This is a genomic window from Microbacterium sp. BWT-B31, assembly GCF_041379855.1.
Classification (GTDB): Bacteria; Actinomycetota; Actinomycetes; order Actinomycetales; family Microbacteriaceae; genus Microbacterium.
This window is the reverse complement of the sequence record NZ_JBFECU010000002.1, coordinates 171,945-285,258: the sequence shown is the minus strand read 5'-3', so window position 1 is coordinate 285,258 and position 113,314 is coordinate 171,945. Positions and strand designations below refer to the sequence as shown.

The window sequence follows — 113,314 nt, the reverse complement described above, 5'->3', positions numbered from 1 at the left end:
CGGTGACGGCCGCAGGCGGTTGCAACCACAGGCAACGTAGAAAGGACTAGCGTCAGCATCAGGGCGGCGACCGTCCGTCCGCGAAGGAAGTGATGCAGATGTCGATTCCCGCAGGAAGCACGATGCGCGCCGCCGTCGTCGTCGCGCCCGACAAGCCGCTCGTCGTCCGCGACGTGCCGATCCCCACGCCCGGCCACGGCGAGGCGCTGGTGCGAGTCATCACCAGCGGTGTGTGTCACACCGACCTGCACGCCGCGCGCGGCGAGTGGCCGGTCCCCCCCAAGCCCGAGCTCATCCCGGGCCACGAGGGCTACGGCGAGGTGGTCGCGCTCGGCGAGGGCGTGACCTCGCTCAAGGTCGGCGACCTGGTCGGCAATGCGTGGCTGTGGAGCGCGTGCGGGGCGTGCGAGTTCTGTCGCACGGGCTGGGAGACGCTGTGCGAGCAGCAGAAGAACGGCGGCTACGGGGTCGACGGCTCATTCGGCGAGTACATGCTCGTCGACGAGCGCTTCGCCGCCCGCATCCCCGAGGGCTCCGACCCGATCGAGGTCGCACCGATCCTGTGCGCGGGAATCACCGTTTACAAGGGGCTCAAGGTCACCGAGGTCAAGCCCGGCGAATGGGTCGTCATCTCCGGCATCGGCGGGCTCGGTCACGTCGCCGTCCAGTACGCGCGGGCGATGGGCATGCGGGTGGCGGCGGTCGACGTCGACGATGAGAAGCTCGAACTCGCCAAGAAGCACGGCGCCGAGGTGGTCGTGAACGCGGCCACGACCGACCCGGTCGAGGCGATCCAGCAGGCCATCGGCGGCGCGCACGGCGTGCTCGTCACCGCGGTGCACCCCAAGGCCTTCGCGCAGTCGACCGGCATGGCTCGCCGACGCGGCACCGTCGTGTTCGTCGGCCTTCCCCCGGGGGACTTCCCCGCCGACATCTTCAGCACGGTGCTGCGCGCCATCACGGTCCGCGGCTCGATCGTCGGCACGCGACAGGACATGGTCGAGGCCCTCGACTTCTACGCGCGCGGGCTGATCAAGCCCACCGTCTCGTCGGTCGAGACGCTCGACGACATCAACGACATCTTCGACCGTCTCGAGCACGGCAAGATCGAGGGCCGCGTGGTCATGAAGTACGCCGACGCCTGAGCCGCGCTCCCGGTGCGGGTCGCACCTGCTGCTCGGTCACTCGAGGAGCGACCGGCCCGTCTGGCATGTCGGGCAGTAGTCGGCCGTCGTGCTCGCGAACGCGAACTCGCGGATCTGGCCGCCGCACACCGGGCACGCCTGACCGGCGCGCCCGTGCACGCGCATCGCGGCTGTCTTGGCCGCCTTGAGCTGATCGATGGGGATGCCGCGCCGCGCCGCGATCGCGTCGCGCACGGTGTCCACGGTCGCCGCGTGCAGCCGGTCGAGCGCGGCGGCGTCGAGGCACGACGCGTGCGCGACCGGCGACACCTTCGCCGCGTGCAGGATCTCGTCGGAGTAGGCGTTCCCGACTCCGGCGATCGACTCCTGCTCCTGCAGGATCGCCTTGACCTGCTTGCGCCGTCCGGCGAAGGCGCGGTCGAAGTCCGCGCGCGAGAAGCCGGGGTCGGCGGGGTCCGGCCCGAGTTTGGCGACCGCGGGCACGTCGGCCGGGTCGTCGACGACGAAGATTCCGAGCGACACCCAGGACCCGGCATCCGTGGCCTCCATCGCGCTGCCGCCGTCGAATCCGATGCGTGCGAGCGCGGGCGGCGCGTCGTCCGCAAGCGGCTCCGCCTCTCTGTCGTCGTGCCACGCGATCCAGCCGTGGCGACCGAGCGAGATGACCAGGATCCGGCCGTCGTCGAACGTGAGCGCGATGTGCTTGCCGTGGCGTGACGCACCCCTGACCCGCGCGCCGACGAGCGTCGAGGGGGGTCTTTCGCGCGTCTTGACCACGCGGAACTCGATCACGTCGACGTCGCGCACGCGAAGCCCTGCCGTCCGCACGGCGAGAAAGTCCGCGAGCGCCTGCACCTCGGGGGATTCCGGCATGACCTCATCCTGGCACCGGGGTGCGACCTGGGGGCGGGCTGGCTCGTGTCGCCGTGTGACGCGCGACGGCGGCGGCCGGGCACCGTCCTGGCTCGCGGCGGGCGAGGACCAATAGCCTGGGTCGGGCGGTTGCGGCATCCGTCCCTGTAAGGAGAACCATGGCAACGATCGTCGTCCTCGTCGGAAACCCCCAGCCGGGCTCGCGCACCCGCCTCGTCGCCGAGGAGGTCGCCCGCCAGCTCGCCGAGCGCACCGGCGCCGGCATCGCGCCGACGATCGATCTGGCCGACGTCGCCGGCGCGCTCTTTCGCTTTCCGGACGCCGAGATAGACACGCTCCTCGCGCGCGTCGCAGCCGCCGACGTGCTCGTCGTGGCCAGCCCGACCTACAAGGCCACCTACACGGGGCTGCTGAAGGCGTTCCTCGATCGGTACCCCGGCGGCGGGCTTTCGGCCGTGACGGCGGTGCCGCTGCTCACGATCGGCGCGCCGACCCATGCGCTCGCGGTCGAGCACGCCCTGCGACCGCTGCTCGTCGAGCTCGGGGCATCCGTCCCCACCCGCGGGATCGCGTTCCCGGCTGGAGCGGTCGACGAGCGGGAGCGGATCATCGCCGAGTGGGCCCAGGCCGAGGCTCCGAGGCTCGGCCCAGCTCTGAGCGCGTAGAGTTTCTGCATACGACGCCGGGTTTCGGCATGTTGCGACGCGACATGCGAACCAGGCGAACCGATGAATAGCGTCGTGATCATGACCTCTCTGCCTTCCGCCCTTCCGCCGTCCGAAGACGATGCCGCGCGCCACCACTCCGCGCACGGCATCGGCCCGACGGTGTCGCCCGACACGTTCAAGGCGCTCTTCCGCGGGCACCCGGGCGGGGTCGCGGTCATCACGGCCGAGGGTGAGCACGGGCCGGTCGCGCTGACGGCGTCGTCGGTGTCGTCGGTGAGCGTCGACCCACCGCTCATGATCTTCTCGATCTCGTCGCTGTCATCGGCGACCCCCACGATCTCGGCCGCCGAGTCGATCGTCGTGCACCTGCTCGACGCCGACGACGTCGACCTCGCGCGGCTGGGCGCCACGAGCGGTGTCGACCGCTTCGCCGACACCTCGACGTGGTCGCGCCTGGCCACGGGCGAGCCGGTCTACCACGGCGTGCGGGCGTGGGCGCGCTGCGCCGTCGTGAGCCGCATGGACGCGGGCGACTCCACCGTCATCGCCGCCCAGGCGGTGCAGGCGAGCATCGGCCGGCACGTCGAGCCCGGCGACCACGGCAACGCGCTGGTCTACCACAACCGCTCGTGGCACCGCCTCGGGGAGCATTCCCGATTCGAATGACGGATGCCTCGGCATCCGTTCGGCGAGCAGGATCAGCCCAACGAACCGGCGATCGGCGTGCCCCGCAGCGCATGAGAATGCTCGGCGACCATCTCGTCGCTGCGACCCGGCGGATGCCTTCCACGCCCTGACGACGATATGACGAGGCCGCGCAGCGGGCTGTGCCCCGTCATCGGCAGGTCGCTGCGAGGTCGACGATCTCCTGCCGGGGCGGACCGTAGGCCTGTGTGCCATTGCCGTAAGAGGTGTGGCCCATGCTGATCGCCCACGCGGTCGCCCACTCCTCGCGCGTGCTGCGGCGTGTCTGGTCGTACATGCCGACGCACTTCGCCGAGATGGCGTGGCCGACCTCGTGGGCGACAACGGCCTGGGCGACCTCGTCGGGCCACCACTGGGCGACGGAGTCCGAGAATGTGAGGGTCGCCGTGCCGCCGCGGTCGGGGTCCCACTCGGCCGTGCCGCCGAGTGCGTTCGCCCCGCCGACTCCGGCGACGACGGGCGCCCAGTCGAAGTCCAGCACGACGCCGCCCGCGATCGACCGTGCGAACGCCTCGACCTCGAGCCGCCTCTCGTAGAGGGGTCCGGCTTTCTCGGCAGCCTCGGCCTCGCCCGACGCGCGCAGCGCCTCGGCCTGGCGCGCGTAGTCCTGCAGCGCGATGAGCGCGGCGTCAGCGATCTCGGACTGGGCCGATGCCGCGCCCGCCGCCTCGCGGAAGTCGAGGACGACGTCCGCCTCCGCAGAGACGCTGGCCTCTTCCAGGCCCGCGGCGGCGGGCGCGACGCTCGCGTACAGGTCGCTGACCGCTTCGCCGAGATCGGCGCTCGCGTCGGCGAGGGCGTCTTCGGTGGTTTCGACGAGGCGGGTGGAGGCATCCGTCTGATCGGCCCGCGATTCGAGAACGGATGCCTCGTCGTGCAGCTCCCACGGCCACAACGGCTTCGCGGGGTCGTGCTTCGGCTCGGCTCGGGCAAGCAGCGTCGCGGCCGCGTCCACCGAGCCCGAGGCCGCCGTGACCATGGTCTCGAGGGTTTCGTCGGCGGCCTGGCCGACGAGCGCGGGGGTCGCGGCTTGGCTGATCTTTCCCGCGAGGTCGATCTCGGCGTGCACAGCGGTGAGGGTGGCGCTGAGGGCGTCGTCGGCCGCAGCGGCGCGCTCGACCGACTCGTCCAGCTCATCGGCGGCCGCGTCGAACCGCTCGTTGGCCGAGAGGTGGACGATGCCCGCCGCGATACCGCCGCCCGCCAACGCCAGCCCGCCGAGAGCCGATGCGATGACCGCGGCGAGGCGATGACGCCGACGGCTCGGGGCTGGGCTGTCGTGGGTGGCCTCGACCAGGGCGTCGACCGAGTCGTGCTCCGCCGGCGCATCCGCTTGCGCGTCGCGGGCGCCCACCCCTGCACTCTATGCCGGTCGCCGCGGGGGCGCGACCCTGGGATTCTCGGATGCGGGCTTCCCGGCGGCGGTGGCGAGCCGAGCCGGTCTCAGTCCCAGTCGAGGTACTCCTCGATGATGAACGCGGTGGGCACCGGGTGTGTCATCGGGAACAGGTGCCCCGCTCCGTCGACGGCTCTCACCGTGGCACGCTCGGGCGCCGTGGCGCGCAGGCGTTCGCCGTTCGCGGGCGGCAGCGTCTGGTCATCCGTGCCCTGGATGATCAGCACGGGAAGGACGGGCGCGAGCGGGATGTCGACGTCTTCGACCCCCAGCAGCAGCAGGCCGTTCACTCGCTCGTGGTGCTCCACCACGAACTCGCGCGCGACCGTGCCGCCGAAGCCGTGCCCGCCGATCCACGTGTGCTCGAGCCCGAGGTGCTCCAGCACCGCGGTGACGTCGGCGACGTGGTCCACCAGCGCGGTCGCCTCGTCGGCCTCAGCGCGCGAGCCGACCCGCACGACGTGGAATCCGGCCTCCTCCGCCAGGTAGTGCGCGATCGTGCCGAGAGCGTTGCGCTCGATCCCGTGCTCGGGGATCAGCACCAGCGAGACCGGCCCCTCGCCCTCTACGGCGTACGGGATCGCCCGGCCATCGGGCTCGAAGATCTGAATGTCACTCATCTGTGGCTCCTCCTGCGGGTTGCCGGGTCTGTGTCAGACGTTGAAGCGGAACTCGACGACGTCGCCGTCCTGCATGACGTAGTCCTTGCCCTCGAGTCGCGCCTTGCCCTTCGCTCGCGCCTCGACCACGGAGCCGGTCGCGACCAGGTCCTCGAACGAGATGACCTCGGCCTTGATGAAGCCCTTCTCGAAGTCGGTGTGGATGACGCCCGCCGCCTGCGGCGCCTTCCAGCCCTTGCCGATCGTCCACGCACGGGCCTCCTTGGGGCCGGCGGTCAGGTACGTCTGCAGACCCAGAGTGTCGAAGCCGATGCGTGCGAGCTGGTCGAGGCCAGACTCGTCCTGACCGGTCGACGCGAGCAGCTCCGCGGCGTCCTCCGGGTCGAGGTCGATGAGCTCGGACTCGATCTTCGCGTCGAGGAACACGGCCTTGGCCGGAGCCACGAGGGCTTCGAGTTCGGCCTTGCGCGCGGCATCCGTCAGAACGCTCTCATCGACGTTGAAGACGAAGATGAACGGCTTGGCAGTCAGCAGGCCCAGTTCACGGATGGGGGCGAGGTCGATTCCGGATGCCGACAGCAGCACGCCCCGCTCGAGGGCGTCCTTGGCCTCGACCGCCGTCTGCAGCACCGAGGGGTCGAGCTTGCGGCCCCTCACCTCTTTCTCGTAACGCGTGATCGCCTTCTCGATGGTCTCGAGGTCGGCGAGCTGCAGCTCGGCGTTGATGGTCTCCATGTCGTTGCGCGGGTTCACCGCGCCCTCGACGTGCACCACGTCGTCATCGGCGAAGCCGCGCACGACCTGGGCGATGGCATCGGCCTCACGGATGTTCGCGAGGAACTTGTTCCCCAGCCCCTCTCCCTCGCTCGCCCCGCGCACGATGCCGGCGATGTCGACGAACGACACCGCCGCGGGCAGAATCCGCTCGGAGCCGAAGATCTCGGCGAGCTTGCCGAGCCGCGGATCGGGCAGGTTCACGACCCCGATGTTCGGCTCGATGGTCGCGAACGGGTAATTCGCCGCGAGCACATCGTTCTTGGTGAGGGCGTTGAAGAGGGTGGACTTGCCGACGTTGGGCAGTCCTACGATTCCGATGGTGAGAGCCACGGGCATCCACTCTACGCGGGGCGCATGCCGTCGGAATCGACGCGCCAGCGCGTCGGCCCGGTGAAGCCGCCTCCGACACGGGGCCGCACGGCTACGGTCGGATGCTCCGATACGCCCGGGTGACATACGGGACGTCGACCACCTCGAGGCCCTGGGCGTCGCCCTCGTCGCTCCGGCACCGCTCGTCGAACAGCGCGTCGACGCCGGCGAGGATCGTCGCCCGATCGGAGTCGGACGCGGTGATGACGTAGCTGCGCGACGACACCATGTCGAGGAAGGCCGCGCGCGTGAGCGGGCGGGTCCACGTCCAGGTGCGCTCCTCGACCGCGGCCAACGGTGCGCCCACGCGCACGCCGCCGTCCGCGAGCATCTCCTCCGCGTGGCTGCCGTGCATCGTGGCGGTCAGGCGCGCCACCCACGGATCCGAGTCGTCGCGGATGTTCCACACCAGCCCGAGCACGCCGCCCGAGCGCAGCACCCGGGCAGCCTCGGCCGACGCGGCCTCGACATCGACCCAGTGCCACGCCTGACCGAGCAGCACCGCGTCGACGGCGGCGTCGGGCAGGGGCATCCGCTCCGCCGTCCCTACGAAGGTGGGAACGCCCGGCACGTGCTCGTGCAGCGCGGCGAGCATGCCCGGATCGGGGTCGATCGCGACCACCTCGGCGCCCGCCTCGACCACCGTGCGGGTGAGCTTGCCGGTGCCCGCCCCGACGTCGGCGACGCGCAGCGCGCGCGCGTCGGCTCGGACGGGCTCGAGCATCCAGTCGACCGCCTCGCGCGGATAGCCGGGGCGGCCCGACGCGTACGCGCGCGCGGCGGCGCCGAACGACAGGGACATCTCTTCGCGACTGACCATGACCCCGAGCCTACGTCCGCGCCGGCGCGGCGCGCCTGCGCGACCGGGACGCTCGCACGGGTGAGGCTGGCGGCGTGCCCCTGGACTTCACCGCGATCGACTTCGAGACGGCGAACTCCAGCAACGCCTCGGCGTGCTCAGTGGGGCTCGTGCGGGTGCGCGGCGGCGAGGTCGTGGCCACGGAGGGTTGGCTCATCCGGCCGCCGTTCCCGCACGATCAGTTCTTCGAGCTGAACACGCGCATCCACGGCATCCGCGCCGAGGACGTCGTCGGCGCGCCCACCTGGAGCGAGCAGCTGGGTGATCTCGCGGGCTTCTGCGGCTCGGACGTGCTCGTCGCCCACAACGCCGGATTCGACATGTCCGTGATCCGCCGCGCGTGCATCGTGACGGGCGACGACTGCCCCGCCTACCACTACGTGTGCAGTCTGCAGGTCGCCCGCCGCACCTACGCGCTGGACTCGTATCGCCTGCCGTCGGTCGCGGCCGAGGCCGGCTTCACCGGGTTCGCGCACCACGACGCGACCGCGGACGCCCTCGCGTGCGCGCACATCATGATCGACGCGGCCTCCCGCCACGGCGTCGACGACATCCGCGCGCTCGCGGCGGCCGCCAAGGCGCGCGTCGCGCACATGACAGTGCCCGATGGGGCCGCAGATGCGCCCGTCGCCGCGACGCCGACCCAGCTCTCGGCGGTCTGACACGCCGGGTCGGGCCGGCGATGTCGGAGGCCTGCGGCAAGCTGACGGCATGGATCCACTCCTCGTCGTCGTGATCGTGATCGGATGCCTCGCCGCGGGCCTGCTCGCCGGGTGGGCGGCGGGCCTGGCGCGAGGCGCCGCGCGCGCCGCGCGCGAGAACGCCGACCTGCGCGCGCGGGTCGCCGCCGCCGAGGCCGCCCGGCAGGGGGTGCAGGCGCAGCTCGACCACCAGCAGGCGCTGTATCGCGAGCTCGCCGCGCAGACCCGGTCCGACCAGGCGCTGCGCGAAGAGCGCGACCGGCGCGAGCAGGCGGTGCTGCGCGCCCTCGCACCCGTGCACGAGACCCTGCAGACGATGCAGCTCAAGGTCGACGACCTTGAACGCGATCGTCACGCGCAGTTCGGCGCCCTGGCCGAGCAGCTGCGGCGCACCCACGAGTCCGAAGAGGCGCTGCGGGCCACGACCGAATCCCTCGCGGGCGCGCTGCGCTCTGGCTCCACCCGAGGCGTGTGGGGCGAGACGCAGCTGCGCCGCGTCGTCGAGGCCGCCGGTCTCACGCGGTACGTCGACTTCGATCTGCAGACGACGGTGACGACCGAGGCGGGCACCGGGCGGCCCGACATGGTCATCCGCCTCCCCGGCGACAAGGCGATCGCGGTGGACGCGAAGGTGCCGCTCGACGCCTACATCGAGGCCAGCGCCATCCCGTTCACGGCGACCGGCGCCGAAGCCGCCCGCCGCAGCGGCCTGCTCGACAAGCACGTGAAGGCCATGCGGGCGCACGTCGACGCGCTCGCCCGCAAGAGCTACTGGCAGGGGCTGCCCTCCAGCCCCGAGTTCGTCGTGTGCTTCGTCCCGAGCGAGTCGCTGCTGGCCGCCGCCCTCGAGGCCGATCCGACGCTGCTCGACTATGCCTTCGGCAAGCGGGTGGCACTGGCCTCCCCGGTCAACCTGTGGGCGGTGCTCAAGACCGTGGCCTTCACGTGGACCCAGCAGGACGTCTCGCAAGAGGCGCGGCGACTGTTCGAGCTGGGCAACGAGCTCTACCAGCGCCTCGGAGGGCTCGCAGGGCACGCCGACGACCTGCGACGCGCGATCGAACGCACGATCGACAGCTACAACAAGCTCGCCGGCTCGCTCGAGTCACGTGTCCTGGTGAGCGCACGGCGGTTCCCCGGCATCGACCAGACGCGGCTCGACGCGGTCGCCGTGCCGACCGCGATCGACAAGACACCGAGGCGGCTCACGGCACCCGAGCTTCTCGACGCGCTGGACGACGGCCCCGAGACTTTGACCGCCGACGTCGGCGACCTTCGCGACCGGATCGAGCCGTAGGTCGTCCCACGCCCCCAGGGCGGCGGACGCCGGCGACGGGCGACGCTATACGCCGCCGGGGATGAAGCTCATGAGGGCGATCACGGCGACCGAGAATCCGATGAACGCCCCGATCGGCCACCAGACCGAGATCTCGTGGTCCTCATCGCGCCGCACCCGCAACAGGACGTCGGGACGACGAGCCGGATCCGTCGCGTCGGCCACCACGGCCTGCGCCCCCGTCTGTGGCGAGGGTTCGCTCACCGGTGCGGACATCGTCAAACTCCTCAGGCCTGGAAGGGGGACCGCGTCGACCTCGACGACACCATCCACTCTGCCAGACAAGCCCGCGCACCCGCATCGCACCGGCGTGTCGGCCGCCGGTGCGCCAGGCTCAGCTCACAGCCACTTCGACACGAGGTGCTCCGACGACACGCGCCGCAGCGTTCCCGACGCGCCGCGCAGCACGACGCTCTCGGTGTACACGTAGTCGCCCTCACGCTGCACGCCGGCCACGAGCTGGCCATCGGTGACACCGGTGGCCACGAAGATCGTGTTCTTGCCCCTCACGAGCTCGTCGGCCTCGTACACGTAGTCGTCGAGCTTGAGCCCGGCGTCGATCCCGCGCTGCTTCTCATCGTCGTCGCGCGGCCACAGCCGACCCTGGATGTGGCCGCCGAGGGCCTTGATCGCGCACGCGGTCACGATGCCCTCGGGGCTTCCGCCGACGCCGACGCACATGTCGGTGCGGGCGTCGTGACGCGCCGCGTTGATGCCCCCCGCGACGTCGCCGTCGGTCATGAGCCGGGTCCCGGCACCCGCCTCGCGGATCTGGTCGATCAGCTGCTCGTGGCGCGGCCGGTTCAGCACCGACACCGACAGCTCTTCCACGGGCTTTCCGAGCGCCTTCGCAAGGCGGCGGATGTTCTCGCCGATCGGAAGGCGGATGTCGACGACTCCCACGCCCGCGGGGCCGGTGACGAGCTTGTCCATGTAGAAGACGCTCGACGCGTCGAGCATCGTGCCGGCGTCCGACACAGCGATCACCGAGAGCGCGTTGTTGCGACCCGCCGCGGTCAGCGACGTGCCGTCGATCGGGTCGACCGCGACGTCGCACTGCGGCCCGCGGCCGGTGCCGACGTGCTCGCCGTTGAACAGCATCGGGGCGTCGTCCTTCTCGCCCTCGCCGATCACGATGCGCCCGTCGAAGTTCACCGTGGTGAAGAAGGCCCGCATCGCGTCGACGGCCGCGCCGTCGGCACGCTCCTTCTGCCCGCGGCCGATCCACGGAGCCGACCGGATCGCCGCCGCCTCCGTCGCGCGCACGAGCTCGAGTGCGAGGTTGCGGTCGGGTCGGAGGGGACTCATATCTGCGGTCAGGCTCACCATGCGATCAGCCTAACGATCGGGGTCGGTGGATTCCGCGGCTTTTCACCCGCGCTAGACCGAAGGAATCGTCGTTCTTAACACCCCGTCAGGACTGCGCTGCGTGCGCCCGGCGGCGGGGACGAGGCATCCGTGCATCGGAGTGCCCTTCGCTAGAGTGACCGTGCAGGCAGAATCGACCGTGCGCGCCCAGAGCCGCGCACGCTGAGCAAGGAGCACACATGCCCGTCGCCACCCCAGAGCAGTACGCCGAGATGCTGAACCGCGCGAAGGCCGGTGGCTACGCGTTCCCGGCCATCAACGCCGCCAGCTCGCAGTCCGTCAACGCCGTGCTGCAGGGTCTCACCGAAGCAGGCTCCGACGGCATCCTCCAGGTCACCACCGGCGGCGCCGACTACTTCGCCGGCCACACCGTCAAGGCCCGTGCCACCGGCGCCCTCGCTTTCGCCGCCTACGTCCACGAGGTCGCCAAGAGCTATCCGATCACCGTGGCCCTCCACACCGACCACTGCCCCAAGCCTGCGCTCGAGGACTTCGTGCTGCCGCTCATCGCCGCCTCCGAAGAAGAGGTCAAGGCTGGCCGCAACCCCATCTTCCAGTCCCACATGTGGGACGGCTCGGCGGTCCCGCTCGACGAGAACATCGAGATCGCGAAACAGCTCCTGCCCCGCATCAAGAACATCAACGCGATCCTCGAGGTCGAGATCGGCGTCGTCGGCGGCGAAGAGGACGGCGTCAAGCACGAGGGCACCAACGACGCCCTGTACACCACCACGGGCGACGTGGCGAAGTTCGTCGAGGCGCTCGGCCTGGGCGAGAACGGCCGCTACATCGCCGCCCTCACGTTCGGCAACGTGCACGGCGTCTACAAGCCCGGCAACGTGAAGCTGCGCCCGGAACTGCTCGGCGAGATCCAGGCGGGCATCGCCGAGAAGTTCGGCACCGGCCCGAAGCCCCTCGACCTCGTCTTCCACGGCGGCAGCGGCTCGACCCCCGAAGAGATCGCCCTCGCGGTCGCGAACGGCGTGGTCAAGATGAATATCGACACCGACACGCAGTACGCTTTCACGCGCGCGGTCGCCGGCTTCATGTTCCACAACTACGACGGCGTGCTCAAAGTCGACGGCGAGGTCGGCAACAAGAAGGCCTACGACCCGCGTGCGTGGGGCAAGGTCGCCGAGTCGGCGATGGCCGCCCGCGTCGTCGAAGCCACCCAGCAGCTCGGCTCGCACGGGCACAGCATCAGCGCCTGAGCGCACAGGCTCTCAGAACGGATGCCTCGTCCCGCCCTCCGCGCGAGGGCCGGGGCGAGGCATCCGTCGTCTTGTCGCCCTGTGCCTCGGCCGGGCGCGCACTCAGCCCGGCTGGCCGAGCTCGTACCGCATGAGGACCGTCCCGTCCATCGCGCGGATCTCCACCGCGCCGATCGCGTCGGACTCGAGCGCGACCCCCGCGCTCAGCCGTGCCGAAAGCCCGGGCCACGCGCGCCACGTCGACACGGTCTGGCCCTCGCCGTTCGCGTCGACGATCGCGAGCGCGTATACCCAGCTCTTCCCCTGCCCCCCGTCGTCGCTGTCGGGGTACCGGCACTCCAGGTCGATGCGCGTGCCCCACGCGACGTCGGTGAGTCGCACGGACGCCTCCAGAGGAACCCCCGCGACGTCCTCAAGGGCGAATGCGGCGGCCGGTCGCGGAGCGAGGATCGCGATCGTCGCCGGCACGGCGACGGCCCCGACGACGATCACGGCGGCCGCGATCGACCCCGTCCACCACGTGCGGCGCCGGCGTCGACGTGCGCGGGTGAGCGAGGCAAGGCCGGCACGGGCGACCTCGTCGTGTGCGGCATCTCGGGCCTGGGTCGTCGGGGGGTCGTCCTCGATGCGCTGGGCGCGGGCTGCGGGAACACGCGAGAGCAGACCGACGGTCGGGGCGAGTTCGGCGGTCGCACGCCGGCACTCGGCGCACCCGTCGAGGTGCGCCTCGTAGGCGCGGCGATCGTCGGGCGCGAGGGCGCCGAGCACGTACGCGGCGTCCCACTCCGCGAAGTGCGCGTGATCTGGCCTCATCGCGTCACCCCCCTCTCCTGCAGCGCGAGCCGCAGGGCCCGCAGTCCGTAGTGCAGCCGGGACTTCACGGTTCCCTCCGGGATGTCCAGCGCGGCCGCCGTCTGTGCGACGCTGAGTCCGCCGTAGTACGCGTTGACGATGACCGAGCGGTGCTCGACGCTGATCGCCGCGAGCGCCTCCTCGATGAGGATCGCCTCGAACAGACGGTCGGTGTCGTCGTCCCGGCCGCGGTCGGGCACGTCGGCTACCGGCTGCTCGTGGCGCCGACGGGCGCTGCGCGCCTCGTCGATCACGAGGTGCCGCGCGACCGTGATCATCCACGCCCGCGTCGACGACGGTTCCTGCTCGAGAATGCGCGGCGTCCGCCAGGCGCGCAGCAGCGTCTCCTGCACCACGTCGTCCGCGCCGGCGCGGTCTCCGGTGAGGTGCACGACGTACCGCCACAGCGGACGTGCGTGCGCGTCGAAGAGCGCGGCCAGTCGGGGGTCGGCATCCGGCGGCATCCGTCACCTCCTCGAAGAGAGCACGAGACGGAAGGTCTACCGGTTCATCGTGGCACCCGGGACCGTCACCGCGGGTCGATGTAGGCGTCGAGGAGGCCCGGCGCGCCGTCGGGACGCTCGATCACGACGATCTCGTCGCCCGCCTGCACGCGGCCATGCGAGACCACCCGCAGGTACGGCCCCAGGCGCCGCTCGCGCGAGAAGCGCTTGACCCACCCGCGCTCGTCGTCGCCGCCGACCCAGCGCGCGAAGGTCTGGCAGGGCGTGCGGGGCATCGTCACCTCCACGACCACCGACGGCCCGATGCGCCAGCGCTCGCCGATGAGGGCCGCGTTGACGTCGATGCCCTCGGTGCGCAGGTTCTCGCCGAAGAACCCAGGGGCGAGGTCGCGTCCCAGCTCGCGCGACCAGTGCTCCGCGTCCTCCTGCGCATACGCGTACAGCGCCTTGTCGAGGCCGCCGTGGTGCTTGCGATCGGCCTGCACGTCGGCGTAGACGCCGTACTCGCCGATGCGCACCGGGCCGTCCACGGCGCGCTTGTCGATCGCCGTCACGCCCACCGATCCGGCATCGGCCCGCAGCTGGTGGACGGTGCAGACGGCGAGAAGACGGGGCATCCGGTCAGCCTACCCGGCGGCGATCGGCCCCATCAGGACGGATTCGACACGTATCCGATGAACGCCGGGTCCCCCAGCAGCGGCACCGCGAGGCACACGTACACGACCAGGTAGGTCGCCACCGCCCCGGCGAGCGGAATCCACCACGCGATGCGTCCGCGGCGCAGCTGCAGCACCGACAGCGCCGCCGTGGCGACGTAGCCGACAACGAGCACGACGGCCGCCACGATGCCCCACGTGCGCGCGGCGTCGACGTTCGTGAACTCGCCCTCGATGCCCATGAGATCCATCGCCTGCTGGGCGACAGAGGCGAGGTCGAGGAATGAGAAGGCCGTGAACGCGACGTTGATGAGCCCGTAGGCCAGCAGAGCGAGCGTCACGACGCGGTCGACCGGATGCGGGCGACCCGCGCGCACTCCCGCCGGCGCGGGCTCGGGAACCGGCTGAGCCGGCGCGGCCTGCTCGGGCGCCACGACCGCGTCCGCTGCGGGAGAGTAGACCCACGCGGCTCCGGGATCCTTGATGCGGGCTCGCTGCTCCTCGGGCGTCGCATACTCGCCGTAGGCGGGACGCGGCCGCGGGTCGGGCACGTCGCTCACGAGCGCTCCCGTCCGCCCAGGGCGCGCTCGTCGCGCTTGCCCGAGGCATCCTGTCGCAGCTCCTTCGGGAGCGAGAAGATGAGGTCCTCCTCGGCGGTGCGCACCTCGGCGACGTCGCGGTAGCCGGCCCCGGCGAGCTCTTCGAGCACCTCCTGCACGAGCACCTCGGGAACGGATGCGCCGCTGGTGACCCCCACCGTCTCGACACCCTCGAGCCACTCCTGCCGCACCTCGTCGGCGTAGTCGACGCGGTAGGCGGCCTTCGCGCCGTGCTCGAGCGCGACCTCGACCAGCCGCACGCTGTTGGACGAGTTGGCCGAGCCGACCACGATCACCAGGTCGGCGTCTCTGGCGACCTTCTTGATCGCGACCTGGCGGTTCTGCGTGGCGTAGCAGATGTCATCCGACGGCGGATCCTGCAGCTGCGGGAACCGCGCGCGCAGGCGCCGCACGGTCTCCATCGTCTCGTCGACCGAGAGCGTCGTCTGCGACAGCCACACGACCTTCGACGGGTCGCGCACCTCGATCGTGTCGGCGTCGGCGGGAGAGTTGACGATCGTGACGTGGTCGGGCGCCTCGCCCGCGGTGCCCTCGACCTCTTCATGGCCGAGGTGGCCGATGAGCAGGATCTCGTAGTCGTCGCGTGCGAAGCGCACCGCCTCGCGATGCACCTTCGTGACGAGCGGGCAGGTCGCGTCGATGGCCTGCAGGCCGCGATCGGATGCCGCGCCCACGACGGCAGGCGACACCCCGTGCGCGCTGAACACGACGTGGGCGCCCGGCGGCACCTGGTCGACCTCGTCGACGAACACGGCGCCCTTGGCCTCGAGCTCGGTCACGACGTGGATGTTGTGGACGATCTGCTTGCGCACGTAGACGGGAGAGCCGAAGCGCTCGAGCGCCTTCTCGACCGCGATCACCGCGCGATCCACTCCCGCGCAGTACCCGCGCGGGGATGCCAGCAGCACCCGCTTGTGTCCGGGGACGGGGATATCCTTGAGGCGCTCCCGTCGCCGGGGAATCCGGGGAACGGGCACGCTCACCGGGCGGCCCGGCGAAGGGCTCGGGGCGGTGACGGCAGAGTCGATGCTCACCCCCCGATTGTACGGGGCGGGTCCGTGAGCGGGCCGTGCGCCCGCATCCTCGCCCGCCACCGAACACCCGGCCGACCCGCACAGGAGGCACCACCGCATGACGACGTTCGAGCCGCAGCAGGTGCCCGGCCAGGCGCCCCCGCCCGACTCGGTCCACCCGCGCGACTCTTCGGCCGACTCTCCCACGTCGATCGGGCGCCTCAACGAGACGATCCGCGGGTTCATCGGCAACTGGGGCTCGGTGTGGGTCGAGGGCGAGATCACCTCGTGGAACGTGCGCGGCGGCATCGTCTACGGCGGCATGAAGGACGCCGGGTCGGATGCCTCGATCCAGTTCCGCATCTGGTCGTCGACGCGCGTGCGCCTGCCCGCCGACCTGAAGGTGGGCGGCCACGTCATCGCGTGCGTCAAGGCCGACTACTACCCGAAGACCGGCGCGTTCAGCTTCGGCGTGTCGGCGATGCGGCACGTGGGACTCGGCGATCAGCTCGAGAGGCTCGAGCGCCTGCGCGCGCAGCTGCGCACCGAGGGCCTGTTCGACGCGTCGCGCAAGAAGCCGATCCCGTTCCTCCCGCGCCTGATCGGGCTCATCACCGGCGAGCGGTCCGACGCCGAGAAGGACGTGCACCGCAACGCCGAACTGCGCTGGCCCCAGGTGCGGTTCCGCACCGAGTACGCGGCCGTGCAGGGCGACAGATGCGTGCCCGAGACGATCGCGGCGCTGAAGACCCTGGACGCCGATCCCGACGTCGACGTCATCGTCATCGCCCGCGGCGGCGGCGACCCGCAGACCCTGCTCGGGTTCAGCGACGAGCGGCTCGTGCGGGCGGTGGCTGCGGCATCCACCCCCGTCGTCAGCGCGATCGGGCATGAGAACGACCGCCCGCTCCTCGACGACGTCGCCGACCTGCGCGCGTCGACGCCGACCGATGCGGCCAAGCGGATCGTGCCGGATGTCGCGGAGCAGCACGCCCTCGTCGGCCAGCTGCGCGCGCGCCTCACGACGCGCCTCACCCAGCGCGTCGCGCACGATGTCGAGCGCCTGGAGCAGCTGCGCTCGCGGCCCGTGCTGCGCGCCCCGGAGTCGATGATCGACTCGCGCGCGCAGCAGCAGTGGATGCTGACCGCACGCGGGCGCGAGATCGTCGACCGCCGGCTCGCGCGTGAGGCGCGTGAGGCGGCCGAGCTGCGCGCGACGCTGCGGGCGCTGTCTCCCGCCGCCACGCTCGCGCGCGGCTACGCGATCGCCCACCTCGAGGACGGCGTGATCGTGCGCGACGCGGCGCAGGCTCCGGCCGGAGCGGCCGTCACCGTCACGGTCGGACGCGGCTCGTTCGCCGCTCGCTCCGAGGGCGAGATCGCGCAGTCGGGCCCCGATGCCGCGGAGCCGGCAGTCCTGGGCCGGGAACCTACAATGGAGGCATGACCGTGCCGAGCGAGAACATCGTCGACGTGTCGGCACTCTCTTTCGAACAGGCCCGCGACGAACTCGTGCTGGTCGTGAAGGAACTCGAGCAGGGCGCCCCGACCCTCGAGCACTCCCTCGCCCTGTGGGAGCGCGGCGAAGCGCTCGCCGCACGCTGCGAGGAGTGGCTGCTCGGCGCGAAGCGGCGCCTCGAGGCCGCCCGCGGCACCGCCGAAACCGACCCGGCGACGGAATCCTGATGGCCAGGCAGCCTCGCGTGGTCGCCGAGCTCGGCAGGCCCGAGACTCCCGAAGAGACCGCCGAGCGCAAGGCGGCGTTCTCGGCCGCGTACCGGTCGAGCCAGAATGTGCGCAACCTCGTCGCCGCGCTCATCGCCACGATGGCGGTCGTGCTCGTGATCGTGTTCGCCGTGCCGCGCGGCGAACCCGCCGCGCAGGCCGACATCGACGTCGCCGCCGTCGCCGACCGCATCTCGGCGAACGAAGGGCGCGCGCTGGTCGTGCCCGAGGTGCCGCAGGAGTGGCGGGTCAACGTCGCCCGAGTCGAGTCGGGCTCCTCCGACGCCGTCCGCGCGTGGACGATCGCGTACGTTCCCGGCGAGGACGACGGCTTCCTGCGCGTCGCGCAGGGATTCGGCGCCGACGCCGCGTGGACGACGCGCGAGCTCGGCGGCGCCGGGATCGCCGCCACCGAGACCATCGACGGCGTCCAGTGGTCGCGCTACGCGATCGCCGACCCCGAGAAGGCGGGCAACGTCACCGGTGCCCTCAGCGTCCAGGCGGGCGATGACGTCGTGCTCGTGTACGGCACCGCTCCCGACCATCTGCTCACGCAGACCGCCCGCTCGCTGAGCGCCCAGATCCGCGCTCTGCAGGAGGCTGCCCCGTGAGCGAAGCGCGTCTGACCCCGCGCGCCGCGTGGGAAGGCATGCAGCGCGGCAACGCGCGCTTCGTCGCGGGCAAGCCGCGGCATCCGCGGCAGAACGTCGAGCGCCGCCACGATGTCGCTGCCGGACAGCGCCCGCGTGCGGTCCTGTTCGGATGCTCCGACTCGCGTCTTTCGGCCGAGATCATCTTCGACATGGGTCTGGGCGACCTGTTCGTCGTGCGCAACGCCGGTCAGGTGGTCTCCGACTCGGTCGTCGGCAGCCTCGAGTATGCCGTCGCGGTGCTCGAGGTGCCGCTGCTGGTGGTGCTGGGGCACGACGAATGCGGGGCGGTGGCGGCCGCGATCGAGAGCACGAACGCGGATTCCGCGCCCCTCCCGCCGCACATCTGGCGGCTGATCGCCCCCATCGTGCCGGCGGTGCGCCGTGTGCAGCGAGAGAGCGTGAGGGCCGGCAACCCCGCCGACCGCATCGACGCCGAGCACGTCGGACGCGAGCACCTGCGCGACACCGTCGCCGAGCTCCTGCACTCGTCCGAGCTGATCAGCGACGCCGTCGCCGATGGGCGACTGGCGATCGTGGGCGCGAACTACCGGCTTTCCGAGGGCACGGCCGTGCCCGACGTCATCGTGGGGCTTCCCAGCGACGCCCCCGCAGCATCCTGAAACACCCCGGAGGGACGAAGAAGTGACCGACATCGAATACCGCATCGAGCACGACACCATGGGCGAAGTGCGCGTTCCCAAGAACGCACTGTACGCCGCGCAGACCCAGCGTGCCGTCGAGAACTTCCCGATCTCTGGGGACCCGCTCGAGCCCGCGCAGATCGTCGCCCTCGCGCGCATCAAGAAGGCCGCCGCGCAGGCGAACAAGTCCCTCGGCACCCTCGACGCAGAGATCGCCGACGCGATCGCGCGCGCCGCCGACCGCATCATCGCCGGAGAGCACGCCGACCAGTTCCCCATCGACGTCTACCAGACCGGCAGCGGCACGTCGTCGAACATGAACATGAACGAGGTGCTCGCGACCCTCGCCACGGCCGACCTCGGCCGAACCGTCCACCCCAACGACCACGTCAACGCATCGCAGTCCTCGAACGACGTGTTCCCCACCTCGGTGCACATCGCCGTCACCCAGGAACTCATCGACGACCTCATCCCGGGCCTGGACCACCTCGCCGTGGCGCTCGAGAAGAAGGCCGACGAGTGGAAAGAGGTCGTCAAGTCCGGCCGCACCCACCTCATGGACGCCACCCCGGTCACGCTCGGCCAGGAGTTCGGCGGCTACGCCCGCCAGATCCGACTCGGCATCGAGCGCGTGCAGGCGGTCCTCCCGCGCGTCGCCGAGGTGCCGCTGGGCGGCACGGCGGTCGGAACCGGCATCAACACGCCGCTCGGCTTTCCGCAGCGGGTGCTCGAGCTGATCGTCGCCGACACCGAGCTGCCCATCACCGAGGCCAAGGATCACTTCGAGGCCCAGGCCAACCGCGACGGCCTGGTTGAGGCATCCGGAGCCCTGCGCACCATCGCGGTCTCGCTCACCAAGATCAACAACGACCTGCGCTGGATGGGCTCGGGCCCGAACACCGGACTCGGCGAGCTGCACATCCCCGACCTGCAGCCCGGCTCGTCGATCATGCCCGGCAAGGTCAACCCTGTCGTTCCCGAGGCGACGCTCATGGTGTGCGCGCGCGTCATCGGCAACGACGCCACCATCGCGTGGGCCGGGGCGTCGGGCTCGTTCGAGCTGAACGTGGCGATCCCCGTCATGGGCACCGCGCTGCTCGAGTCGATCGAGCTGCTCGCGAACGCCTCGCGCCTGCTCGCCGACAAGACCATCGACGGGCTCGAGGCCAACCTCGAGCGCACCGCCGCGTACGCGGGCATGTCGCCGTCGATCGTCACGCCGCTCAACAAGCTCATCGGCTACGAGGCGGCCGCGAAGATCGCGAAGCACTCGGTCGCCAAGGGCATCACGGTTCGCGAGGCGGTCATCGACCTCGGCTACGTCGAGCGGGGCGAGCTCACCCTCGAGCAGCTCGACGAGAAGCTCGATCTGCTCTCCATGACGCACGCCGGCTGATCAGCGAATGCGGTCCTGGGCCGCCTGGCGAGATAATCGGGGGGTGGCACGCACACCGCGACCCATCTCAGCTCGCGCACGGATCCTCGGCGCGATCCTCGCGGTGGCGTGCATCGGCCTGGCGATCGTCGGCAGCGTCACGTTCCTGGTGCAGCGCGAGCTCGTCCTCGGCGAGGTGCAGGCGCGGCTGGTGGCCCAGGTCGCAAGCCTCGAGTCGATCGCAGGCGTCGACGACGAGGACTCGGGGCAGGGATCCTCGTCCGATTCCGCCGACAGCTCGGTCACCGCGGGCGAGGGCCTTCGCATCGACGACTTCTTGAGCGTGGAGGAATACCTCTTCGCGGTTGTCTCACGGCTCGTTCCGGCGCGCAACGAGGCATCCGTGGCCCTCATTGACGGGACGGTGAAGTACATCCCTCGCACGCTCTCGGGGTTCGACATCTCGAAGGACCGCGAGTTCTTGGCGCGCATCATCGAAGAGACCGCCGCGGCGGGCGGCACGGTGTACGGCACGGCTCTCACCGACCAGGGGTCGATCCGCTACATCGCGATCCCGATCTCGATGCCCGGCGACCCCGACTCGGGCATCTACGTGCGGGCGATCAACCAGAGCGCCGAGCTGAAGCCGGTCACCACCGCGATCACGACGTACTGGATCGCGGCCCTCGCGGTGCTCGCCGCCGTCGGCATCGTCGGGTGGTTCGTCGCCGGCCGGCTGCTGTCCCCCATCCGGCAGATCCGCGAGGCGGCGGACTCCATCACGATCGCCGACCTGTCGCCGCGTCTGCGCGAGCGGGGAAACGACGACATCGCCGATCTGACCCGCACCGTCAACTCGATGCTCGACCGGATCGAGGGCTCCGTCGATGTGCAGCGGCAGCTGCTCGACGACGTGCGGCACGAACTGAAGACCCCGATCACGATCGTGCGAGGCCACCTCGAGATGATGGATCCGACCGACGTCACAGACGTCGAGAACGCGCGCGACATCGGCATCTCGGAGTTGGACCGCATGACCCGCCTGGTCGAGGACATCAACCTGCTCGCCAACGTCGAGGGTGACGGCTTCGACATGAAAGAGGTCCTGCTCGGCTCCCTCACCGCGCGCGTCGGAGAGCTCGTCGCTGCGATCCCGGGCCATACGTGGAGGGTCGAGGCGATCGCACGCGGTCACGTGCTCGGCGACAACGACCGACTGCTGCAGGCGTGGCTGCAGCTCGCCGACAACGCCGCGAAGTACACGCCCGAGGGCTCGCCGATCGAGATCGGCAGCGCGCTCGACGAGTCCGCAGCGCGACTGTGGGTGCGCGACCACGGCCCGGGGATCCCGCCTGCAGCCCGCCACCGCATCTTCCGCCGCTTCGACCGCGCACACGGCAAGCGCACCGTGGGCGGGTCGGGTCTGGGCCTTGCGATCGTCGACGCGATCACCAAGGCGCACGGCGGCCAGTGCGTCGTCGCCGACACCCCGGGAGGCGGAGCGACCCTCACCATCGTTCTGCCCCTGCTTGGCACCGAGCTGCCGGCCCCGGTTCGCGCCGGCGACGTCGTGCTCCAGAGAGAGGCATCCGGATGACGGCGAGAATTCTGATCGTCGAGGACGAACCGCGCATCGCGTCCTTCGTCAGCCGCGGCCTTGAGTCCGCGGGCTACGCCACGACGATCGTCGATGACGGCGCCGAGGCGCTCGGCGCGGCGCTGCACGGCGACGCTCAGCTGGTGCTGCTGGACGTGGGGCTTCCCACCATGGACGGCTTCGAGGTGCTGCGTCAGCTGCGCGCGCACGGCTCGACGGTGCCTGTCATCATGCTCACAGCGCGCTCCAGCACGCGGGACACGGTCGAAGGACTCGACTCCGGAGCCAACGACTACGTCGCGAAGCCCTTCACGTTCGACGAGCTGCTCGCGCGAGTGCGCTCGCGGCTTCGCGAGACGGCCGTCGCCCCGACCACCTCGCTCACGCACGGCGACGTCTCGCTCGACATCCTGGGTCGCCGCGCGACGGTCGGAGGTCGCGACGTCGATCTGTCCGCGCGCGAGTTCGCGCTCGCCGAGCAGTTCCTGCGCAATCCGCAGCAGGTGCTCACGCGCGAGCAACTGCTGAGCCGGGTGTGGTCCCTGGACTTCGACCCGGGCTCGAACATCGTGGACGTGTACGTGCGGTACCTGCGCGGAAAGCTCGGCCCCGCACACATCGTCACTGTGCGCGGAGTCGGCTACCGCTGGGAGTGAGCGGCCGTAGGCGGCGGAACGGATGCCTCACCCGCTCGCGGTGGGCCTCACCCGCCTGCGCGGTCGCGCCCGAAGATGGGGAAGGCCCCCGGCGCTGGGGAACGCCGGGGGCCTGGGAACGGCCGGGCTGGGAAACACCGGCCATCAATCGCGACTGTCTGGGGAATCGCGCGATTGATTCCTTATCGATCCGGAGCACCGGTCGTGCCGGTCGTCGGATCGTCCGTCGTGGTGGACGGAAGTCCATGTGGTGCGGGTCGAGACCGCGTCGCGGACGCGCTGCACCAGCGCGTCCTGGTGATCCGTCGTCCAGCCGTGCGCTGCCGCCCATTCGCGTGCCGCGGAGGGAGCGTCGGTGCGCGACGCCTCATCGACGAACGCCGCGTCTTCAACGGGCGCGGGCGCGGGCGGTGCGGGCTGCGCGGGGGGAACCGGCTCTTCCGGCGACACGTCCTGAGGCTCGGGCGCCGGCACCGTCTCGGGGGTCGTCGTCGCTGCCGGCTGGAGCGCCGTCGCTGACGGGACGGATGCCGCGCGCGGCGCACCCGCGGGCACGACGACGCCGCTGCCGCCGAAGGGCCTGCCCGGCACATCGCCCAGTGCTGCACTGTTGGTGAGGGCGACGGCGCACGCCACGGTGACGCTCACGAGGACGCTGGTTGCGCCACCGATCGCGAATCGCGTCTGACTATGCACGTATGTCCCCACAGATCCGGTGCGCGGTCACCCGGCACTACTCCATCGTCGCAGAGTCCACGGCGCGAATGGGCCGATATGCATGAGACTCTTCTCATGCATATCGGCCTCTTCGCGGACGAATCGGCGCCTACGCGAGCTCGCCGGCCTCCAGCAGATCCGTCACGAGCGCCGCGATCGCCGACCGCTCCGAGCGCACCAGGGTGACGTGCCCGAAGAGGCTGTGGCCCTTGAGCGTCTCGATGACCGATGCGACGCCGTCGTGGCGCCCGACACGCAGATTGTCGCGCTGCCCCACGTCGTGCGTGAGGACGACGCGGGAGTTCTGACCGATGCGGCTGAGGACGGTGAGCAGCACGTTGCGCTCGAGCGACTGCGCCTCGTCGACGATCACGAAGGCGTCGTGGAGCGAACGACCGCGGATGTGCGTGAGAGGCAGGACTTCGAGCAGACCCCGCTCGATCACCTCTTCGACCACATTCGACGACACCACCGAGCCGAGGGTGTCGAACACGGCCTGCCCCCACGGATTCATCTTCTCCTGCTGGTCTCCCGGCAGGTAGCCGAGTTCCTGCCCGCCGACGGCGAACAGCGGGCGGAAGACGAGGATCCGCTTCTGCTGCTGCCGCTCGAGCACGGCATCGAGTCCCGCGCACAGCGCCAGCGCGGACTTGCCCGTGCCGGCGCGTCCGCCGAGCGAGACGATGCCGACGTCGGGGTCCAGCAGCAGGTCGATCGCGATGCGCTGCTCAGCCGAGCGACCGTGCAGCCCGAACACGTCGCGATCCCCGCGCACGAGTCGGTACGAGCCGTCGCCGGTGACGCGTCCGAGCGCCGATCCGCGCTCGGAGTGGATGATCAGACCGGTGTTGACCGGAACGCCGCGCACGTCGTCGCACGCGCCGACCTCGCTCTCGTACAGGTCGCTCACGTCGTCGCCGGTCACGTCGAGGGTCGTGATGCCGGTCCAGCCGGAGTCGACGGCCTGCTCGGCGAGGTACTCCTCGGCCGTGATGCCGAGCGACGCCGCCTTCACCCGCATCGGCAGATCCTTCGACACGACGGTCACATCGACGCCCCCTGCGGCGATGTTCATCGCGACGGCGAGGATCCGACTGTCGTTGTCGCCCAGCCGCATCCCCGAAGGAAGGACGCTGGAGTCGGTGTTGTTGAGCTCGACCCGCAGGGTACCTCCGCGCCCCACCGGAACAGGGAAGTCGAGCCGCCCGTGCTCGACGCGCAGCTCATCCAGATGCCGCAGCGCCTGGCGGGCGAAGTACCCGATCTCCGGGTCGTGGCGTTTGCCCTCCAACTCGGAGATCACCGCCACCGGGATCACGACACTGTGCTCCGCGAACCGGAAGAACGCGCGCGGATCGCTGAGGAGAACCGACGTGTCCAGCACATACGTGCGAAGGGTGTCTTCCTGGTCGAACGGCTCGCGCTCCGCCTGGTCGAGGTCTGGCAGCTGCTCTTGTGGTGCTCGTGAGGTCACAACCCGCTCCTGCCCCGGGCCCTCGCGGACCCGGCTCAGCGAGTCGACCGTGTGAGTCACGAGTCGTGAACCAGGTGGCCGACTCGATCGGGTGCCTTACCCGATGCCTCGAAGGTACGTCGGCCCGCAGGGCCCGCACACGCCGACACGCTGAACGGCGGTTACGGCCGGGTTAATTCCTCGCGACGATGCGGCCGAGACGTTCGCCGGTCACCACACCCGCGCCGACGAGAACGCCGCCAGGGCGTCGCCGAACAGGCGCAGCGTGTCGGCGCCGGTGCCCACGTGCGGGGCGACTCGCACGAGCCCCGCCCGCACGGTCACGGTGAGGCCGTGGTTGACGAGGGACGCCGCGAGCGGCGCCGCGTCCTGCGCGGCCGGGGCCAGGGTGACGATGCCGGCGCGGTGCTCGGCGTCGCGGGGGGTCAGGACGGGCACCTCGTACCGGTCGGCGAAGAAGATCACGTCCTTCGTCCGCTCCGCCAGTTCGCGCTCGATCACATCGACGCCGAGATCGCGGATGTCGCGCAGCGCCGTGGCCAGGCGCGCGACGGCCAGGTGGTCGGCAGTCGCGACGGTGAACCTCTGCGCGGACGCCGCGACCGAGGGGATCGGACCGGCGCCGGCGAGCGTGTCGCCGTCGGCGCCGGCGAAGCCCGAGAGCACCGGCTCGAGCCGTTCGAGGGCGCGGTCGCCGTACCACGCGAAACCCGTCCCGCGCCCGGCCCGCAGCCACTTGTAGCCGTTGCCGCACACGACGTCGGCGGCCGGATAGTCGGCCTCGACGACGCCGAACCCCTGCATCGCGTCGACGATCAGCAGGCGGTCGCCGATCACGTCGCGAAGCGCCGTGAGGTCGGCGCGATAGCCGGTCCGGAAGTCCACGAGGCTCACCGCGACCGCTGCCGTGTCGTCGGTGAGCGCGTCGCGCACGACCTCCGGGGTCATGAAGCCGCTCTCGGGCTCGACCCACTGCGGCACCAGGGCGCCGCGCGCGGCGGCGGCGCGCTGGGCGGTCACCGTCAGGCTCGGGAACTCGTGGCGTCCGAGGAGCAGGCCGCCGGTGAGCCCGTACAGAGCCTGCATCAGCCCGTACGTCGTCGACGGCTGGAACGTCACGTGCGAGGCATCCGTCATCAGCAGTTCCGCGAGAAGGTCGGATGCCTCCAGCTCATGATCCTTGACCATGTCGATGCCCGTGCGGCGCCCCGAGCCCAAAAGCTCGGCATCGGCGTGCGACTCCGTCCGAACGGAGGGCGAGAGCGGCCCGAACGCTGCCCAGTCGAGATAGCCCGGCTCACCGTCGAACGAGGCCTGAAAGGACTCCAGATCCATCACGGTCACATTCTGGCACGCGGGGCGTGCGGCACCGGGTGCCGCCCCGTCCGGAAATTCCGGGTCAGCCCCCGTAGCGGCGGTCGCGGGTCGCATAGTCGCGGATCGCGCGGAGGAAATCGACCTCGCGCAGGTCCGGTCCGAGCGCTTCCACGAAGTAGAACTCGGAGTGCGCGCTCTGCCACAGCAGGAAGTCGCTCAGCCGCTGCTCGCCCGAGGTGCGGATCACCAGGTCGGGATCGGGCTGCCCGCCGGTGTACAGATGCTCGCCGATCTGCTCGGGCGTGAGGCTCGCGGCGAGCTCCTCGAGCGAGCCGCCCTCGCGGTCGTGCGCGGCGATGATACTGCGCACCGCGTCGACGATCTCGCCCCGCCCGCCGTAGCCGACGGCGAGGTTCACATGCAGCCCGGTGTTGCCGCGCGTGCGCTCCTGCGCGTCGCGCAGCACGCGGGCCAGGTCCTCGGGAAGGATGTCGGCCCGACCGACGTGCTGCACACGTCGGTCGGGGCCCTGCGAGAGCTGGTCGGCGAGGTCGGCGATGATCTCGATGAGGTCGGCGAGCTCCTTCGAGTCGCGCTTGGTGAGGTTGTCGGTCGAGAGCAGGTACAGCGAGACGACCTTCACTCCGACCGCGTCGCACCAGTCCAGGAACTCGACCATCTTCGCGGCCCCGGCGCGATGGCCGTGCGCCGCCGAATCGTACCCGAGCTGACGGGCCCAGCGCCGGTTGCCGTCGATCATCATCGCCACATGACGGGGCACCGCGTCGGGATCGAGGCGTCTGCGGAGCCGGTTGGTATAGAGGCGGTAGAGAGGCCCGCGCCCCTCGTTCGTCGCCGACGGTGTCACCCCCCTACGGTACCGCTCCCGAACCGCCGAACCCGCGTGAGACCGGGTCCCACCCGTCGCGGCTGGGCATGTTCCCTTTGAAGCATGCGGATGGGCCTAGCCTGGTCGCATGAGCCGACGCACGCGCCGCTTGATCCCCCCCGCGCCGGAGGTGCCCGTCCTGCCCCTGATGGAGGCGGCCAAAGCCGACGCCACGGCCACCGAGATCAAGCCGACCTGGCGCGGCTGGATCCACGCCGGAACCTTCCCGGTGGCGATCGCGGCGGGGATCGTGCTGATCGTGCTCGCCGTCGGCACTCCCGCCAAGTGGGCCGCGGCCGTCTTCATGGCAACCTCGCTCCTGCTGTTCGGCAACTCGGCGGTGTACCACCGGTTCAACTGGGGTCCCAAGACCAAGGCGGTGCTCAAGCGCATCGACCACGCGAACATCCTGCTGCTCATCGCCGGCACCTATACGCCCCTCGCGGTGCTCGCCCTGCCGCCCGAGAAGGGGCTCCTGCTGCTCGTGCTGGTGTGGAGCGGGGCGCTGCTGGGCATCCTGTTCCGCGTCTTCTGGATCAACGCGCCGCGCTGGCTCTACGTCGCACTGTATCTCGTGCTCGGATGGGCGGCGATCATGTACATCGTCGACCTCTTCCAGGCCAACGCCGCGATGATGATCCTGGTGATCATCGGCGGCCTGCTGTACACGCTCGGGGCGGTCGTCTACGCGGTGAAGAAGCCCAACCCGTGGCCCGGGCACTTCGGCTTCCACGAGATCTTCCACGTGTGCACGGTGCTCGCGTTCCTGTGCCACTGGACGGCGTGCCTGCTCATCTCGCTGCGGCCGCTGTCGCCCTCGCTGGGCGTTGCGGGCTGAGCCGCCGGGCGGGCGTGCACGCGCTCAGCGCGTGCGGTCCTGGCCATCCGCGTCGGTGGACTCGTCGTCGACTTCGGTGTCGAACTGCGCCGCGGCGGCCTGCTCCTCGGCGTCCAGCTCCTCCTTGATGTCGGCTCGCACGCGCCCGCGGCGGATGCGTCGCATCATGTCCCAGACCAGCAGGATCACCGCGAGCGCGATGAACGCGATGATCGCGAACCCCCACGGCCCCGGAGTGACCAGCTCGGGGTCGACGACGTCGGTCGGGGCGGGCGTCGGGGTCGCGGCCAGGAAGGCGAGCGATCGGTGCATGAAGTCCTTCGTTCCGCGCGAATGCGCATAGCCTGGAACTCCAGCCTAATTCGGACGGAACTGATGACGACGCAGGACATGCTCGACGAGCGGTACGGCCGCACGCCGTCGGCGCGCACGCGCTGGATCGTCGGGATCGTCATCGCCGTCGCCGTTCTCGCGGGCAGCGGCGTGGCGTGGGCGACCTGGTCCAACGCGGCGAACTCGGTATCGGCCACCACGACGACCTTCCGCGTCGACGGCGGGCGCGCGGTGGTGGTCACCTACCAGGCGACCGCTCCGGTGGGCCGCGCGTTCGCGTGCGTCATCGAGGCGCAGGACGAGGAGCACGGGATCGTGGGGTGGAAGGTCGTCGAGCACGAGGCATCCGACGAGCACATCCAGGCATTCAGCGAGTCCGTGCCCACCGTCGCGCAGGCGACCACGGGTTTGGTCAACTCCTGCTGGGTGTCGTAGTCTGACGCAGACAACGTCGAACGACGCCCTGGCCTGCGCCAGGGCGTTTGGCATATCGACGCCGCCCCCCGAACGAAGGAGACCGACGTGTCCAGCGACGCAACGGTGACGTTCCTCACCCAGGATGCCTACGACCGTCTGGCAGCCGAACTCGAAGCCCTCTCCACGACCGGTCGTGAAGAGATCGCCAAGCGCATCGAAGCCGCGCGCGAAGAGGGAGACCTGAAGGAGAACGGCGGCTATCACGCGGCGAAGGACGAGCAAGGCAAGCAGGAGGCCCGCATCCGCACGCTCCAGCACCTGCTGAAGACCGCCAAGGTCAGCGAGGCGCCCGAGAGCACCGGGGTCGTCGAGCCCGGCACCGTCGTGACGGCCCTCGTCGCCGGCGGCGAGGAGCGATTCCTCCTCGGCAGCCGCGAGATCGCCTCGGGCACCGACCTCGACGTCTACAGCGAGGCGTCGCCGCTCGGCGCGGCGATCCTCGGGCTGAACGAAGGCGAGAAGACCTCGTACACGGCTCCCAACGGCCGCGAGATCGCCGTCGAGATCGTGAAGGTCGAGACCTACACCGGTCAGTGATCTCACTCTTCGCGCACCGAAGGCCGGCTCCCGAAGGGGCCGGCCTTCGGCATCGGATCGTCAGTCCTGCACGACGGTGGGCGCGAAACCGGCCTCTTCGAGCACCGAGATGACGTGCGCGCGGTGCTCCTGCCCGCGCGTCTCGACGCTCAGCTGCAGGATCACCTCGCTGATCTGCAGGCCCTGGCCGTGCCGCGTGTGCAGCACCTCGATGACGTTCGCGCCCGCCAGGGCGAGCAGCTCCGAGACGCGCGCGAGCTGACCGGGGCGATCGGGCAGCGGCACCCGGAGGGTCATGTACCGGCCGGATGCCGCCAGCCCGTGCGCGACGACGCGCTGAAGCAGCAGCGGGTCGATGTTGCCGCCGGAGAGGATCGCCACGGTGGGGCCCGAGGCGGTCACCTTGCCCGCGAGCATCGCCGCGACGCCCGCCGCCCCGGCCGGCTCGACGACGAGCTTGGCACGCTCGAGCAGCACGAGGATCGCGCGGGCGATGTCGTCGTCCGACACGGTGACGACCTCGTCGACGAGCTCGCGGACGATCTCGAACGGCGTGTCTCCCGGACGTGCGACGGCGATGCCGTCGGCGATCGTCGGGGCCGTGGCGACCTCGAGCGGCTCGCCCGCCGCGAGCGACGCCGGGTACGCCGCGGAGTTCTCGGCCTGGACGCCCACGATGCGCACCGTGCGGCCGGTTGCCGCGGCCTTCGCCTTCGCCGCGGCGGCGACGCCGGCGATGAGCCCTCCGCCGCCGATGCCGACGACGATCGTCTCGACGTCGGGCACATCGTCCATCACCTCGAGCGCGACCGTCCCCTGGCCGATCACCACATCGCGGTGGTCGAACGGGTGGATGAGCACGGCGCCCGTGCGCTCGGCGAACTCGGCCGCCAGCCGCAGCGGCGTCTCGACCGTCGCGCCCTCGAGCACGACGTCGGCGCCGTAGCCGCGCGTGGCGAGCAGCTTCGGCACCGGCACACCGAGCGGCATGAAGATCGTCGCCGGGATGCCCAGCGTCTGAGCGCCGAGCGCGACGCCCTGCGCGTGATTGCCGGCCGAGGCCGCCACCACGCCGCGCGCGCGCTCTTCGGGGCTCAGTCGCGACAGCCGGTAGGTGGCGCCGCGGATCTTGAACGACCCGGTGCGCTGCAGGTTCTCGAGCTTGAGGTGGACGGGCACGCCCATCACCTCGCTGAGGTACTGGGATGTCTCGAGCGGCGTGTGCAGGGCGACGTCGGACAGGGTCTTGGCGGCGTCCTCGAACTCCGCCAGGGTGGGGATGGTCACGCGGTGGGCCTCCTGGTGCGTGGAACCGTGCTCCAGATGAAGTCGCCTTCGGGCGGCCTCAGACCGGTCTCCCACGCACGGGTCGAGAGGGAGACGGCGACGACGTTGATGAATGCGGCCAGCGGCACCGCGAAGAGCGCACCGGGGATGCCGGCGATCATGGCACCGCCCGCGACGACGAGCACGACCGCGAGCGGATGCACCTTCACAGCCGACCCCATCAGCAGGGGCTGCAGGACGTGGCCCTCGAGCTGCTGCACGCCGAACACGACGACGAGCATCCACAGCGCGATCCAGGGGCCGTTGTAGACGAGCGCGAGGAAGACCGCGAGGGCGCCGGTCACCACGGCGCCGACGATGGGCACGAACGCGCCGAGGAACACGAGCACAGCGACCGGGATCGCGAGCGGCACCTGCAGCAGTGCAGCGCCGAGACCGATGCCGACGGCGTCGATGGTCGCGACGAGCAGCTGGGTGCGCGCATAGTTGACGACGGTGACCCACCCGATGCGGGCCGATCCGTCGGCGGCAGGCCGCGCCTTGCGCGGGAACAGCCGCACCGCCCACCGCCAGATGCCCTCGCCGTCCGCGAGGAGGCACAGCAGGATGAACAGCGCCAGCACGGCGCCGGTGGCGACGTGACCGACCGTCGAGCCGATCGCCAGCGCCCCCGACCACAGCAGCTCGGCCTGCTGCTGGAGGAAGGTCCACGCCTGGCCGAGGAATCCGTCGATCTGCTCGGCGGTCAGGTGCAGCGGCCCCGCGATGAGGTATTCGCGGAACTCGCCGATCGCCTCGGTCGTGCGCTCCTGCACGGAGGGCCACTCGAGCCTGATCTGCCACACCACGAGCCACAGCAGGCCCACGACGATCGCGAGGGTGCCCACCATCGAGATGACGATCGCGACCCACTTGGGCACGCGATGGCGCAGCAGGAACGAGAACGCCGGCCACAGCAGCGCTGTGATCAGGACCGCGATCATCAGCGGGATGACCAGCAGCTTCAGCTGGATCACCAGCCAGATGCCGAGCCCGATCGCGGCGGCGACGATGAGCAGCCGCCACGAGTAGGCCGTCGCGATGCGCAGGCCCCGCGGAATCGTGGGCGAGAGCTCGGTCGAGACGATCCGCTGGCGATCTCGCAGCGCGTCGAACAGTCCCGTGCGAGGCTTCTCGTCGTGGCCGCTCATCCCGCAATTCTAGGGTGCTGCGACGACGCACTCGTGGCCGGGCCCGAGCGGTGTCGGAGGGCGTGGCTATGCTGACGCGAATGAGGACGAACCTGAGCGCGGCCGAGGCGCGCCGCGTGGCCCTCGCGGCGCAGGGTTTCGGGGCATCCCGACCGCCCTCCCCCGGCACACGGCAGCTCAACACGTCGCTGCGACGCATGTCGACGCTGCAGATCGATTCGGTCAACGTCTTCGCTCGGTCGCACTACATGCCGCTGTTCTCGCGCCTGGGCGCCTACGACCAGGCGCAGCTCGACCGGCTGCTGTTCGCGCGGCGCGCGCCTTACGTCGAGTATTGGGCGCATGTCGCCGCGTTCATCGCCGCCGAGGACTGGGGGCTGTTCCGCTTTCGCATGGACGAGCTGCGCGCGAAGTACGGCGGCGACGACTGGCACGAGAGCAACCGCGCGACCATCGACTGGGTGCGCTCGGAGCTGGCCGACCGCGGGCCGCTGCGCCCGGCGCAGATCGAGCGCGACGCGCAGCGCACGACGCGCGGGCCGTGGTGGGACTGGGACGCCGTCAAGCACACCCTCGAGCGGCTGTGGCTGTTCGGCGACGTCGCGATCGCCGGGCGGCGCGGATTCGAGCGCACGTACGGGCTCGCCGAGCAGGTGCTGCCTGCGGCGGCGCTCGCCGCGCCGGTGCCGCGAGCCGACGCGCTGCGCGAGCTGACGCGGCGCGCGGCGCGCGCCTACGGCGTGGCGACGGCATCCGATCTGGCCGACTACTGGCGCGTGCGCGACCGGCCCGCGATGATGGCGGCGATCGGCGAACTCGAAGACGCGGGCGAACTCGTCCCCGTGCAGGTCGAGGGCTGGACGACGGCGGGGCGCCCGGCCAAGGCGTGGCTGCACACGGATGCCGCGATCCCCCGTCGCATCGACGCGACGGCGATCCTCACGCCGTTCGACCCCGTCGTGTGGTTCCGCGATCGGGCCGAGCGGCTGTTCGGCTTCGAGTACCGCATCGAGATCTACACGCCCGCCGCGCAGCGGCGGTACGGCTACTACTCGCTGCCGGTGCTCGTCGGCGACACGCTCGTCGGCCGCGTCGACCTCAAGGCCGACCGTGCCTCTTCGACGCTGCGGGTGCAGTCGGCGTGGTGGGAGCACGGCGCGCCCGCCCACGCTGCGGAGCGGCTGGCGGGCGAGCTGCGAGAGGCGGCCCGGTGGCAGGGCTTGGAGCGCGTCTCGGTGTCGGACTGGGGCGACGCCGCCGACGACCTCGCCTCTGCCCTGCCCGAGGCATCGCGGCATCCGGCCGGCCCGCCAGAGCCCGAGTCGCTCGTCGCCGACGAGCCCGGTTAGCCTGGATCGGTGAAACGCTCACTCGTCATCGGGGTCGCCGTCGGCACCGCGGTCGCGATCACCGCGGCGGGGGTCGCCTGGTGGACGCTGTCGCGCCCCACCGCGGCGGACGCGGTGGTGAAGCAGTATCTCGGCGCCCTCGCGTCCGGTGACGCGGATGCGGCGCTCGCGCTCTTCGACGCGCCGCCACCGGGCGGCGACGATCTCACCGACGCCCTGGCGGGCGCGACGGGGCTGCTCAGCGGCCCGAGCATCGAGCACATCAGCTCCGCCGACAGCGGGGACATGCGCGCCGACGTGTCGTTCGACCTCGCCGGCAGCCACCGCACCGCCTCGTTCACACTCGTCCAAAGCGACTCCGGATGGCGCCTGACCGCCGACGCGCTCGGCGCGATCACCGCGAGCACCACAGTCGGCGACTCGGTGGCGGTCGGATCCGTCGTCATCCCGGCCGCCGAGCCCGCACCATTCCTTCCGGCCGCCTACACCGTCACAGCCGCCCCCGGCGGGATCCTCGATGGCGAGGCCGAGGCGGTGGTGCTGCCCGGTACGACGACGGATGCCGCAGTCGAGGCATCGCTCTCCCCCGCAGCGACCGCCCGAGCCCAGGCTCAGCTCGACGCGTACGCCGAGCAGTGCGCCGCGGCCACGGACGCCGTGCCCGAGCACTGCGGGCTGCGCGTGCCCTGGGCCGCCGACCTCGCCTCGCTCGAGACGATCGCTTTGCGCATCGAGCAGGAGCCTGCGCTCGTGCTCTCGTCCGACCTCGGCTCGTTCGAGGCGACCGGCGGAGCGATCGTCGCCACCGTGAGAGGAACCGCCCGCGACGGAGCATCCGCAGTCTTCACCTACCGCACCGAGGGCTGGGCGCTGCGCGGCACGATCTCGTTCGAGGGCGACGAGATCGTGCTCTCGGTGCGCTGACTCCCGCCTCGCGGCTCAGCGCGTCGCGAGACCGCGCGCGTCGAGTCCGAGCCAGCGCGCCAGGTCGGCGGCCTCGGCATCGACGGCCCGCAGCGGCGTTTGGCCGCAGGCGTGCACATCTCGCGGGCCACCGACGCCGGGCGACGGCATCCGTCTCAGAACTTGCCCCCGATCGTCTGCAGACGCTCGATGCGCTGCGGAATCGGAGGGTGGGTCGCGAACATGCGCGAGAGGGCGCCGGGCTTGAGGGGGTCCGAGATCCACAGGTGCGCCATCGAGGTGTTCGCCTTCTGCAGGGGCTGACCGTACTGCTGCAGCTTGTCGAGCGCCGACGCGAGCCCGTCGGGGTCGCGCGTGGTCATGGCGCTCGTCGCGTCGGCGAGGTATTCGCGCTGGCGCGAGATCGCCGCCTGCACCGCCCCCGCCAGCAGCGGCGCCACCAGCGCCGCAACGAGCCCGAAGATCATCAGGAACAGCTGCGCCTGGCCGTTGCCCCCTCCGCGGCGACCGCCGCCGAAGAACGCGATCCGCATGAGCACGTCCGCGAGAATGCCCACCGCCACGACCAGGCCGAATACGAGCAGCGAGACCCGGATGTCGTAATTGCGGATGTGCCCGAGCTCGTGACCCAGCACGCCCTCCAGCTCGCGATCCGTCATCAGCTCGAACAGGCCCGTCGTGACCGTGATCGCCGCGTCCTCGGGGTTGCGGCCGGTCGCGAAGGCGTTCGGGGCGGGATCGTCGATCACGTACAGCTTCGGCACCGGCGAGCCGGTGGTGATGCACAGATTCTCGACGATGCGGTAGTAGCGCGGTGCGTCCTCGCGACTGACCTCGAACGCCCCCGACATCGCAAGAGCCTCACGGCTCGCGAAGAAGTACTGGAACGCCGCGTAGCCGATCGCGCCGAGCAGGATGAACCCGGTCACCCACCAGTTGTTGCTCATCAACCACCCGACGAGCAACCCGATGGCACCCAGGAACAGCACGAAGCCGACCAGGATGAACCACGTGTTGCGCTTGTTGCGCGCGATCGCCGAGTACATGCAGACGTCTCTTCAGTCGGTGGGGGGTCTCGATACACCGCCCCGCGGGCGGCACTCGACCTTGATCCGAGCCGCATCAACGCCGCTGCGCGGCATTGCTCCGGCTCGCATCAAAACTGCACGCGCGGCGGTTCCGAGATGGCGGCGCCGTCGACGACCTCGAAGAACTCCCGCTCGTGGAAGCCCAGGTTTCGCGCGAACAGGTTGTTCGGGAAGACCTTGATCTTGGTGTTGAGCTCGCGCACACCGCCGTTGTAGAACCTGCGGGATGCCTGGATCTTGTCCTCGGTGTCGACGATCGACTGCTGCAACTGGAGGAAGTTCTGGCTCGCCTGCAGCTGAGGGTAGGCCTCGGCGACCGCGAACAGCGACTTCAGCGCCTGCTGCATGTGCCCCTCGGCGACTCCCGCCTCGGCGGGCCCGCCGGCGCCCAACGTCTCGGCGCGCGCACGGGTCACGTTCTCGAAGACGGCCTTCTCATGCGCGGCATAGCCCTTCACCACCTCGATGAGGTTCGGGAGCAGGTCGGCCCTTCGCTTCAGCTGGACCGTGATGTCGCTCCACGCCTCATCGACGCGCACATTGAGCTGCACAAGCGAGTTGTACGTCGCCCACAGGTAGATCCCGATCGCCACCACGATCGCGACCACGACGAGAACCGGGATCAGCCATTCCCACATACCTGTGACTCCAATCGTCCTGCCCTCATCCTAGCCACGGTGTGCGCTCCGATCAGGAGCGCAGGGACCACTCTCAGCCGTTACCCACCCAGCACACGCTCGAGGTAGTCGTTCTGGAACATGCGCTGCGGGTCGAGCCGGTCGCGCAGCGCCACGAAGTCGTCGAAACGCCGGTAGCGAGAGCGCAGCTGCGCGGCATCCAGCGTGTGCATCTTGCCCCAGTGCGGCCGGCCCGCAAGGCCCGTCATGATCTGCTCGACGGCCTCGAAGTACTCGGCCGGATCGTCACGCCAGTAGCGGTGCACGGCGATGTATCCGCTGGCCCGGCCGTGCGCGGTCGACATCCACAGGTCGTCGGCGGCCGCGAAGCGCACCTCGACGGGGAACGAGATGCGCCAGCCGCGCTCGTCGATGAGCGCGCGCAGCGCGTCGAACGCGGGGCGGACGTTCTCGGCGGGCAGGGCGTACTCCATCTCGCGGAAGCGGACCCCGCGCGAGGTCGCGAACACGCGGTGCGAGGCGTCGGTGAACTCGCGGTCACCCCACACGCGCGCCGCGACGCCGTTGATCGGCGGCACGGTCGCCGGGACCGCGCGCCCGAGAGAGCACACCGCCTGGTGCACGATGTTGCCGATGAGGGTGTCGTCCACCCACTTGCCGACGGGCGAGAGCGGATGCCGCGGCGCGCTCTCGGGCAGCCGCGTGTTCGTCTTGGTGAGCGCCCGCTCGGTGTGCGGGAACCAGTAGAACTCGAAGTGGTCGGGGCCAGCGGCACGCTCGTCGAGGTGGTCGAGCACGTCGGTGAGCTCCTCGGGCCGCTCCAGCGCGTGCAGCACATATGCCGGGACGCACTGGATCGTGACGTCGACGAGCACACCCAGAGCCCCGAGTCCGAGGGCGACTGCCGGCAGCAGCTCGGTGTTCTCTTGCTCGTCCACCGTGAGCAGCTCGCCGTCGGCGGTGACGAGGGTCGCGGCGACGACCTGGGTGGCCAGGCCGCCGAACCGCGTTCCCGTGCCATGGGTGCCCGTCGAGATCGCGCCGGAGATCGACTGCCGATCGATGTCGCCGAGATTCTCCATCGCCAGCCCGTACGGCTCCAGCAGCCGCGGGATCTGGTGCAGGCGGGTTCCCGCGAGCAGGCGCACCCGCCCGCGTTCGCGATCGACGCCGAGCAGCCCCGACAGGTCGGTGAGATCCAGCAGCACGCCCGGCGCCACGGCGATGCCGGTGAAGCTGTGCCCCGCGCCGACCGCCTTCACGCGCAGCCCGCGCGCCGCCGCCGACTGCACCGAGCGGCGCACCGCGTCGACGGTGCGAGGACGCTCGATGAGCTGCGGCCGCACGGACTCCGATCTTCCCCAGTTCTGCCAGGTGCCCCCAGGTCGTGTCACAGGAACGTCTTCCCCTCTCCGCGATAGGTCGCAAGCTCGTCGACCACAGCGTCGTCGTCCACGAGAAGATACCGGTCGACGCGCTCGGCGAGCTCACCGCTCTTCGCGTGCCGGAACCACACGCGATCGCCGACCCGCAGGCCCCGTGCGCTCTCGCCCTGAAGCGGTGTCTGCACCTCGCCCGCACCCTCGCGCGGCAACGTCGTGAGCCCCGCGGGCCACACCGGCTTGGGCTGGCGCGACGGAACGGGAGGCCCCGAGGCGATCCATCCGCCGCCCAGCACCGTGGCGATGTCGGCCGCGGGCTTTCGCACGACCTCCAGGGCGAACGCGGCCGCGGGCGCCGGATCGAACGCCCGGTACCCGTCGAAGAGGTGACCCGCGAACAGCCCGCTCCCGGCGGTCAGCTCGGTGACCGACTGATCGGATGCCGTCAGCTCGAGCGAGCCCGTGCCGCCCCCGTTGACGAACTCGATGGGCGCGACATCGCGCAGTGCGGCCACGATCTCGGCGCGACGCTCGACGAGTTCGTGCCCGGAGCGGCGCTGCATCCACCGGATCATCGCGTCGCCGGAACCGGTCGCGTCGCCCTGCCCCGCGATCTGAGCCTCGTACATCATGAGGCCCACGAGCCGGAAGCCGGGCCGGGCCGCGATGGCCCGCGCGAGGTTCGCGACGTCAGCGGGGCCGTACAGCGGCGAGCGGCGCACGCCGATGTGGCCGAGCGCGGGCGCGCGCCACGAGGCGTCGGCTTCGATCGCGACCCGCACCTCGGGGCGCGCTCCGGGCGCGGCCACCGCGTCGACGAGGTCCAGCTGGGCGAGGTCGTCGACCATGAGCGTCACACGCTGCGCCGCGTGCTCGTCGGCGGCCAGCGCCGCGATCGCCGCGCGATCGGCGGTCGGGTAGCCCACCACGACGTCGTCGTGCGTCTCGGCGAGCCACAGCGCCTCGGGCAGGGTGAAGGCCAGGATGCCCCGGTACCCGGGGATCGCCAGCGTCGCGTCGATCGCCGACCGCACGCGCACGGACTTGCTCGCCACGCGGATCGGGACCCCGGCGCTGCGCACGAGCATGTCGAGGGCGTTGTGCCGAAGCGCGGGCAGGCTCAGGATCGCAACCGGACCCGACACGTCGGCGACGGCGCGCGACAGGCCCGTCCAGTACGACGCGGGGTCGTGCCAGGCCGGGATGGCGGATGCTCCGGTGAGCAGATCGAACCTCATCGTGTCCCCTTCGGGTGGGTGCACATCGCTACAGCCTACGGTGCAGAGCCGACGCACCACACACCGACGCCGGTGAGGCGCTCTCGCACCGCAACCGGCGCGCAGAAGCCGTGCCTCACCCACGACACGAACACGCGTGAGGGCCGGCCCTTCGGACCGACCCTCACACGTACCCCCGCCGGGATTCGAACCCGGACTGGAGCGGGTTTAAGCCGCCTGCCTCTGCCTGTTGGGCTACGGGGGCGCGGGCCGACGCCCGTCGCGCCCACAATAGCCGCGCGTCAGCGGGCCGCGGGCACCGAGGCCGCCACGGGCGCGGCCGCGGCGGGCGCATCGGTCGCAGCGGGCTGCGGCGGACGCGGACGCGCCGCGAACTCTTCGAACACGTAGCGCGGACGCTGCACCGTGGCGAGCGAGACGTTGTCGCGGCCGAGCCAGAAGTTGTTCCACCAGTCCCACAGCACGCGCCACTTGCGCTCCCACGACGGCATCGCCATGCCGTGGTAGCCGCGGTGCGCGAGCCACGCGATGAAGCCCTTGAGCGCGAAGCCCCCCGACTGGAACACGCCGTTGTAGAGGCCCAGGCCGGCGACGGCGCCGAGGTTCTTGTGGACGTACTCGCGCGGGAGCTCGCCGCGCAGCACCGCGACCAGGTTCTTGGCCAGGAGCTTTGCCTGACGCACCGCGTGCTGGGCGTTGGGGACGCAGTAGCCACCCACGCCGCCGCCCGACAGGTCGGGCACAGCGGACACGTCGCCCGCGGCCCACGCGCCCTCGACCACCTCGTCAGCCGTGCCCACGCGCAGATCGGCGCGCGTGCGGATGCGACCGCGCTCCTCGACGGGCAGGTCGCCGCCGCGCACGACGGTGGGGTTGGCCATGACGCCGGCAGTCCACACGATCAGGTCGCTCGGCAGGGTCTCGCCGGTCGAAAGCTCGACGTTGCCGTTGACGGCCCCCGTGACCTGCGTGTCGAGGTGCACGAGCGCGCCGCGCTTGGCGAGGCTCTTGAGCACCCACTCGCTGGTCTTGAGCGAGACCTCGGGCATGATGCGGCCCATCGCCTCGATCAGGTGGAAGTGCGTGTCTTCGAACGTCAGCTGCGGATACACCTTGAGCAGCGACGACGCGAACGCGCGCAGCTCGGCGAACGCCTCGATGCCCGCGAAGCCGCCGCCGATGACGATGACGGTGAGCAGGCGGTCGCGGTCGGGCCCGGGAGGAAGCAGCGCCGCCCGGTCGAAGTTGGTGAGCAGGCGATCACGGATCGCGACGGCCTCTTCGATCGTCTTGAGACCGATCGCGTTGTCGGCGATGCCGGGAATCGGGAACGTGCGCGAGACTGCTCCGGCGGTCACGACGATCTGGTCGTACTCCTGCTGCCAAGGCTGGCCTTCGGCGGGCGTGATCGTCACGGTCTTGCTCGCGTGGTCGATGCCGGTGACCTTGGCGGTGATCACCGTGGTGCGCTTCAGGTGGCGACGGTGGCCCACCACGATGTGGCGTGCCTCGATCTCGCCGGCTGCGACCTCGGGAAGGAACGGCTGGTAGGTCATGTACGGAAGCGGGTCGACGATCGTGACCTCTGCCTCGCCCTTGCGGAGGTGCTTCTCGAGCTTCCAGGCCGTGTAGAAGCCGGCGTAGCCGCCGCCGACGATGAGGATCTTGGGGACGTTTTTCGTCACGGCGGGGAGTACTCCTCCTGAGTCAGCGGCGTGGCGTCCGGGACGCCGAGCGGATGCGTCGGACAGCAGCGGTGACGCCGAGCGCAATCAGTATACCCGCGGCCGTGAGCGCCGTGAGCGGCAGCGTGCCGTACAGGAGCGTCTCGGACGTCGGAACCAGCGGGACGGCCTGCGCGGGCGGATCGATCTGCGGAAGCGGCGGCACCTCGACCGGCTCCTCCCCGGGGGCCGGCGGCGGCGAGGCCTGCGCGCGCCGGAACAGACGAATCCAGTCCGCGAGGCTGCCCATCGGGTTCTCGGTCACCGTCGGCACGTTCGCCGTGACGGCGGCTGCGGCATCCACGAGTCCGTAGCCGTAGAGCGGGTCGGGCGCCGCGGTCTGACCGGCGGCGGGGCGGGCGGTGCGGATGATCCGATTGATCACGTTCGCCGCGTCGAGCTCGGGGTGGGCCGCGCGCACGAGGGCGGCGATGCCCGCCACGATCGGCGCGGCGCCGCTCGTGCCGCTCCACCGCACGAGCCGGCCGTCGGCCGACACGCCGAGAAGCTCCTCGCTCGGAGCCGAGACTCCGATCGTGATCCCCTGTGTCGACGCGTCGACGCTCGCGCGCCCGGAGGGGTCGACCCCGCCCACCGTCAGCACGCCGGGGATGGTCGCCGGCGCACCGACCCGCGTGGTGCCGCTCCCCCGGTTTCCAGCCGCGACGACGACCACGACGTCGTGGTCGAACGCGTACAGGAACGCGTCGTCCCAGCTGGGATCCCAGTCCGGCTCGTTGGTCGTGAGCGACAGGTTGATCACGTCGGCGCCGTTGTCGACCGCCCATCGCATCGCCGCGGCGATCTGCTCCGTGAACGCAACGGCGGCAGACGCTCCGAACCCGACCGAGACCGACAGCAGTTCGGCGGCGGGTGCGACGCCGATCATGCCCGTGTCGGGCCCCGTGCCCCGCGATGCGGCGAGAGAGGCGACCCAGCTGCCGTGGTTGGCGTCGACCGCGCCCACCGGGGTGCGGCCGTCCGCGGAGCCCGTCCCGGACACGTCGGTTCCACCGACGACGGCTCCGGCGAACTCCTGCGGTCCCTTGCCGATGCCGGTGTCGATGATCGCGATGCGCACGCCCTCGCCGCGCGTGGTGCGCCACGCGGAGTCGATCCCGTACTCGCCGATCCAGTACTGGGCGGCCCGTGCCGGGTCGACGACGTCGTTGGTCGCAAGCAACGCCGGGTCGACGGCGGCGGGGGTGCCGGTGGCGGATGCCGCGGCCGGGCCCTCGCGCCCGGGCGGGGGCCCGGCATCCGTCGCGGGCGCCTGCGGCGCGAGCGCGCCCAGCGCGAGCACCCCTGTCAGCGCACCGGCCGCGATGCGCGCGAACGGCGTCATGCGGCCCCCTTCGCTCCCGGCCCCGGAGTGGCGCACACGCACCGATCGGGCGACCACGTCGACAGCTCGAGCGCGCGATCGCCGATCGGGTTCACGCCCGGCCCCGCGGCCAGGGCGTGACCGGCCAGCGCGTGCAGGCACTTGACACGGGTCGGCATGCCGCCTGCGGAGATGCCCTCGATCTCGGGAACATCGCCGAACGAAGCGCGGTCGCGCAGGTACGCCTCGTGCGCGGCGAGGTAGGCGGCCTGGACGCCCGCGTCGGCGGCGAGCTCGTCAGACAGCTCGCGCATCACGTGATCGGCCTCGAGGACCGACATCGCGACGGTCGCCGCGGGGTGGGTCAGGTAGTAGAACGTGGGGAACGGCGTGCCGTCGGCAAGCCGCGGAGCGGTGGCGACCACGGTCGGATTGCCGCAGACGCAGCGGGCGGCGACGCCGACGACTGCGCGCGCGGGGCGGCCCAGCTGCTCCCGGAGCACGACGAGATCGGCATCGGAGACGGGAGGGAAAGGCGGCGTGGTCACGGCGCCAAGGGTACCGTCCCGTGCTGAACGCGAGGCGTCGAGGGGGTTCATCCGGCTGTGGGCGACGTCTCCTGGTCGGGGGCGTCGGGCACGCCGATCGTGATCGGCGTGACGGTCTGGGCAATGCCCGCCTCGGTCAGGGTGCGCACGAACTGGCCCATCCAGTCGACGCGGGTGACCTCGACGTCCTCGCTGACCGTCTGCTGCTCGCGAGGGATCAGGTCATCGGGCAGATCGTTGTCGACGAGGTAGAGCACCTCGCCGGGACGGACGTAGTAGAGCCGCTCGCGCGCCTGTGTCGTGATGTACGCGGGGTCGTCGAACCTGTCGCGCTGCGCTTCGAGCTGTGCGACCTCTTCGCTGCTCACCTGCACGGCGTGCTGCATCGCGGCGACCCTCTGCCGCTGGTCGACGTACATCCCGACCGTGGGGACGAGCACGAACGCGGCCATCACGACGAGGCCGAGCATGATCACCATGAACCCCGACAGGCGGATGCCGCCCAACCAGCCGCGCACATCGACCGGGGCGCGCCGAGGCCGGGGGGCACGAGAAGGGGGAGCCGCGTTCTTGACCACGTCTCCCCCTCTCGTCACTCTCTCAGGCCTGCGATCGAGTGGCCCGCGTGCGCGGGCGTCTCGAGGTCACCCCTTGAAACGGGGGAAGGCCGCGCGGCCGATGAACTCCGCCGCGTCGCCGAGTTCTTCCTCGATACGCAGAAGCTGATTGTATTTCGCGACGCGCTCGCTGCGCGCGGGCGCGCCGCTCTTGATCTGACCTGAGTTCACCGCGACGACGAGGTCGGCGATCGTGGTGTCCTCGGTCTCGCCCGAGCGGTGCGAGAACATCGTCGTGTAGCCGGAGCGGTGTGCCAGGTCGACTGCGTCGAGCGTCTCGGACAGCGTGCCGATCTGGTTCACCTTGACCAGCAACGAGTTCGCCACGCCCAGCTCGATGCCCTTGCGCAGGCGCTCCGGGTTGGTGACGAACAGGTCGTCGCCGACGAGCTGGACCTTCTTGCCGAGGTCGTCGGTGAGGGCCTTCCAGTTGTCCCAGTCGTCTTCGTCGAGGGCGTCCTCGATCGTGACGATCGGGAAGTCCGCGACCAGCTTGTCGAAGTACGAGATGAGCTCGGACGGCGACCAGTCCTTGCCCTCGACGTGGTAGACGCCGTTGTCGTAGAACTCGGATGCCGCAACGTCCAGTCCGACGCCGATGTCGCTGCCGGGCGTGAAGCCGGCCTTCTCGATCGCCTTGATGAGGAAGTCGAGACCTTCGCGGTTGCTCGGCAGGTCCGGGGCGAAGCCGCCCTCGTCGCCGAGGCCGGTGGCGTAGCCGGCCGCCTTCAGTTCGCCGCGCAGGACGTGGTACACCTCGGTGCCCCAGCGCAGCGCCTCGGAGAACGTCTCGGCGCCGTAGGGCGCGAGGAAGAACTCCTGGAAGTCGATGCCGTTGTCGGCGTGCTCGCCGCCGTTGATGACGTTGAACAGCGGCACCGGGAGCACGTGCGCGTTCGGGCCGCCGACGTAGCGGAACAGCGGCAGGTCGGCGCTGTCGGCGGCGGCTTTGGCGACCGCGAGCGAGATGCCGAGGATCGCGTTGGCTCCGGTGCGCCCCTTGTTGTCGGTGCCGTCGGCCTCGATCAGGATCTCGTCGATGATGCGCTGCTCGGTGGCGTCCACGCCCTCGATCGCGGGGCCGAGCTCGTCGATGACCGCGGCCACCGCCTTCTGCACGCCTTTGCCGCCGTAGCGGCCCTTGTCGCCGTCGCGCAACTCGTACGCCTCGAAGGCGCCGGTCGACGCGCCGGAGGGCACCGCCGCCCTCTGCACGATGCCGTCATCGAGGAGCACCTCGACTTCGACGGTCGGGTTGCCGCGCGAATCCAGGATCTCGCGCGCGTTGACTGCCTCGATAAGTGCCACAGGGGACTCCTTGTTTCGTGGAGGGTGGTTCTGCGGAGCGCCGTCGGTCCGGTCATGAGTCTAGTGATCGCGCAACGCTTGGCGAGGGGTCGTCGTCATCGGCGTCATCCGTCGCCGGCGGCGCCGATCGCGCGCGCGATCTCGTCGAGCCCGTCGGCGTCGACGCCGACGCGCGGCTCGCGCTGCCGCAGCCCCGTGAGGACCGTCGCGAAGTACTCGCGCAGGCTGGGCTCGAAGCCGAAGCGGTAGATGCGCAGCGCCGGATGCAGGTCGTACGCGGCGGCCATCCCCGCCGAGGGACGGGTGGCCGCCCACGTGCCGCCGATGCCGAGATTCGCAGCCGCGGCCAGGCCCAGCCGGGCGGCGGGGGTGAGCTCGATGCGCGACGCGACGATCCGCCCGAGCCGCACCGCGTGCGCGCTGGCCGCCAGCTTGTATGCGACCGCGACGGCGGCCGAGAGGTTGTGCTCGAGCACGCCCGGGGCGCTCGCGCTGAGCTCGCACAACAGCGGGCGCGCGGCGACCGTGCGGGCGAGGGCACCGGCGATGGCCTCGATGTCGTCCGTCTCAACGGCGCCCATCGCCGGCTCGAGCGCGTCCAGCCACGCCCCGAACTCCTGGTCGTAGATCTCGAGCAGCACCGCCTCGCGCGACTCGAAGTATCGCAGGACGTTCGACTTGGCCAGTCCCGCGCGGCGCGCGAGCTCGTTCAGGCTGACGTCGGCGACGCGTCGCTCGTCGAGCAGCTCTCGTGCCGCGGCGAGGATCGCGCTGCGACGGAGCTCGCGCTGCTCGGCGCTGCGAGCGCGCTGGAACGACCCGGACATCCGCACCTCCTTGAGAACAGACCGATGGTCTGTTATGGTCAAGAGACCATCGATCTTTTATTCTAGCCCTGGAGGGCGCATGTATCGGGTACCCACGCAGACAGGACGCCGGATCGTCGTCACCGGCGCCAACAGCGGAACCGGCCGAGAGGCCGCCGGCCGGCTCGCCGGCGCCGGCGCATCCGTCATCCTGGCCGTGCGCTCGCTGGAGAAGGGCGATCAGGCGAAGGCCGCGATCCTCGCCGCGCACCCCGGCGCAGAGGTCGAGGTGCGCCGTCTGGACCTCGCCGACCTCGCCAGCGTGCGCGCCTTCGCCGCGACGATTCTCGAGTCGGGCGCGCCGCTGGACACGCTCGTGAACAACGCCGGGGTCATGGTCCCGCCCCGCCGCCTGGAGACCGCCGACGGCTTCGAACTGCAGTTCGGCACGAACTTCCTCGGGCCCTTCCTGCTCACGAGCCTCCTGCTGCCGCGCCTGCTCGAGGCGGATGCGCCCCGCGTGGCGACCATGTCGAGCGGCGTCGCCAGCCGCGGACGCATCCACTTCGATGACCTGCAGTGGCGCCGCACGTACCGCAAGTGGTCGGCCTACGGCCAGTCGAAGCTCGGCAACCTCCTGATGGGGATGCACCTCGCCTCTCTTGCTCGCGAGCACGGCTGGCCGCTCGTGAGCACGATCGCCCACCCCGGCTACACCCGCACGAACCTGCAGACGGCGGGCGCGAACCTCGGCCGTGCGGCCGACGCGCAGCGCGAGCCGATCCGTCGCACGCTGCTGCCGTCGCAGGCCGTGGAGCAGGGCGCCGAGCCGCTGCTGTTCGCCGCGGCCGACCCCGCCGCCGTCTCGGGTGCGTACTACGGGCCGCGCGGCGGGCTCACCGGCCCGACCAAGCGCGTGGGCATTCCGCGCAGCGCGCGCCGCGGCCCCGACACCGCGGCGGCGCTGTGGGCGGTGGCGCGCGAGCTGACCGATGCGCCGGATGTCACACGGCTGACCGCCTCGGCAGGTTCGCGCAGCGGCGCCGCAAGCGACGTCAGCCCGTGACGAGCGCGATCGCCACGCCGTCCCAGCCCTTCGCGTCGAGCGTCTGCAGCGCCGTCGCGTCGAACCGCGGATCACGCGCCAGCATCTCGAGCCCGCGCTGGGTGCCGATCACGTTGGAGGCGGTCGTCGCGGGGTTGGCGACCTCTCCCCCGCGGCCGACGTTGTCGACGACGACGACCGTGCCGGGGCGCCCGAGGCGCGCGGCCCAGTCGAGGTAGATCGTGTTGGATTCCTTGTCCGCGTCGATGAACACGAGATCGAACGGCTCACCTCCGGCGAGCGTGGGCAGCACGTCCGCGGCGCGCCCGAGCAGGATCTCGACCTTCTCACCCACGCCGGCCCGGTCGAGGTTCGCCTTGGCGACTGCGGCATTGCGCGGCTCGGCCTCGATCGTCACGACCGTGCCTGTGTCCGGGATGCCGCGCGCGAGCCAGATCGTCGAATAGGCCCCGAGCGTGCCGATCTCGAGCACGCGACGCGCACCGCTCATCCGTGCGAGCAGGTGCAGGAGCTTGCCGTTGACCGGCGCGACCTCGATCGCCGGCAGCCCCGCGGCGGTCTGGTCGGCGACGGCGGCCTCGAGGGCGGGGTCGTGTCCGACCAGCGTCTCGGAGAAGTAGGCGTCGACGCGGCGCCAGGCATCCGGGGTGGGCTCGTTCACACCGCCAGCGTGACCCGCGCCACCCCGCGCGTCAAGCGCCCACGGCGCGCCGCTCCACGAGCGCCGCCAGCAGCGCGGCGCCGGTGCGGGCGTCGTCGACGGTCACCACGAACCGCTTTCCGCTGCGGCGGACGACCTCGATCGCCTCACCGGCGCGCAGCACGACACCGAATCGCCTGCCGGCGCCCAGCCGCAGGCCCCACCCCCCGAACTCGCCCATCGGGTTCACGTGCGCGCATGCCACCGACGCGACGTCCTCCAGCGGCACGTGGAATCTCGGCGCTCCGAGCACCGAGTCCACGCGCAGCCCGCTGGCGTCGACGCGAACGTGGAACGCGAGCGTGGTGGCGGCCAAGACCACGAGTGCGAGCGCGACGCCGGTCAGCAGCCACGCGAGCGCCGCGGGCGCTCCGCCGATCCACGACACCGCTGCGGCGGTCGAGAGGGCGAGCACCCCGGTGAGGACGCCGACCGCCGCCCCCGGCCTCGTCGCGCTCGAGCGCAGCCACAGCGCCCGGGCCCCGTCTGGCAGGGCAAGCGCCGTCGCCGGCTCGGCGGCTTCGGCCGGGGCATCCTGTGCCGGCTGCACGAACCACGCACCCACGCCCGCCAGCGCGCCTGCGGCGAACGATGCGACCAGCGCGGCCCACACCGTGGGCGCGTTTGCCGCGGTGTCGAGGCCGGCCTGCATCGCGAAGGTCCAGGTGAACATGACCGTCCCGAGGGCCGCGACCGCGGCCGAGGTCGCGCCCAGCACCCGGTACGTCGGCCCGCGCTCGCCGCGGCGCAGGCCGGGGAGGGTCGTCAGCGCGATGAGCGCGGGAAGGCCGAAGCCGACGGCGATGGTCCCGAGCGGCTGCACCCACGCCGGCGCGAAGCCGTCAGCCGTGCCGGCCGCGTTCCAGTGCACCGCGATCGTCGACGGCGCGAAGGGCAGCAGCGCGAGCTGGATCGCGACGCCCACGGCCACGAGCACCGCCGGCGCCCACAGCGCGACGAGCACGAACCGCCGCACCACGAGGTCGGCCGGGCGCGTCATCGCGTGCCCCCTTCCGGCGCCGGTGCAGGCTCGGCGGCCGTGGCCGAGACAGCACCGGATGCCGCCGCCGGCGCCCCGGCACGGAACTGGCGCAGCAGCACGATCACGCCCACGACCGCCGCGACGACGACCCACGCGACGACGCCGAGCGGTCCGACGATCGCCAGGTCGGGGGTGACGCCGGAGGCGACGAGGACGAGCACCAGCCCGCCGACCGCGTTGAGCGACCCGTGCGCGAGAACCGCGGGCCAGATCGACGTGCTGCGAAGCCGCAGCCAGCCGAGGAGGACGCCCCAGACGAGGCATCCGCCGACCATGAAGAGCACCCCTGTGACGTCGGGCCGCGCGAAGTTGTAGCCGAGCAGGATGATCGGCGCGTGCCACAAGCCCCAGATCGCTCCCGTGACCAGCAGCGCCGGCCACGTGCCAAGCGGCAGCAGCGCGGTCTGCAGCCAGCCGCGCCAGCCGAGCTCCTCGCCGAACGCGAGCACGCTGTTCACGATGGCGCCCACGGGGATCATCGCGAGCTGGAGCGCGACGATCACCTCGACCGGCGGGAGCGGCGTTCCGGCGGGAGCGGCCGCGGCGAGCTGATCGGCGAAGCCCGAGAACCCCACGAGGTCGAGCGAGACGAGTCCGAACGCCGCCGCGAGCGCGATCGTCGCCACCATGACGAGGATCGGCAGCCCCAGGCCGAGCGCCAGGAAGAGCAGGAAGCGGCCCGTCGGGCGCAGCGGCCACATGCCGAGGAACCGCAGGCGGTGTGCGCGCGGCACGCGGAACGCGAACACCGTGATCACCGCGGCGATCGCGGGCGTCAGCATCATGAGAGGGAGAAGCAGCCCCGCCAGCGGCTGAGCGAGCCCGTCGCCGAGCCAGAGCGGCAGGGCGACGAGCCACGCCAGCCCGCACGCGATCACCACGAACACCACGACGGCGGGCCACGCGACGCGGCGGGGCTCGACGTCGTCGGGCACGACGGGGGTCATCGGTTCAGCGGTCACGGGCGATCTCCTTCACGAGGGCGGCGAGGGCGTCGGGGTGGATGCCTGCCGCGCGCGCCCGCGCGACGAGGCCGTCGATGTCGGTGCGCAGGTCTTCGAGCGTCGCCGCCTGCGCGGTGAGCACCGCTCCGCGGCCGCGGCGCAGGTCGACCAGTCCCTCGTCGCGGAGATCCTGGTAGGCGCGCAGCACGGTGTGCACGTTGACGGCGAGTCCCGCGGCGACCTCGCGCGCGGCCGGCAGGCGGTCGCCGGCGTGGATGCGGCCCGCTGCGGCCTCTGCGCGCACCGCGGCGGCGAGCTGTGCGAACAGCGGCACCTCGCTCGTGGGATCGACGGTCAGCAGCACGCACTTATTCTAGCGCAAATAGAACAATTAGGAATGGCCTTGCAGAGGGATCCGACTCCCGCACGCGAACCCCGGCCGCGCGTTGTCGATTCACGACAGCCGATGCCCGCACGCGCCGCGGGCTGCGGCACACTGTCGGGATGCGCATGACCCCCCGACGCCTCGCCCTCGGCATGAGCCTGTGGATCCCGAACCTCTTCAGCGGCATCCGCGTCAAGAGATTCGCCGACGACTGGACGAGCGCCACCGTCGAGCTGCACGTCAACGTCTTCACGCGCAACTACGTCAAGACGGCGTTCGGCGGTTCGATGTCGGCGATGACGGACCCCTACTTCTTCATGCTCGTCATGCACCAGCTCGGCCGCGACCACGTCGTGTGGGACACCCGCGGCGAGATCGAATTCGTCAAGCCCGGGCGCGGCGTGCTGACGGCGCACTTCGAGGTGTCGCAAGAGAAGGCCGAAGAGCTGCGCGAGCGCGCGAAGGGCGGTGCGAAGGTGCTCGAGTGGTTCGAGACCGACATCACGGATGCCTCGGGCGACGTGGTCGCGCGCGTGCGGCGCGAGGTCTACGTGCGCGAGAAGCGGCGCGTGACCGAGTCGTCGGCAGCCTGACACGGGAGCCGCTCACCGCGCCGCGCGATAGTCGGTCGCGGTGATCCCGAGCACGGTGCGGAAGTCGTTCGCCAGGTGCGCCTGGTCGGCATAGCCGAGGTTCGCGGCGATCGCGGCAAGCGACGTGCCGGGCTCGTCGCGCACCCGCTGCGCGGCCTCCTGCAGCCTCCGGCGCCGGATCATCGCGGCGGGCGACACGCCGACCATGCGGTGCGCGAGGCGCTGCAGCGTGCGCACCGACACGCGCAGGCGCTCGGCGGCGTCGTCGACACCCAGGATGCCGGCATCCGTCATCAGCAGCTCGGCCATGTCGTTCGCCAGCCGCGCCTCGGCGGTCACCGGGCCGACGACCCGCTCGAGCCACCCCGCGACCACGTCGGCCGCCGCCTGCACGTCGGGCATCGCCGCCACGACCGCGCGGTGCAGTCCGCCCGTCGGCTCGTCATCGAGCACGGCGTGCGCGTCGACGAGCGCGCCCGGCGCATCGGACAGGCACGCCAGCGCCGCCGGCCGCAGCAGTGCGCCGACCGCCCAGCCGCTCCCCCGCAGCACGCGTTCGGACACGCGGGTCGTCGCGCCCCACAGGGTCACGCCGTCGGCGTCGACCACGATATTGGCCGCCGGGTACGCCAGCACCGGCTGACGCGACTGCGCGCCTGCCGGCAGATCCCACTGCGGGATCCAGACCCATTCCAGAAGAGCGGATGCCTCGACCGGCGCCGGCACGCGCGTGAAGCGCGGCAGTCGCTCGGGGTACAGCACCCCGTCACGCTAGCGCGGGGCGCCGACGCCCACCTGTCGCGAATCTGCAAGACCGCGGCATCCGCTCTCGCGCATGCTGTGGACATGACCGCAGACACGACAGCCGGCGCGACCGGCCTGCACACCACCGACGGCCGACCGAACGTGGCCACGACCCTCACGCCCTTCCTCGCGATCCGCGGGGCGAAGGCGGCGCTGGAGTTCTACCGCGACGTGTTCGGCGCGCGGGTCGTCGACGTGACAGAGTTCGACGGCGTCGTCGTGCACGCGGGGCTCGACTTCGGTCTGGGTCTGCTGCAGATCGGCGAGCCGGTCGCCGACTACGGGCTCGTCCCGGCGCCCGAGGGCGACGACGACTGCTATTCGATCGGCATCTATGTCGCCGACGCCGACGCCGTCACCGCCCGCGCGGTCGCCGCGGGCGCGACCGTGCGCGAGCAGCCCTCGACCTTCGTCTCGGGCGACCGGTTCGCGAGCATCCGCGACCCGTTCGGCGTGCGCTGGTCGATCAAGTGCCGCGTCGAGGACCTCTCCGAGGAGGAGAGCGCAGCGCGCGTCGCGGAGTGGGCGGCGTCGGTCAGCGCCGGCTGACGGCCGCGCGCTCTTCGAGGGCGCCGACGACCGCCGGAAGGAGCGCCTCGGCCGTGCGGCGATAGCCGAGCGCGCTCGGGTGGAACCTGTCGAGGCTGAACATCTCGTCGGGCTGCGTCACGAAGAACGGTCCCACGGCGTGCCGCAGCGACACCGCCCGGGCACCGGCACGCTCAGCCGCCTCCGCCTGCGCGTCGGCGAGCTGACGCGACAGGCGCGACCCGAGCGTGCGCAGCGGCTGCGGCACCGGGCGCAGCGCACCCAAGTCGGGGCACGTGCCCACCACGACGCCGGCGCCTCGCGCGCGCAGCCGCCGGATCGCCGCCTCGAGATGCCGGACCGAGGTCGCGACGGGCACGCGATGGGTGACGTCGTTGCCGCCCGTCACCACGACGGCGACCTCGGGGCGGTAGTCGTCCGGCAGGCCGTCGAGCTGCGCCTCGAGCACCGAGGACTCCGCGCCGACCACCGCCGCGGTGCGCAGGCGCACGGGGCGGCGCGTGCGGCGCGCGAGACCCTTCGCGATGCGTGCGCCGAGGGTGTCCTTGCGCCGCTGCGCGCCGAGCCCCGCAGCGATCGAGTCGCCCAGCACGAGCAGTTCGACCGGGTCGCCCTCGTTGCCCCGCCGCCAGATGCGGTCGGCGTCGAGGGCGTTCTCGCCCAGCGGCTTGCCGATGCGGCGCCGCGCGAGCGCCGCCTGCCGCGACAGCATCACCCGGCCGCCGACCACCACGAGTCCGGCGCCCAGACCGAGGCCGAGCACTCCGACGACGAGCGGCATCGACACCGCGTCACGCGAACGGGTCATGCCGCCATGACACAAGCACCGGGTGAACGGCAGCCGTCGCGCCGGTGAAGCGCGGGCGATCGGATGCGTCGGGGCGGGGCATCCGTCGACGGGGTCGGCCCATCGGCACCCACCCTGTACCCGCGCGCATGCGCTCACTAGGCTCGGCCTCGCAGCCGCACCGCCGCGCGGACGGCTGCGATCGAGACCGCCGGCGCCCGCTTCGAACTGCAGGAGTCCACATGAGCGTTTCCGAATCCGATCTGGTCGCCCGCGTGCGAGAGGACTTCCCTCGTCTGCGCGACGACCTCGCCGCCCTCATCGGCATCCCTTCGGTCGCGTTCCCCGGCTACCCGCCCGAGCCCGTGCACGAGGCCGCCGACAAGGTCGAAGCGCTCCTGCGCGACGCCGGCGTCGCCGACATCGAACGGCTCGACCTGCCCGACACCTCCCCCGCGATCATCGGGCGCGTGCACGTGGACGACGCCCTTCCCACCGTGCTGCTGTACTGCCACTACGACGTGGTTCCCGCCGACGACGTCGAGGCGTGGCGCACGCCCCCGTTCGAGGCCACCGAGGTCGACGGCGCGATCTTCGGCCGCGGCGCGTCCGACTCGAAGTCGAACCTACTCGCCCACATCGGCGCGCTCCGTGCGTTCCGCGGGAGCCTCCCGGTCAACCTGCTCGTCGTGTTCGAGGGTCAGGAGGAGGCCGGCAGCGCCTTCGACTTCTACCCGCTCGACCATCCCGACGTCTTCGCGTGCGACGCCATGGTGATCGCCGACGTCGGCAACATCCGGCCCGGAGACCCCACCCTGACCGTTGCGCTGCGCGGCTCGGCGGCCGTGACCGTCGCGGTCTCGACTCTCGAGAGTCCCAAGCACTCCGGGCAGTTCGGCGCAGCAGCGCCCGACGCGCTCGTCGTGCTCATCCACGCGCTCGCGAGCCTGCACGACGAGCACGGCGACGTCGCCGTGCCGGGGCTTCGGCGCGAGGAGTGGACCGGCGCAGGCTACTCCGACGACGAGTTCCGCGCCCTCGCCCAGGTGCTCCCCGGCGTCCCGCTCCAGGGCACCGGCAGCCTCGGCAGCCGCATCTGGAGCGGCCCGGCGATCACCGTGACCGGCATCGACGTGCCGAGCGTCGACAAGGCCGTCAACGCGGTCGCCGCCACGGCGCGAGCGCGCCTCGACGTGCGCGTCTCGCCGTGGCAGAGCGCCGCCGAAGCACAGGCCGCCGTCGTCGCGCACCTTGAGGCGCAGCATCCGTTCGGCGTCTCACTGACCGTCGTTGCCGGAGACATCGGCGACGGCGTCTCGGTGCCCACCGGCGGCCCGATCTACCGCCTCGCCGAGGGCGCCCTCGCCGACGCCTACGGCACACCGCCCTCGACCAACGCCGTCGGCGGCTCGATCCCGATCGTCAGCGCCCTCGCGCGGGCCGTGCCCGACGCCGAGGTGCTGCTGTTCGGCACGTCCGACGGGTTCAGCGCGATCCACGCGCCCAACGAGCGCGTCCTGATCGACGAGTTCGAGCGGACCGTCGTCGCCGAGACGCTGCTGCTGGCACGGCTCGGCCACGCCGCACCCGGGAGCCTCCGGTGAGCGCCGCGACCACGGTCGCCCCCGACACGGGCAGCAAGCCGCGAAAGCCGTTCTCGTTCCCCTCGGCCCTGACGATCCTGGGCCTGGTCCTGCTGCTGGTGTGGATCGCGGCGTTCTTCATCCCCTCCGGCACGTACGAGCGCGACGAGTCCGGCTCCCCCATCGTCGGCACGTACACGCAGATCGAAGCCCAGCAGAGCTTCTTCGAGCGGCTCGTGGACCTGCTCATCGCTCCGGTCAACGGCCTCTACGGCCTGCAGAACGCCGAAACGGGGTTCATCGCGCCGTTCGGGCAGGGTTTCCTGTTCGGCGCGGCGGGCGTGTTCCTGTTCATCCTGGCGATCGGCTCGTTCATGACGGCGGTCTTCGCGACGGGCGCGATGGACCGCGGCATCGCGCGGCTGGCGCACTCGATGCGCGAACGCGGCTGGCTCATGATCTCGGCGATCATCGTGCTGTTCTCGCTGCTGGGAAGCACGATGGGGTGGGCCGATGAGACGCTCGGCTTCTACGCGCTCATCATCCCGCTCGCCCTCGCCCTCGGGTACGACCGGCTGGTCGTGCTCGGCGCCGTCTTCGTGTCGTCCGCCGTGGGGGCGATGGCCTCCACCGTGAACCCGTTCTCGATCGGCGTCGCATCGGGCGAGGCGGACGTCTCGATCGGCGAGGGCATCGGGCTGCGGCTCGTGCTGTGGTTCGTGCTCACGGGCATCACGGTGGCGTACGTGCTGTGGTACGCGCGCCGGGTCAAGAAGAACCCCGCGACCTCGATCCTCCCCGAGACGTCGCCCGCCGAAGCCGCCGAAGAAGTGGACAAGCTCACCCGGCGGCAGGTGTGGGTGCTGGTCGTGACGGCGATCGTCTTCCTCTTGATGATCTTCGCCGTCATCCCGTGGGCGAGCGTGCTCCCCGGCGAATGGGACGCGCCGTTCGCGTGGGAGCTCGGCTGGTGGTTCCCCGAACTGATCGCCCTGTTCATCGTCGGGACGATCGTCGTCGGCCTCGTCGGCGGCCTCGGCGAGAAGGGCATCGCCACGGCGTTCACGAAGGGATCGGGCGACTTCATCGGCCCCGCGCTGGTCGTCATGCTCGCGCGCGGCGTGACCGTGATCCTCAACAATTCGCAGACGATCGACACGATCCTGCACGCGATGGAGCAGGCCGTCGCCGACGCCTCGAACCTCGGGTTCACGGCGCTGGTCTGGGTGATCAACGCGGGGCTGGCGATCATCGTGCCGTCGTCGTCAGGACACGCGGCGCTCGCGATGCCGCTGCTGGCGCCGCTGTCGGACTTCGCCGACGTCACGCGGCCGCTCATGATCACGACGTGGAACACCGGCGCGCGCTGGATGGGCATCGTGACGCCGACCAACGGCGTGCTCATGGGCGGTCTCGCGATCGCCGCCGTGCGCTACGACAAGTACGTCAGGTTCATCTGGCCGCTCATGGTCGCCCTCGCCGTCGCGACGCTCACGATCCTGCTGATCGCGACCGCCGCGCAGGGCTGAGGGCGCGCTACGACAGCGGCTTGAGCTCGAGATCGTCGCCGGCCGAGTCCGCAGACACCGTCGCGAACGACGTGTAGCCGTCGGATGCGGCGCGCTCCAGCAGCGCCTTGAGGTTCTTGGTCCGCTGCTCGAGGCGCACGCGGGCGCCCGTGGCGACCAGGCGCGCCTTGAGAGCCAGCAGCTCGGAGAGCGGCACGTCGCGATCGTGCACGACGACGACGGCGTCGGATGCGGCATCCGCCCGGTCTTCGAGCAGCTCGACGATGCGCTCGAAGCCGATCGAGAAGCCGACCGCGGGCACGTCCTGCCCGAGGAATCGGCCGATCATGCCGTCGTAGCGGCCCCCGCCGCCGAGCGAGTACGACACCGACGGGTGCGCGAGCTCGAAGATCGTGCCGGTGTAGTAGCCCATTCCGCGCACGAGGAACGAGTCGAACGCGAGCGGAACCTCGGTCGTGCCGCGCGCCGCGGCGACCGCCGCGCCGACTCCGACCAGGTGCGCCACGACGTCGTCGGGGGCACCGGCCGGCAGCGCCGCGCGGATCTGGGACTCGCCGAAGAGCGCGACATCGTCGGCGGGGCGATCCAGGAACGTCTCGAGGGCGTCGACCGCGGCTGGGCTCACGCGCTCGCGCAGTTCGGCGACGACCCCGGCGGCGCCGATCTTGTCGAGCTTGTCGATCGTGATGAGCACGCCTGGGCGCTCGTCGAGCGTGAAGCCGAAGCTGTCGAGCATCCAGTCCAGGGCCCGGCGGTCGTTGATGCGGACGCTGCCGCCCTGAAGGCCCAGCGCGTCGATCGTGTCGAGCGTCGCGGCGATCAGCTCGGCCTCGGCGCGCGAGGACGCGTCGCCGATGATGTCGATGTCGCACTGCACGAACTGGCGGTAGCGCCCCTTCTGCGGGCGCTCCGCGCGCCACACGGGAGCGATCTGGATCGAGCGGAACACGCCCGGGAGCTGCCCGCGGTTGGTCGCGTAGAAGCGCGCGAGCGGCACCGTGAGGTCGTAGCGCAGACCGAGGTCGGTGAGAACCGCAGGATCGGTCGCGGCCGCGGCGATCGCGTCAGCGTCGAGGCCGCGTCTGAGGATGTTGAACGCGAGCTTCTCGTTGTCGCCGCCGATGCCGGCGTGCAGGCGCTCGTAGTCCTCGACGACGGGCGTCTCGATCTCGTCGAAGCCGTGCGCACGGTAGCGGTCGCGGATGACGGCGAGCACGCGCTCGCGGCGGGCCTTGTCGGCGGGGAGGAAGTCGCGCATGCCGCGCGGCGGATTCACGGATGCCACGGCCCCAGTTTTCCAGATCCGGAGCCCTGGCTCGATCAGCCGGTCTGCAGAACTCCTTCGATCATGCCCGCCGGTGCCGAAAGCTGCCCTCGGCGGCGGTCTCGGTCCCGTTTTGAAGGAGTTGTGCAGCCTCGGCCCCGCGCACCTCGCCCTCGAGCGCGCGCAGGCGCTCGCGGAGGGCCCGCTCGGCGTCCCAGCCGTGCGCACGCGCGGTCGCGACCAGGGCGAGCAGAGCGTCGCCGAGCGCGGCCTCGGACTCCACGACCGGCGGCGAAGCCGACACGGCGCCCACCCCCACTCCGGCCGCGCGGCCCAGCAGCTTCTGTGCGAGCGCGAGGGACGGCATCCGCTTGCTCACCCCATCGAGCACGGAACGACGCTCGTGCTTCTCGAGGGCCTTCGCCGCGTTCCAATGCACGAGCACCTCTTCGGGCGTGTTCGCCACGGCGTCGCCGAACACGTGCGGATGCCGCCGGATCATCTTCGCGCTGAGCCCCCGCGCGACGTCGTCGATGTCGAACGGGTCGTCGGGATCGCGCGAGGCGATCTCGGCGTGGATCAGCACCTGCCAGAGCACGTCGCCGAGCTCTTCGCGCAGCTCATCGCGCGAACCGGCCTCGACGGCGTCGATGAGCTCTGCGCTCTCTTCGACGAGGTACGGCACGAGCGCGCGGTGGTCGAGCTGCTGCGTCCACACGCAGCGGTCGCGCACCGCGCGCATGACGTCGACGGCCTCGCGCAGCGGATCGGTCTGGGCCATGGCGCCTCCTGTGTGCTCGGGTCGCGGCTCGGGCCGCATGACTCAGTGTGCCCCGTACACGTCGGGCACGCCGTCCCCGTCGGCCTCGATCGCCGCCTGCCGCTCGATCAGACGATAGCGGCGGTTGCGTGCGACGAGCACGGCGGATGCCAGCGCCGCGGCGAGCACCGAGGCGAGAAGGATCGCCACCTTCGCGTGATCGTGGTGCGCGTCGGCGACCTCGAAGCTCAGCTCGGTCACCAGCAGCGACACGGTGAACCCGATGCCCGCGAGCATCCCGACCCCGATCAGGTCGATCCACCTCACCGAGGGATCCAGTCCGATGTGCCGGGCGCGGGTGACCAGCCACGTCGTGAGCACGATCCCGACAGGCTTGCCGAGAACGAGCGCCACGACGATGCCGAGCGTGACCGGGTCGGCCAACGCCGCCCCCACGCCCGCCAGCCCGCCCAGGGCGACGCCGGCGGAGAAGAACGCGAACACCGGCACCGCGAAACCCGTCGAGATCGGCCGGAAACGGTGCTCGAACACCTCGGCGAGCCCCGGCTCGGTGTCGGGGATCCGGTCGCGGCGGCGATGCCGCACCGGGATCGTGAAGCCGAGCAGCACGCCCGCGATCGTCGCGTGAATGCCGGAGGCGTGCACGAACCCCCACGCGATGAGACCGAGCGGAAGCAGGATCAGCCATGCCGCGCCGGGCTTCAGGTGCAACAGCTGCCGGTAGCGCTGCGCCAGGAACCCGTAGACGGCGATCGTGACGAGCCCGAGCAGCAGCGGCACGAGGGCGATGGAGTCCGTGTAGAAGAACGCGATGATCGCTATCGCGATGAGGTCGTCGACGACGGCGAGCGTGAGCAGGAAGATCCGCAGGGCGCTCGGCAGGTGCGAGCCGATGATCGCGAGCACCGCGACCGCGAAGGCGATGTCGGTCGCCGTCGGGATCGCCCACCCCTGCAGCAGCGCGGGGTCGTGGAGCGTGACGAGCGTGTAGAACAGGGCCGGCACGGCGACCCCGCCCGCAGCGGCCAGCACCGGCACGATCGCCGTGCGCGCGCGCCGCAGGTCGCCGGCGACGAACTCGCGCTTGAGCTCGAGCCCGACCAGGAAGAAGAAGATCGCAAGCAGACCGTCGGCCGCCCATTCGCCGAGAGTCAGCCGCAGATGCCACGGCTCGTAGCCGACCTCGAGGTCGCGCAGCCAGAAGTACCCGCTCGCCCACGCCGAGTTGGCCCACACGATGCCGACGACGGCCAGGAGCACGAGGAGTGCCCCGCCCACGGCCTCGGTGCGCAGCAGCGTTCCGATGCGCAGCGCCTCGGAGCCGCTGCCGCGCTCGGGGAACCGGGCGGTCTCGGCGGCGGGACGGTCGGGCGGGGTCATGCGGCCTCCGGGCGGTCGACGAAACGGTGTCGACCAGACTTCCCGACGCGCCGCTTCCACAATAGCGCGCGGCGCCGACACGCGAGATGACGCGAAACCGGAACCCACGCCGCTGTCACAGGCCTGGTTTTCGACCGAAACGTCGCAGGGCTACCGTTGAGGGGTGCTCGAACCCACCCCCACGGAAGCCATCGACCTCGTCGGCCGCTTCGAAGCCGGCCAGGAGATCCCCGAACGGATGCGCGCAGACGTGCGTCTGCTGTCGAGCCTGCTCGGCCGCGTCCTGCGGGAGTGCGGCTCCCCGGGCCTCTACGACGACGTCGAACGGCTGCGCGTTGCGACGATCCAGGCCTACACCGATGAGAGCGAAGCCGCGTTCGAGCGCGCGACGAGGATCGTGGAGTCCTTCTCGCCCGCCCGTGCGCAAGAGATCGCCCGCGCGTTCACGTGCTACTTCCACCTCGTGAACCTCGCCGAAGAGCACCAGCGCGTGCGCGTGCTGCGCGAGCGCGACGGCCGTCCCGATCGCGAGAACGCGACCGACTCGGTCGCCGCGGCGTTCGTGCACCTGGCCGCCGAGGTCGGCGACGACACGGCGATCGCGCGCCTGCACGCGCTGCGCTTCCACCCCGTGTTCACAGCCCACCCCACCGAGGCCCGCCGTCGCGCGGTGTCGACGAGCATCCGGCGCCTGTCGGCTCTCCTCGGCGAGCACGACGCGTCGCTGCAGGACGGCGCCGATCGCCGCCGCGCGCAGCGCCGCATGCTCGAAGAGATCGACACGCTGTGGCGCACCGCTCCGCTGCGGCCCGAGAAGCCCTCGCCCACCGACGAGGTCCGCGCCGTCATGGCCGTCTTCGACGAGACGCTGTACACCGCGATCCCCCACGTCTACCGCCGCGTCGACGACGCCCTGCAGGGTCCGGCGGCCGGCAGCCGCACCCCTGTCGTGCGCCCGTTCGTGCGGATCGGCTCGTGGGTCGGCGGCGACCGCGACGGGAACCCGTTCGTGACGGCATCCACCACCCGCAAGGCGGCGGCGATCGCCAGCGAGCACGTGCTGCTGGGCCTGTCGCGCACCGCCAGCCGCATCGGCCGCGGCATGACCCTCGACGCGGGCACGACGCCCCCGAACGCGCGGCTCATCGCACTCTGGAAGCGCCTGCGCGCCGAGGACGAAGACGAAGCGGATGCCATCGCCAAGCGCTCGCCGGACGAGCCGCACCGCCGGGTGATGCTCGCGATCGCGAACAAGATCGCCGCGACGGGGCGACGCGACGCCGACCTGTCGTACCGCGACCCCGAGCAGCTGCTGGCCGACCTGCGCATCGTGCAGGAGTCGCTTGCCGAAGCCGGCGCCGCCCGGCACGCGTACGGGCACCTGCAGCAGCTGCTGTGGCAGGTCGAGACCTTCGGCTTCCACCTCACCGAGCTCGAGGTGCGCCAGCACTCCGCGGTGCACGCGCGCGTGCTCGGCGAGCTCGAGCGCGGTGAGCGCTCCGAGACGGCCGACGAGGTGCTCGAGGTGTTCCGCACGATCGGCTTCCTGCAGCAGCGCTACGGTCGCCGCGCGGCGGGCCGCTACATCGTGTCGTTCACGCGGTCCGCGGACGACCTCGCGGCCGTCTACCGCCTCGCCGAGCATGCCGCCGCTGCCGGCTCACCCGCTCCCGTGCTGGACGTGATCCCGCTGTTCGAGACGTTCGCCGACCTGCAGGCCGCACCGCGCATTCTCGCCGAGATCGTCGAGCACCCGGCGTTCGTCGCGCGTCTGGCCGAGACCGGCCGACGCCTGGAGGTCATGCTCGGCTACTCCGACTCGTCCAAGGACGTCGGCCCGGTCGCCGCGAACCTCGCGCTCTACGAGGCGCAGGCCGAGATCGCGCAGTGGGCGCAACGCGAGGGCATCGAGCTGACGCTGTTCCACGGTCGCGGCGGGGCTTTGGGCCGAGGCGGCGGCCCGGCGAACTCCGCGGTGCTCGCGCAGCCACCGCACTCCGTCGACGGCCGCTTCAAGCTCACCGAGCAGGGCGAGGTCATCTTCGCCCGCTACGGCGAACCGGCCATCGCGATGCGGCACATCGACCAGGTCGCCGCAGCCACGCTGCTGGCCTCGTCCCCCCGCATCGAGCGCCGCAACCGGCAGGCGGCCGAGCGATTCCATGCGGTGGCAGAGACGATGGATGCGGCATCCCGCGCCCGATTCCACGACCTCGTGAAAGCACCGGGCTTCGCGCCGTGGTTCGCGCAGGTCACCCCGATGGAAGAGCTGGGCCTGCTCGCTCTCGGCTCGCGCCCCGCGCGACGCGGGCTGTCGGTCGAGTCGCTCGAGGACCTGCGCGCGATCCCGTGGGTGTTCGCGTGGTCGCAGGCGCGCATCAACCTCGCCGGGTGGTTCGGGCTCGGCACCGCTCTCGAGGCCGTCGGCGACGAGGCGCTGCTGCGTGAGGCGTACCGGGACTGGCCGCTCTTTCGCACGATGGTCGACAACGTCGAGATGAGCCTCGCGAAAGCCGACGCGCGCATCGCCCGCCGGTACCTGGCGCTCGGCGACCGCGACGAGCTCGCCTCGATGATCCTCGACGAGCTCGAGCTCACGCTCTCGTGGGTCGTGCGGGTGTCCGAGAGCTCCGAACTGCTGGACTCCAAGCCGGTGCTGCAGCGCGCCGTCAAGATGCGCAGCCCCTACGTCGACGCGCTCTCGCTGCTGCAGATCCGCGCGCTGCGCACGCTGCGAGAGGATGCCGCCGCCGGCGCCCCCGCGGACCCCGACGCGCAGCAGCTGCTGCTGCTGAGCGTGAGCGGGGTGTCGGCGGGCCTGCAGAACACGGGGTGACGCCGGGCGCGGCATCCGTCACCCGGGATCGAGCGCGGATCAGTCGGCGCGGCGGTCCTCGGCGTGGCGGGCCAGGCTCGTGCCGTACCGCTCGGTGAGCTGCACCATGAGGTCGGGCGTGTCGCGGTCGAGCCCGAAGACGTAGCCGGGAAAGTCGAGCTCGCGCTGGGCGGCCCAGATCTCGTCGTGGCGGTCGGGCGGCAGGATCTGCACGGGGTCGCCGACCGCGACCCACCCGATCGGCACCACCGAGTCTGCCGGCAGCACCGTGCGCAGGTGCACCACGGCGTTGATCCGCACCTCGCAGCGCTCGCCGATGCGCGCGCCGTTGAACACGCGGGTTCCGGTCGCGAGAAAGACCTCGTCGGCGATCGTGGCGCCGCTGATGCTCGCCATCGGGCCGACCAGCACGTGGTCGCCGATGTGCACGGGGTTGACGGCCGTGGCCCGGATGAGCGCGTTCTCCATCACGATGACGTTCCCGCCGAGCGTGATCGCGCCGCCCTCGCTCGTGATGACGGCGCCGTGCAGGATCTGGCAGCCGGGGCCGATGACGACATCGCCGCTGACCACAGCGGTCGGCGCGACGACGGCGTCGGGATGGATGCGGGGCTGGGCCCCGAGATGCTCGAATCGCACGGTGCCTCCTGGTCTGTCGTCAGCGTAGCGCGAGGGCCCCGCGCGGGGCTCGAACCTCTCGGCGTGACGCACTTCGCGCTGTCGCGTGCGCCGTTGCCTCATCAGAGTGCGCAGTCTGCTCAGCCGATGTTCGAACGCACAGCCGACGGCGGGTAAAGTGAGAAGGCTCGGACTGATTCCGATCTGCGCGCCGCTTCTTTCTGCGCGATGCTCCACACAGAAAGCTCCACCCGTGACTGAGACCCTCGTTGCCCTGCCCTCCGTCGTTCGTGACGTCTTCGAGACCGTCCGTGCCCGCAACCCCCACGAGCCGGAGTTCCAGCAGGCCGTGCACGAGGTGCTCGACTCGATCGCCCCGGTGCTCGAGCAGCACCCGCAGTTCATCGAGGGCGGCATCGTCGAGCGCATCGTCGAGCCCGAGCGCCAGATCATGTTCCGCGTGCCGTGGATCGACGACGCCGGAAGGCTTCAGGTCAACCGCGGCTACCGCGTGCAGTTCTCGTCGGTTCTCGGCCCGTACAAGGGCGGCCTGCGGTTCCACCCGTCGGTGGACCTCTCGATCATCAAGTTCCTCGGCTTCGAGCAGATCTTCAAGAACGCGCTCACCGGCCAGGGCATCGGCGGCGCCAAGGGCGGCAGCGACTTCGACCCTCACGGCCGGTCGGACGCCGAGGTCATGCGCTTCTGCCAGTCGTTCATGAACGAGCTCTACCGCCACCTCGGCGAGCACACCGACGTGCCCGCCGGCGACATCGGCGTCGGCGCACGCGAGATCGGCTACCTCTTCGGCCAGTATCGCAAGATCACGAACCGCCACGAGTCGGGCATGTTCACCGGCAAGGGCGTGCAGTGGGGCGGCGCCGAGGTGCGCACCGAGGCCACCGGCTACGGCGCGGTCTTCTTCGTGCAGAACATGCTCGGCGTGCACAACGAGACCATCGCCGGCCGGCGCGTGGCGATCTCGGGCTCGGGCAACGTGGCGATCTACGCCATCGACAAGGTCTCGCAGCTCGGCGGCATCGCCGTGACGGCCTCCGACTCGTCGGGCTACGTCGTCGACGACGCCGGCATCGACCTCGGCCTCCTCCGCCAGATCAAAGAGGTCGAGCGCGGCCGCATCGCCGAGTACGCCGCCCGCCGCCCGGGCGCGCGCTTCGTGGAGGGCGCCCGCCCGTGGGAGGTGCCCGTCGAGATCGCGATCCCCTCGGCCACCCAGAACGAGCTCGACGAGGCCGACGCGAAGGCGCTCGTCGCGAACGGCGTACGGGCCGTCGCCGAGGGCGCCAACATGCCCTCGACGCCCGAGGCGGTCGCCGCCTTCCACGACGCCGGGGTGCTGTTCGGGCCGGGCAAGGCCGCCAACGCGGGCGGTGTGGCGACCTCGGCGCTCGAGATGAGCCAGAACGCCGCGCGCCAGCGCTGGAGCTTCGACGACAGCGAGTCGAAGCTGCGCTCGATCATGGCCGACGTGCACGACGCCGCGTTCGCGGCGGCCGAGCGCTACGGCCGTCCCGGCGACTACGTGGTCGGCGCGAACGCCGCCGGCTTCGAGCGCGTCGCGCACGCGATGCTCGCCCAGGGCGTCATCTAGTCACGACCCGTCGGCGTCCCTAGATTGGGCCTGTGACGTCGAGCCCTGAACCCGGCCGCACTCCGGACTCGACAGCGCCGGCCGGTGCGGCGCGGGCTCACGCGGCCACGGTCTCGCCGCTCACGCTCGCGGGCATCGTCGTCGGCTCGATGGTCGGGGCCGGAGTCTTCTCGCTGCCTGCGCAGTTCGCCGCGCGCACGGGTGTGGCCGGTGCCCTGGTCGCGTGGGCCGTGGCGGGCGGCGGCATGCTCATGCTCGCCTTCGTGTTCCAGCTGCTCGCGGTGCGCAAGCCGCGCCTCGATGCCGGCGTGTATGCGTACGCGAAGGCGGGGTTCGGCGACTACGTGGGCACGCTGTCGGCCGTCGGCTACTGGGCGAGCGCGTGCGCGGGGAACGTCTTCTACTGGATCTTCATCACCTCGACCCTCGGTGCGGTCTTTCCCGCGCTGGGCGCCGGCGACACGGTCGTCGCGATGGCCGTGGCATCCGTCGGCCTGTGGGCCTTCTTCCTGCTGATCCGCCGCGGCGTGCGCGAGGCGGCCGGGCTGAACCGGGTCGTGACGATCGCGAAGGTGCTGCCGATCGTGCTGTTCGTCGTGCTGTGCCTGTTCGTCTTGAAGCCCGACGTGTTCGCGCGGAACTGGACCGGCGGCGCCAGCGCCGGTCCCCTGTTCGAGCAGGTGCGCACGACCATGCTCGTGACGGTCTTCGCGTTCATCGGGGTCGAGGGTGCGAGCGTCTACTCGCGGCACGCCCGCTCGCGCGCCGACGTGGGTCGTGCCACGGTGCTGGGGCTGCTGGCGGTGCTCTCGATCTTCGCCTCGGTCACGATCGTGTCGTACGGCGTGCTTCCGATGGACCAGATCGCCGCGCTGCGCCAGCCGTCGATGGGCGGCGTGCTCGAGGCCGCGGTCGGCGGATGGGGCGCCGTGCTCGTGAGCGTCGCCCTCATCGTGTCGATCCTCGGCGCGTACCTCGCCTGGACGCTCATGGCCGCCGAGGTGCTGCTGGCCGCGGCACGGGAGTCGGACCTTCCCCGGTTCCTCCGCCGGGTGAACGCGCACGACGTGCCCATCGCATCGCTCACGCTGCTGACGGCTGTCGTGCAGGCGATGCTCGTCGTGACGCTGTTCTCGCAGGATGCCTTCGACACCTCGCTCGCGCTCACCAGCTCGCTCATCCTCGTGCCGTTCTTTCTCGCTGCGGCGTACGCGCTGAAGATCACCGTCACTCGTGAGGATCGCGTCGGCAGCCGCCGCCGCCTCGCGTGGGAGCTCGCCATGACCGCGCTCGCGACCCTGTACACGCTGTTCCTGCTGTGGGCCGGGGGCCTCGAGTACCTGCTGGTGTCGTGCATCGTCCTGGCCTTCGCGACGGGACTGTTCGTGTGGGGGCGCCTCGAGCAGCGCGCCCGCGTCTTCGCCCCGTTCGAGTGGCTCGTCTTCGCGCTCGTGCTCGCCGCCGCGGTCGCGGGCGTCGTGGGGCTGGCGACCGGCGCGATCGTGATCTGAGCTCCGCGTCAGCCCGTCACGCCGTTCCTGGTCGCGCCGCAGGGACCAGGTCGTCGATCAGCGCCTCGATGCGGCGGCGGATCTCGTCGCGGATGGGCCGGACCGCGTCGATCCCCTGGCCGGCGGGATCGTCGAGCTCCCAGTCCTCGTAGCGCTTGCCCGGGAAGACGGGGCAGGCGTCGCCGCATCCCATCGTGATCACCACGTCCGACTCCTTGACGGCCTCGACCGTGAGCACTTTCGGCGTGTTGCCGGCGATGTCGATACCCTCTTCGGCCATCGCCTGCACCGCCACCGGGTTGACCTGGGCTATCGGAGCCGACCCGGCCGAGAACACGCGGACCCGATCGCCGGCAAGGGCCTGGAGGTAGCCTGCGGCCATCTGCGACCTGCCGGCGTTGTGGACGCAGACGAACAGAACAGCGGGGGCTTCGATGAGATCGCGGTGAGTCACACGCAAAGCATAGATCAGTGTCTATCTATTCTCAATCTCCGCGGGCGAACGATCGATGTCCAGTTCGGACAGCAGGTTCCGGACTCGTGCGTCGATGTCATCGCGGATGCCGCGCACGTCCTGCATCGGGCGCCCGGCCGGGTCTTCGAGCTCCCAGTCGAGATACCGCCTGCCCGGGAAGATCGGGCACGCGTCGCCGCAGCCCATCGTGATCACGACGTCGGCCGCCTTGACGGCTTCATCGGTGAGCGGCTTGGGGAACTCGCCGCCCAACGGGACGCCGATCTCGTCGAGCGCGGTGACGATGCTCTGTCGGACTTCGGCGGCCGGAGCCGACCCGGCGCTTCGGACCGTCACCCTTCCGCCGGCGAGATGGCGCAGGATCGCGGCGGCCAACTGCGAGCGACTGGCGTTCTCGACGCACACGAACAGCACCTCCGGGACGGCGTGGACGCTCTGCCGAGCACTCGCGAGCGCCTCCAGGCGAGAGGCGCTGAACGCCGCAGTCCGAGAAGCGAGCCGGGGGGCCGGCCCCTCTTGGAGCAGCCGGAAGCTGTCCTCGACGTAGTGCGCCACGGTCTCGGCGCTGAACACCCCGCGAAAGCGCGTCGCGAGGTCACGCGAGATCCGCTCCAGGTCGGGCGAAGCCGCCGGGCCGCCTCGCTCGCCCAGCACCGCATCGATGCGGTCGATGCTGTCCGGCGCGATCGAGTACCAGACGCGGCGGCCGTCGGGCTCGCGTCGCACGAGGCCCTCGTCGAGGAGAGCACGCATGTGGTGGCTCACCGTGGGCTGGGTGAGCGCCAGGGTCTCTGCGAGCCGGCCCACGAGCGCCCGGCCGTCGTCGGCCTCACGGATGAGTTCGAGGATGCGCGCTCGTGTCGGGTCGCCGAGCACCGTCAGGGAGCGGTCGGCGGTCGCTGCATCCATAGACGAGAGTCTATCGTCAGCAGCATCCCCCACCATCGGTCGAGCAGACGCCCGTCGCCGGCAGGGTGAGGTTCACCGTCGATGCCGCGCCCAGGTCGCCCGCGAGCCACGACGTGACTGACCTGACCTGCTCGTACCCGGTCGCCAGCAGGAACGTCGGGGCGCGACCGTAGGACTTCATGCCGACGATGAAGAACCCCTGCTCCGGGTGGGACAGCTCTCGATACCCGTGCGGCTGGACGGTCCCGCAGGAGTGCACGTTCGGATCGATGAGCGGAGCGAGCCGCTTGGGCGCCTCGACGATCTCGTCGAGCTCGACGCGGATCTCTCTGAGGATGTCGAGGTCGGGGCGGAACCCCGTCGCACAGACGACCACGTCCGTGATGTGCGAGACAAGCTCGCCCCGGCGATGCCCGACGAGCTCGACCGCCTCTGCGGCCCGGCGGCCGCGGACGATCTCGAAACCGTCGAGCAGCGCCACTCGCCCGTCTGCGACGGCCCGATCGAGCCGGCCGCCCAGGCGGGCGCGGTCTGCGAGCTCGTCGTCGGGCGAGGACGACACGCGCGCGGCGCGCGTGTTCCGGATGGCCCACGTGACGGTGGTGCCCGGCTCCTCGCGGGCCAGCTCGGTGAGCGCGAGCAGCGTGTTGGCCGCCGAGTGCCCGGCGCCCACCACCGTGACGCGTCGTCCGGCGAACCGCGCGCGGTCGCGTCCGAGCACGTCGGGCAGCGCCGGCACGACGGCATCGGCGATCTCGGCCATGCCCGACAGCTCCAAGCCGCTCGACGACAGGGGGTTCGGCGAGAGGTAGGTGCCCGACGCGTCGACGACGGCCCGCGCCGAGACATCCTCGACGGCGCCGCCCGGCGTGCGCACGCGCACCGTGAACGGGGTCACGGCGCGAGACCGGGTGCGAGTGCGATCCATGCCCTCGCGGGCGACACCGGTCACCCGGGCGCCGAGCCGTACGCGGGATGCGATCTGCTCGAGCTTCGCCAGGGGCGCGAGGTAGCCGTCGACGAGCTCGGCACCGGTCGGCGCGCTGCCCTCGGGGTGCGGCAGCCGCCAGCCGCCCGCCTCGAGGAGGCGGCGCGATGCCGGGTCCACGAGGTGCTTCCACGGCGAGAAGAGGCGGGTGTGCCCCCAGGCACGGACGCTCGCCGCGACGTCGTCGCCTGCCTCGAACACGACGAAGTCGATCCCGCGCTCGACCAGGTTGGCCGCCGCGGCCAGCCCGATCGGGCCGGCGCCGATGATCGCGACGGGGAGCGACGCGAGCCGGTCGGTCTCGGCGGCACGGGAAGTCAGGTCGAGCAGGGTCACAGCATCCTCCACATGGATATCGATGAACTTCGATATCTATCCTGAACCCATCTATTGATGGCTGTCAATATCGACTATCCTCGATGCATGACCATGAGGCTCGACGTCACCGACACCTCCGCGGGCGCGTGCTGCACACCGCTCGTGCGCGAGCCGCTGACGGCCGCCGAGGCGGAGCAGCTGGCGACGACCCTGAAGGCGCTCGCCGAGCCGGCGCGGCTGCGTCTGCTGTCGATCGTCGCCGCGTCCGAGAACTCCCAGGCGTGCGTGTGCGACCTCATCGATCCGGTCGGACTCAGCCAGCCCACCGTCTCGCACCACCTCAAGATCCTCACCGCGGCGGGCTTCCTCACGCGCAGCAAGCGCGGCACGTGGGCGTACTACACTCTGGTGCCCGGCGCACTGGACCGGGTCTCGCAGCTGTTCGTCGCCTCGTGAGCGACCCGGCTCGCGCTGCGGCCGCAGAAGCCCTCGGCAGCGCAGGACTGGCCGCGATCGTCGTCGGGTCGGGCATCGCCGCGCAGCGCCTGTCGCCCGCCGACGTCGGCGTGCAGCTCTTCGAGAACGCCTTCGCGACGGCGCTGGGGCTGGCTGTGCTGATCCTCGTCTTCTCGTCGGTGTCGGGCGCGCATTTCAACCCCGTGGTGACGCTCGTCGACATCGCCCTGCACCGCCGCCGATGGTCGACGGCCGCGATCTACCTTCCCGCGCAGGTCGTCGGATGCATCGCCGGGGCCGTTCTCGCCAACGTCATGTTCGCGGCGCCCGCCGTGGCGTGGAGCACGACCGACCGCTCCGCATGGCCCCTCCTCGTGTCGGAGGTCGTGGCCACCGCCGGCCTGGTCTTCGTCATCTTCGCGCTGGTGCGGACGGGCCGCTCCCACCTGGCGGCACCGGCGGTCGGCGCGTACATCGGCGCGGCCTACTTCTTCACGTCGTCCACGAGCTTCGCGAATCCCGCCATCACGATCGGCCGCATGTTCAGCGACACGTTCGCGGGCATCGCCCCTGCCTCGACGCTGCCCTTCATCGCGGCCCAGGCCATCGGCGGGCTGCTCGGGTACCTCCTCGTACGAGTGCTGTTTCCTGCAGGCGGCGACGGTCGCGGCCGAGCCGGAAGCGCGGCTGGGCAGGCGGGTCGGCTGGCACGACCCCGCTGAGCGCCGCGGCCCTACCGCGCTGAGCGTCGGTGCGCGGCGTTCGCGTGCGGCCTGCTCCGACCGCGCGCGTCGCGACATCCGATGCCGCGACCCGGGCATACCGTCGAAGCATGACCAGGACATGGGACGCGGCCGCACCGGCGCACGCGGTGTCCGCCGAGGCCTGCCCCGAGTGCGCGTCGCTCGACGTGCGCGCGATCGAGCACGGATGGTTCGTGCTCGATCTCGAGCGCGAAGACGAACTGCGCGAGAGCGGGCCGGCGGTGGAGTTCGCGTGCCGGGAGTGCGCGGCGCGCTGGAACTGACGCGCCGGTCACCCTGCGCGGCGACCGGCGCTCATGCCCCGGGGACGGCGGTCGCCTGCGCGGCCGAGCCCACGCGCCCGGCGGCACCGCTGGACGTGTCATCGGCGAGCGGAGCGGGCGTGGCGACCGTCGCCTTCTTCTCGGGCCACAGCTGCTCGAGCAGCTGCTCGGTCCACGTGACCAGCTCGGCATCGCCGAGCGGTGCGCCACCCGCCGTCGGCAGCGGCACGATCATCGCCTCGCCGCCGGCGAGCACCTTCGCCTTCGGGTGCAGCCGCTGCAGCCGCACGCGCATCGAGTCGGGCAGGTTCGCGGGGGCGATGCGGAGGTTGGGACCCATCGCGACGACGTCGGTGAGTCCGGCGCGCGCGGCGCGGCGGCGCAGGCGCGCGACGGCGACCAAGCCTTCGACGTCGGCGGGCGGGGCGCCGTAGCGGTCGCCGAGCTCGTCGACGACGAGGTCGATCGCATCGTCCTTGGCGGTGGCCGATGCCGCAGCCGACAGCTTCTGGTAAGCCTCGAGGCGCAGCCGCTCGCTGTCGATGTACTCCTCGGGGATGCGTGCCCGCACCGGCAGCTCGAGCCTCAGCTCGGTCTGCCCCTCGGTCTCTTCGCCGCGGAAGGTCGCGACCGCCTCGCCGATCATGCGCAGGTAGAGGTCGAAGCCGACGCCGGCGATGTGCCCGGCCTGCTCGGCGCCCAGAAGGTTGCCGGCGCCGCGCAGCTCGAGGTCCTTCAGCGCGACCTGCATGCCCGAGCCGAGGTCGTTGTTGACCGCGATGGTCTCGAGCCGGTCGGCGGCGGTCTCGCTCAGCGGCTTGTTCTCGTCGTACAGGAAGTACGCGTACGCCCGCTCGCGCGCGCGGCCGACGCGGCCGCGCAGCTGATGCAGCTGCGACAGGCCGTATTTGTCGGCGCGGTCGATGATGATGGTGTTGGCGTTGGAGATGTCCAGGCCCGTCTCGACGATCGTGGTGCACACGAGCACGTCGCTGCGGCGCTCCCAGAACGCGTCCACGACCTCTTCGAGGGCGTGCTCGCCCATCTGCCCGTGGGCGACGGCGATGCGCGCCTCGGGCACGAGCTCGCTCAGCTGCGCGGCGACCCGCTGGATCGACTGCACGCGGTTGTGCACGAAGAACACCTGGCCCTCGCGCAGCAGCTCCCGCCGGATCGCGGCGGCGATCTGCTTGTCGTTGTGGGGGCCGACGAACGAGAGGATCGGATGCCGGTCCTCGGGCGGGGTCTGCAGCGTCGACATCTCGCGGATACCGGTGACGGCCATCTCGAGCGTGCGCGGGATGGGGGTCGCGCTCATCGCGAGGATGTCGACGTTGGTCTTGAGCTTCTTGAGAGCGTCCTTGTGCTCGACGCCGAAGCGCTGCTCCTCGTCGATGATCATGAGGCCGAGGTCTTTGAAGAGCACCTTCTCGGTGAGGATGCGGTGCGTGCCGATCACCATGTCGACGGTGCCGTCGGCAAGGCCCGCGATGGTCTCGGCGGCGTGCTTGTCGGTCTGAAACCGCGACAGCGGCCGCACCTTGACGGGAAAGCCCGCGAAACGTTCGGTGAACGTCTCGAGGTGCTGCTTGACCAGCAGCGTGGTCGGCACGAGCATCGAGACCTGCTTGCCGTCCTGGATCGCCTTGAAGGCGGCTCGCACCGCGACCTCGGTCTTGCCGAAGCCGACGTCACCGGACAGCAACCGGTCCATCGGGATCGGCTTCTCCATATCGGCTTTGATCTCGTCGATCGTCTGCAGCTGGTCGGGCGTCTCTGCGAACGGGAATCCTTCTTCGAGTTCGCGCTGCCACGGCGTGTCGGGGCCGAACGCGTGACCCTTGGCCGCCATGCGCGCCGAGTACAGCTTGACGAGCTCGACGGCGATGTCGCGCACCGCCTTGCGGGCGCGGCCCTTGGCCTGTGCCCAGTCGCTCCCGCCCATCTTCGACAGCGTGGGCGCCTCGCCGCCGACGTACTTCGACAGCAGGTCGAGCTGGTCGGTCGGCACGAAGAGCTTGTCGCCCGGGTACCCGCGCTTGGAGGCCGCGTACTCGAGCACCAGGTACTCGCGCATGCTCTTGACCGGGTTGCGCCCGCCGCTGGACACCTCGCGCTGGGTCAGCTCGACGAAGCGGCCGATGCCGTGCGTGGCGTGCACGACGTAGTCGCCCGCCTTCAGCTGCAGCGGGTCGACGACTCCGCGGCGCCGTGAGGCGAGCTTCTTCACGACCCGGCTGTCGCCGCCGATCGTGCGCCCGTAGAACTCGGCCTCGGTCAGCACCGCAATCTTGGCGTCGGATGCCTCGAACCCGCGCTCGAGCACCGAGAGCACGACGTGCGCGACGCCGGGCTCGGGCGCCTCGAGCAGCGCGTCGACCTTGCGCGCGGCGATGCCGCGCTCGGCGAGCACGTCGCGCGCGCGCTCGACCAGACCGATGCCGGATGCCGCCACGACGACCCGCCAGCCGTCTGAGAGGAGCTCCCCGACGTGCGCGGTCGCGCCGTCGACGTTTCCCTGGAACGCCGGGACCGCCGTGGCGGGCACCCGCACGATCGCGGCCTGCTCGAGTGCGACGTCGACGTCCATGAGCCCCTCGGCGAGGGCATCCGCCGCTCCCGAGTCGAAGCTCGACAGCGTCCACCACACGTCGCCGCGCTCGTGCGCCACCTCGCGCAGGCGCGGCAGCGTCAGGAAGTCACCCGCGCCGAGATCGACGGGGGTCTCGGCGCCGGCGGTGGCCGCGCTCCACGCCGCGTCGAGAAACTCGCGGTTGGTCTCGCTGAGGGTGAGCGCGCGCGTGACGGCGCGCTCCGGGTCGACCACCGCGACGGCGGCGCTCTCGGGCAGGTAGTCGACGAGGGTGACGAGCTCGTCCACGAGGGCGGGCATGAGCGACTCCATGCCCTCGACCGGGATGCCCTCGGACATCTTCTCGAGCATGCCCCGGATTCCCGCGAAGCGCTCGGTCAGCGCCCGCGCGCGCTCGCGCACCGCAGTCGTCAGCAGCAGCTCACGGGCAGGGGCGAGCTCGACCGAGGCGATCTCTGCGGGCAGGGAGCGCTGGTCGGCGACGGAGAACGCCCGGATCTGGTCGACCTCGTCGCCGAAGAACTCGACGCGGAGGGGGTGGTCGGCGATGGCCGGGAAGACATCGAGGATGCCGCCGCGCAGCGCGAACTCGCCGCGCCGCGACACCATGTCGACGCGGTGGTACGCCAGCTCGACCAGGCGCGCCGAGACTTCGGACAGCTCGTGGCCGCGGCCGCCGACCACGAGCCGCACCGGCTCGAGGCCCGTCAGCCCGCTCGCCAGCGGCTGGATCGCCGCGCGCACCGACGCCGTGACGACCAGCGGCGTCTCGCCGGTCCACGTCGCGATGCGCCGCAGCACGTCCAGGCGCCGGCCGACGGTCTCGGCGCTCGGGCTCAGCCGTTCGTGCGGCAGCGTCTCCCACGCCGGGAAGTGCAGCACCTCGGCACCGGCAAGAAGCGCCTCGAGCGCCGGCCCGAGCGAGTCGGCGCGGCGGCCGGTGGGCGTGATCGCCAGCAGCACGGGGGGCTTGCCCGCCGCGCGGCGGCGTTCCACGAGGGCCGCCAGCAGAGGGGCGTCGAGTCCTTCGACGAGCGAGAAGTCGGAATCGGCGGATGCCGCGGCAACGGCATCCTGGAAGCGATCGGCCTGTTCGAGGGCGCGCAGAATCCCGGATACAGTCACCGAACGAGTCTACGCGCCCCCTCCGACGCGCTTGCGCGGCCCGGGCGGACGGCTCATAGGATGTGAGCGTGAGCGACCCGGGACACAACCCCGCGGCCCCCGTGCCGCCGTACGAGCCATCGGCCCCGCCCGCGCCCCCGGCGTACGGCGCGCCACCGCCCGCCGCGGCCCCCGAGCCGCCGTACGAGCCATCCGCCCCGCCCGCGCCCCCGGCGTACGGCGCGCCACCGCCCGGCGCCGCCCCCGTGCCGCCCTTCGCGCGCGCAGGCGCCCCGTGGGGCGCCGCCCCCACCGGGCAGGGCGGTGCGCCGCAGCACCCGACCTCGCCGGCCCACCCCGGCGCTCCCGCCTACCCGGCCATCCCCGCGTACGCGCCGCCGTACGCGCAGCCGGGCCCGCACGTGGCCCTGCCCGCGCCGGGGCCCTCCGCTGGCCCCTCGCGCACGACGCCGGCCCTCGGTCTGGTGGCGCTCATCGCGGGCATCTTCGCAGCGATCGGCGCGACGGTCGTGGCATCCGTGGCCGCATGGCGGATCGGGGTCGGCGCCGGCCACGAGCTCACCCTCGTCACGCGCGACGGGGACTTCCCGTGGGCGGCGCTCACCCCCGTGCGCGACTGGGTGCTGCTCGGCGAGGTGTCGTTCTGGGTCGGCACCGCGCTCGGCCTGTGGGCCCTCGTGCAGGGCACCATCGCGATCGTCACCAACCGCGGGCGCGGGCTCGGCATCGCCGCAGTCGTGCTGGCCGGGATCGGGCCGGTGCTGTTCTTCGTCGGCCTGCGGGTGTTCCTCACAGCCGGGCTCGCCGCGGGGACGGGCGTCGGCGGCTGAGCCGCGCGACGCCGAGCGGGCGTCAGGCTCGTGGGGCGTGGTGCTTCTGCTGCGCCGCGACGAGCCCCTCGCCGACCAGCTGCTCGACCGCGTCCGCGGCATCCGACAGCAGGATCGGAAGGTTCTTGCGCTCGGCCGGCCCGAACGGGTCGAGCACCCAATCGGCGGCGTCCTGCCGGCCCGGCGGGCGCCCGATGCCCACGCGCACGCGCGGGAACTGCGCCGTGTCCAGGGCCTTGGCGATGTCGCGTACGCCGTTGTGGCCGCCGTGGCCGCCGCCGACCTTGAGCTTGATGGTGTCGAACGGGATGTCCAGTTCGTCGTGCACGACCACGACGCGCTCGGCGGGAATGCCGTAGAACTTCGCAAGGCCCGCCACCACGCCGCCGGACACGTTCATGAATGAGTTCGGCTTGGCGAGAATGAGCTTCGGCCCGCCGGGACGCAGCCAGGTCTCGACGACACGCGCGTTCGCCTTATGCGTGCGGAAGGTCTCGCTGCGCCGCTCGGCGAGCTCGTCGAGCACCAGTTGGCCGGCGTTGTGCCGGGTCAGCTCGTACCGCGGCCCGGGATTGCCCAGCCCCACCACCAGCCACGCGTCTGCCATGTCACTCATCCTCGCTCATGCCAAGAGGGGGCGCGGAATCCGCACCCCCTCTTCATAGACGTGCTCGGAGGATTACTCCGCGGCGGGCTCGTCGGCAGCGGCGGCTTCGGCCGAAGCCTCGCCGGCCTCTTCGGCGGCCTCGTCCTCGTCGGCGGCGGCCGAGGTGGGCACCGAGATCGCGACGATCAGGGTCTCGCCCTCGGTGACGAGCGCCGCGCCCTTGGGCAGCTTCAGGTCGGCGGCGGTGATGTGGGTGCCCTCTTCGAGGCCCTCGACGTCGACCTCGATGTTCTCAGGGATGTGCGTGGCCTCGACCTCGAGCGCGACGGTTGTGTTGTCGAGGTTGACGATCGTGCCGGCGAACGACTCGCCGACCACGACGACGGGCACGTCGACCTGGATCTTCTCGCCCTTCTTCACGACGAGCAGGTCGATGTGCTCGATGATCTGACGCACCGGGTCCTTCTGGACGTCCTTGACGAGCGTGAGCTGGTGGGTGCCGGCGACGTCGAGCTCGAGCACAGCGTTCGCACGGCGGATGAGCAGCGAGATCTGGTGGCCGGGCAGCGCCACGTGCACGGGGTCGGTGCCGTGGCCGTAGATGACGGCCGGGATCTGGCCGGCGGCGCGCAGACGGCGGGCATAGCCCTTGCCGAAGCTCTCGCGCAGCTCGGCGTGGACCTTGGTGTCGGTTTCGGTCGACATGATGGGTTCTCCTTGCGGGCCTGTGCCCGATATGTGGGGTCTGGTTCAACTCGAACGCGAGCGCGTGAGGAAGCCTGGGCCTGCAACACCGCGTCGATCACGGATGCCGCACCCCCGTCGCCGGCGGCGCGAGGCATCCCTCGCCGAAGTTCAGTCCTCAAGTCTACCAGCGGCACCGCTACGATGAGGACGACCTACTCCGCGATGTGCGGAGCGCCCCGCACCCGGAGGATCCCATGGAATACGGCTTCGCCACCCACCTGCTCGTCTGGGTCGTCGGGCTCATCGCGGCCCTGGGCACCGTCGGCACCGTCGTCGCCTTCTGGTCGATGGGCCGCCAGGCCTACCGCAAGGACTGAGTGCGGCCGAGCGCGGCGATGGCCTCGTCGGCAACCTCGACCGGCGGGCGGTCATTGACGACCGCGACTCCCCGCTCGTCGGCCTCGAGGTGCTCGAGCGTGTCCAGCTGCGACGCGAGGAGCGACGACGGCATGAAGTGCTCCCGCGCATCCATCCGTCGCGTCAGCTCCTGCGGCGACACCTCGAGCTCGACGAACAGCGCGTCCGGCACACCCGCGCGGATGCGATCCCGATAGCGGCGAGCGAGCGCCGAGCACGCGATCACACCGCCTTCGGGCGCCTCCCGCAGCGCAGCGGCGACGACGTCGAGCCACGGCATCCGATCGGCGTCGTCCAGCGGCGTCCCGGCCGCCATCTTGGCGACGTTCGCAGCCGGATGCAGGTCGTCGGCGTCGGCAAACGAGATGCCCAGGCGTGCGGCGAGCACGGCGCCCACGACCGACTTGCCCGATCCGCTCGGACCCATCACGACGATTCGGGATGCCGTCACCACGCGCTCACGCTACCTCAGGCGACGTCGAGGTCGAACGCCAGCAGGACCTTGGACGAGGCCGACGCGTCTCCCGCGAGCGCGAACGCATCGACGGCCTGAGCGGCCGCGACGACGTGCGTCACAACCCCGTCGGCATCGAGCGAACCGTCGGCGAGCGCCGCGATCACCGCATCGAGCTCCGGTCCGAAGCGGAACGATCCCACGAGCGACAGTTCGCGTGTGATGGCCGTCGCGAGCGGGGCGGCGACGTCGCCGTTGCGCTGCAGACCGAGAAGGACCACGGTGCCGCCGCGGCCGGCCGCCGAGATCGCGGCGGCCAGGCCTGGAACGGTGCCGCTGGACTCCACGACGACGTCGGCGTGCAGGCCTGCGATCGCGTCCGCGTCGCGCGCGTCGATGGTGTGTGCACCGAGCGCGCCCGCGATCCGGCGCGGAAGCGCCTCCAGGTCGGTCGCGATGACCTCGGCCGCTCCGTGGTGGCGGGCCACCGCGGCCACGAGCAGGCCGATGGGGCCGGAGCCGATCACCGCAACGCGCTTGCCGCGCACGTCTCCGGCCCGCTCGACGCCGTGCCACGCGACCGCGGCGGGCTCGGCGAGCGCCGCCCGTTCGAGCGAGAGCTCGTCGGGAAGGGCATGCAGCATGCGCGCCGGCAATGCGACGCGTCTGGCGAACGCACCCTGCGTGTGCGGCAGGCGCTGCGCCGAACCCAGGTAGGTCGAGCCGGGCGCGAGGTTCGGACGCTCCTCCGGCCACGGCGTGACGCCGTCGCCGTGCGGCGACAGCGGATGCACCGCGACGCGCGTGCCCGCGGCGGGGCCGTCGCCGTCGGCGGCGGCCACCAGGACGGTGCCCGACACCTCGTGGCCGAGCACCATCGGCTCGCGGAGCACGGACTGGCCGGCGGCACCGTGACGCCAGTAGTGCAGGTCAGATCCGCACACGCCCCCGTACGCGATCTCGACGATCGCCTCATCCGCGGCGGGCACGGGCTCGTCGAGGTCGACGACGCGCAGGTCGCCGGCGCCGTAGGCGACGACTCCGAGATTGGGCATGGGAATCCTCTCATGACGCGGCTCAGCGCGTCGGCGTGACCAGGGTGACGCCACCGACCTGCACCTCGACGACGACGCCGGGCTCGATGGGGGCGTTGGTGAAGGGGGCGCCCGTCATGACGACGTCACCCGGGCCCAGGGGTGCCCACGACGCAATGTAGGTGAGGCATTCGCGGATCGGCACGGGTAGGGCCGCGGCATCCGTCTTCCCGACCGTCCGACCGGCGACGCGGATCGAGAGGCTCACGACGTCGATGTCGGCGGCCGTGTCGACCCAGGGCCCGAGCGGCGTGTAGCCGACGCCCGCCTTCGACTCGAAGTTGCGAGGGTCGAAGGCGACGCGGTCGGGACTCGACAGGTCGTTCACCGCGGTGACGCCGAGCACGTACTCGTGCGCCGTGGCGGCGGTGAGACCGGTCGTGTCGCGGCCGATGACGATCGCGATCTCGCCCTCGGCGACCGTCGTGCCCGCGTCCCGTCGCAGAGTGACGGGCACGCCGCTCGCCACGACTCCGCGCGGCGACTTCAGCCACGCCTGTACCGGCGACGCGTGCGCCGGACCGTTCTGCGCGACTCCGACCACGACGAGCGGCTCACTCGGCGCGAGCAGATCGCCCGTCACGCGCTCGCCGAGATCGAGTGGCACGCGCCCCGCGGCGAACGCGGAGAACGGATCCTCGATCGCCTCCCAGCCTTCGCCGTGCTCGTCGTCCGCCGATCGGCGGACGTAGACCGGTCCGGCGGACGACAGCGCGCGTCCGATCCGCATCACACCACCGCCGTCATGCCGCCGTCGACGTAGAGCGTCTGGCCGTTCACGAAGTCGCTCGCCGAGCTCGCGAGGAACACCAGCGCGCCGACGAGATCCGCCGTGTCGCCCCACCGTCCCGCGGGCGTGCGGCTGCGGACCCATGTCGAGAAGTCCTCGTCGGCGACGAGGGCCCGCGTCAGCTCCGTGGCGAAGTACCCGGGCGCGATCGCGTTCGCCTGGATGCCGTGCGGAGCGAGGTCGGCGCACAGACCTTTCGTGAGCATCACGATCGCGCCCTTGGTGGCCGAGTACGGCGCGATCCCGGGACGTGCGAGCTGCGACTGAACGCTGCCGATCTGGATGATCTTGCCCGACCCGCGGGCGACCATTCCGCGGGCGACGCGACGCGAGAGATAGAACGCGCTCGAGAGGTTGGTGCGCACGAGGTCGTCCCAGTCCGCGTCGGCGAACTCGGTGATGGGCGCGCGCCGCTGGATGCCGGCGTTGTTCACAAGGATGTCGACGACGCCGTGCTCCGCCTCGATCGCCCCGATTCCGGCGTCGACGGCGGCAGGATCGGTGACGTCGAACACGGAGCTGAAGGCGGGTCGGCCGGATGCCGCGGCCACCTCCTCCGCCGCGCGGGCGGCCTTCGCGGCATCCCGCCCGTGCGCGATCACCGTGGCGCCCGCGAGCGCGAGCCCCTCCAGGAGCGCGCGGCCGATGCCTTGACCGGAGCCGGTGACCAGCGCCCTCCGGCCGGTGAGGTCGAACGCGGCCGTGCCCGTGCGGGCGTCTGCCGCGGACACGGTCACCACCCGACGGTCCGGATCGTCACGGTCGTCGCACTGACGTCGTCGCCGACCTCGTCGCGCGAGACCTTCACCGCGTCGTCGAGACGCGTGAGGTCGCGACGCAGCGTCTCGGGCGCGAGGAACGTCGAGGCTGTCGTGATGATGGCGAGTGTCGCCATGTAGATCGCGAGGAGCAGCCAGTTGCCGCCGCTCACCGCGATCAGGTATGCGCCGAGCACGCCGGCCAGACCACCGGCGAGGACCGCCGAGAGCTCGCGGGCCATGGCGACGCCGAGGTAGCGGTGACGATTGCCGAAGAGCTCGGGAAGCATCGCGCACTGCGGGCCGAGCATCGAGTTGACGGCGATGCCGATGCCGATGCCGATGACCGCGATCGAGATGACGTAGTTGCCGAGCGACAGCAGCCACCAGGCCGGGAAGGCGTAGACGAGCATGAAGACGGCGCCGAACCGGTAGACCGTGCGACGGCCCAAGCGATCCGAGATCGCGCCGGTCAGCGGGACCGAGAAGATGCCGATGAGGGAGCCGAGCGTGACGCCCCAGGTCAGCAGGCTGCGGTCGGCCTCCTGTCCCACGACCGACACGAAGAACGCCAGGGCGAGGGTGCTGAACATGTAGGAGCCGCCGTTCTCAGCCATGCGCAGGCCGATGCCGACGATGACGCCCGGAAGCCCGCGTGTGAAGATCTCGCGGATCGGATGCTCGGCGATCTGCTCCTGCTTCTCGAGCTCGATGAACGTCGGCGTCTCGCGCAGACGCATGCGGATGAACAGCGCGACGAGGATCAGCGCGAACGACGCCAGGAACGGCACGCGCCACCCCCACGACATCAGCGCCTCCTCGGGCAGAAGCGTGATGAGGCTGAACACGACGGCGGCCAGCAGCGTGCCGGCCTGGATCCCGATGAAGGGCAGGGCCGAGAAGAAGCCACGGCGCCGCACCGGCGCGTACTCCGCCATAAGCACGGTGGCACCGGCCTGCTCGGCGCCCGCGCCGAACCCCTGTAGCAGGCGCATCGTGACGAGGAGCACGGGAGCCCAGATGCCGATCGCCTCATACGTGGGCAGCACGCCGATCGCCGTCGACGCGCCTCCCATCAGGAGGATGGTGATGACGAGCACCCATTTGCGCCCGAGCCTGTCGCCGAGCACACCGAAGAACAGTCCGCCGAACGGCCGGGCGATGAACCCCACGCCGTAGGTGGCGAAGGCCGCGACCGTCGCCATCGCGGGATTCTCCTGCGAGAAGAACAGCACGTTGAAGATCAGGGCGGTCGACAGTCCGTACAGCGCGAAGTCGAAGTACTCGAGCGCGCTGCCGATGCTCGAGGCGAACGTCGCGCGACGCAGGCTGGCGGCGTACTCCGGGTCTTCTGTGGCGTCCGAGGCCTGGACAGTGGTCGGGGTGCTCATGCCATCTCCTTCGATCGGCGTACCGGCTGACTCGCCCATCGTACTAACCTGCTGTACTCCGTTCAATATGCTGAACACAGAATCTTTTCGCGAGTTCGGCGGTCACTTCCTCCGCGCGGCTGCGCTGAACGGATTCGTCAGCAGCTCGGCGGCCGCCACGAGCGCGTTCGCGACGCGCGCGATGCGCGCCGTGTCGGTGGCGGCCGCCGCCATGCCGACACCCAGCGCGAGCTGCGGATCGCCCGGCGCCCACGGCTCGAGCGGCACCGCGACGCCGACGATGCCGGGGTACGACTCCTCCGCGTCGAGAGACCACCCGCGCTGCCGTGACTCGGCGAGCCGTTCGAGCAGCGATGCGAGGTCGGTCGGCGAGTTCTCGGTGAGTCTCGGGAACGGCACGCGATCGGCCAGTAGCTCGCCCACGCGTGCGTCGTCGTAGCCCATCAACAGCGCACGACCCGTCGCCGAGAGCGCGGCCGGCAGTCGCGAGCCGAGGGGCGTGCCCAGCCGAACCCGGCCGTTGCCCTCGTGGCGCGCCAGGTACAGCGCGTCGGCGCCGTCGAGCATCGCCACCTGCACCAGTTCATGCCGCAGCACCGGCGAGGCGTCGCACACCGCGTAGAACTCGCGCACCTGCTGGAACTGCGCGGCGTACGCTCCACCCAGCTCGGCCGTTCGGCGTCCGAGACGGTACCCGTGCGCGACGCGCTCGACCATGCCGGACGCCTCGAGGGCGAGGCAGAGGTTCGCCGTCGACGACTTCGCCAGGCCGAGCTCGCCCGCGAGCTCGGTGAGGGTGAGCGGCGCACGCTGGGCGAGCAGGTCGAGGAGGCGGATGCTGCGCGTCACCGCCGGCGCGGGATCCCGGCCCGTGCGGTCCTCCTGATCGTCGGTCATGGCATCCCTTCGTCGGGGAGGCATGCCTCCCGCTGTCAGTAGAACTCGACCGTATCGACCACGGCGTGGAGCGCGCGACCGTCCAGGAAGCGTGTTGCGTCGGCGGCGAAGCGACGCGCGATGTGTTCCTCCTCCTTGCCGCTGAGCGCCGCGGTGTGCGGGCTCACGAGCACTCGCGGATGGGTCCACAGCGCCGAGTCGGAGGGCAGCGGCTCGAACTCGAAGACGTCCAGCGCGGCGAAGGCCACACGCCCATCGTCGAGCGCGCGGAGCAGGGCGGCCTCGTCGACGACGGTGCCGCGGCCGATACTCGCGACGATCGCCCCGGGCTTGACGGCTGCGAGCACGCGCTCGCCGACGAGGTGATGCGTGTGCTCGGTGCCCGGCAGGGTCACCACGATCGCGTCGACCTCCGCGACCGCGGACTCGAGGTCATCGAGCGGAACGAGGCGATCCACACCGTCGACGGGCCGGCCTGAGCGCGTGGTCCCCCACACGCGCGCGCCGAGCGCATTGAATCGGCGCGCGCACTCGGCGCCGATCCCTCCCAGCCCGACGACGAGAACCGTCATCTCATCGAGCTGGCGCATCTCCCACCGGTCGGGCCAGGTGCGGTCGCGCTGGTCCGCCTGCAGCCGGGGCAGGTCTTTGGCGCCGGCCAGGACGCCGAACACCGCGAACTCCGCGAGCGTCCCGCCGTGCACGCCCGCGCTGGTCGTGAACACGATGCGGTCGAGCGCGTCGCGATCGAGGCCGGCGGCCTTGATCTGGCTCCCGCCGCCCGCCGCGGTCGTCATTACCCAGCGCAGGCGTGGATTCGCGGCGACAGTCCGGGCGAGGGCTGTGGGATCGACATCCGGGATGCCGAACAGCGCGTCGGCCGAGTCGACCAGGGCGTCGAACGCCGACTGCTCATCGGGCGTGCGGACGTGCGCGGGGTCGCCCGACCAGTCGGCGGGCCCGCGCATCGGGTGCACGAGCGAGTGGTCGCGCACGACCTCGACGCGTGGCTCAAGGGTCTCGATCAGGCGGCACAGGTCTTCGCGCAGCGGGACGGCCGCGACGACGCGAAGCTCGGGCGTGCGGGATGAGGCGGCCGCTTCGGGGCGCGCTGGCCCGAGTGATTCGGTCATCCGGAATCCCTTCATCGGTCTGCGGGCGCATGGCGGCGGCGCCTTCATCAGCATACGGTGAGTTCATCCTGTTGAATAGTGTCCGTCTGGCTGAACATCGGTTACCATCGTGCCATGCGACGCACGGGTGACCTCGACGACGAGACCAGCCACACGGCCACTGCCGCCACGGTGGGATGCATCGGACTCGGTGCGATGGGCGCGCCCATGGCCCGCCATCTCCTCGCCGCGCGCGGAGACCTCGTCATCCACAGCCGACGCCCCCGGCCCGATCTCGTGGCAGCGGGGGCGACCTGGTCCGCCACACCCCGCGAACTCGCGGAGCAGGTCGACGCGGTGCTCGTGATGCTTCCGGATCTGCCCGAGCTCGAGGCTCTGCTCGACGGCCCCGAGGGACTGCTCGCCGGCGCAGGCGAACTGCTCGTCATGATCGGGTCGACCTCGTCCCCCACGGGAGTGCGCTCGCTCGCGAAGCGACTCCGCGACGAGACCGGCGGCCGCGTGCACGTCGTCGATTGCCCGGTGTCGGGCGGCGAGGACGGAGCCTCCGCGGGAAGGCTCTCGATCATGATCGGCGGCGATCCCGCCGATGCCGAGCGCGCGGCCGAGTTGCTCGCCCCGTGCGGGAACCCGGTGCATCTCGGACCGCTCGGCGCAGGCGAGGTCGCAAAGTCGTGCAACCAGCTCGTCGTGGCCGCGACGATCCTCGCGCTCGGCGAGGCGACCGTCCTCGCCGAGCGCTCCGGCATCGACCCGCGCTCGCTGTGGGATCTTCTCAGCGGCGGCTACGCGGGCTCGAACCTGCTCGCCAGCCGCAAGGAGAAGCTCGTCACCGGCGACGACGAGCCGAGCGGCGTCGCGAAGTACATGGTGAAGGATCTCCGCTTCGCGACCGACGTCGCCGAGGCGACCGAGACGGACACGATCCTGCTCCCCGCCGTCAGGGACGCCTTCGATGAGCTCGTCGCCTCGGGGCTCGGCGATCGAGACATCTCCGTCGCCCGGAGGTTCGTCGCCGAGCGGCGTCGCGATGCGGGCTGACCGCGGTCGGCCAGGCTCGCTCCGTCAGCCGCGAGCCGCGATGCCGAAGCCTCGCGCTCACAGTCGCGCGCACGGCGATGTGGGTACCAGACAACATGACGTGACAGCGATGGGCAAGACTCTAGGCTGAAAGTCGAACGACGACAGGAGCTCGAGTGACCGAGGCAGCAGCGAATATCGGTGTGGTGGGACTTGCGGTGATGGGCTCGAACCTCGCCCGCAACCTCGCCAGCCGCGAGGGCAACACGGTCGCGGTGTTCAACCGCAGCCACGAGAAGACCGACACGCTCGTCGCCGAGCACCCCGAGGCCGAGTTCGTGCCCGCGTTCTCGTACCAGGAGTTCGCCGCGTCGCTCTCGAAGCCGCGCACCGCGATCATCATGGTGAAGGCGGGCGCCGGCACGGACGCCGTCATCGACGAGTTGATGAACGTCTTCGAGCCGGGCGACATCATCGTCGACGGCGGGAACGCCCTGTTCACCGACACGATCCGCCGCGAGAAGGCCGTGCGCGAGCGCGGCTTCAACTTCGTCGGCATGGGCGTCTCGGGCGGCGAGGAGGGTGCCCTCCTCGGCCCGTCGCTCATGCCCGGCGGCCCCGACGAGTCGTGGGTGACCCTCGGCCCGATCCTGCGCTCGATCGCCGCGGTCGCCGAGGGCGAGCCGTGCGTGACGCACATCGGCCACGACGGCGCCGGCCACTTCGTGAAGATGGTGCACAACGGCATCGAGTACGCCGACATGCAGCTGATCGCCGAGGCGTACGACCTGATCCGCCGCGGCACGGGCAAAACCCCCGCCGAGATCGCCGACGTCTTCGCCGAGTGGAACAGGGGCGAGCTGGAGTCGTACCTGATCGAGATCACCGCCGAGGTGCTGCGTCAGACGGATGCCGCCACCGGCCTCCCGCTCGTGGACGTCATCGTCGACCAGGCCGGCGCCAAGGGCACGGGGGCGTGGACGGTGCAGACCGCTCTCGACCTGGGCGTGCCGGTGTCGGGCATCGCCGAGGCGACCTTCGCCCGTTCGCTGTCGTCGCACCCCGAGCAGCGCGCCGTGTCGGGGAGCCTCCCCGGCCCGGTCGAGGGCCTCTCGGTCGACGACGCCGACGCCTTCATCGAAGACGTGCGCCTTGCGCTCTACGCGTCGAAGATCGTCGCCTACTCGCAGGGCTTCGACGAGATCCGCGCCGGTGCCGCGCGCTACGGCTGGGCGATCGACCTGGGTGCGGTGTCGAAGATCTGGCGGGCCGGATGCATCATCCGCGCACAGTTCCTGAACCGCATCGCCGACGCGTACGACGCCGACCCCGAACTGCCGGTGCTGCTCACCGCGCCCTACTTCGTCGACGCGCTCGGTCGCGCGCAGGGCGCGTGGCGGCGTGTGGTCGCAACCGCGGCGGGTGCCGGCATCCCCTCCCCCGCCTTCTCGTCGTCGCTCGCGTACTACGACGGGCTGCGCGCGGAGCGCCTGCCCGCCGCGCTCATCCAGGGCCAGCGCGACTTCTTCGGCGCGCACACGTACAAGCGCATCGACCGCGAGGGCACGTTCCACACCCTGTGGTCGGGCGACCGCTCAGAGATCGAGGCCGAAGACACCCACTGATCACGCCTCTGCCGGCACCACGTTGTGGTTGCGGCAGAAGACGTTGCCCGGGTCCCACTCGCGCTTGATCCGCGCCAGACGTGCGAGCGTCTCGGCCGAGAACATGCGTGCGACCCAGGACGGGTCGGTCGACGGCGTGAAGTTGCCGTAGCAGCCGCTGCCGCGCTCCTCGATCGCGGCCCACGCCGCCTCGGCGTCGGCGCGCGACGTATCGTCGAGCATGCCCGGAACGTCGAAGGCGCCCGCCATCGCGAACCAGGTGGCCTCGCGCGCGGGGAACGGCGAATCGTCCTGCGCGACGTCGGCGTACGCGCCGCCGAGCGAGCGCAGCAGCACCACCGAGGCGGGCCGGGCCTGGCGGAACGCCACGAGCCGCTCGATCGCGTCGTCGTCGAGCTGGTCGAGCAGCGTGTTGCCGCCGACGAAGCCGGGCATCGGCACGTCGGGGTCGGCCTCGGGCACCTCGAGGAGGATCTGGCGGTATGGCCGCACGGCCGCCTCGATCTCATGGACGCCGTCGAGGGCGACAAGCGGCGCGAGAGCGGCGCGCAGCCCCGCCTCGTCGGGCCCGGCCCACACGGCCGCGATGGTCGCGCCGGCCGGCATGTTCGGGTCCATCGCGGGAACGTCGCTGAAGGTCGCGGTGAGCTCGCGCGGGGCATCCGCCAGCAGGTCGCGGAGCGCGCGCAGGACCGGGCGCGCGTCGCCGTCGATGCCGAGGTGCGCGAAGGCGACGGCCGGCAGTGCGTGCGCGCGGAAGTCGAAGCGGGTCACGACCCCGAAGTTGCCGCCGCCGCCCCGCAGCGCCCAGAACAGGTCGGGGTGCGACCTCGGCGAGACCTCGAGCACGTCGCCGTCGGCGGTGACCAGCTGAGCGCCGACGAGCTGGTCGGCCGCGAGGCCCCACGCCCGCACCATGAGCCCGATGCCGCCGCCGAGCGTGAGCCCGCCGACGCCGACCGAGGCCGTGTCGCCCGAGCTGAGCCCGAGGCCGTGTGTGGCGAGCTCGGTCGCGATCGCGCCCCACGTAGCGCCGCCGCCGACGTGGACCAGGTCGCCGTCGACGCGAATGGAGTTCAGCGCGGAGATGTCGATCGTCACCCCGCCGGGGACGGCGCCCCACGCGCTGTGACCGCCGCTGCGGATCATCACGTCTTCGCGGTCGGAGACGGCGATCCGCAGGGCTGCGCGCACATCGTCGACCGACGACGCGCGGACGATCACGACGGGTGCGCCGACGCCGGTGTGGAATCGGCGCGCCGCGTCCCACTCGGAATCGCCGGGGGCGACGACGGGGCCGGAGACGGCGGTGCGCAGCTGGTCGACAGTCATGCGCGCCACGATAGTCTCGGCTTCCGACCCGCGGGGGTGAGAGCGCCTTACAGCCAGTCCTTGGACTTGAACACGAGGTAGAGCGTGACGCTCGTGGCGGCCATCAGCGCGAGCGCGAGCGGGTAGCCGAAGCTCCACTGCAGCTCCGGCATGTGCACGAAGTTCATGCCGTAGATGGTGCCGACGAGGGTCGGCGCGAAGAGGATCGCCGCCCATGAAGAGACCTTCTTGACCTGCTCGCCCTGCTGCAGACTCGCCTCGGTCATGCTGCGCATCGCGGCGTTGTTCTGCTGCTCTACGAGCGTCGAGTGCACGCTCAAGGCGGACCCGAGCGTCTGGCGGAAGCCGTCGATCCTGTCGGCGAGATGCCGAGAGCGCTCGCCGAGGTCGCGGAAGGCCGGGGAGTCCGGGCGGCCCGAGAGCACCTTCTCGACGTCGGTCAGCCGATCGAAGATGCCCACCAGCGGCGCGGTCGCGTGCTGCAGGTCGATCACCTCGCGCTGCAGCGCGAAGATGCGCCGCGAGACGCCCGCGTCGTCGCCGAACAGCTGATCCTCTATCTCGTCGATGTCGTTCTCGACGCCTTCCAGCACGGGGCCGTATCCCGTGACGACATGCTCGAACATCGTCCACACCACCGCGTGGCTCCCGCGCGAGACGATCTCGGGGTGCGCGCCGAGCTTCTCGCCGAGGGTGTCGAGGTCGACCGACTCCGCGTCTTCGGCGACGGTCACGACGTAGCGATCGCCGGCGAACACGTCGACCTCGTCGAGCTCGACCGTCTCGGTGTCGTCATGGTATTGCGCTGCCTGCATCACCAGGAAGAGGTCCGCGCCGTAGTCGGAGAGCTTCGGGCGCTGATGGTCGCGCAGGCAGTCGCGCACCGCAAGCGGGTGCAGCTTGAGCAGGTCCATCAGCGCGACCAGCTCGCCCGCGTCCGGCGCGCGCACGGCGATCCACGCGAACCCGTCGACCTCGGCGGCCAGCCGCACGGCGTCGGCCGGCGACATCCCCCTGCCGACCTGCTCCGCGCCCGCGAAGACCCGCACATCGATCACTGCCATGCACACACCTAAGCACGACCGGATGCGTCTAGGGTCGAGGCGTGAGCAACACGCGAGTCCTCTTCATCGGAGGCACCGGAACCATCAGCTCTGCGTGCGTCGAGCGTGCCGCGGCATCCGGAATGCAGGTCACGGTCCTCAATCGCGGCACCGCGCGGCGCCCGCTCCCGCCCGGGGTGCGCGCCCTCACGGCCGACGTGCGGGATGCCGCGGCCCTGCGCGCCGCCGTGGGCGAGGAGCGCTTCGACGTCGTGTGCGAATTCCTCGCGTTCACCCCCGAGCACGTGCAGACCGACCTCGACGTGTTCGAGGGGCGCGTCGGCCAGTACGTCTTCATCAGCTCGGCATCGGCCTACGACACCCCGCCTCGTCGACTGCCCGTGACGGAGTCGACGCCGCTGCGCAACCCTTTCTGGCAGTACTCCCGAGACAAGATCGCGTGCGAGGACGTGCTGGTGGGGGCGTATCGCGAGCGCGGGTTTCCCGTCACGATCGTGCGTCCGTCGCATACGTACGACGAGCGGCTGCTGCCGACCCTCGGGCATTGGACCGACATCGCACGCCTGCGCGCGGGCAAGCCCGTGGTCGTCTTCGGCGACGGCACGAGCCTGTGGACGCTGACGCACGCGAGCGACTTCGCGGTCGGCTTCACGGCGCTGCTGGGAAACCCCGCCGCGATCGGCGAGCCCTTCCACATCACGGGCGACCACGCGCCGACCTGGAACCAGATCTACGGCTGGCTGGCGGATGCCGCGGGCGTGACCGACCGGCGGTTCGTTCACATCGCCTCCGACACGATCGCCGCGGTGCTGCCCGACAAGGGTCCCGGGCTGATCGGCGACAAGAGCAACTCGATGGTGTTCGACAACGCGAAGGTCAAGGCGCTCGCGCCGGACTTCTGCACGACGATCACCTTCGACGAGGGCGCTCGGCGCATCATCGCCCACCACGACGCCCACCCCGACCTGCAGGTGGTCGACCCCGCGCTCGACGCCGCGTTCGACCGGCTCGTCGCGCACGCCGACGCGGCCGGGCTGGTCTGAACCCGGCGGCGAGCGCGCCGCAGACGAAGTGCGGACGTCGGATTCACAGCCGGCGCATAGCCGTCGCCATAGCAGACCCATAGGAGCGCGCGCACAATAGGGACATGACGACCCCCGCTCTGCACCGCCCGGACGGCTCCGCCCTGCGCATTCTCGTCGTCGACGACGAGCAGATGCTCACGGACCTGCTGGCGATGGCGCTGCGCATGGAGGGCTGGGAGGTGCGCACCGCCGCGTCCGGCTACGAGGCGCTGCAGGCCGCCCGCGAGTACGACCCGGACGCCATGGTGCTCGACATCATGATGCCCGACCTGGACGGCATGTCGGTGCTGCACCGGCTGCGTCAGGGCGGCGACGACGTGCCGGTGCTGTTCCTCACCGCGAAGGATGCCGTCGCCGACCGCGTCGCGGGTCTCACCGCCGGCGGAGACGACTACGTGACGAAGCCGTTCAGCCTCGAAGAGGTCGTCGCCCGGCTTCGCGGGCTCATGCGCCGTGCCGGCACCGCGCACGCCGAGGGCGCGGAGCCGATCCTGCGGGTGGGCGACCTGTCGCTCAACGAGGACAGCCACGAGGTCATCCGCGGCGACGACGAGATCGAGCTGACCGCCACCGAGTTCGAACTGCTGCGCTATCTCATGCGCAACCAGCGTCGCGTGGTGTCGAAGGCGCAGATCCTCGACCGCGTCTGGAACTACGACTTCGGCGGACGCTCCAGCGTCGTCGAGTTGTACATCTCGTATCTGCGCAAGAAGATCGACGTCGGCCGTGAGCCGCTCATCCACACCGTCCGCGGGGTCGGCTACCTGATCAAGGCGCCGCAGTGACCGATGCCGCGCCCCACCGCTGGAGCCTGCAGGCGCGACTCATGGCGACGGTCATCGGCATCGTCTCGCTGATCCTCCTCATCGTCGCCACCGCCACCGGCACGGCGCTGTGGCGCGTGCTGCAGGAGGACCTGGACAGTCAGCTCTTCGCCGCCGCGACGCAGGCCGGCCACGCCCTGGTGGTTCCGCTGTTTCCGCCCGGCACCGAGCACACCGCCGAGCGCGTGCTCATCGAGGGTCGTCAGCCGGCCGGGTTCCTGTTCGTCGTGCGCACGCCGAGCGGCGCCACCGACGGCGCGGTCGTGGGCGAGGACTACGGCGTCGACACGCTGACGGGCGCACAGGTCGAGGAGGTCGTGCGCGCCGTACGGCCGGGTGACTTCGCGACCGTGTCGGTCGACGACCTCGGCGAGTATCGTGTGGTCGGCGTGCGCGCCGGCGCGTACTCCGCGGTCGCCGGGATGCCGCTTGCCGAGGTGCAGCGCACGATCGGGCAGATGCTCCTCACGGTGCTGCTGGTCACGCTGGGGGGTCTGCTCGTGCTCGCCGCCGCGATCGCGCTCGTCATTCGCACCGGGCTCACGCCCCTGCGAGCCATCGCCGACACCGCGACGAGGGTCGCGGCCGTGCCGATGTCCGAGGGGGCGGTGTCGATCACCGAGCGCGTGCCGAAGGACGAGATCGACGGGCACACCGAGATCGGCCGCGTCGGCAGCGCCCTGAACACCCTGCTCGACCACGTCGACACCGCGCTCACGGTGCGCCAGCGCAACGAGGAGCGGATGCGCCGGTTCGTCGCCGACGCCAGCCACGAGCTGCGCACGCCGCTGGCGTCGATCCGCGGATACTCCGAGCTGTCGCTGCGAGCGATCGCTCAGCAGGGCGCCGCCCCGGCCCAGGACACCACCGAGACCTCGCTCGAGCGCATCCAGGCCCAGTCCCTGCGCATGACCCGCCTCGTCGAGGACCTGCTGCTGCTCGCGCGCCTCGACGAGGGGCAGGAGCTCGTCTACAGCGAGGTGGACCTCAGCCGCCTCGCGATCGACTCGGTCGGCGACGCGCGCGCCGCGCACCCCGACCACCAGTGGCGCATCGACGTCGGCGAGTCGCCTGTCGTCGTCGCGGGCGACGCGGCACGCCTCAGCCAGGTCGCGGCGAACCTGCTCGCGAACGCCGGCATCCACACCCCCGCCGGCACCGGCATCGCCGTCACGGTGACCAGAGAAGGGGCCGAGGCCGTGTTCCGCGTCCGCGACAGCGGTCCAGGCATCGACCCCGAGGTCATGCCCGAGCTGTTCGAGCGCTTCTCGCGCGCCGACCGCTCCCGCGCGCGCAAGACCGGCGGCACCGGCCTCGGCCTGTCGATCGCCCGCGCGATCGCCCAAGCCCACGGCGGCTCGCTGACGGCGCGCAGCGCCCCGGGCGACACCGTGTTCGAGCTGCGCCTACCCGCGAAGCCCGCTGCGCCCGCCGCATCCTGAACCGTCGGCGTCAGTAGCCGGAGAAGGCGTCGGTCGTGATCGAACGGGCGCGCTCGAACGCCGGGGCGAGCTCGGCGATGAGCCCGGGAGGGCCCGACACGTACGCGTGACGCGCCGAGATGTCGGGCACGACGCGCAGCAGTCCCTCCGCGTCCAGGCGCACGCCGCGTGCCCACATCCAATGCGGCGGCAGCGCGGCGGGCTCACCGCGCGTGAAGACCACGACCCGGACCCCGGATGCCTCGATCTCGTCGCGGAACGCCAGCTCCGAGGCATCCGACGCGACGTACACCAGCACGATGTCGCGGTCCTCCTGCGCGAGGCGCACGTGGCGCAGCTGCGACACGAACGGCGTGACGCCGATGCCCGCCGCCACCATGAGGATCGGAAGGTGCGCCTTCTTCGGCAACACGAAATCCCCCCACACTCCCGTGACGGCCAGGCCGCTGCCCGCGCTCAGCTGCGCGAGCGCCCGCTTGTACGAGCTCGGGTGCGCCGACTGCGGCCCGGGGCTCTCGCGGAACGCGATCCGCAGGGCGGGGAGGTCTTCGGGCGCAGACACGATGCTGAACTCCCGGCGCGTGCCGCGGGCGTCGGGGTGTCGGTGCGGCACGTCGAGCTCGATGTACTGCCCCGGCTCGAACCGCAGGCGCCGCTTCGCGCGGAACGTCAGCTCGCTCACCGTCGGCGTGACGGCCGCGCGCGAGGCGAGCGTGAGCCGCACGGCCGAGCGCACCGAGAAGGCGAAGGCCACCAGGTTGCCGATGAGGAGGGCGCGCTCCTGCCCGAGCGAGACGACGCCCAGGTCGATCGGCCATCCCGCGAGCACGCCCACGACCGCCGCGACCGTCAGCTGCTGCCAGCGCCGCGGCGGCAGGGTCAAGGGCTCTGACAGCATGAACGCGCCCAGGAACAGGAACGGCGACGACCACAGCACCGGCCAGAAGACCCCGCCGAGATCGAACGTGATCCCCGCCTGCTGGTACAGCGCCGACGTTCGCAGCACCCCGACACCCACCGCGATCACGAGGAACACCGCGACCACGCGGATCTTCTCGGTGCGCCACAGCACCGCCAGGCCCAGCACGATGACCGGCCCCGCCAGCGCCGGGGTGCCCACCCACCACGACGAGGCGCCGAGCGCCGGGAACGCGAGCGCGAGCAGCGTCAGCACGGTCGCGCCGACTGCGGCGGGGTTGAACACGTGGCGTCCGCGCCACGCGAGCAGGTACTTCGAGAGGGATGCCGCCACTCCCGCGATCGCGATGCCGCCGAGCCCCGCAGGGTCGAGCGTCGGGCGCAGCACGAACAGCAGGATGCACGCGGTCACGAGCGACGACTCGAGGCGCCACGGCAGCCGCAGGACCGCGTGGGCTGCGGCATCCGTCGCCGAGCACACGACGGCCAGGAGCACCAGCGTCGCGAGGAGCTCCCACGGGGCGGGCCCGACCAGCTGGAACAGCGACAGCACGAAGGCGATCGCCGCCAGTGTCAGCAGCGCCAGCAGCACCAACCGGTACATCGACAGGCGTCCGAGCACCGCGAACACGCGGTTCCACAGGGCAGTCAACGACGCGGGCACGGCGCCGCCCCTCCTCTTCGGATCTCGATCACAGCCTTACGGTAGCGGTTCGCGTGAACAGCTCCGCCCCGCAGCCCGGCGACCATTCCACGCGCCCGTCGGTGAGCATCCGCACCCATTCCACGCCCCACTCGTGCGCGAGGCGGGGGCCGCCGTCGAAGAACAGCGCTGTGGCGATCGCGTCAGCGCGCATGGCGGTCGGGGCGACCGCCCATGTCGCGGCGACCGTGCGCACGGGCTCCCCCGTGCGGGCGTCGAGCACGTGGTGCAGGCCCCCGCCCCACACGCGCCGGTTCGTCGCCGAGGCGCAGAGCGCGGCATCGGTCACCGTCCAGGTGCCGATCGCGCGCGTCGGATCGAACGGATGCTCCAGCCCGATGCGCCCCGACCGCCCACGCACCGCGAGGTCGCCGCCGGCGTCGACCACGACGTCGCCCTCGACCCACCGCGCGATGAGCTCTGCGACGCGGTCGACGAGGCGCCCCTTGCCGAGCGCGCCGACGTCGATCGTCGCAGGCTCGACGAGGACGAGGCGTTCGGTCGTCCAGGCGAGGTGCGCGCGCCAGTCCGCGGGCGCGGGGCGCGCGCCGCGGTCGACGAACCCGTACTGGGCGTCGTAGCCGCGGCTGTCGAGCGACGCGCCCACCAGGGGATTCACCGCGCCGTCCGTGGCGTCGGTGAGCGCCGCGTACGCGTCGAGCATGTCCTCGGCGTCGGGCGGCGCCGCGACGATGCCGGCCCCGCGCGCGAGCGACGACACGAGCGAATCGGGCCGGAAGCGCGACCAGTCGAGATCGAAGCCGGCGATGAGATGCTCGACCGCGAGCCGCGCCGCCTCCGGCAGGGGCGTCGCCGTCTCGATCCGCCACGCGGTGCCGATCGCGTCGAACGACCACACCGCGGTCGAGGTGGCGACCGTCATCGTCAGCTCGCGGCCTCGGACTTGATCGCCTCGATCGCCTGATTGAACCCGCCGCTCGTCAGCGACGAGCCGGCCACGCGGCTCACCGAGATCTCGTCGATCGGCCGGCCGACGACCTCGTCCGAGATGCCGGCGATGAACTCGCCCTGGTAACGCTCCGTCTCGGGGCGCTGCGGGCTGCCTGCGACCTCGACCGCGGTGATCACGCCGTCCGCAAGCGTCACCGTCACCTCGATCGTCTCGACGGTCTCGGGGGTGGCGTAGGCGCCCTGCGCCGAGTAGGTGCCGTCTGCGAAGTCGCTGGATCCTGAACCCGCGCCGGCGTCGGGGGCCTGCGATGCACCGGTGGGAGCATCCGGCGCCCCGGTCGCCATGTCGGGTGCGTCGGCCTCGGCGCTCGTTCCTGCGGGGCTGCACGCCGACAGGCCCAGGGCCCCCGCGACGCCCACGCCCACGAGGGCTCCGAGGCGGAGGGCGGGCCGTTGCATGGTGCGGATCATCTCGTCTCCTGTCTCCGGCGCCGAGTGGCGGTCCTGACGCAATACTTCCGGCCGCCCCTATGAGCGGCCTCTGAGTCAGCGAACAGGATGCTTCGACCCGCGCCGCCGCACGAACTTGAGCAGCTCGACCGCGAGGAACACCGCCAGTGCCAGTCCGAGCGGCAGCAGCCACGACTGGGGCGCCAGCGGGCGCGAGTCGAACAGGTCGTTCATGAGCGGCACGTACGTGAACGCGACCTGCAGCACCACGAGGGCCAGCGCCGACCACCACACCACGCGGTTGCCGCGCAGCACGTCCAGCGTCACGCTCGACCGCGACATGAACCGGCAGTTGAACAGGTACGCGAGCTGGGCGAGCACCAGCACAGCGACCGCCTCGGTGCGCGCGTACGCGATGTCGACGCCGGTCGCCGACACGGCCGAGAACTCCACGATGGTGGCGCCGCCGATCAGCAGCGACACGATCAGCACGAAGCCGAGCTCGCGCAGGTCGATGATCGACCCGCCGGGCCTGCGCGGCGGGCGGGTCATGATGCCGCGTTCGGCCGGCTCGTAGGCGAGCGCGAGCGACAGGGTCACGGCGGTGACCATATTGACCCACAGCACCTGCACGGGCGTGATCGGCAGAGCCAGGCCGAACAGCACCGCCACCAGGATCACCAGGGACTGCGCGCCGTTGGTGGGAAGCAGGAACACGATCGACTTGCGCAGGTTGTCGTAGATGCGGCGGCCCTCGCGGATCGCGCTGCGGATCGTGGCGAAGTTGTCGTCCGCGAGGACGATCTCGGCGGCCTCCTTCGTGGCCTCGGTGCCTTTGATGCCCATCGCGATGCCGACGTTCGCGCGCGTGAGGGCGGGCGCGTCGTTCACGCCGTCGCCGGTCATCGCGACGACCTCGTCGTGCGACTGGAGCGCGCGCACGATGCGGATCTTGTGCTCGGGGCTCGTGCGCGCGAACACGTCCACGTCGCGCACGACCTCCTTCAGCTTCTCTTGCGAGAGCGCCTCGAGCTCGGCGCCGGTGAGCACCGGCACGTCGTCGCCGTGCACGAGCCCCATCTCGCGGGCGATCGCGAGGGCGGTGCCGGCGTGGTCGCCGGTGATCATCTTCACGCGGATGCCGGCGGTGTGGCAGTCCGCGATCGCCTCGATCGCCTCGGGACGCGGCGGGTCGAGAATTCCCCACACCCCCAGGAACTCCAGGTCGTCGACGTCGTCGAGCCCGACCTCGTCGACGCCCGCGGCGGGGGTGCGCGCCGCGGCGAGCACGCGCAGGCCCTGCGAGCCCAGGTCGTCGATCACCGCTTCCCAGAACGGAGTGTCGAGCGGCACGGTCCCGTCCGCCCCGCGCTGGCGGGTCGCACGCTCCAGCAGCCGGTCGGGCGCACCCTTCACGAGCATGGCGCGTGAGCCGTCGGATGCCTCGTTCACGGTCGCCATGAGCTTGTAGGCCGAGTCGAACGGCAGCACCGCGACCCGGCGCGCCAGCGCGCTCGTCGCGCCGCCCTTGATCGCGACGACCTTGAGCGCCCCTTCGGTGGGCTCGCCCACGAGTGTCCAGCGATCGCCGTCGCGCACGACGTGGGCGTCGTTGCACAGCGTCGCCACGGCGAGGATCGCCGCCAGGTCGGGGCCGCCCGCTGCCGCGGCTGAGGGCGCGAAGACCGCGCCCTCGGGGACTTCGGGATCCGCCGCTCGCGCGATCGATCCTTCGGGATCGTAGCCGAGTCCCGTGACGTCGTAGGCTGCGCTCGGCGTCACGATGCGGCGCACGGTCATCTCGTTGCGGGTGAGGGTGCCGGTCTTGTCGGAGCACACGGTCGTCACCGACCCGAGCGCCTCGACCGCGGGCAGCTTGCGGGTGATCGCGTGCCGTTTCGCCATCTGCTGCACGCCGATCGCGAGGGTGATCGTCACGAGGGCGGGAAGCCCCTCGGGGATCGCGGCGACCGCGAATCCGATCGTCGCCGAGATGAGTTCGCCGAAGGGCATGTGGTGCAGAAGCCGCCCGATCGCCAGCATGACGACCGCCATGCCGAGGATGACCAGGGTCAGCACCTTCCCGAATGCGGCGAGCTGCTTCGTGAGCGGTGTGTCGAGCGAATCCGCGTCGCCGACGAGGGTCTGGATCTTGCCGATCTCGGTGGCGGAGCCGGTGCCGGTGACCAGGCCCCGACCCTGACCCGCGGCGACGATCGTGCCCGAGAAGGCCATCGACGTGCGATCCCCCACACCGGCCTCGGCGGACACCGGCTCGGTCGTCTTCGACGACGGCACCGACTCGCCGGTGAGTGCCGCCTCGTCGACTCGCAGCTGGTGCGACTGGAACAGCCGCAGGTCGGCCGGCACCTTGTCGCCGGGCATCAGCCGCACCACGTCTCCCGGTACGAGTTCGGCCGCCGGGACCGTCACCCAGCGGCCGTCGCGACGCGCACTCGCGTCGGCCGACAGCATCCCGCGGATGCCGGCGAGCGCCTTCTCGGCCCGTCCCTCCTGCACGTATCCGATGATCGCGTTGATGATCGCGACCGCCATGATCACCCAGAAGTCGAGCCAGTCCCCCATGATCGCCTTGATCGCGGCGGCCGCGAGCAGGATGTAGATCAGGGTGTCGTTGAAGTGCGACAGGAACCGCAGGATCGCCGGCTTGCTCTTCGGCTCGGGCAGCGCGTTGCGCCCGAAGCGAGCCAGCCGCTCGGCCGCCGATTCGGACGACAGCCCTTCGAGCCCCGCATCGAGCGCGACCGAGACGTCGTCGACGGAGAGCGCGTAGGGGCGTTCGACGGCCCGCAGGGATCCGTCGACGATGGGCTCTGACACGGGCGTCTCCTCGGGGATCCAGGCGAATCGGTGCTGCTATGCGGCTCCGTCGAACATTCGAGTGACGGAACCGTCCTCGAACACTTCATGGATCGCGCGAGCCAGCAACGGTGCGATCGGCAGAATCGTGAGGGTCGGGAAGCGCTTCTCGAGCGGAACGGGGATCGTATCGGTCACCACGACCTGGTCGATCGCCTCGCTCCGCAGCCGCTCGGCCGCAGGGTGGCTGAAGATCGCGTGGGTCGCCGCGACGATCACGCGCTCCGCTCCGCTTGCCTTCAGCGCCTCGGCGGCCTTCACGATCGTGCCGCCGGTGTCGATCATGTCGTCCACGAGCAGGCAGACGCGGCCGTCGACCTTGCCGACGATCTCGTTCACCGTCACCTGGTTGGCGACGTTCGGGTCGCGCCGTTTGTGGATGATCGCCAGCGGCGCGCCCAGGCTGTCCGACCAGGTGTCGGCCACGCGCACGCGGCCGGTGTCGGGCGAGACGACCGTGAGCTTCGCGCGGTCGTCGGCGCTGAGGTTGTGCGTGAAGTACTCCAGCAGCACGGGCTTGGCGAACAGGTGGTCGACCGGTCCGTCGAAGAAGCCCTGGATCTGCGCGGCGTGCAGGTCGACACTCATCACGCGATCCGCGCCGGCGGTCTTGAAGAGGTCGGCGACGAGGCGGGCGCTGATCGGCTCGCGCCCGCGGCCCTTCTTGTCCTGCCGCGAGTACGGAAAGTACGGCGCGACGACCGTGATGCGCTTGGCCGATGCGCGCTTGGCGGCGTCGAGCATGATGAGCGTCTCCATGAGCCACTCGTTCACCGGCGGGCCGAAGGACTGGATCAGAAACAGGTCGCAGCCGCGGATCGACACCTCGAAGCGCGTGAGGATCTCGCCCGACGCGAACGTGCGATACTCGGTCGGCACAAGCTCGGTGCCGAGCGAGTCGGCCACCTGCTTGGCAAGCTCCGGGTGCGAGCGACCGGATGCGACGACCAGTCGCTTCTTGGTCTTGGCCACCAGCCCGGGCGCGATGTCCTGCTCGAGGTCGAGATCAACCGTCTTGTTCTTGCGCGCCATCGTCCGCCTTCTGTGCAGTGCGGGCACGCGCGGCCGCGTCGGCCGCGGCCGTGCCCTGCCTGTTGTTCTCGACCCACCCCTCGATGTTGCGCTGGGGTGCGAGGCTCAGTCCGAGAGCACCGGCCGGGACATCCTTTCGGATGACCGCCCCGGCCCCCGTCTTCGCGCCTTCACCTAGCCTAACGGGCGCGACGAACACGTTGTGGGAGCCGGTGTGGACTTCGTCGCCGATCTCGGTGCGGTGCTTGGCGAGATCGTCGTAGTTCGCGGTGATCGCCCCAGCGCCGAGGTTCACACCCGTGCCGATCGTCGCATCGCCGATGTACGACAGGTGCGGCACCTTGCTGCGCTCGCCGATGGTGGAGTTCTTCGTCTCGACGAACGTGCCGATCTTGCCCTTGTCGCCGAGGTAGGTGCCGGCGCGCAGGTACGCGAACGGGCCGACCGTGGCGCCGGCGCCGATCACGGCGAGCGTCGCGTCGGAGCGACGCACCGTGGCATCCGCCCCCACCTCGCAGTCGACCAGGCTCGTGTCGGGCCCGATGACCGCGCCCGACAGAACCGTCGTCGCGCCGAGGATCAGCGTGTTCGGCAGGACCGTGACATCGGGCGCGAGCGTCGCGTCGACGTCGATCCACGTGGTCGCGGGGTCGGCGACCGTGACCCCCTCGAGCTGCCAGCGGCGCACCGTGCGCTCGTTGAGGATGCGGGCCGCCTCGGCCAGCTGCACTCGGTCGTTCACGCCCAGCGCGGCCGCGGCATCCGGCGCCTGCACGACCGACACGACCTCGCCCGCCCCGCGCGCGAGTCCGACCACGTCGGTGAGGTAGCGCTCGCCCTGCGCGTTGACGGCATCCACACGCGGCAGCTGCGTGCGCAGGGTCGCGGCGCGGAACACGTACACGCCCGCATTGATCTCTGCGACGGATGCCTCGGCCTCGGTCGCATCCTTCTGCTCGACGATGCGCTGCACGTCGCCCGCGTCGTCGCGGATCACGCGACCGTACCCGGCCGGGTCGCCGACGACCGCGCTCAGGAGCGTGACGGACGCGCGGCGGTGATGGTGGGCCGCAACCAGCGCCGACAGAGTCGCCGACTCGAGCAGCGGCACGTCTGCGCTCAGCACCAGCACGTCGCCGTCGAAGCCGCCGAGAGAGCCCAGAGCGATCTCGACCGCGCGGCCGGTGCCGGGGATGTCGTCCTGGTCGACGATGAGAGCGGAGTCGTCGAGGTCGGCGATCGCTCCGGCGACGCGCTCGCGCTCATGGCGCACAACGACGACCAGCCGCTCGGGGGCGAGCCCGCGAGCCGCGGCCAGCACGTGCCCGACGAGGGGCCGGCCGCCGATCCCGTGCAGCACCTTGGGGGTGCGCGATCTCATGCGCGTTCCCTGGCCCGCGGCCAGGATCACGACGGCGAGCGGGGACGAGCTGTCATCGATCATGCTCCGCCGCCAGGACTCGAACCTGGACTTCACAGCTCCAAAGGCTGTCGTGCTGCCATTACACCACGGCGGACCGCGCCCGCCCGGTGGGCCGGCGCACGCTCAAGTCTGCCAGTCCCACGCGGGTCGCACGAACCTCGCCGCGCAGAGGCAGCGCGCGGCCGCCCCGCCCCGGCCGCGCCGCGAGCGCCGCGATAATGAACCCATGGCACACGAGAGCGACGAGGTCGACCGCATCCTGACCGCATGGGATCGCCAGCGCCCCGACCTCGACTTCTCGCCCCTCGAAGTGCTCTCGCGCGTGGACCGCCTCTCGCGCCACCTCGATCGCGCCCGGCGCGACGCGTTCCGCCGCAGCGAGCTCGAGCCCTGGGAGTGGGACGTGCTGTCGGCCCTGCGCCGCGCCGGCGAGCCGTTCCAGCTGAGCCCCAAGCAGCTGCTGCAGCAGACGCTCGTCTCAAGCGGCACGATGACCAACCGCATCGATCGGCTCGTCGGCCGCCGGCTCGTGCGGCGCGAGGCAGACCCCGCCGACGGACGCAGCATCCTGGTGACGCTCACCGACGACGGCAAGACCCGGGTGGATGCCGCGATCACACGCCTCGTCGACGCCGAGGCTCTGCTGCTCGGCACTCTGTCGCGAGCCGATCGCGAGCGCCTCGCGGCGCTGCTGCGAAAACTGAGCCTGAGCTTCGACAGCCAGGGCTGAGACCGCGCGGCGACGGGAAGGACCGAGCGGCGGATAGTCTCGTCGCGGTGCACTCCTCGGTGGGGGCCGCGCCGGATCGCGCATCAGAAGCTGCGGCTCGTCAATGACGGGACGGTCGGCCGACCAGACTCGAAGTCACATCGTGGGTCAATGGCGTGCGGAACGACGCGAGAGACCTCCGGGTCAAGCTGAAGAACCAGACAGCTCCAACTCGACCCCGGAGGCCTCTCCTACGTCAACAACAATCCGGGTCGCCGCAGCTAGCGAGCCGCGCGCCGCCTGCGCCACGAGAGCAGCATCAGGGCTGCTGCGCCGAGCAGGACCAGCACTCCGCCCGCCGCGAGCGGCGGCAGCACATCGGCTCCGGTCGCCGGGAGGGCACCGGCTGCCGCCCGCGCCGAGATCGTGAACGGATCGGACATGACCGACAGGCCCGAGGCGCCGATCGCCTCGAGTCGGTGCTCTCCGACCGCCGCGCGCGACGGGATCGTCACCACGCCACTCACCGTGCCGTCGGCGTCGGCTGTGAGGACCGCGTCGAGCGGGATGGGGTCGGAGTGGAGCACGAACCGCACCTCCTCGCCCGGCTGGAAGCCGTGGAACACCACCTGCACGGAGCCGCCCGGAACCGGGGCGGATCCGCCATCGGCTGTCACCGTGCCGGACGGCGCGTCGGTGCCGCCACCGTCGCCCGGGTCACCCGGGTCACCCGGGTCGCCGGGATCGGTCGGATCGGTCGGATCGGTCGGGTCAGTCGGGTCGGTCGGGTCAGTCGGGTCAGTCGGCTCGGTCGGGTCAGTCGGTCGCGGAGTCGTCGTGAAGCTGCGCACCGGCGAGTACTCGATGCCGCCGTGCGGTCCCTCCGCGACGACGTACCAGCCGTGCTGACCCGCCACGAGGTTCTTCCACGTCACGGTCGCCTGCTCACCGGAGGCCGCGTCCTCGACGGCCCCGATCTCGTTCGCGGTGAGGACCTCCGCGCGGAACGAGTCCGTCGCAAGGGTCTTGGCGCGCGGCGCAATGCCCGCCGCGGCGTACGGGATCTCGAACTCCTGCATGCCCGCAGGGTCGTTGAGCGACACGTCGTCGGAGTCGAAGTCGTCCAGCGACGGAGAGTACGTGCGCACCACGATCCGCCCCGCCTCGTTGTCGAAGTGCGCGAGCCGCAGGTATCCGAGCCCGCCCTCCGGCAGACCCTGATAGTCGAACAGCATCGAGTACACGGTGCGGTCGGAGGCGCCGTCGCCGTCGTCGTCGATCTCGTCCGTGCGGGTGTAGGCGTCGTGGTAGTGGCCCGAGCTGACCGCGAAGACGTTCGGGTTGGGTTTGACGACCTCATCGAACACGCGCTGCGGGAACGGGCCGAGCCCTCCCGTGGTCAGCATGTACTCGTGCAGGTTGATCCAGACCTTGCGCTCCGGGTAGCGCTGGATGACCTCGTTCATCCACGCGATGTCCTCGCTGTTGGACGCCTCGTCGTTGGGAGTCGGCCAGCCCATGTAGAGGAACAGGAAGTCGACGCCGTCGACCGACACCAGGTCGAAGTGGCCGCGGTTGTCCTTGTAGGAGCCACCGTGCCACGGGTTGCCGTCGAAGCGCTGTGCGCCGAAGTACTCCGAGTAGTGCGAGTAGTCCGCGTCGAAGTGCCCCACGTCGTGGTTGCCCGCCAGCACGCCGTAGGGCAGGTCCGCCTCGTCGAGCATGCGGTAGGCGGCATCCGCGTTCTGCCACTGGTGGGGCTCTGTGGCGATGTCCACGATGTCGCCGGTGTGGATCAGGTACTGCAGATTGAGGTTCGCACGCTGCTCGAGAAGGAACTGGTGGATCGCCAGTTGGTGCGGGTAGTACGCATCCGTCTCGTTGTAGTACTGCGTGTCGGATTCGATGCCGATGGTGAAGTCGTAGTCGGACCGCACCGTCGCGTCGGGGTTGTACGGGTCGACCGCGCTGTCGCGTGCCGAGAGATCGGTCGCCGCGAAGCCTTCGGAATGCTGAACGAGGAAGGTCATGCCCCCGTCGGCCGCGTGTGCGTCCACCGGGACGAGCGCCTGGAGGGCGAACTCGGTCGGGGCGCCGTTGGTCGTCAGCGCCTGGTCGACCTGCTCCCACGTGCCGGCGAGCGTCCGCGCGAAGAGCGTCACCTTGGCCTCCGCATTCGCGCGTCCGCGCCAGTCAACGCGCACGAGCGACCCGGGGCCGGCGTCGGCGGGAACCGCCACCGTGAACAGCTGGTACGGCAGCGCCGTCTGGCTCGTCGTCTCGACATCGATGCCGTCGGTGCCCAGCAGCTTCGCGAGATCGTCCGCTCCGAGAGCAACCCCGGCACTGCGGTCGACGGCATCCGCGTCGGCCACCGTGCCGGTGCTGACGGTCACCTCCGCGTCACCCGGAGCGTACCCGTAGCCCTGGCGGAAGCTCAGGTCGAGCGCGTCGTGCTCGGACGAATCGGACCTCGCGCTCAGGTCGACGGTGTCGCCCTCGACGATCTCACCGTCCGAGGGTCCGTCGAGGGTGATGGCGGGCTGCTCATCGGCGGTCTGGAACGCCACGGTCCGCGTGGTCGCGTTGCCCACCGCGTCGGTCGCGGTGAACCGCGCCTCGTGCTCTCCGGGCTCGAGCGCCACCGACGACGTCGCCAGCGGCAGCGAGATCGGCGCGCCGTCGAGCATCGCGCTGATCGAGGTCACACCTGATCCCACATCCGTCGCCGTCGCGTCCACGGCGAAGTGGCCGCGGTAGCGCTCGCCCTCGACGAGCGCGGTGTCGATGACGGGGCCGGTGTTGTCCACCCGGACCGTCCGCGTCGCCGTGGCCTCGCCCGCGGTCGCCGCGACGAGGTGCTCGCCGTCCCCGACCGCCGTGGTGTCCCAGGTCGCGGCGACGGAGTCGAAAGCATCACCGGGGATGACGAACGTCGCCAGGAACGAGACGAGGTTCGCGTCTGAGAAGGCGATCCGCGCATCCGGCGCGGGGCAGTCCACGAAGGCGGGGGCCGTGACAGCGCCGGCCTGCTCCTTGGTCGTCGCGCAGTACTCGGGCCGCAGAACCCGGCCGTCGGGCAGCGCCAGGCGCACGTTCATCGCCGCGAAGTCGTCGTTGTTCTCGTTGACGTCGGCGTCGGGCCAGGCCTTCGTGCCCGCCTCGATGGTGAGAGTGAGCTGCTGCCCCGGCACGACGCGGTCCACCGGGACGGTCGCGTCCACGGTGACGATGCGCGAGTAGTAGCCCTCGTCGAAGATCCGCAGCACGTCGTCGCCGAGCTTGACGCCGTTGCGGAAGAACGCGTCGGTGCTCGTGGCCTCGAACGCGAAGACGGGTCCGGTCTCCAGCGACGGGAGCGGGTCCGCGACCGGCTCGCCGTCGATGGCGAGCTCGACGTCGGAAGACCCGTCGGCGGTCGCGGTGATACGCGTCTGGCCGCCGACGAACTGTCCGTCGGCCAGGTTGATCCGCACGGCATCCGGCTCGCCCTCGACGAGGTCGATCCGCACCGGGCCGATCTGCGACTGCTGCGAGCCGTCGCTCGCGATGAGCGAGTACTCGATCCAGCGCTTGCCGAACAGGTCGGCGGCCGGCACCGAGTACGAATAGCGGTTGGCGGCCTCGAAGGCGAGGCTGCGCGTGTCGGTCCCGCCGAGGTTGTCGCCGATGCGCAGCGTCACCGAGCGGACGAGCACGTCATCGGTCACGTCGAAGCCGAGGTCCAGGTCCGCAGTGTCGGGCACCTCGGATCCGCCGGTCAAGTCGGTGATGACCGGCGCGGTGCCCGCGGCCGGCGCGGCCACGAACGCCGCGGGAACCTGGTCCGCGCTCACGCGTCCCGGCGTCGGCGCGGACAGGCGAATCATCGTCTGCACCGTGCCGTCCGCAGTCAGCGGGGCCCACAGCGCAGCGGACGCCGTCGGGTTCCAGCCGTACTGGATCGCGGTCGTCGCCGTCGTCTGATCGTCCGCGAAATAGTAGGCGCGGCTGATGTCGTGACCGGTGTTCGTGCGCACCTGGATGCCGCGGGATCCGCCATTGGCCATGCCGCCGTTGATCATCTCGACGATGTCGTCGCCGAGCACGAGATCGGTGCCGAACGCGGTGTTGAAGTCGTCGACGCTCAAGCCGGCGGCCACAACGGCCGGGTTCTTCACCCACAGCACGAGCGTGCCGCCCGCATCGATCGTCACGTCGTCCTGTTCGGCGGGCCACAGCGTCGAGCTCGTGGTGACCGGCTCGGTGATCGCGTTGTCGGTGTAGAGGTATGCGAGCGTGTAGTCGCCGAAGTCGACGGGTGCGTCGGAGGCGTTGTAGACCTCGATGAACTCGTAGGCGTCGGAGCCGGCGACGTTCGCGGTGTCGGGCGCGACCTCGGTGATCTGCAGCAGCGGAGCCCCGAGGTCAGGGTCGGTCTCGCGGCCGAGGGCGCTCGTGACCTGCGCGGTGGTGACCGTGCCTGCGCTCAGTGCGACCGCGGGGCCCGCCTCGACGAGCACCGCGTCGACGCCGCCGATGACGGCGGGCACCGCGAACTGCGCGTTCCAGTTGCCGGCGGGGTCGGTGTCGGCGGGAGCCCACGCGCGGCTGATGACCGTGCCGGATGCGTCGACCAGGCTGAAGCCGCGGTCGCCTCCGTTGGCGATTCCGGCCTGCGGTCCGAACCGGTAGACGGGCACGCTCGCATCGGCCTGCACGGCGGTGCGGAACTGATCCTTCGTCAGGGCGGCCTGGTCAGAGGCGGATCCGTAGTTCAGCCAGAACAGCGCGGACGCGCCGGCGGGAATCACCACCGCAGAGTCGTTCTCTGCGGGAAGGTGGATGAACGGCTGCGCCGAACCGGCGTTCCACTGGCTGGTGTGGTAGCGCACGCCGATGCCCGCCGCGGTCAGGTCGATCGACGCCGTCGTGGTGTTGGTGACCTCGACGTACTCGAACAGGTCGGTCCCGGGGTTGTCGCCGTAGATCTCGGTGATCGCGAGCGGGAAGTACTCCCCCGCGTTCCCGCTCGCGCCGTTGCCGGGCTCTGCGGGCGCGGTCGGGTCGGTCGGATCCGTCGGCTCGGGATCGGTCTCGGGCTCCGGGCGCACGAGCTGGTCTGCGTCGACCGTGCCCGGAGTGGGCGGGCCGGCGGTGGGCTGAGTCAGCAGGCTGCCGGTCGTGGGCATGGAGAAGTGATCCGACTCGCCCTTGTCGGTGGAGGCCCGGTTGTAGTCGGAGGCCGAGACGAGGGAGGTGCCATCGCCCTCGAAGAGCCGCAGGGATCGGGCTCCCGAGTTCGCGAAGCCGGCCTGCCCGACCAGGTGGAACAGCGGATAGTCCGAGGCGGTGTCGCCGAAGTGCAGGCGGAAGTCCTCCTCGGTCAGCTCCCACTGCTCGACGGCGGCGTCGCCGGTGCCGACCGCGTAGCGCAGCCAGAGGACCGCCGTGCCGTTCGCCGGGATCACCACGTCGGTGAGCGGCGTGTCGGTCCCCGGCTCGACGACGCGCAGGAATGCGGCGTTGTTGTACTGCAGCAGGTAGTCGGCGAAGTCGATCGGCGCGGCCGTCGTGTTCGCGACCTCCACGAACTCGAAGTAGTCCTGATCGCCGGGCGTGCCGGCGTTGTCCTGCATCACCTCGGTGATGATCAGCGGCGGCAGCGGTTCACCCGTGTCGGCCGAGGCCGGGGAAGCGACGACCGCTGTGGTGACGGCGATGGCCGCGATAGCGAGCGAAGATAAAAGGGCGCGCAGGCGCGGCAGGACTCGGGGGATCACAGTCCCCGAGCGAATCGGGCCGAGGTGTCGCGCTCGGATACCGACGGTGAATGCCAGGCGAATCCATCCGCCCCGCCTTCCCACCCAGTGAGTGCAAACCTGTTCCGCGGTCACACACATCGCCCGACCCCACCACGCGGCGCACTTCGAGCGAGGCCGCGCCCCGACCCGCCGCCCGGGACACGCGGGTGGCGTCGCCAGGCGATCAGCCTGACGGCGCGACGATCCGCTCCGCGTCGGCGAGGCGGGAGGGGAATGGCACCGCGCCGGGAAGCAGGCCACCCGTGGCCACCCCGCGCATGCTGATCTGCAGCTTGCCGAGGAGGTAGTGCAGCGTCTCGACTTCGCCGGGTTCGAGGGGTGAGACGACGGCATCGTGGATCAGGTCGTTCTGCGGCCGGAACAGATCCGCGATCAGGTTCAGCCCCTCGACCGTCAGCTGTGCCACGACGCCTCGTTCATCGTCGGGCGCTGTGGCGCGCACGGCCAAGTGGCGCGCCTCAAGCTGCTTGAGCTGGTAAGTGAGCGCGCTGGGCCCAACGACCAGCGACTCGGCAAGCTCGCGCATCCGTAGCTCGCCGCCGCGATTGCGCAACGTGATGAGGATCTGATACTGGACGAAGGTCAGCTCTTGCCGCTCGCGCAGGAGCTTGTCGGAGCGGCGCTCCCAGCGGCGCCCGACGTCGATCAGCCGCTCGAAGACGGCGAGTTCGGTGGACGTGATATCTCTGGCCATGTCTGGTGTCCCTCGATCTCAGGCGGACTGCAGGCGCCGCGCCCCCGCGGTCGCGAGCCGCGCATCGTTGCGCTCCACCCATTCATCGAGGATGGCGTACAGGTCGGGCATGTCGCGAGTGTGGAACGTGACTCCTCGGGTCGGAACCGTCGCCCCGAGTTCCGCGAGCAGCGGCGTCAGGGTGTAATCGACGGCGAGGGCGTGCTCGGCCGAGCTCGTGGTCATCACCGGGACTGCGACGACGCCGTCGAGCCCGTTACGCGAGTAGCGATCGAGAAACGCCTTGAGGAGCCCCGTGTAACTCGCCTTGTAGGTCGGCGTCGCCACCACCACGAGCTCGGCCTCCGACACGATCCGCGTGAGCCGGCTCATGGGCTCGCTCGGCCAGTCGAACACGTGGTGCGAGATGCCCGCGAGGTCGATGATGTGTCGCACGTGCAGATCCCGACGACGGGCGATGCGCTCGGCGAGCGCGATGGCGACCTTGAGCGTGCGCGACTGGGCTTTGGGGTTTCCTACGAGGACGACGATGCCGGACACGATGCCTCCGAGGGCCAGGGGGTGAGGTGCCGGCGGGGGGCCGGTATACGTCACGCTAGGTCGCTGCTGTCACGGATCACGACGTCATTTGTAAATTCGAAGTAACGCAATGCGAATCTCTCTTACAAAGGCCAGATTTGTTACACATGTGAAATATTCGCCAGGCAGAATCGCTCTCGCAGCGTGAGCCGTTGCACGCTTCACCGGGGCATCCTTCTCGGTGCAGCAGGGGAAGCCGACGTCGCGGACGCACCTTCTCGCAGGCTCACGCGCGCCGTCCTCCCCGAATCGCTCACAGATACGGATGGAAGGACCCCAACATGCCTGAACAGCGCATCACCGTCGTCGTCGGCAACCCTCGATCACCCTCCCGCACGCAGGCGATCGCCGAGCGGGTGGTGTCGGAACTCGTGACTTCACCGGATGTCCGGGTGACGACCATCGATCTCGCAGAACTCGCCGACGAGCTGTTCGCTCCGTCGTCGACCGCGGTCTCGGCGGCACTGTCGACCGTCGCGGCGTCGCATCTGGCGGTCTTCGCATCGCCCACGTACAAAGGCAGCTACACCGGCCTACTCAAAGCGTTCCTGGATCGATACGGCAGCAACGCGCTTGCCGGGGTGATCGCGGTACCCCTGCACACGGGTGCGAGCCTCGGGCACGCGATGGGCACGGACGTGCACCTGGGCACGCTGCTGACCGAGCTGGGCGCGATCGTACCCGGACGCGGGGTCTACGTCGCCACCGACGACATGGGTCGGCTGGACGCCACCGCCGCCGCCGAGGCCTCACGGCTGCGACAGAACCTCGAGCGCGTGCGCGCGTTCCTGCCCGCAATCGCCCCCGTTCCGGCCGTGATGCCGGACCCCGCCCACTGAAACGAAAGGACCAGACCGTGACCAGCACTGTTGAGCCCGTCATCGACTCCCACGTCTTCCGTGACACCCTGGGTCGCTTCGCATCCGGCGTCACCATCGTCTGTGGCATGGACGGCGAGGAGCCCGTCGGCTTCACCTGTCAGTCCTTCTACAGCGTGTCGATCGACCCGCCGCTCGTGTCGTTCAGCGTCATGACGACCTCCACCAGCTATCCCAGGATCCGCCGCGCCGGTCGGTTCTCGGTGAACGTCCTCGCCCACGATCAGCACGCTGTCTCAAGCCAGTTCGCGCGCAGCGGGACCGACAAGTGGCAGGGCGTGTCATGGCATCCGTCCCGGCAGGGCGACCCGGTCCTCTCCGACTCTCTCATGTGGGTCGATTGCGAGCTGTATTCGGAGCACGAGGCCGGCGATCACCTCATCGTGATCGGGCGCGTCATCGAGCTGTGCCCAGAGGCGCCGGACGGCCGCGAGCCGCTTCTGTTCTTCCGCGGCCGCTATCGGCACCTGAGCTCGCTACCGCAGGACTAAGCTCGCGCCCGTCGGCCTCAGTTCACATTCGCAGAAACTGAGCCGCCTGCGACGCGCAAGACGCGGCGCCTGAAGCGTTTACAGAAGAGAAACACTCGGGTACTGACGGAGAAACAGGCCGTCGGTATCTTCAAATTTGCATGAAGTCCTGGTGAGACCGGGATGGCGAGCCTACCCGCCCACGTAGGCGCGCGCGATCCACTCCCCCATTCGGTCTCGGTATCCAGGAGTTGCCTGTGCCTTCCCCTCTCTCACCCCCGGCTGAACTGACCGTCCCCCGCGCGAGAGCGTCTTCGCGCTGGGACTGGAGCTACGCCCTGCGGCGCGTCGCGCAGGCAGTCGTCATCCTGTGGGCGGCCTTCACGCTCTCGTTCGGCATCCTGTATGTCATCCCCGGCGATCCCGCGCTTCTGATGCTCGGCGGCGCGGACGAGGCGGGCGGCATCAACCCCGAGCAGCTCGCTGAGATCAACGCCCAGTACGGGTTCGACAGGCCCGTATACGAGCAGTACGCCCAGTATCTCGTCGACACGCTCCGCGGTGACCTGGGCACCTCTTTCCAGACAGGGATGCCGGTCTCGGCGGCGCTCGGCGAGGCACTGGGGAGCACGCTCGCCCTCGTAGCGTTCGGCATGGGTCTCGCCGTCGTCCTCGGGCTCGTCGTCGGGTCGTTCGCCGCGTACACCCGCAGCCGTGCCCTGGCGCGATTCCTCGAGTCCCTGCCCTCAATCGCGGCATCCCTGCCCACGTTCTGGGTGGGTCTCATGCTGATGCAACTCCTCTCCTTTCAGCTGCGACTGCTCCCCGTCTCGGGCGACCGCGGGTTCGAGACACTCATCATGCCGGGGATCACGCTGGCCCTTCCCGCCGCCGCCTCGATCGCACAGGTGGTCTCCAAGAGCCTGCGCACGGCCATGGACGAGCCCTATATCGACGTGGCGCGGGCGAAGGGGGTCAGCGAGGCGCAGGTGTTCCTCGTCCACGCGTACCGCAACGCGGTCCTTCCCGTCCTGACCGTGTTCGGGCTGCTCGTGGCGACGATGGTCGTCGCCGCCACCATCACCGAGACGATCTTCGGCCGACGCGGCATCGGGTTCCTTCTTGAGGGCGCGATCACGATGAAGGACATCCCGGTGGTGATGGCGGTGGTCCTCGTCGTGGCAGGCATATACGTCCTGGTCAACCTCGCCGTCGACCTGGTCTATCCGTTCCTCGACCCCCGCGTTGCCCGCCCGAAGGCGCCCCGACGCCCGAACACGAAGCTGGTGGTCTCGTGAGCTCCGCGGTACAGTCCCACGCCTCTGCCCGCACGGTCCCCAGCCAGGTCGCCCTCGCCCGCGAAGCCGTGCGTCAGCCGGGCCTCTTGCTCGCGAGCCTCGTGATCCTCGTCGTGCTGCTGTGGGCGCTGTTCCCCGCTCCGTTCGCACCGTACGACCCACTTCACGCGATACCGGGCGATGCGCTGCTCGCACCGAGCCTGGCCCACCCCTTCGGCACCGACGAACTGGGCCGCGACGTCTTCAGCAGAGTCGTCGCGGGCACCGGGCTGTCGCTGCTCACGACGATCGTCGCGGTGGGGATCGGCCTGGTGGGCGGATGCCTCATCGGCACATTCAGCGGCTATGTCGGCGGCCGCGTGGACGGTGTCATCATGCGTGCGATCGACGTTCTCCTGTCGATCCCGATGCTCCTCATGGCGATGGCGCTGGTCACAGCTCTCGGGTTCGGACCTGTGCAGCTCTCGATCGCGGTGGGGATCGCGCTCATCGGCAGCACGTCACGGGTCATGCGCGCAGAGACCCTCCGAGTGAGCCGCTCGGTCTACATCGACGCCGAGCGCTCAATGGGCGCCGGCACTGCGCGGATCCTTCTCGGCCATGTGCTGCCCAACGCGATCGGCCCGGTGCTGGTCCTCGCGATCATCGAGTTCGGGCAGGCGATCCTCACGATCGCGGCGCTCAGCTTCCTCGGCTTCGGCACCCCGCCGCCCACCCCCGAGTGGGGCTCGCTCGTGGCGACAGGTCAGCGATACATGGCAAGCGCCTGGTGGATGATCACGCTTCCCGGTTTGGTCATCACGGTCTTCGTGGTCGCCGTCAACCGGGTCGCACGACAGTTCGAGAAGAGAGGATGACGATGGCTGCTTCACCCCTGCTCAGCATCAGCGATCTGCGGGTCGCCTACCGAGGCGACGAGGCGCTCCACGGTGTCTCGCTCGAGGTCAAGCCCGGCGAGGTCGTCTCGATCGTGGGCGAGTCCGGCTCCGGGAAGTCGACGACCGCCCAGTCGATCATCGGGCTGCTGCCCCGCGGAGGACGCGTCACTGGCGGCAGCATCCGATTCGACGGGGTCGAGCTCACGACCCTGAGCTCCACGCAGTTGCGGGCAATCCGCGGCGGGTCGATCGGGCTCATCCCTCAGGACCCGATGCTCTCGCTCAACCCGGTGATCCGCGTCGGCGATCAGGTGGGCGAGGTGCTTCGCATCCACACGGACCTGACGAAGACGGAGCGCGCGGCGCGGATCGTCGAGCTTCTCGCCGAATCCGGGCTGCGTGATCCGGATCACGTCGCGTTGCAGTATCCCCATCAGCTGTCGGGCGGGATGCGCCAGCGCGTGCTCATCGCGATCGCAATCGCGTGCCACCCGAAGCTCATCATCGCCGACGAGCCGACCAGCGCGCTCGACGTCACGGTGCAGCGACAGATCCTCGACCGCATCGAACGCATCAGCGAGCAGCACGGGACTGCGGTGCTGCTGATCACGCACGACCTCGGCGTCGCCGGCGATCGCTCGGATCGCATCATCGTGATGAACCGCGGCGAGGTCGTCGAGCAGGGCGACGCCGCCGAGATCCTGGTCTCGCCCGGCGCGGGGTACACCCAGCGCCTCGTCGCAGCGGCTCCGAGCATGTCCAGCGTGCAGCTGATCACTCAACGAGCCGAGACACGCGAAGCTGCGCCCCTGCTGTCGGTCGTGGATCTCACCAAGCGGTTCCCGCTGCCGAGCGGTGGCGAGTTCACCGCCGTCGACGGGGTGTCGTTCGACATCCGCCGGGCCGAGACGCTGGCGATCGTCGGCGAGTCGGGTTCGGGCAAGTCGACGACCGCCCGCATGGTGGTGCGGCTGGAGGACGCCGACGAGGGTCGGCTGCACCTGGACGGCGTCGAATTGAGCGACGTGCGCGGTCCTGCGCTGCGGCGCATGCGCAAACGATTCCAAATGGTCTACCAGGATCCGTACGGCAGCCTCGATCCGCTCTCGAGCATCGGCGCGATCCTCGAGGAGCCTCTGCGTCTGCACCGGATCGTGCCGCGCTCCCAGCGCGCCGGGCGAGTGCGGGAGCTTCTGGATCTCGTCGCGCTCCCGGCGTCGTTCGCGGATCGCAAGCCGCGCGAACTGTCCGGCGGACAGCGTCAGCGGGTCGCGATCGCGCGGGCGCTCAGCGTCGAGCCCGAGCTCATCGTGTGCGACGAGCCGGTCTCGGCCCTCGACGTGTCGGTCCAAGCGCAGATCCTCGAACTCCTCGCACGTCTGCAACGCGAGCGCGGACTGACCTACCTGTTCATCTCGCATGATCTCGCGGTCGTACGTCAGATCGCTCACGAGGTCGTCGTCATGCAGAAGGGACGCATCGTCGAGCACGGCTCCGCGGCCGGCATCTTCGCAAACCCTCAGCACGAGTACACCCGGGAGTTGCTCGCCTCGATCCCCGGCTCCCGTGTCGGCGCCACGGCCTTGGCCGAGACCGCCTGACTCTCTCCGATCCCGCTCCACGCCCGCCGCACCACCCCCGTCGCCGCCCCCCGCGGCATCTGCGAAAGGAAGACACATGAACGCTCCCCTGAAGCGACCCCACAGGCCGTTCGTCATCGCTGCGCTGGCCGCGGCATCCGCCCTGCTGCTGGCCGGCTGCGCCAGCGACCCAGCCGCACCGGCGGCGGACGCCGGCAACGATGCCGCCGGCGGCGGCATCCTCAAGGTCGGCATCGGCGCCGGTGCGACCTGCGCCGACCCTCAGCAGACCTTCAACTTCAGCGCCGCGGCGATCGCGCGCTCCGTCGCGGACTCGCTCACCGACCAGGACCCCAAGACCGGTGAGATCGTGCCGTGGTTGGCGACGTCGTGGGAGATCAACGACGACGCCACCCAATACGTCTTCCACCTTCGCGATGACGTCACCTTCAGTGACGGGACCGCATTCGACGCGGAGAACGTCGTCGCCAACCTGGACTACATCAAGGGCCTCGGCGCACTGTCGTCGAGGGGCGCCGCCTTCATGGGCAACTACGTCGGGTCGACCGCCGTCGACGAGCACACCGTCCAGATCGACTTCAGCTCACCCTCGGCACACTTCCTCGTCGGGACCTCGACGCTCGTGTTCAGCATGCTCTCGACCGAGACCACCACCAAGACCCCCGAAGAACGCTGCCAGGGAGATCTTGTGGGCACCGGTCCTTTCGTGATGGAGAGCTACGTGCAAGACCAGGAAGCGCAGGTGGTCAAGCGGGAGGGCTACGGCTGGGCGTCGCCGCTGGCCGCTCATGAGGGCGACGCCTACCTCGACGGCATCACCTTCCTCTTCCAGCCGGTGGGGAACGTCCGCGCCGGATCGCTCACGTCGGGGCAGACCGATGTCGCGCTCGTCCTGGAGACACAGGATGTCGCGACAATCACCGCCTCAGGCGCCGAGGTGATGGCTGGGACCATGCCCGGCATGCCGGGAGTGTTCGCGCCCAATCTCCTGCGCGACGTCCCCGCCGACCTTGCCGTGCGCCAGGCCATGAACGTCGCCCTCGACCGTGACACGATCGTGCACACGGTCCTCGGCGAGTACTACGACCCCGCCTACAGCATCATCACCTCGAACCTGCGCGAGTACGCCGACTACTCGTCCGAGCTCGGCTACGACCCCGACGGCGCCGCGGAGATCCTCGACGACGCCGGCTGGAAGGAAGGATCGGACGGCGTGCGGACGAAGGACGGCAAGCGTCTCGCGTTCAGCATCACCTACACCGAGGACTACGGCGCCTACTACACCGGGCTGCTGCAGCTCGTCCAGCAGGAGCTCGGCGAGGTCGGCATGGAGGTCACGCTGGACAACACGACGCAGGCGAGCATGATCGAACTGCAGCAGACCAAGGACTTCGACTTCGTCATCACCACCATCACCGAGTCCGACCCCGACATGGTCCGCAACATGCTGAGCACGCGGGTCGAGGCGTCCGTTCTCGACTCGCTCGGCCTGCCGCCCCTGTTCGCGGCTCAACAGGCGGCGACCGATCCTGCGGAGCGCTCCGAGATCTGGGCGCAGATCCAGGAGATCGTCTTCGACAACGGATTGGCCGTCCCCCTGTTCGAGGGCACCCAGCTGAGCGGCGTAAGCGCGAACGTGACCGGCCCCCGCTACGACTTCAAGGCGATGATCACGTTCTACGACACCGCTTTCGTCTCCTGACCCGCTTCTGTACCCAACGAAGGAAACCTCATGCTCAATCTGATGACCGGCCTTGGAAGTCTCGGCGGCCACCTCGGCGGCTGGCGGCACCCGAAGGCGTGGCGCGGAACCCATCTCAACCTCGACCACCACATCAAGGCCGCCCAACTCGCCGAACGGGGAAAGTTCGACATCCTCTTCCTGGCGGACGGGAACGCCGTGCGGCAGATGGACAAGCCGGCGCTCTTCGAGGCCAACAGCCCCTCCGACCGCCCTTCGGTGTTCGAGCCACTCACCCTGCTGTCTGCGATCTCGCAGCACACGAACAGCATCGGCCTGCTGGCGACCGCCACGACGACCTACGACGAGCCGTACCTGCTCGCCCGGCGCTTCGCATCGCTCGACCACCTCAGCAACGGCCGCGCGTGCTGGAACATCGTCACCGGCTCGTACCCCGGCGACGCGCTGAACTTCAGTCGTGACGAGCACGTCGAGAAGGCGACCAGATACGAGCGGGCCGGCGAGTTCGTCGAGGTGGCGAAGGGTCTGTGGAACTCGTGGGACGACGGCGCCTTCATCGAGGACCGCGAGAGCGGACGCTACCTCGACGCCAGCCGTGTCCACACTCTCCATCACGAGGGTCCGCACTTCCAGGTGAAGGGCCCACTCAACATCGCGCGCCCGCCGCAGGGATTCCCCGTCCTGTTCCTGGCGGGCCAGTCTGAGGCCGGACGCGACCTGGCCGCACGGCATGCGGACTGCGTGTTCTCGGTCGCCGGGACGATCGAGAACGG

General features: G+C 70.9%; 107 protein-coding genes and 2 tRNA genes (1 of these 109 running past the window's edge). 44 read left to right on the top strand and 65 right to left on the bottom strand.

Annotated features, from left to right (window positions below; all coding sequences use genetic code 11):
- Positions 1–122 precede the first annotated feature (122 nt).
- Positions 123–1,145: an alcohol dehydrogenase AdhP gene (gene adhP, locus AB1K54_RS04000; protein ID WP_371201478.1), complete on the top strand. Its 1,023-nt coding sequence runs from the start codon at positions 123–125 to the stop codon at positions 1,143–1,145.
- A 36-nt stretch (positions 1,146–1,181) separates the two neighbouring features.
- Here adhP and AB1K54_RS03995 read toward each other — a convergent pair whose 3' ends face one another.
- The gene (locus AB1K54_RS03995) at positions 1,182–2,018 is read right to left on the bottom strand and encodes an Fpg/Nei family DNA glycosylase (RefSeq protein ID WP_371201411.1); all 837 of its coding nucleotides are present in this window, start codon (positions 2,016–2,018) and stop codon (positions 1,182–1,184) included.
- Positions 2,019–2,176: 158 nt separating this feature from the next.
- Between AB1K54_RS03995 and AB1K54_RS03990 the strand changes: the two genes are divergently transcribed.
- Positions 2,177–2,683, top strand: a complete 507-nt coding sequence (locus AB1K54_RS03990) for an NADPH-dependent FMN reductase (protein WP_371201410.1) — start codon at positions 2,177–2,179, stop codon at positions 2,681–2,683.
- 81 nt (positions 2,684–2,764) lie between these two features.
- Entirely contained in the window at positions 2,765–3,352 is a 588-nt protein-coding gene (locus tag AB1K54_RS03985; protein ID WP_371201409.1) for a flavin reductase family protein, read from the top strand.
- A gap of 169 nt (positions 3,353–3,521) precedes the next feature.
- Here AB1K54_RS03985 and AB1K54_RS03980 read toward each other — a convergent pair whose 3' ends face one another.
- From AB1K54_RS03980 to AB1K54_RS03965, 4 genes are all read right to left on the bottom strand, one after another.
- Positions 3,522–4,745 carry a hypothetical protein gene (locus AB1K54_RS03980; RefSeq protein WP_371201408.1) on the bottom strand — a complete coding sequence of 408 codons (1,224 nt, stop codon included), beginning with the start codon at positions 4,743–4,745 and terminating at the stop codon, positions 3,522–3,524.
- Between the two features lie 89 nt (positions 4,746–4,834).
- The gene (locus AB1K54_RS03975) at positions 4,835–5,407 is read right to left on the bottom strand and encodes an alpha/beta fold hydrolase (RefSeq protein WP_371201407.1); all 573 of its coding nucleotides are present in this window, start codon (positions 5,405–5,407) and stop codon (positions 4,835–4,837) included.
- A gap of 33 nt (positions 5,408–5,440) precedes the next feature.
- Positions 5,441–6,514 (bottom strand): redox-regulated ATPase YchF, encoded by a 1,074-nt coding sequence (gene ychF, locus AB1K54_RS03970; protein ID WP_371201406.1) that lies wholly within the window; start codon positions 6,512–6,514, stop codon positions 5,441–5,443.
- Between the two features lie 91 nt (positions 6,515–6,605).
- The gene (locus AB1K54_RS03965) at positions 6,606–7,373 is read right to left on the bottom strand and encodes a class I SAM-dependent methyltransferase (protein WP_371201405.1); all 768 of its coding nucleotides are present in this window, start codon (positions 7,371–7,373) and stop codon (positions 6,606–6,608) included.
- A 74-nt stretch (positions 7,374–7,447) separates the two neighbouring features.
- Between AB1K54_RS03965 and AB1K54_RS03960 the strand changes: the two genes are divergently transcribed.
- Positions 7,448–8,074: a 3'-5' exonuclease gene (locus AB1K54_RS03960; protein WP_371201404.1), complete on the top strand. Its 627-nt coding sequence runs from the start codon at positions 7,448–7,450 to the stop codon at positions 8,072–8,074.
- Positions 8,075–8,123: 49 nt separating this feature from the next.
- Positions 8,124–9,410 (top strand): DNA recombination protein RmuC, encoded by a 1,287-nt coding sequence (locus AB1K54_RS03955; RefSeq protein WP_371201403.1) that lies wholly within the window; start codon positions 8,124–8,126, stop codon positions 9,408–9,410.
- A gap of 45 nt (positions 9,411–9,455) precedes the next feature.
- Here the strand turns inward: AB1K54_RS03955 and AB1K54_RS03950 are convergent, their stop codons facing one another.
- Together AB1K54_RS03950 and glpX are read right to left on the bottom strand one after the other, a co-directional pair.
- A complete protein-coding gene (locus tag AB1K54_RS03950; RefSeq protein WP_371201402.1) occupies positions 9,456–9,665 on the bottom strand; it encodes a UDP-N-acetylmuramyl pentapeptide phosphotransferase in 210 nt (69 codons plus the stop codon).
- A 123-nt stretch (positions 9,666–9,788) separates the two neighbouring features.
- Positions 9,789–10,778, bottom strand: coding sequence for a class II fructose-bisphosphatase (gene glpX / locus AB1K54_RS03945; RefSeq protein ID WP_371201401.1), 990 nt, complete (start codon positions 10,776–10,778; stop codon positions 9,789–9,791).
- Positions 10,779–10,996: 218 nt separating this feature from the next.
- Here glpX and fbaA point away from each other — a divergent pair, with 218 nt between their 5' ends.
- Positions 10,997–12,028: a class II fructose-bisphosphate aldolase gene (gene fbaA / locus AB1K54_RS03940; RefSeq protein WP_371201400.1), complete on the top strand. Its 1,032-nt coding sequence runs from the start codon at positions 10,997–10,999 to the stop codon at positions 12,026–12,028.
- Between the two features lie 102 nt (positions 12,029–12,130).
- Here fbaA and AB1K54_RS03935 read toward each other — a convergent pair whose 3' ends face one another.
- The 5 genes from AB1K54_RS03935 to AB1K54_RS03915 all read right to left on the bottom strand — a co-directional run bounded on the left by AB1K54_RS03935 (position 12,131) and on the right by AB1K54_RS03915 (position 15,597).
- Entirely contained in the window at positions 12,131–12,841 is a 711-nt protein-coding gene (locus AB1K54_RS03935) for an anti-sigma factor (protein WP_371201399.1), read from the bottom strand.
- Positions 12,838–13,344, bottom strand: coding sequence for a sigma-70 family RNA polymerase sigma factor (locus AB1K54_RS03930; protein WP_371201398.1), 507 nt, complete (start codon positions 13,342–13,344; stop codon positions 12,838–12,840). Before AB1K54_RS03930 ends, AB1K54_RS03935 begins: the two co-directional genes overlap by 4 nt.
- A gap of 65 nt (positions 13,345–13,409) precedes the next feature.
- The gene (locus tag AB1K54_RS03925) at positions 13,410–13,961 is read right to left on the bottom strand and encodes an MOSC domain-containing protein (RefSeq protein WP_371201397.1); all 552 of its coding nucleotides are present in this window, start codon (positions 13,959–13,961) and stop codon (positions 13,410–13,412) included.
- Positions 13,962–13,993: 32 nt separating this feature from the next.
- On the bottom strand, positions 13,994–14,560 hold the full coding sequence (locus AB1K54_RS03920; protein WP_371201396.1) for a DUF6264 family protein: 567 nt from the start codon (positions 14,558–14,560) through the stop codon (positions 13,994–13,996).
- The gene (locus AB1K54_RS03915; protein WP_371201477.1) at positions 14,557–15,597 is read right to left on the bottom strand and encodes a 4-hydroxy-3-methylbut-2-enyl diphosphate reductase; all 1,041 of its coding nucleotides are present in this window, start codon (positions 15,595–15,597) and stop codon (positions 14,557–14,559) included. Before AB1K54_RS03915 ends, AB1K54_RS03920 begins: the two co-directional genes overlap by 4 nt.
- A 154-nt stretch (positions 15,598–15,751) precedes the next feature.
- Between AB1K54_RS03915 and xseA the strand changes: the two genes are divergently transcribed.
- From xseA to AB1K54_RS03880, 7 genes are read left to right on the top strand one after another with little or no spacing between them, the layout of a single operon-like run.
- On the top strand, positions 15,752–17,080 hold the full coding sequence (gene xseA, locus AB1K54_RS03910; protein ID WP_371201395.1) for an exodeoxyribonuclease VII large subunit: 1,329 nt from the start codon (positions 15,752–15,754) through the stop codon (positions 17,078–17,080).
- The gene (locus AB1K54_RS03905; RefSeq protein ID WP_371201394.1) at positions 17,077–17,319 is read left to right on the top strand and encodes an exodeoxyribonuclease VII small subunit; all 243 of its coding nucleotides are present in this window, start codon (positions 17,077–17,079) and stop codon (positions 17,317–17,319) included. Before xseA ends, AB1K54_RS03905 begins: the two co-directional genes overlap by 4 nt.
- Positions 17,319–17,969: a DUF4245 family protein gene (locus tag AB1K54_RS03900; RefSeq protein ID WP_371201393.1), complete on the top strand. Its 651-nt coding sequence runs from the start codon at positions 17,319–17,321 to the stop codon at positions 17,967–17,969. The genes AB1K54_RS03905 and AB1K54_RS03900 overlap by 1 nt, the downstream gene beginning before the upstream one ends.
- 38 nt (positions 17,970–18,007) lie before the next feature.
- On the top strand, positions 18,008–18,631 hold the full coding sequence (locus AB1K54_RS03895; protein WP_371201476.1) for a carbonic anhydrase: 624 nt from the start codon (positions 18,008–18,010) through the stop codon (positions 18,629–18,631).
- Positions 18,632–18,653: 22 nt separating this feature from the next.
- Entirely contained in the window at positions 18,654–20,048 is a 1,395-nt protein-coding gene (locus AB1K54_RS03890; protein ID WP_371201392.1) for a class II fumarate hydratase, read from the top strand.
- A 43-nt stretch (positions 20,049–20,091) separates the two neighbouring features.
- Positions 20,092–21,624 carry a sensor histidine kinase gene (locus tag AB1K54_RS03885; RefSeq protein ID WP_371201391.1) on the top strand — a complete coding sequence of 511 codons (1,533 nt, stop codon included), beginning with the start codon at positions 20,092–20,094 and terminating at the stop codon, positions 21,622–21,624.
- Complete coding sequence (locus AB1K54_RS03880) at positions 21,621–22,280, top strand: response regulator transcription factor (protein ID WP_371201390.1); 660 nt, start codon at positions 21,621–21,623, stop codon at positions 22,278–22,280. The genes AB1K54_RS03885 and AB1K54_RS03880 overlap by 4 nt, the downstream gene beginning before the upstream one ends.
- 144 nt (positions 22,281–22,424) lie before the next feature.
- Here AB1K54_RS03880 and AB1K54_RS03875 read toward each other — a convergent pair whose 3' ends face one another.
- The 4 genes from AB1K54_RS03875 to AB1K54_RS03860 all read right to left on the bottom strand — a co-directional run bounded on the left by AB1K54_RS03875 (position 22,425) and on the right by AB1K54_RS03860 (position 26,656).
- On the bottom strand, positions 22,425–22,928 hold the full coding sequence (locus tag AB1K54_RS03875) for a hypothetical protein (RefSeq protein ID WP_371201389.1): 504 nt from the start codon (positions 22,926–22,928) through the stop codon (positions 22,425–22,427).
- 178 nt (positions 22,929–23,106) lie between these two features.
- Entirely contained in the window at positions 23,107–24,444 is a 1,338-nt protein-coding gene (locus AB1K54_RS03870; protein ID WP_371201475.1) for a PhoH family protein, read from the bottom strand.
- A gap of 237 nt (positions 24,445–24,681) precedes the next feature.
- Positions 24,682–25,806, bottom strand: coding sequence for an aminotransferase class V-fold PLP-dependent enzyme (locus AB1K54_RS03865; protein WP_371201388.1), 1,125 nt, complete (start codon positions 25,804–25,806; stop codon positions 24,682–24,684).
- Positions 25,807–25,870: 64 nt separating this feature from the next.
- Positions 25,871–26,656: an isoprenyl transferase gene (locus AB1K54_RS03860; protein ID WP_371201387.1), complete on the bottom strand. Its 786-nt coding sequence runs from the start codon at positions 26,654–26,656 to the stop codon at positions 25,871–25,873.
- 109 nt (positions 26,657–26,765) lie between these two features.
- On the opposite strand from AB1K54_RS03860, the gene AB1K54_RS03855 reads away from it, so the two are divergent.
- Positions 26,766–27,515, top strand: a complete 750-nt coding sequence (locus AB1K54_RS03855) for a hemolysin III family protein (protein ID WP_371201386.1) — start codon at positions 26,766–26,768, stop codon at positions 27,513–27,515.
- Between the two features lie 24 nt (positions 27,516–27,539).
- Here AB1K54_RS03855 and AB1K54_RS03850 read toward each other — a convergent pair whose 3' ends face one another.
- On the bottom strand, positions 27,540–27,827 hold the full coding sequence (locus AB1K54_RS03850) for a hypothetical protein (RefSeq protein WP_371201385.1): 288 nt from the start codon (positions 27,825–27,827) through the stop codon (positions 27,540–27,542).
- Positions 27,828–27,890: 63 nt separating this feature from the next.
- On the opposite strand from AB1K54_RS03850, the gene AB1K54_RS03845 reads away from it, so the two are divergent.
- Both AB1K54_RS03845 and greA read left to right on the top strand, forming a co-directional pair.
- Positions 27,891–28,283: a DUF4307 domain-containing protein gene (locus AB1K54_RS03845; RefSeq protein WP_371201384.1), complete on the top strand. Its 393-nt coding sequence runs from the start codon at positions 27,891–27,893 to the stop codon at positions 28,281–28,283.
- Between the two features lie 87 nt (positions 28,284–28,370).
- Positions 28,371–28,862 carry a transcription elongation factor GreA gene (gene greA, locus AB1K54_RS03840; protein WP_371201383.1) on the top strand — a complete coding sequence of 164 codons (492 nt, stop codon included), beginning with the start codon at positions 28,371–28,373 and terminating at the stop codon, positions 28,860–28,862.
- A gap of 60 nt (positions 28,863–28,922) precedes the next feature.
- On the opposite strand, the gene ilvA is transcribed toward greA, so the two are convergent.
- Complete coding sequence (gene ilvA, locus AB1K54_RS03835; protein ID WP_371201382.1) at positions 28,923–30,149, bottom strand: threonine ammonia-lyase; 1,227 nt, start codon at positions 30,147–30,149, stop codon at positions 28,923–28,925.
- Positions 30,146–31,339: an AI-2E family transporter gene (locus AB1K54_RS03830; protein WP_371201381.1), complete on the bottom strand. Its 1,194-nt coding sequence runs from the start codon at positions 31,337–31,339 to the stop codon at positions 30,146–30,148. The genes ilvA and AB1K54_RS03830 overlap by 4 nt, the downstream gene beginning before the upstream one ends.
- A gap of 80 nt (positions 31,340–31,419) precedes the next feature.
- Here AB1K54_RS03830 and AB1K54_RS03825 point away from each other — a divergent pair, with 80 nt between their 5' ends.
- Together AB1K54_RS03825 and AB1K54_RS03820 are read left to right on the top strand one after the other, a co-directional pair.
- Complete coding sequence (locus tag AB1K54_RS03825; RefSeq protein WP_371201380.1) at positions 31,420–32,688, top strand: winged helix-turn-helix domain-containing protein; 1,269 nt, start codon at positions 31,420–31,422, stop codon at positions 32,686–32,688.
- A gap of 9 nt (positions 32,689–32,697) precedes the next feature.
- Entirely contained in the window at positions 32,698–33,612 is a 915-nt protein-coding gene (locus AB1K54_RS03820) for a hypothetical protein (protein WP_371201379.1), read from the top strand.
- A 155-nt stretch (positions 33,613–33,767) separates the two neighbouring features.
- Here the strand turns inward: AB1K54_RS03820 and AB1K54_RS03815 are convergent, their stop codons facing one another.
- From AB1K54_RS03815 to AB1K54_RS03765, 11 genes are all read right to left on the bottom strand, one after another.
- Entirely contained in the window at positions 33,768–34,658 is an 891-nt protein-coding gene (locus AB1K54_RS03815) for a M48 family metalloprotease (protein WP_371201378.1), read from the bottom strand.
- 110 nt (positions 34,659–34,768) lie between these two features.
- Positions 34,769–35,338 carry a LemA family protein gene (locus AB1K54_RS03810; protein WP_371201377.1) on the bottom strand — a complete coding sequence of 190 codons (570 nt, stop codon included), beginning with the start codon at positions 35,336–35,338 and terminating at the stop codon, positions 34,769–34,771.
- Between the two features lie 80 nt (positions 35,339–35,418).
- Complete coding sequence (locus tag AB1K54_RS03805; protein ID WP_371201376.1) at positions 35,419–36,732, bottom strand: D-arabinono-1,4-lactone oxidase; 1,314 nt, start codon at positions 36,730–36,732, stop codon at positions 35,419–35,421.
- Positions 36,729–37,958 (bottom strand): alanine racemase, encoded by a 1,230-nt coding sequence (locus AB1K54_RS03800; RefSeq protein ID WP_371201375.1) that lies wholly within the window; start codon positions 37,956–37,958, stop codon positions 36,729–36,731. Before AB1K54_RS03800 ends, AB1K54_RS03805 begins: the two co-directional genes overlap by 4 nt.
- A gap of 170 nt (positions 37,959–38,128) precedes the next feature.
- A tRNA-Leu gene (locus AB1K54_RS03795) sits at positions 38,129–38,202 on the bottom strand.
- 37 nt (positions 38,203–38,239) lie between these two features.
- A complete protein-coding gene (locus tag AB1K54_RS03790; protein WP_371201374.1) occupies positions 38,240–39,643 on the bottom strand; it encodes an NAD(P)/FAD-dependent oxidoreductase in 1,404 nt (467 codons plus the stop codon).
- Between the two features lie 22 nt (positions 39,644–39,665).
- Positions 39,666–41,027, bottom strand: a complete 1,362-nt coding sequence (locus AB1K54_RS03785) for a S8 family serine peptidase (protein ID WP_371201373.1) — start codon at positions 41,025–41,027, stop codon at positions 39,666–39,668.
- A complete protein-coding gene (locus AB1K54_RS03780; RefSeq protein ID WP_371201372.1) occupies positions 41,024–41,554 on the bottom strand; it encodes a DUF501 domain-containing protein in 531 nt (176 codons plus the stop codon). Before AB1K54_RS03780 ends, AB1K54_RS03785 begins: the two co-directional genes overlap by 4 nt.
- Positions 41,555–41,601: 47 nt before the next feature.
- Entirely contained in the window at positions 41,602–42,132 is a 531-nt protein-coding gene (locus AB1K54_RS03775) for a septum formation initiator family protein (RefSeq protein WP_371201371.1), read from the bottom strand.
- A 66-nt stretch (positions 42,133–42,198) separates the two neighbouring features.
- A complete protein-coding gene (gene eno, locus AB1K54_RS03770; RefSeq protein WP_371201370.1) occupies positions 42,199–43,479 on the bottom strand; it encodes a phosphopyruvate hydratase in 1,281 nt (426 codons plus the stop codon).
- Between the two features lie 104 nt (positions 43,480–43,583).
- On the bottom strand, positions 43,584–44,306 hold the full coding sequence (locus AB1K54_RS03765; RefSeq protein ID WP_371201369.1) for a TetR/AcrR family transcriptional regulator: 723 nt from the start codon (positions 44,304–44,306) through the stop codon (positions 43,584–43,586).
- Positions 44,307–44,385: 79 nt separating this feature from the next.
- On the opposite strand from AB1K54_RS03765, the gene AB1K54_RS03760 reads away from it, so the two are divergent.
- Positions 44,386–45,351: an SDR family oxidoreductase gene (locus AB1K54_RS03760; protein ID WP_371201368.1), complete on the top strand. Its 966-nt coding sequence runs from the start codon at positions 44,386–44,388 to the stop codon at positions 45,349–45,351.
- On the opposite strand, the gene AB1K54_RS03755 is transcribed toward AB1K54_RS03760, so the two are convergent.
- The 4 genes from AB1K54_RS03755 to AB1K54_RS03740 are packed head-to-tail and all read right to left on the bottom strand — an operon-like array spanning position 45,341 to position 48,401.
- The gene (locus tag AB1K54_RS03755) at positions 45,341–46,012 is read right to left on the bottom strand and encodes an O-methyltransferase (RefSeq protein ID WP_371201367.1); all 672 of its coding nucleotides are present in this window, start codon (positions 46,010–46,012) and stop codon (positions 45,341–45,343) included. The genes AB1K54_RS03760 and AB1K54_RS03755 overlap by 11 nt on opposite strands.
- A 31-nt stretch (positions 46,013–46,043) precedes the next feature.
- Positions 46,044–47,051, bottom strand: a complete 1,008-nt coding sequence (locus tag AB1K54_RS03750; RefSeq protein WP_371201366.1) for a DUF1648 domain-containing protein — start codon at positions 47,049–47,051, stop codon at positions 46,044–46,046.
- On the bottom strand, positions 47,048–48,055 hold the full coding sequence (locus AB1K54_RS03745) for a lysostaphin resistance A-like protein (protein ID WP_371201365.1): 1,008 nt from the start codon (positions 48,053–48,055) through the stop codon (positions 47,048–47,050). The genes AB1K54_RS03750 and AB1K54_RS03745 overlap by 4 nt, the downstream gene beginning before the upstream one ends.
- Positions 48,045–48,401, bottom strand: coding sequence for a GntR family transcriptional regulator (locus AB1K54_RS03740; RefSeq protein ID WP_371201364.1), 357 nt, complete (start codon positions 48,399–48,401; stop codon positions 48,045–48,047). Before AB1K54_RS03740 ends, AB1K54_RS03745 begins: the two co-directional genes overlap by 11 nt.
- A 140-nt stretch (positions 48,402–48,541) precedes the next feature.
- Between AB1K54_RS03740 and AB1K54_RS03735 the strand changes: the two genes are divergently transcribed.
- Complete coding sequence (locus AB1K54_RS03735) at positions 48,542–49,015, top strand: DUF4442 domain-containing protein (RefSeq protein ID WP_371201363.1); 474 nt, start codon at positions 48,542–48,544, stop codon at positions 49,013–49,015.
- Positions 49,016–49,027: 12 nt separating this feature from the next.
- On the opposite strand, the gene AB1K54_RS03730 is transcribed toward AB1K54_RS03735, so the two are convergent.
- Entirely contained in the window at positions 49,028–49,777 is a 750-nt protein-coding gene (locus AB1K54_RS03730) for a helix-turn-helix domain-containing protein (RefSeq protein ID WP_371201362.1), read from the bottom strand.
- A gap of 84 nt (positions 49,778–49,861) precedes the next feature.
- Between AB1K54_RS03730 and AB1K54_RS03725 the strand changes: the two genes are divergently transcribed.
- A complete protein-coding gene (locus AB1K54_RS03725) occupies positions 49,862–50,368 on the top strand; it encodes a VOC family protein (RefSeq protein ID WP_371201361.1) in 507 nt (168 codons plus the stop codon).
- On the opposite strand, the gene AB1K54_RS03720 is transcribed toward AB1K54_RS03725, so the two are convergent.
- On the bottom strand, positions 50,355–51,176 hold the full coding sequence (locus AB1K54_RS03720; RefSeq protein ID WP_371201360.1) for an SGNH/GDSL hydrolase family protein: 822 nt from the start codon (positions 51,174–51,176) through the stop codon (positions 50,355–50,357). The two genes, AB1K54_RS03725 and AB1K54_RS03720, sit on opposite strands and share 14 nt — an antisense overlap.
- Positions 51,177–51,397: 221 nt before the next feature.
- Here AB1K54_RS03720 and AB1K54_RS03715 point away from each other — a divergent pair, with 221 nt between their 5' ends.
- Both AB1K54_RS03715 and AB1K54_RS03710 read left to right on the top strand, forming a co-directional pair.
- Positions 51,398–52,759, top strand: coding sequence for a M20/M25/M40 family metallo-hydrolase (locus tag AB1K54_RS03715; RefSeq protein WP_371201359.1), 1,362 nt, complete (start codon positions 51,398–51,400; stop codon positions 52,757–52,759).
- On the top strand, positions 52,756–54,267 hold the full coding sequence (locus tag AB1K54_RS03710; RefSeq protein WP_371201358.1) for a YfcC family protein: 1,512 nt from the start codon (positions 52,756–52,758) through the stop codon (positions 54,265–54,267). Before AB1K54_RS03715 ends, AB1K54_RS03710 begins: the two co-directional genes overlap by 4 nt.
- A 7-nt stretch (positions 54,268–54,274) precedes the next feature.
- On the opposite strand, the gene hisS is transcribed toward AB1K54_RS03710, so the two are convergent.
- From hisS to nhaA, 3 genes are all read right to left on the bottom strand, one after another.
- Entirely contained in the window at positions 54,275–55,525 is a 1,251-nt protein-coding gene (gene hisS, locus AB1K54_RS03705) for a histidine--tRNA ligase (RefSeq protein WP_371201474.1), read from the bottom strand.
- 88 nt (positions 55,526–55,613) lie between these two features.
- Positions 55,614–56,312, bottom strand: coding sequence for a MazG family protein (locus AB1K54_RS03700; RefSeq protein ID WP_371201357.1), 699 nt, complete (start codon positions 56,310–56,312; stop codon positions 55,614–55,616).
- A 42-nt stretch (positions 56,313–56,354) separates the two neighbouring features.
- Entirely contained in the window at positions 56,355–57,692 is a 1,338-nt protein-coding gene (gene nhaA, locus AB1K54_RS03695; protein WP_371201356.1) for a Na+/H+ antiporter NhaA, read from the bottom strand.
- A gap of 163 nt (positions 57,693–57,855) precedes the next feature.
- On the opposite strand from nhaA, the gene AB1K54_RS03690 reads away from it, so the two are divergent.
- Positions 57,856–60,528, top strand: a complete 2,673-nt coding sequence (locus tag AB1K54_RS03690; RefSeq protein ID WP_371201355.1) for a phosphoenolpyruvate carboxylase — start codon at positions 57,856–57,858, stop codon at positions 60,526–60,528.
- A 39-nt stretch (positions 60,529–60,567) separates the two neighbouring features.
- Here AB1K54_RS03690 and AB1K54_RS03685 read toward each other — a convergent pair whose 3' ends face one another.
- Entirely contained in the window at positions 60,568–61,167 is a 600-nt protein-coding gene (locus AB1K54_RS03685) for a gamma carbonic anhydrase family protein (RefSeq protein ID WP_371201354.1), read from the bottom strand.
- A gap of 232 nt (positions 61,168–61,399) precedes the next feature.
- On the opposite strand from AB1K54_RS03685, the gene gdhA reads away from it, so the two are divergent.
- Entirely contained in the window at positions 61,400–62,758 is a 1,359-nt protein-coding gene (gdhA, locus tag AB1K54_RS03680) for an NADP-specific glutamate dehydrogenase (RefSeq protein WP_371201353.1), read from the top strand.
- A 149-nt stretch (positions 62,759–62,907) separates the two neighbouring features.
- Positions 62,908–64,269: a basic amino acid/polyamine antiporter gene (locus tag AB1K54_RS03675; protein WP_371201473.1), complete on the top strand. Its 1,362-nt coding sequence runs from the start codon at positions 62,908–62,910 to the stop codon at positions 64,267–64,269.
- 16 nt (positions 64,270–64,285) lie between these two features.
- On the opposite strand, the gene AB1K54_RS03670 is transcribed toward AB1K54_RS03675, so the two are convergent.
- The 3 genes from AB1K54_RS03670 to AB1K54_RS03660 are packed head-to-tail and all read right to left on the bottom strand — an operon-like array spanning position 64,286 to position 66,977.
- Positions 64,286–64,723, bottom strand: coding sequence for an arsenate reductase ArsC (locus AB1K54_RS03670; protein ID WP_371201352.1), 438 nt, complete (start codon positions 64,721–64,723; stop codon positions 64,286–64,288).
- Positions 64,724–64,744: 21 nt separating this feature from the next.
- Positions 64,745–65,653, bottom strand: a complete 909-nt coding sequence (locus AB1K54_RS03665; RefSeq protein WP_371201351.1) for a metalloregulator ArsR/SmtB family transcription factor — start codon at positions 65,651–65,653, stop codon at positions 64,745–64,747.
- A 16-nt stretch (positions 65,654–65,669) separates the two neighbouring features.
- Complete coding sequence (locus AB1K54_RS03660) at positions 65,670–66,977, bottom strand: FAD-dependent oxidoreductase (RefSeq protein WP_371201350.1); 1,308 nt, start codon at positions 66,975–66,977, stop codon at positions 65,670–65,672.
- A gap of 87 nt (positions 66,978–67,064) precedes the next feature.
- Here AB1K54_RS03660 and AB1K54_RS03655 point away from each other — a divergent pair, with 87 nt between their 5' ends.
- The 3 genes from AB1K54_RS03655 (at position 67,065) to AB1K54_RS03645 (ending at position 68,442) form a co-directional block, all read left to right on the top strand.
- Positions 67,065–67,415, top strand: a complete 351-nt coding sequence (locus tag AB1K54_RS03655) for an ArsR/SmtB family transcription factor (RefSeq protein WP_371201349.1) — start codon at positions 67,065–67,067, stop codon at positions 67,413–67,415.
- Entirely contained in the window at positions 67,412–68,137 is a 726-nt protein-coding gene (locus tag AB1K54_RS03650) for an aquaporin (protein ID WP_371201348.1), read from the top strand. Before AB1K54_RS03655 ends, AB1K54_RS03650 begins: the two co-directional genes overlap by 4 nt.
- Positions 68,138–68,247: 110 nt before the next feature.
- Positions 68,248–68,442: a hypothetical protein gene (locus AB1K54_RS03645; RefSeq protein ID WP_371201347.1), complete on the top strand. Its 195-nt coding sequence runs from the start codon at positions 68,248–68,250 to the stop codon at positions 68,440–68,442.
- 31 nt (positions 68,443–68,473) lie between these two features.
- Here the strand turns inward: AB1K54_RS03645 and mfd are convergent, their stop codons facing one another.
- Complete coding sequence (mfd, locus tag AB1K54_RS03640; RefSeq protein WP_371201346.1) at positions 68,474–72,160, bottom strand: transcription-repair coupling factor; 3,687 nt, start codon at positions 72,158–72,160, stop codon at positions 68,474–68,476.
- A gap of 68 nt (positions 72,161–72,228) precedes the next feature.
- Between mfd and AB1K54_RS03635 the strand changes: the two genes are divergently transcribed.
- Complete coding sequence (locus AB1K54_RS03635) at positions 72,229–72,990, top strand: hypothetical protein (RefSeq protein WP_371201345.1); 762 nt, start codon at positions 72,229–72,231, stop codon at positions 72,988–72,990.
- Between the two features lie 22 nt (positions 72,991–73,012).
- On the opposite strand, the gene pth is transcribed toward AB1K54_RS03635, so the two are convergent.
- Complete coding sequence (gene pth, locus AB1K54_RS03630) at positions 73,013–73,597, bottom strand: aminoacyl-tRNA hydrolase (protein ID WP_371201344.1); 585 nt, start codon at positions 73,595–73,597, stop codon at positions 73,013–73,015.
- A gap of 72 nt (positions 73,598–73,669) precedes the next feature.
- Positions 73,670–74,302 (bottom strand): 50S ribosomal protein L25/general stress protein Ctc, encoded by a 633-nt coding sequence (locus tag AB1K54_RS03625; RefSeq protein ID WP_371201343.1) that lies wholly within the window; start codon positions 74,300–74,302, stop codon positions 73,670–73,672.
- A gap of 236 nt (positions 74,303–74,538) precedes the next feature.
- On the opposite strand from AB1K54_RS03625, the gene AB1K54_RS03620 reads away from it, so the two are divergent.
- On the top strand, positions 74,539–74,661 hold the full coding sequence (locus tag AB1K54_RS03620) for a hypothetical protein (RefSeq protein ID WP_371201342.1): 123 nt from the start codon (positions 74,539–74,541) through the stop codon (positions 74,659–74,661).
- Here AB1K54_RS03620 and AB1K54_RS03615 read toward each other — a convergent pair.
- From AB1K54_RS03615 to AB1K54_RS03585, 7 genes are all read right to left on the bottom strand, one after another.
- Positions 74,646–75,128 (bottom strand): gluconokinase, encoded by a 483-nt coding sequence (locus AB1K54_RS03615; RefSeq protein ID WP_371201472.1) that lies wholly within the window; start codon positions 75,126–75,128, stop codon positions 74,646–74,648. The genes AB1K54_RS03620 and AB1K54_RS03615 overlap by 16 nt on opposite strands.
- A gap of 41 nt (positions 75,129–75,169) precedes the next feature.
- Positions 75,170–76,210: a zinc-binding dehydrogenase gene (locus tag AB1K54_RS03610; RefSeq protein ID WP_371201341.1), complete on the bottom strand. Its 1,041-nt coding sequence runs from the start codon at positions 76,208–76,210 to the stop codon at positions 75,170–75,172.
- A 22-nt stretch (positions 76,211–76,232) separates the two neighbouring features.
- On the bottom strand, positions 76,233–76,979 hold the full coding sequence (locus AB1K54_RS03605; protein ID WP_371201340.1) for a fumarylacetoacetate hydrolase family protein: 747 nt from the start codon (positions 76,977–76,979) through the stop codon (positions 76,233–76,235).
- Positions 76,979–77,776, bottom strand: a complete 798-nt coding sequence (locus tag AB1K54_RS03600; protein WP_371201339.1) for an SDR family oxidoreductase — start codon at positions 77,774–77,776, stop codon at positions 76,979–76,981. Before AB1K54_RS03600 ends, AB1K54_RS03605 begins: the two co-directional genes overlap by 1 nt.
- Entirely contained in the window at positions 77,773–79,188 is a 1,416-nt protein-coding gene (locus AB1K54_RS03595) for an MFS transporter (RefSeq protein WP_371201338.1), read from the bottom strand. Before AB1K54_RS03595 ends, AB1K54_RS03600 begins: the two co-directional genes overlap by 4 nt.
- Before the next feature lie 102 nt (positions 79,189–79,290).
- Entirely contained in the window at positions 79,291–80,085 is a 795-nt protein-coding gene (locus tag AB1K54_RS03590) for an IclR family transcriptional regulator (RefSeq protein ID WP_371201337.1), read from the bottom strand.
- Positions 80,086–80,120: 35 nt separating this feature from the next.
- Positions 80,121–81,218, bottom strand: a complete 1,098-nt coding sequence (locus tag AB1K54_RS03585) for a D-2-hydroxyacid dehydrogenase (RefSeq protein ID WP_371201336.1) — start codon at positions 81,216–81,218, stop codon at positions 80,121–80,123.
- A gap of 114 nt (positions 81,219–81,332) precedes the next feature.
- Between AB1K54_RS03585 and AB1K54_RS03580 the strand changes: the two genes are divergently transcribed.
- Both AB1K54_RS03580 and gndA read left to right on the top strand, forming a co-directional pair.
- Positions 81,333–82,259: an NAD(P)-dependent oxidoreductase gene (locus AB1K54_RS03580; protein WP_371201335.1), complete on the top strand. Its 927-nt coding sequence runs from the start codon at positions 81,333–81,335 to the stop codon at positions 82,257–82,259.
- A 155-nt stretch (positions 82,260–82,414) separates the two neighbouring features.
- Positions 82,415–83,863 carry an NADP-dependent phosphogluconate dehydrogenase gene (gene gndA / locus AB1K54_RS03575; RefSeq protein ID WP_371201334.1) on the top strand — a complete coding sequence of 483 codons (1,449 nt, stop codon included), beginning with the start codon at positions 82,415–82,417 and terminating at the stop codon, positions 83,861–83,863.
- Here gndA and AB1K54_RS03570 read toward each other — a convergent pair whose 3' ends face one another.
- Together AB1K54_RS03570 and AB1K54_RS03565 are read right to left on the bottom strand one after the other, a co-directional pair.
- Entirely contained in the window at positions 83,864–85,195 is a 1,332-nt protein-coding gene (locus AB1K54_RS03570) for an FAD-binding oxidoreductase (RefSeq protein WP_371201333.1), read from the bottom strand.
- 47 nt (positions 85,196–85,242) lie between these two features.
- Positions 85,243–86,259 (bottom strand): magnesium and cobalt transport protein CorA, encoded by a 1,017-nt coding sequence (locus tag AB1K54_RS03565; protein WP_371201332.1) that lies wholly within the window; start codon positions 86,257–86,259, stop codon positions 85,243–85,245.
- A 41-nt stretch (positions 86,260–86,300) separates the two neighbouring features.
- On the opposite strand from AB1K54_RS03565, the gene AB1K54_RS03560 reads away from it, so the two are divergent.
- The 3 genes from AB1K54_RS03560 to AB1K54_RS03550 all read left to right on the top strand — a co-directional run bounded on the left by AB1K54_RS03560 (position 86,301) and on the right by AB1K54_RS03550 (position 89,610).
- Complete coding sequence (locus AB1K54_RS03560) at positions 86,301–87,302, top strand: SDR family oxidoreductase (protein WP_371201331.1); 1,002 nt, start codon at positions 86,301–86,303, stop codon at positions 87,300–87,302.
- A 104-nt stretch (positions 87,303–87,406) separates the two neighbouring features.
- Positions 87,407–88,129, top strand: a complete 723-nt coding sequence (locus AB1K54_RS03555; protein WP_371201330.1) for a response regulator transcription factor — start codon at positions 87,407–87,409, stop codon at positions 88,127–88,129.
- Complete coding sequence (locus AB1K54_RS03550; RefSeq protein WP_371201329.1) at positions 88,126–89,610, top strand: sensor histidine kinase; 1,485 nt, start codon at positions 88,126–88,128, stop codon at positions 89,608–89,610. Before AB1K54_RS03555 ends, AB1K54_RS03550 begins: the two co-directional genes overlap by 4 nt.
- Before the next feature lie 10 nt (positions 89,611–89,620).
- On the opposite strand, the gene AB1K54_RS03545 is transcribed toward AB1K54_RS03550, so the two are convergent.
- The 7 genes from AB1K54_RS03545 to AB1K54_RS03515 all read right to left on the bottom strand — a co-directional run bounded on the left by AB1K54_RS03545 (position 89,621) and on the right by AB1K54_RS03515 (position 98,022).
- Positions 89,621–91,192: an FAD-dependent oxidoreductase gene (locus AB1K54_RS03545; RefSeq protein WP_371201328.1), complete on the bottom strand. Its 1,572-nt coding sequence runs from the start codon at positions 91,190–91,192 to the stop codon at positions 89,621–89,623.
- Between the two features lie 28 nt (positions 91,193–91,220).
- A complete protein-coding gene (locus AB1K54_RS03540; protein WP_371201327.1) occupies positions 91,221–92,114 on the bottom strand; it encodes an FAD:protein FMN transferase in 894 nt (297 codons plus the stop codon).
- 2 nt (positions 92,115–92,116) lie between these two features.
- A complete protein-coding gene (locus AB1K54_RS03535; protein WP_371201326.1) occupies positions 92,117–92,614 on the bottom strand; it encodes a hypothetical protein in 498 nt (165 codons plus the stop codon).
- 75 nt (positions 92,615–92,689) lie between these two features.
- Positions 92,690–95,434: an HAD-IC family P-type ATPase gene (locus AB1K54_RS03530; RefSeq protein WP_371201325.1), complete on the bottom strand. Its 2,745-nt coding sequence runs from the start codon at positions 95,432–95,434 to the stop codon at positions 92,690–92,692.
- A gap of 36 nt (positions 95,435–95,470) precedes the next feature.
- Positions 95,471–96,505, bottom strand: a complete 1,035-nt coding sequence (locus AB1K54_RS03525) for a ribose-phosphate diphosphokinase (RefSeq protein WP_371201324.1) — start codon at positions 96,503–96,505, stop codon at positions 95,471–95,473.
- Positions 96,480–97,949 carry a bifunctional UDP-N-acetylglucosamine diphosphorylase/glucosamine-1-phosphate N-acetyltransferase GlmU gene (glmU, locus tag AB1K54_RS03520; protein ID WP_371201323.1) on the bottom strand — a complete coding sequence of 490 codons (1,470 nt, stop codon included), beginning with the start codon at positions 97,947–97,949 and terminating at the stop codon, positions 96,480–96,482. Before glmU ends, AB1K54_RS03525 begins: the two co-directional genes overlap by 26 nt.
- A gap of 1 nt (position 97,950) precedes the next feature.
- Positions 97,951–98,022: transfer RNA gene (locus AB1K54_RS03515), tRNA-Gln, on the bottom strand.
- A gap of 132 nt (positions 98,023–98,154) precedes the next feature.
- Between AB1K54_RS03515 and AB1K54_RS03510 the strand changes: the two genes are divergently transcribed.
- Positions 98,155–98,658 carry a MarR family winged helix-turn-helix transcriptional regulator gene (locus AB1K54_RS03510; RefSeq protein ID WP_371201322.1) on the top strand — a complete coding sequence of 168 codons (504 nt, stop codon included), beginning with the start codon at positions 98,155–98,157 and terminating at the stop codon, positions 98,656–98,658.
- Between the two features lie 260 nt (positions 98,659–98,918).
- Here AB1K54_RS03510 and AB1K54_RS03505 read toward each other — a convergent pair whose 3' ends face one another.
- From AB1K54_RS03505 to AB1K54_RS03495, 3 genes are all read right to left on the bottom strand, one after another.
- Complete coding sequence (locus tag AB1K54_RS03505; RefSeq protein WP_371201321.1) at positions 98,919–104,399, bottom strand: lamin tail domain-containing protein; 5,481 nt, start codon at positions 104,397–104,399, stop codon at positions 98,919–98,921.
- A 205-nt stretch (positions 104,400–104,604) separates the two neighbouring features.
- Positions 104,605–105,135: a MarR family winged helix-turn-helix transcriptional regulator gene (locus tag AB1K54_RS03500; RefSeq protein WP_371201320.1), complete on the bottom strand. Its 531-nt coding sequence runs from the start codon at positions 105,133–105,135 to the stop codon at positions 104,605–104,607.
- Between the two features lie 18 nt (positions 105,136–105,153).
- Entirely contained in the window at positions 105,154–105,675 is a 522-nt protein-coding gene (locus tag AB1K54_RS03495; protein WP_371201319.1) for an NADPH-dependent FMN reductase, read from the bottom strand.
- Between the two features lie 320 nt (positions 105,676–105,995).
- On the opposite strand from AB1K54_RS03495, the gene AB1K54_RS03490 reads away from it, so the two are divergent.
- The 7 genes from AB1K54_RS03490 to AB1K54_RS03460 form a co-directional block, all read left to right on the top strand.
- The gene (locus tag AB1K54_RS03490) at positions 105,996–106,553 is read left to right on the top strand and encodes an NADPH-dependent FMN reductase (protein WP_371201318.1); all 558 of its coding nucleotides are present in this window, start codon (positions 105,996–105,998) and stop codon (positions 106,551–106,553) included.
- A gap of 17 nt (positions 106,554–106,570) precedes the next feature.
- The gene (locus tag AB1K54_RS03485; RefSeq protein WP_371201317.1) at positions 106,571–107,083 is read left to right on the top strand and encodes a flavin reductase family protein; all 513 of its coding nucleotides are present in this window, start codon (positions 106,571–106,573) and stop codon (positions 107,081–107,083) included.
- Positions 107,084–107,319: 236 nt separating this feature from the next.
- Positions 107,320–108,360: an ABC transporter permease gene (locus AB1K54_RS03480; RefSeq protein WP_371201316.1), complete on the top strand. Its 1,041-nt coding sequence runs from the start codon at positions 107,320–107,322 to the stop codon at positions 108,358–108,360.
- Complete coding sequence (locus AB1K54_RS03475; protein WP_371201315.1) at positions 108,357–109,217, top strand: ABC transporter permease; 861 nt, start codon at positions 108,357–108,359, stop codon at positions 109,215–109,217. The genes AB1K54_RS03480 and AB1K54_RS03475 overlap by 4 nt, the downstream gene beginning before the upstream one ends.
- Positions 109,218–109,219: 2 nt before the next feature.
- Positions 109,220–110,839 (top strand): ABC transporter ATP-binding protein, encoded by a 1,620-nt coding sequence (locus AB1K54_RS03470; protein WP_371201314.1) that lies wholly within the window; start codon positions 109,220–109,222, stop codon positions 110,837–110,839.
- A 76-nt stretch (positions 110,840–110,915) separates the two neighbouring features.
- Positions 110,916–112,541 carry an ABC transporter substrate-binding protein gene (locus tag AB1K54_RS03465; protein WP_371201313.1) on the top strand — a complete coding sequence of 542 codons (1,626 nt, stop codon included), beginning with the start codon at positions 110,916–110,918 and terminating at the stop codon, positions 112,539–112,541.
- A gap of 30 nt (positions 112,542–112,571) precedes the next feature.
- A protein-coding gene (locus AB1K54_RS03460; protein ID WP_371201312.1) for an LLM class flavin-dependent oxidoreductase crosses the window boundary here: on the top strand, positions 112,572–113,314 show its 5' portion. It continues 601 nt past the right edge of the window; the window shows 743 of its 1,344 coding nt (coding positions 1–743); its start codon is at positions 112,572–112,574; its stop codon lies off the right edge, out of view.

Bases quoted from the DNA above. Each gene is read 5' to 3' on its own strand.
- AB1K54_RS03825 (WP_371201380.1), top strand. From the start codon at position 31,420: ATGAGGACGAACCTGAGCGCGGCCGAGGCGCGCCGCGTGGCCCTCGCG.
- AB1K54_RS03765 (WP_371201369.1), bottom strand. From the start codon at position 44,306: ATGTCCGGGTCGTTCCAGCGCGCTCGCAGCGCCGAGCAGCGCGAGCTC.
- AB1K54_RS03815 (WP_371201378.1), bottom strand. From the start codon at position 34,658: ATGTACTCGGCGATCGCGCGCAACAAGCGCAACACGTGGTTCATCCTG.
- AB1K54_RS03510 (WP_371201322.1), top strand. From the start codon at position 98,155: ATGGCACACGAGAGCGACGAGGTCGACCGCATCCTGACCGCATGGGAT.
- AB1K54_RS03465 (WP_371201313.1), top strand. From the start codon at position 110,916: ATGAACGCTCCCCTGAAGCGACCCCACAGGCCGTTCGTCATCGCTGCG.
- AB1K54_RS03490 (WP_371201318.1), top strand. From the start codon at position 105,996: ATGCCTGAACAGCGCATCACCGTCGTCGTCGGCAACCCTCGATCACCC.
- AB1K54_RS03470 (WP_371201314.1), top strand. From the start codon at position 109,220: ATGGCTGCTTCACCCCTGCTCAGCATCAGCGATCTGCGGGTCGCCTAC.
- fbaA (WP_371201400.1), top strand. From the start codon at position 10,997: ATGCCCGTCGCCACCCCAGAGCAGTACGCCGAGATGCTGAACCGCGCG.
- AB1K54_RS03990 (WP_371201410.1), top strand. From the start codon at position 2,177: ATGGCAACGATCGTCGTCCTCGTCGGAAACCCCCAGCCGGGCTCGCGC.
- AB1K54_RS03905 (WP_371201394.1), top strand. From the start codon at position 17,077: ATGACCGTGCCGAGCGAGAACATCGTCGACGTGTCGGCACTCTCTTTC.
- nhaA (WP_371201356.1), bottom strand. From the start codon at position 57,692: ATGACCCCGCCCGACCGTCCCGCCGCCGAGACCGCCCGGTTCCCCGAG.
- AB1K54_RS03750 (WP_371201366.1), bottom strand. From the start codon at position 47,051: ATGACGCGCCCGGCCGACCTCGTGGTGCGGCGGTTCGTGCTCGTCGCG.
- AB1K54_RS03715 (WP_371201359.1), top strand. From the start codon at position 51,398: ATGAGCGTTTCCGAATCCGATCTGGTCGCCCGCGTGCGAGAGGACTTC.
- AB1K54_RS03655 (WP_371201349.1), top strand. From the start codon at position 67,065: ATGACCATGAGGCTCGACGTCACCGACACCTCCGCGGGCGCGTGCTGC.
- AB1K54_RS03900 (WP_371201393.1), top strand. From the start codon at position 17,319: ATGGCCAGGCAGCCTCGCGTGGTCGCCGAGCTCGGCAGGCCCGAGACT.
- glpX (WP_371201401.1), bottom strand. From the start codon at position 10,778: ATGGTGAGCCTGACCGCAGATATGAGTCCCCTCCGACCCGACCGCAAC.
- AB1K54_RS03935 (WP_371201399.1), bottom strand. From the start codon at position 12,841: ATGAGGCCAGATCACGCGCACTTCGCGGAGTGGGACGCCGCGTACGTG.
- xseA (WP_371201395.1), top strand. From the start codon at position 15,752: ATGACGACGTTCGAGCCGCAGCAGGTGCCCGGCCAGGCGCCCCCGCCC.
- AB1K54_RS03760 (WP_371201368.1), top strand. From the start codon at position 44,386: ATGTATCGGGTACCCACGCAGACAGGACGCCGGATCGTCGTCACCGGC.
- AB1K54_RS03975 (WP_371201407.1), bottom strand. From the start codon at position 5,407: ATGAGTGACATTCAGATCTTCGAGCCCGATGGCCGGGCGATCCCGTAC.
- AB1K54_RS03895 (WP_371201476.1), top strand. From the start codon at position 18,008: ATGCAGCGCGGCAACGCGCGCTTCGTCGCGGGCAAGCCGCGGCATCCG.
- AB1K54_RS03985 (WP_371201409.1), top strand. From the start codon at position 2,765: ATGACCTCTCTGCCTTCCGCCCTTCCGCCGTCCGAAGACGATGCCGCG.
- AB1K54_RS03610 (WP_371201341.1), bottom strand. From the start codon at position 76,210: ATGCCCAATCTCGGAGTCGTCGCCTACGGCGCCGGCGACCTGCGCGTC.
- AB1K54_RS03850 (WP_371201385.1), bottom strand. From the start codon at position 27,827: ATGCACCGATCGCTCGCCTTCCTGGCCGCGACCCCGACGCCCGCCCCG.
- AB1K54_RS03565 (WP_371201332.1), bottom strand. From the start codon at position 86,259: ATGGCAGTGATCGATGTGCGGGTCTTCGCGGGCGCGGAGCAGGTCGGC.
- AB1K54_RS03830 (WP_371201381.1), bottom strand. From the start codon at position 31,339: ATGAGCGGCCACGACGAGAAGCCTCGCACGGGACTGTTCGACGCGCTG.
- AB1K54_RS03555 (WP_371201330.1), top strand. From the start codon at position 87,407: ATGACGACCCCCGCTCTGCACCGCCCGGACGGCTCCGCCCTGCGCATT.
- AB1K54_RS03720 (WP_371201360.1), bottom strand. From the start codon at position 51,176: ATGACCCGTTCGCGTGACGCGGTGTCGATGCCGCTCGTCGTCGGAGTG.
- AB1K54_RS03525 (WP_371201324.1), bottom strand. From the start codon at position 96,505: ATGGCGCGCAAGAACAAGACGGTTGATCTCGACCTCGAGCAGGACATC.
- AB1K54_RS03620 (WP_371201342.1), top strand. From the start codon at position 74,539: ATGGAATACGGCTTCGCCACCCACCTGCTCGTCTGGGTCGTCGGGCTC.
- AB1K54_RS03585 (WP_371201336.1), bottom strand. From the start codon at position 81,218: ATGACCGAATCACTCGGGCCAGCGCGCCCCGAAGCGGCCGCCTCATCC.
- AB1K54_RS03880 (WP_371201390.1), top strand. From the start codon at position 21,621: ATGACGGCGAGAATTCTGATCGTCGAGGACGAACCGCGCATCGCGTCC.
- AB1K54_RS03570 (WP_371201333.1), bottom strand. From the start codon at position 85,195: ATGACTGTCGACCAGCTGCGCACCGCCGTCTCCGGCCCCGTCGTCGCC.
- AB1K54_RS03855 (WP_371201386.1), top strand. From the start codon at position 26,766: ATGAGCCGACGCACGCGCCGCTTGATCCCCCCCGCGCCGGAGGTGCCC.
- hisS (WP_371201474.1), bottom strand. From the start codon at position 55,525: ATGCGCGACTTCCTCCCCGCCGACAAGGCCCGCCGCGAGCGCGTGCTC.
- AB1K54_RS03675 (WP_371201473.1), top strand. From the start codon at position 62,908: ATGGTCGGGGCCGGAGTCTTCTCGCTGCCTGCGCAGTTCGCCGCGCGC.
- AB1K54_RS03950 (WP_371201402.1), bottom strand. From the start codon at position 9,665: ATGTCCGCACCGGTGAGCGAACCCTCGCCACAGACGGGGGCGCAGGCC.
- AB1K54_RS03615 (WP_371201472.1), bottom strand. From the start codon at position 75,128: ATGGGTCCGAGCGGATCGGGCAAGTCGGTCGTGGGCGCCGTGCTCGCC.
- AB1K54_RS03500 (WP_371201320.1), bottom strand. From the start codon at position 105,135: ATGGCCAGAGATATCACGTCCACCGAACTCGCCGTCTTCGAGCGGCTG.
- AB1K54_RS03605 (WP_371201340.1), bottom strand. From the start codon at position 76,979: ATGCGGATCGGACGCGCGCTGTCGTCCGCCGGACCGGTCTACGTCCGC.
- glmU (WP_371201323.1), bottom strand. From the start codon at position 97,949: ATGATCGATGACAGCTCGTCCCCGCTCGCCGTCGTGATCCTGGCCGCG.
- AB1K54_RS03865 (WP_371201388.1), bottom strand. From the start codon at position 25,806: ATGGATCTGGAGTCCTTTCAGGCCTCGTTCGACGGTGAGCCGGGCTAT.
- AB1K54_RS03535 (WP_371201326.1), bottom strand. From the start codon at position 92,614: ATGATCCGCACCATGCAACGGCCCGCCCTCCGCCTCGGAGCCCTCGTG.
- AB1K54_RS03785 (WP_371201373.1), bottom strand. From the start codon at position 41,027: ATGACGCCGTTCGCGCGCATCGCGGCCGGTGCGCTGACAGGGGTGCTC.
- AB1K54_RS03810 (WP_371201377.1), bottom strand. From the start codon at position 35,338: ATGTGGGAATGGCTGATCCCGGTTCTCGTCGTGGTCGCGATCGTGGTG.
- AB1K54_RS03595 (WP_371201338.1), bottom strand. From the start codon at position 79,188: ATGAGCACCCCGACCACTGTCCAGGCCTCGGACGCCACAGAAGACCCG.
- AB1K54_RS03955 (WP_371201403.1), top strand. From the start codon at position 8,124: ATGGATCCACTCCTCGTCGTCGTGATCGTGATCGGATGCCTCGCCGCG.
- AB1K54_RS03925 (WP_371201397.1), bottom strand. From the start codon at position 13,961: ATGCCCCGTCTTCTCGCCGTCTGCACCGTCCACCAGCTGCGGGCCGAT.
- AB1K54_RS03700 (WP_371201357.1), bottom strand. From the start codon at position 56,312: ATGGCCCAGACCGATCCGCTGCGCGAGGCCGTCGACGTCATGCGCGCG.
- adhP (WP_371201478.1), top strand. From the start codon at position 123: ATGCGCGCCGCCGTCGTCGTCGCGCCCGACAAGCCGCTCGTCGTCCGC.
- AB1K54_RS03540 (WP_371201327.1), bottom strand. From the start codon at position 92,114: ATGACGGTCGCCACCTCGACCGCGGTGTGGTCGTTCGACGCGATCGGC.
- AB1K54_RS03625 (WP_371201343.1), bottom strand. From the start codon at position 74,302: ATGTCGACCGAAACCGACACCAAGGTCCACGCCGAGCTGCGCGAGAGC.
- AB1K54_RS03845 (WP_371201384.1), top strand. From the start codon at position 27,891: ATGACGACGCAGGACATGCTCGACGAGCGGTACGGCCGCACGCCGTCG.
- AB1K54_RS03645 (WP_371201347.1), top strand. From the start codon at position 68,248: ATGACCAGGACATGGGACGCGGCCGCACCGGCGCACGCGGTGTCCGCC.
- AB1K54_RS03965 (WP_371201405.1), bottom strand. From the start codon at position 7,373: ATGGTCAGTCGCGAAGAGATGTCCCTGTCGTTCGGCGCCGCCGCGCGC.
- AB1K54_RS03930 (WP_371201398.1), bottom strand. From the start codon at position 13,344: ATGCCGCCGGATGCCGACCCCCGACTGGCCGCGCTCTTCGACGCGCAC.
- AB1K54_RS03735 (WP_371201363.1), top strand. From the start codon at position 48,542: ATGCGCATGACCCCCCGACGCCTCGCCCTCGGCATGAGCCTGTGGATC.
- AB1K54_RS03580 (WP_371201335.1), top strand. From the start codon at position 81,333: ATGCGACGCACGGGTGACCTCGACGACGAGACCAGCCACACGGCCACT.
- AB1K54_RS03995 (WP_371201411.1), bottom strand. From the start codon at position 2,018: ATGCCGGAATCCCCCGAGGTGCAGGCGCTCGCGGACTTTCTCGCCGTG.
- AB1K54_RS03665 (WP_371201351.1), bottom strand. From the start codon at position 65,653: ATGGATGCAGCGACCGCCGACCGCTCCCTGACGGTGCTCGGCGACCCG.
- pth (WP_371201344.1), bottom strand. From the start codon at position 73,597: ATGGCAGACGCGTGGCTGGTGGTGGGGCTGGGCAATCCCGGGCCGCGG.
- AB1K54_RS03725 (WP_371201361.1), top strand. From the start codon at position 49,862: ATGACCGCAGACACGACAGCCGGCGCGACCGGCCTGCACACCACCGAC.
- AB1K54_RS03800 (WP_371201375.1), bottom strand. From the start codon at position 37,958: ATGAGGTTCGATCTGCTCACCGGAGCATCCGCCATCCCGGCCTGGCAC.
- AB1K54_RS03590 (WP_371201337.1), bottom strand. From the start codon at position 80,085: ATGACCGACGATCAGGAGGACCGCACGGGCCGGGATCCCGCGCCGGCG.